The 115343-nt window shown below is 53.1% G+C and carries 125 protein-coding genes and 1 tRNA gene (2 of these 126 only partly in view); 64 read left to right on the top strand and 62 right to left on the bottom strand.

The genetic code is table 11. The features are described from left to right. On the bottom strand, positions 1-1328 hold the 5' portion of the coding sequence (locus QY332_09225) for a choice-of-anchor Q domain-containing protein (protein ID WKZ38111.1). The gene continues 190 nt to the left of window position 1, outside the view; the window shows 1328 of its 1518 coding nt (coding positions 1-1328); it begins with the start codon at positions 1326-1328; its stop codon lies off the left edge, out of view. A gap of 145 nt (positions 1329-1473) precedes the next feature. Between QY332_09225 and trmFO the strand changes: the two genes are divergently transcribed. From trmFO to QY332_09190, 7 genes are all read left to right on the top strand, one after another. Continuing rightward, positions 1474-2820 carry a methylenetetrahydrofolate--tRNA-(uracil(54)-C(5))-methyltransferase (FADH(2)-oxidizing) TrmFO gene (trmFO, locus tag QY332_09220; protein ID WKZ38110.1) on the top strand — a complete coding sequence of 449 codons (1347 nt, stop codon included), beginning with the start codon at positions 1474-1476 and terminating at the stop codon, positions 2818-2820. 111 nt (positions 2821-2931) lie between these two features. Continuing rightward, entirely contained in the window at positions 2932-3825 is an 894-nt protein-coding gene (locus QY332_09215; GenBank protein ID WKZ38109.1) for a M28 family peptidase, read from the top strand. A 72-nt stretch (positions 3826-3897) separates the two neighbouring features. Beyond that, the gene (locus tag QY332_09210) at positions 3898-5184 is read left to right on the top strand and encodes a HAMP domain-containing sensor histidine kinase (GenBank protein WKZ38108.1); all 1287 of its coding nucleotides are present in this window, start codon (positions 3898-3900) and stop codon (positions 5182-5184) included. Next, positions 5144-6520 (top strand): GTPase HflX, encoded by a 1377-nt coding sequence (hflX, locus tag QY332_09205; GenBank protein WKZ38107.1) that lies wholly within the window; start codon positions 5144-5146, stop codon positions 6518-6520. Before QY332_09210 ends, hflX begins: the two co-directional genes overlap by 41 nt. Continuing rightward, positions 6517-6720, top strand: coding sequence for a hypothetical protein (locus QY332_09200; GenBank protein ID WKZ38106.1), 204 nt, complete (start codon positions 6517-6519; stop codon positions 6718-6720). The genes hflX and QY332_09200 overlap by 4 nt, the downstream gene beginning before the upstream one ends. 15 nt (positions 6721-6735) lie before the next feature. Then, complete coding sequence (locus QY332_09195; protein ID WKZ38105.1) at positions 6736-8721, top strand: protein kinase; 1986 nt, start codon at positions 6736-6738, stop codon at positions 8719-8721. A 306-nt stretch (positions 8722-9027) separates the two neighbouring features. Continuing rightward, the gene (locus QY332_09190) at positions 9028-9618 is read left to right on the top strand and encodes an SET domain-containing protein (protein WKZ38104.1); all 591 of its coding nucleotides are present in this window, start codon (positions 9028-9030) and stop codon (positions 9616-9618) included. 60 nt (positions 9619-9678) lie between these two features. Here QY332_09190 and QY332_09185 read toward each other — a convergent pair whose 3' ends face one another. The 6 genes from QY332_09185 to rpmF all read right to left on the bottom strand — a co-directional run bounded on the left by QY332_09185 (position 9679) and on the right by rpmF (position 15996). Continuing rightward, the gene (locus QY332_09185; GenBank protein WKZ38103.1) at positions 9679-10353 is read right to left on the bottom strand and encodes an isoprenylcysteine carboxylmethyltransferase family protein; all 675 of its coding nucleotides are present in this window, start codon (positions 10351-10353) and stop codon (positions 9679-9681) included. Between the two features lie 60 nt (positions 10354-10413). Further along, the gene (gene pckA / locus QY332_09180) at positions 10414-12060 is read right to left on the bottom strand and encodes a phosphoenolpyruvate carboxykinase (ATP) (protein ID WKZ38102.1); all 1647 of its coding nucleotides are present in this window, start codon (positions 12058-12060) and stop codon (positions 10414-10416) included. Between the two features lie 10 nt (positions 12061-12070). Next, complete coding sequence (locus QY332_09175; GenBank protein ID WKZ38101.1) at positions 12071-13288, bottom strand: aminotransferase class I/II-fold pyridoxal phosphate-dependent enzyme; 1218 nt, start codon at positions 13286-13288, stop codon at positions 12071-12073. Positions 13289-13553: 265 nt separating this feature from the next. Next, the gene (locus tag QY332_09170) at positions 13554-14756 is read right to left on the bottom strand and encodes a phospholipase D-like domain-containing protein (protein ID WKZ38100.1); all 1203 of its coding nucleotides are present in this window, start codon (positions 14754-14756) and stop codon (positions 13554-13556) included. A 39-nt stretch (positions 14757-14795) separates the two neighbouring features. After that, positions 14796-15734, bottom strand: coding sequence for an ACP S-malonyltransferase (gene fabD, locus QY332_09165; GenBank protein WKZ38099.1), 939 nt, complete (start codon positions 15732-15734; stop codon positions 14796-14798). 61 nt (positions 15735-15795) lie between these two features. Further along, complete coding sequence (gene rpmF / locus QY332_09160) at positions 15796-15996, bottom strand: 50S ribosomal protein L32 (GenBank protein WKZ38098.1); 201 nt, start codon at positions 15994-15996, stop codon at positions 15796-15798. Positions 15997-16126: 130 nt separating this feature from the next. Here rpmF and QY332_09155 point away from each other — a divergent pair, with 130 nt between their 5' ends. The 8 genes from QY332_09155 (at position 16127) to QY332_09120 (ending at position 23577) form a co-directional block, all read left to right on the top strand. Next, entirely contained in the window at positions 16127-16837 is a 711-nt protein-coding gene (locus QY332_09155; GenBank protein ID WKZ38097.1) for a SpoIIE family protein phosphatase, read from the top strand. Further along, positions 16830-17885, top strand: a complete 1056-nt coding sequence (locus QY332_09150) for an NAD-binding protein (GenBank protein WKZ38096.1) — start codon at positions 16830-16832, stop codon at positions 17883-17885. Before QY332_09155 ends, QY332_09150 begins: the two co-directional genes overlap by 8 nt. Then, complete coding sequence (locus tag QY332_09145) at positions 17872-18240, top strand: hypothetical protein (GenBank protein WKZ38095.1); 369 nt, start codon at positions 17872-17874, stop codon at positions 18238-18240. The genes QY332_09150 and QY332_09145 overlap by 14 nt, the downstream gene beginning before the upstream one ends. A gap of 13 nt (positions 18241-18253) precedes the next feature. Continuing rightward, complete coding sequence (locus QY332_09140) at positions 18254-19735, top strand: M1 family metallopeptidase (protein ID WKZ38094.1); 1482 nt, start codon at positions 18254-18256, stop codon at positions 19733-19735. 74 nt (positions 19736-19809) lie between these two features. Continuing rightward, entirely contained in the window at positions 19810-21168 is a 1359-nt protein-coding gene (secD, locus tag QY332_09135; protein WKZ38093.1) for a protein translocase subunit SecD, read from the top strand. 10 nt (positions 21169-21178) lie between these two features. Then, a complete protein-coding gene (secF, locus tag QY332_09130; GenBank protein ID WKZ38092.1) occupies positions 21179-22093 on the top strand; it encodes a protein translocase subunit SecF in 915 nt (304 codons plus the stop codon). Positions 22094-22154: 61 nt separating this feature from the next. Further along, complete coding sequence (locus QY332_09125) at positions 22155-22979, top strand: endo alpha-1,4 polygalactosaminidase (GenBank protein WKZ38091.1); 825 nt, start codon at positions 22155-22157, stop codon at positions 22977-22979. Then, positions 22972-23577, top strand: coding sequence for a LysE family transporter (locus tag QY332_09120; protein WKZ38090.1), 606 nt, complete (start codon positions 22972-22974; stop codon positions 23575-23577). Before QY332_09125 ends, QY332_09120 begins: the two co-directional genes overlap by 8 nt. Positions 23578-23597: 20 nt before the next feature. Here the strand turns inward: QY332_09120 and QY332_09115 are convergent, their stop codons facing one another. The 6 genes from QY332_09115 to QY332_09090 all read right to left on the bottom strand — a co-directional run bounded on the left by QY332_09115 (position 23598) and on the right by QY332_09090 (position 28464). Next, a complete protein-coding gene (locus QY332_09115) occupies positions 23598-24581 on the bottom strand; it encodes a radical SAM protein (protein WKZ38089.1) in 984 nt (327 codons plus the stop codon). A gap of 43 nt (positions 24582-24624) precedes the next feature. Then, a complete protein-coding gene (locus tag QY332_09110) occupies positions 24625-25026 on the bottom strand; it encodes a NifB/NifX family molybdenum-iron cluster-binding protein (protein WKZ38088.1) in 402 nt (133 codons plus the stop codon). A gap of 170 nt (positions 25027-25196) precedes the next feature. Beyond that, on the bottom strand, positions 25197-26489 hold the full coding sequence (locus QY332_09105; GenBank protein WKZ38087.1) for a DUF4147 domain-containing protein: 1293 nt from the start codon (positions 26487-26489) through the stop codon (positions 25197-25199). Next, the gene (locus QY332_09100; protein ID WKZ38086.1) at positions 26473-27909 is read right to left on the bottom strand and encodes a sensor domain-containing diguanylate cyclase; all 1437 of its coding nucleotides are present in this window, start codon (positions 27907-27909) and stop codon (positions 26473-26475) included. Before QY332_09100 ends, QY332_09105 begins: the two co-directional genes overlap by 17 nt. Before the next feature lie 99 nt (positions 27910-28008). Next, positions 28009-28079, bottom strand: a tRNA-Gln gene (locus tag QY332_09095). A 52-nt stretch (positions 28080-28131) separates the two neighbouring features. Further along, the gene (locus QY332_09090) at positions 28132-28464 is read right to left on the bottom strand and encodes a hypothetical protein (protein ID WKZ38085.1); all 333 of its coding nucleotides are present in this window, start codon (positions 28462-28464) and stop codon (positions 28132-28134) included. Positions 28465-28632: 168 nt separating this feature from the next. On the opposite strand from QY332_09090, the gene QY332_09085 reads away from it, so the two are divergent. From QY332_09085 to QY332_09075, 3 genes are read left to right on the top strand one after another with little or no spacing between them, the layout of a single operon-like run. Further along, positions 28633-30309, top strand: a complete 1677-nt coding sequence (locus QY332_09085) for a glutamine--tRNA ligase/YqeY domain fusion protein (protein WKZ38084.1) — start codon at positions 28633-28635, stop codon at positions 30307-30309. Between the two features lie 17 nt (positions 30310-30326). Further along, positions 30327-30827 (top strand): hypothetical protein, encoded by a 501-nt coding sequence (locus QY332_09080; GenBank protein ID WKZ38083.1) that lies wholly within the window; start codon positions 30327-30329, stop codon positions 30825-30827. A gap of 42 nt (positions 30828-30869) precedes the next feature. Beyond that, positions 30870-31085 carry a hypothetical protein gene (locus QY332_09075; GenBank protein ID WKZ38082.1) on the top strand — a complete coding sequence of 72 codons (216 nt, stop codon included), beginning with the start codon at positions 30870-30872 and terminating at the stop codon, positions 31083-31085. A 38-nt stretch (positions 31086-31123) separates the two neighbouring features. Here the strand turns inward: QY332_09075 and QY332_09070 are convergent, their stop codons facing one another. Then, positions 31124-32815 carry an AarF/UbiB family protein gene (locus QY332_09070; GenBank protein WKZ38081.1) on the bottom strand — a complete coding sequence of 564 codons (1692 nt, stop codon included), beginning with the start codon at positions 32813-32815 and terminating at the stop codon, positions 31124-31126. Between the two features lie 316 nt (positions 32816-33131). Here QY332_09070 and QY332_09065 point away from each other — a divergent pair, with 316 nt between their 5' ends. The 3 genes from QY332_09065 to QY332_09055 are packed head-to-tail and all read left to right on the top strand — an operon-like array spanning position 33132 to position 38213. Continuing rightward, positions 33132-34877: an ABC transporter ATP-binding protein gene (locus tag QY332_09065; protein ID WKZ38080.1), complete on the top strand. Its 1746-nt coding sequence runs from the start codon at positions 33132-33134 to the stop codon at positions 34875-34877. A gap of 48 nt (positions 34878-34925) precedes the next feature. After that, positions 34926-36740 carry an ABC transporter ATP-binding protein gene (locus QY332_09060; GenBank protein ID WKZ38079.1) on the top strand — a complete coding sequence of 605 codons (1815 nt, stop codon included), beginning with the start codon at positions 34926-34928 and terminating at the stop codon, positions 36738-36740. Between the two features lie 48 nt (positions 36741-36788). Beyond that, a complete protein-coding gene (locus tag QY332_09055; GenBank protein ID WKZ38078.1) occupies positions 36789-38213 on the top strand; it encodes an RtcB family protein in 1425 nt (474 codons plus the stop codon). A 43-nt stretch (positions 38214-38256) separates the two neighbouring features. Here QY332_09055 and QY332_09050 read toward each other — a convergent pair whose 3' ends face one another. From QY332_09050 to QY332_09000, 11 genes are all read right to left on the bottom strand, one after another. Continuing rightward, entirely contained in the window at positions 38257-39318 is a 1062-nt protein-coding gene (locus QY332_09050) for a hypothetical protein (GenBank protein ID WKZ38077.1), read from the bottom strand. A 28-nt stretch (positions 39319-39346) separates the two neighbouring features. Continuing rightward, the gene (locus QY332_09045; GenBank protein WKZ38076.1) at positions 39347-40411 is read right to left on the bottom strand and encodes a hypothetical protein; all 1065 of its coding nucleotides are present in this window, start codon (positions 40409-40411) and stop codon (positions 39347-39349) included. A 26-nt stretch (positions 40412-40437) separates the two neighbouring features. Further along, positions 40438-41919: a glutamate--tRNA ligase gene (gene gltX / locus QY332_09040; protein WKZ38075.1), complete on the bottom strand. Its 1482-nt coding sequence runs from the start codon at positions 41917-41919 to the stop codon at positions 40438-40440. A 17-nt stretch (positions 41920-41936) separates the two neighbouring features. Next, a complete protein-coding gene (locus tag QY332_09035; GenBank protein ID WKZ38074.1) occupies positions 41937-43037 on the bottom strand; it encodes an FtsW/RodA/SpoVE family cell cycle protein in 1101 nt (366 codons plus the stop codon). Positions 43038-43104: 67 nt separating this feature from the next. After that, positions 43105-43356 carry a cell division topological specificity factor MinE gene (gene minE, locus QY332_09030; GenBank protein ID WKZ38073.1) on the bottom strand — a complete coding sequence of 84 codons (252 nt, stop codon included), beginning with the start codon at positions 43354-43356 and terminating at the stop codon, positions 43105-43107. Position 43357: 1 nt separating this feature from the next. Further along, on the bottom strand, positions 43358-44155 hold the full coding sequence (gene minD / locus QY332_09025) for a septum site-determining protein MinD (GenBank protein WKZ38072.1): 798 nt from the start codon (positions 44153-44155) through the stop codon (positions 43358-43360). A gap of 19 nt (positions 44156-44174) precedes the next feature. Further along, the gene (gene minC / locus QY332_09020) at positions 44175-44855 is read right to left on the bottom strand and encodes a septum site-determining protein MinC (GenBank protein WKZ38071.1); all 681 of its coding nucleotides are present in this window, start codon (positions 44853-44855) and stop codon (positions 44175-44177) included. Positions 44856-44911: 56 nt separating this feature from the next. Continuing rightward, entirely contained in the window at positions 44912-47107 is a 2196-nt protein-coding gene (locus QY332_09015; protein ID WKZ38070.1) for a penicillin-binding transpeptidase domain-containing protein, read from the bottom strand. After that, positions 47104-47604, bottom strand: a complete 501-nt coding sequence (locus tag QY332_09010; GenBank protein WKZ38069.1) for a hypothetical protein — start codon at positions 47602-47604, stop codon at positions 47104-47106. The genes QY332_09015 and QY332_09010 overlap by 4 nt, the downstream gene beginning before the upstream one ends. Positions 47605-47616: 12 nt before the next feature. Further along, a complete protein-coding gene (gene mreC, locus QY332_09005; protein WKZ38068.1) occupies positions 47617-48453 on the bottom strand; it encodes a rod shape-determining protein MreC in 837 nt (278 codons plus the stop codon). A gap of 39 nt (positions 48454-48492) precedes the next feature. Next, positions 48493-49563: a rod shape-determining protein gene (locus QY332_09000; GenBank protein WKZ38067.1), complete on the bottom strand. Its 1071-nt coding sequence runs from the start codon at positions 49561-49563 to the stop codon at positions 48493-48495. Positions 49564-49703: 140 nt separating this feature from the next. Here QY332_09000 and QY332_08995 point away from each other — a divergent pair, with 140 nt between their 5' ends. The 9 genes from QY332_08995 (at position 49704) to QY332_08955 (ending at position 56264) form a co-directional block, all read left to right on the top strand. Beyond that, the gene (locus tag QY332_08995) at positions 49704-50555 is read left to right on the top strand and encodes a DegV family protein (protein ID WKZ38066.1); all 852 of its coding nucleotides are present in this window, start codon (positions 49704-49706) and stop codon (positions 50553-50555) included. 114 nt (positions 50556-50669) lie between these two features. Then, positions 50670-51344, top strand: a complete 675-nt coding sequence (locus QY332_08990; protein ID WKZ38065.1) for a Crp/Fnr family transcriptional regulator — start codon at positions 50670-50672, stop codon at positions 51342-51344. A gap of 74 nt (positions 51345-51418) precedes the next feature. Next, complete coding sequence (locus tag QY332_08985; GenBank protein WKZ38064.1) at positions 51419-51616, top strand: DUF2892 domain-containing protein; 198 nt, start codon at positions 51419-51421, stop codon at positions 51614-51616. 49 nt (positions 51617-51665) lie between these two features. After that, complete coding sequence (locus tag QY332_08980) at positions 51666-52166, top strand: thioredoxin domain-containing protein (GenBank protein WKZ38063.1); 501 nt, start codon at positions 51666-51668, stop codon at positions 52164-52166. A 70-nt stretch (positions 52167-52236) separates the two neighbouring features. Beyond that, on the top strand, positions 52237-52860 hold the full coding sequence (gene udk / locus QY332_08975) for a uridine kinase (protein ID WKZ38062.1): 624 nt from the start codon (positions 52237-52239) through the stop codon (positions 52858-52860). A 76-nt stretch (positions 52861-52936) separates the two neighbouring features. Then, complete coding sequence (locus QY332_08970) at positions 52937-53380, top strand: peptidylprolyl isomerase (GenBank protein ID WKZ38466.1); 444 nt, start codon at positions 52937-52939, stop codon at positions 53378-53380. 193 nt (positions 53381-53573) lie between these two features. Then, positions 53574-54086, top strand: a complete 513-nt coding sequence (locus QY332_08965) for a VTT domain-containing protein (protein ID WKZ38061.1) — start codon at positions 53574-53576, stop codon at positions 54084-54086. Between the two features lie 77 nt (positions 54087-54163). Beyond that, the gene (locus QY332_08960) at positions 54164-55522 is read left to right on the top strand and encodes a M20/M25/M40 family metallo-hydrolase (protein WKZ38060.1); all 1359 of its coding nucleotides are present in this window, start codon (positions 54164-54166) and stop codon (positions 55520-55522) included. A gap of 100 nt (positions 55523-55622) precedes the next feature. Then, positions 55623-56264: a CBS and ACT domain-containing protein gene (locus QY332_08955; protein ID WKZ38059.1), complete on the top strand. Its 642-nt coding sequence runs from the start codon at positions 55623-55625 to the stop codon at positions 56262-56264. 79 nt (positions 56265-56343) lie between these two features. Here QY332_08955 and QY332_08950 read toward each other — a convergent pair whose 3' ends face one another. Together QY332_08950 and scpB are read right to left on the bottom strand one after the other, a co-directional pair. After that, on the bottom strand, positions 56344-57102 hold the full coding sequence (locus tag QY332_08950) for a pseudouridine synthase (GenBank protein ID WKZ38058.1): 759 nt from the start codon (positions 57100-57102) through the stop codon (positions 56344-56346). Between the two features lie 8 nt (positions 57103-57110). Further along, a complete protein-coding gene (gene scpB, locus QY332_08945; GenBank protein ID WKZ38057.1) occupies positions 57111-57680 on the bottom strand; it encodes an SMC-Scp complex subunit ScpB in 570 nt (189 codons plus the stop codon). 53 nt (positions 57681-57733) lie between these two features. Here scpB and QY332_08940 point away from each other — a divergent pair, with 53 nt between their 5' ends. Genes QY332_08940 through QY332_08880 form a run of 13 tightly spaced genes read left to right on the top strand, consistent with a single transcriptional unit; the run spans position 57734 to position 68150 of the window. Beyond that, positions 57734-58306: a hypothetical protein gene (locus tag QY332_08940; GenBank protein ID WKZ38056.1), complete on the top strand. Its 573-nt coding sequence runs from the start codon at positions 57734-57736 to the stop codon at positions 58304-58306. A gap of 19 nt (positions 58307-58325) precedes the next feature. Beyond that, on the top strand, positions 58326-59912 hold the full coding sequence (locus QY332_08935) for a G5 domain-containing protein (GenBank protein ID WKZ38055.1): 1587 nt from the start codon (positions 58326-58328) through the stop codon (positions 59910-59912). A 19-nt stretch (positions 59913-59931) separates the two neighbouring features. After that, the gene (locus QY332_08930) at positions 59932-60891 is read left to right on the top strand and encodes an SDR family oxidoreductase (protein WKZ38054.1); all 960 of its coding nucleotides are present in this window, start codon (positions 59932-59934) and stop codon (positions 60889-60891) included. Continuing rightward, entirely contained in the window at positions 60888-61349 is a 462-nt protein-coding gene (locus QY332_08925; GenBank protein WKZ38053.1) for a GtrA family protein, read from the top strand. Before QY332_08930 ends, QY332_08925 begins: the two co-directional genes overlap by 4 nt. A 9-nt stretch (positions 61350-61358) precedes the next feature. Further along, entirely contained in the window at positions 61359-61733 is a 375-nt protein-coding gene (locus QY332_08920; protein ID WKZ38052.1) for a hypothetical protein, read from the top strand. Between the two features lies 1 nt (position 61734). Further along, positions 61735-62208, top strand: coding sequence for an acyl-CoA thioesterase (locus QY332_08915; GenBank protein ID WKZ38051.1), 474 nt, complete (start codon positions 61735-61737; stop codon positions 62206-62208). Positions 62209-62229: 21 nt separating this feature from the next. Further along, positions 62230-63783: a hypothetical protein gene (locus QY332_08910; GenBank protein WKZ38050.1), complete on the top strand. Its 1554-nt coding sequence runs from the start codon at positions 62230-62232 to the stop codon at positions 63781-63783. 25 nt (positions 63784-63808) lie between these two features. Beyond that, a complete protein-coding gene (locus QY332_08905; GenBank protein ID WKZ38049.1) occupies positions 63809-64645 on the top strand; it encodes a hypothetical protein in 837 nt (278 codons plus the stop codon). Beyond that, positions 64642-65664 (top strand): peptidoglycan bridge formation glycyltransferase FemA/FemB family protein, encoded by a 1023-nt coding sequence (locus QY332_08900; protein WKZ38048.1) that lies wholly within the window; start codon positions 64642-64644, stop codon positions 65662-65664. The genes QY332_08905 and QY332_08900 overlap by 4 nt, the downstream gene beginning before the upstream one ends. A 4-nt stretch (positions 65665-65668) precedes the next feature. Next, the gene (locus tag QY332_08895) at positions 65669-66268 is read left to right on the top strand and encodes a GNAT family N-acetyltransferase (protein ID WKZ38047.1); all 600 of its coding nucleotides are present in this window, start codon (positions 65669-65671) and stop codon (positions 66266-66268) included. After that, a complete protein-coding gene (locus QY332_08890) occupies positions 66269-67243 on the top strand; it encodes a uroporphyrinogen decarboxylase family protein (GenBank protein ID WKZ38046.1) in 975 nt (324 codons plus the stop codon). Then, the gene (gene rsmD, locus QY332_08885; GenBank protein WKZ38045.1) at positions 67240-67809 is read left to right on the top strand and encodes a 16S rRNA (guanine(966)-N(2))-methyltransferase RsmD; all 570 of its coding nucleotides are present in this window, start codon (positions 67240-67242) and stop codon (positions 67807-67809) included. Before QY332_08890 ends, rsmD begins: the two co-directional genes overlap by 4 nt. Further along, a complete protein-coding gene (locus QY332_08880; protein WKZ38044.1) occupies positions 67806-68150 on the top strand; it encodes a DUF4345 family protein in 345 nt (114 codons plus the stop codon). The genes rsmD and QY332_08880 overlap by 4 nt, the downstream gene beginning before the upstream one ends. 1 nt (position 68151) lies before the next feature. Here the strand turns inward: QY332_08880 and QY332_08875 are convergent, their stop codons facing one another. Further along, on the bottom strand, positions 68152-68394 hold the full coding sequence (locus QY332_08875; protein ID WKZ38043.1) for a hypothetical protein: 243 nt from the start codon (positions 68392-68394) through the stop codon (positions 68152-68154). A gap of 127 nt (positions 68395-68521) precedes the next feature. After that, the gene (locus QY332_08870) at positions 68522-69181 is read right to left on the bottom strand and encodes a peptidylprolyl isomerase (protein WKZ38042.1); all 660 of its coding nucleotides are present in this window, start codon (positions 69179-69181) and stop codon (positions 68522-68524) included. An 80-nt stretch (positions 69182-69261) separates the two neighbouring features. Here QY332_08870 and QY332_08865 point away from each other — a divergent pair, with 80 nt between their 5' ends. The 4 genes from QY332_08865 to QY332_08850 all read left to right on the top strand — a co-directional run bounded on the left by QY332_08865 (position 69262) and on the right by QY332_08850 (position 71892). Then, positions 69262-70095 (top strand): YwiC-like family protein, encoded by an 834-nt coding sequence (locus QY332_08865; protein WKZ38041.1) that lies wholly within the window; start codon positions 69262-69264, stop codon positions 70093-70095. Continuing rightward, a complete protein-coding gene (locus tag QY332_08860) occupies positions 70092-70328 on the top strand; it encodes a DUF2007 domain-containing protein (GenBank protein WKZ38040.1) in 237 nt (78 codons plus the stop codon). The genes QY332_08865 and QY332_08860 overlap by 4 nt, the downstream gene beginning before the upstream one ends. 1 nt (position 70329) lies before the next feature. Beyond that, the gene (locus QY332_08855) at positions 70330-70668 is read left to right on the top strand and encodes a DsrE family protein (protein ID WKZ38039.1); all 339 of its coding nucleotides are present in this window, start codon (positions 70330-70332) and stop codon (positions 70666-70668) included. A 72-nt stretch (positions 70669-70740) separates the two neighbouring features. After that, positions 70741-71892 (top strand): acyl-CoA dehydrogenase family protein, encoded by a 1152-nt coding sequence (locus QY332_08850; GenBank protein WKZ38038.1) that lies wholly within the window; start codon positions 70741-70743, stop codon positions 71890-71892. Between the two features lie 45 nt (positions 71893-71937). Here QY332_08850 and QY332_08845 read toward each other — a convergent pair whose 3' ends face one another. The 11 genes from QY332_08845 to QY332_08795 all read right to left on the bottom strand — a co-directional run bounded on the left by QY332_08845 (position 71938) and on the right by QY332_08795 (position 80741). Beyond that, positions 71938-72489, bottom strand: coding sequence for a class I SAM-dependent methyltransferase (locus QY332_08845; protein ID WKZ38037.1), 552 nt, complete (start codon positions 72487-72489; stop codon positions 71938-71940). 7 nt (positions 72490-72496) lie between these two features. Continuing rightward, the gene (locus QY332_08840) at positions 72497-73111 is read right to left on the bottom strand and encodes a helix-hairpin-helix domain-containing protein (protein WKZ38036.1); all 615 of its coding nucleotides are present in this window, start codon (positions 73109-73111) and stop codon (positions 72497-72499) included. Between the two features lie 10 nt (positions 73112-73121). Then, positions 73122-73562, bottom strand: a complete 441-nt coding sequence (locus QY332_08835) for a GNAT family N-acetyltransferase (protein WKZ38035.1) — start codon at positions 73560-73562, stop codon at positions 73122-73124. 4 nt (positions 73563-73566) lie between these two features. Further along, positions 73567-74181 (bottom strand): CPBP family intramembrane metalloprotease, encoded by a 615-nt coding sequence (locus QY332_08830; protein ID WKZ38034.1) that lies wholly within the window; start codon positions 74179-74181, stop codon positions 73567-73569. Between the two features lie 8 nt (positions 74182-74189). Continuing rightward, entirely contained in the window at positions 74190-75626 is a 1437-nt protein-coding gene (locus QY332_08825; protein WKZ38033.1) for a glycosyltransferase family 39 protein, read from the bottom strand. Between the two features lie 3 nt (positions 75627-75629). Further along, positions 75630-76127 (bottom strand): SET domain-containing protein, encoded by a 498-nt coding sequence (locus QY332_08820; protein WKZ38032.1) that lies wholly within the window; start codon positions 76125-76127, stop codon positions 75630-75632. Further along, complete coding sequence (locus QY332_08815; protein ID WKZ38031.1) at positions 76124-76543, bottom strand: hypothetical protein; 420 nt, start codon at positions 76541-76543, stop codon at positions 76124-76126. The genes QY332_08820 and QY332_08815 overlap by 4 nt, the downstream gene beginning before the upstream one ends. Positions 76544-76677: 134 nt before the next feature. After that, positions 76678-77502, bottom strand: a complete 825-nt coding sequence (locus tag QY332_08810) for an ABC transporter permease (protein WKZ38030.1) — start codon at positions 77500-77502, stop codon at positions 76678-76680. After that, positions 77492-78397 carry an ABC transporter permease gene (locus QY332_08805; GenBank protein ID WKZ38029.1) on the bottom strand — a complete coding sequence of 302 codons (906 nt, stop codon included), beginning with the start codon at positions 78395-78397 and terminating at the stop codon, positions 77492-77494. Before QY332_08805 ends, QY332_08810 begins: the two co-directional genes overlap by 11 nt. 1 nt (position 78398) lies before the next feature. Further along, on the bottom strand, positions 78399-79436 hold the full coding sequence (locus tag QY332_08800; GenBank protein ID WKZ38028.1) for an ABC transporter ATP-binding protein: 1038 nt from the start codon (positions 79434-79436) through the stop codon (positions 78399-78401). A gap of 75 nt (positions 79437-79511) precedes the next feature. Next, entirely contained in the window at positions 79512-80741 is a 1230-nt protein-coding gene (locus tag QY332_08795; protein WKZ38027.1) for an ABC transporter substrate-binding protein, read from the bottom strand. 295 nt (positions 80742-81036) lie between these two features. Here QY332_08795 and QY332_08790 point away from each other — a divergent pair, with 295 nt between their 5' ends. The 13 genes from QY332_08790 (at position 81037) to QY332_08730 (ending at position 95097) form a co-directional block, all read left to right on the top strand. Next, a complete protein-coding gene (locus QY332_08790) occupies positions 81037-82206 on the top strand; it encodes an acyl-CoA dehydrogenase (protein WKZ38026.1) in 1170 nt (389 codons plus the stop codon). Then, positions 82207-84162: a glycosyltransferase family 39 protein gene (locus tag QY332_08785; GenBank protein WKZ38025.1), complete on the top strand. Its 1956-nt coding sequence runs from the start codon at positions 82207-82209 to the stop codon at positions 84160-84162. A gap of 21 nt (positions 84163-84183) precedes the next feature. Beyond that, on the top strand, positions 84184-85215 hold the full coding sequence (locus tag QY332_08780) for a zinc-binding dehydrogenase (GenBank protein WKZ38024.1): 1032 nt from the start codon (positions 84184-84186) through the stop codon (positions 85213-85215). A gap of 37 nt (positions 85216-85252) precedes the next feature. Further along, a complete protein-coding gene (locus tag QY332_08775) occupies positions 85253-87322 on the top strand; it encodes a hypothetical protein (protein WKZ38023.1) in 2070 nt (689 codons plus the stop codon). A 1-nt stretch (position 87323) separates the two neighbouring features. Then, positions 87324-87719, top strand: coding sequence for a hypothetical protein (locus QY332_08770; GenBank protein WKZ38022.1), 396 nt, complete (start codon positions 87324-87326; stop codon positions 87717-87719). After that, the gene (locus QY332_08765; protein WKZ38021.1) at positions 87703-89250 is read left to right on the top strand and encodes an acyl-CoA carboxylase subunit beta; all 1548 of its coding nucleotides are present in this window, start codon (positions 87703-87705) and stop codon (positions 89248-89250) included. The genes QY332_08770 and QY332_08765 overlap by 17 nt, the downstream gene beginning before the upstream one ends. A gap of 18 nt (positions 89251-89268) precedes the next feature. Next, the gene (accC, locus tag QY332_08760) at positions 89269-90777 is read left to right on the top strand and encodes an acetyl-CoA carboxylase biotin carboxylase subunit (GenBank protein WKZ38020.1); all 1509 of its coding nucleotides are present in this window, start codon (positions 89269-89271) and stop codon (positions 90775-90777) included. Between the two features lie 13 nt (positions 90778-90790). Then, a complete protein-coding gene (locus tag QY332_08755) occupies positions 90791-91288 on the top strand; it encodes a biotin/lipoyl-containing protein (protein ID WKZ38019.1) in 498 nt (165 codons plus the stop codon). After that, positions 91285-91902, top strand: a complete 618-nt coding sequence (gene cyaB, locus QY332_08750) for a class IV adenylate cyclase (protein WKZ38018.1) — start codon at positions 91285-91287, stop codon at positions 91900-91902. The genes QY332_08755 and cyaB overlap by 4 nt, the downstream gene beginning before the upstream one ends. 100 nt (positions 91903-92002) lie before the next feature. Beyond that, positions 92003-92983, top strand: coding sequence for an ABC transporter ATP-binding protein (locus QY332_08745; GenBank protein ID WKZ38017.1), 981 nt, complete (start codon positions 92003-92005; stop codon positions 92981-92983). Then, complete coding sequence (locus QY332_08740; GenBank protein ID WKZ38016.1) at positions 92980-93771, top strand: ABC transporter permease; 792 nt, start codon at positions 92980-92982, stop codon at positions 93769-93771. The genes QY332_08745 and QY332_08740 overlap by 4 nt, the downstream gene beginning before the upstream one ends. After that, complete coding sequence (locus tag QY332_08735; protein WKZ38015.1) at positions 93771-94562, top strand: ABC transporter permease; 792 nt, start codon at positions 93771-93773, stop codon at positions 94560-94562. The genes QY332_08740 and QY332_08735 overlap by 1 nt, the downstream gene beginning before the upstream one ends. A gap of 37 nt (positions 94563-94599) precedes the next feature. Continuing rightward, positions 94600-95097: a nitroreductase family deazaflavin-dependent oxidoreductase gene (locus tag QY332_08730; protein WKZ38014.1), complete on the top strand. Its 498-nt coding sequence runs from the start codon at positions 94600-94602 to the stop codon at positions 95095-95097. Here the strand turns inward: QY332_08730 and murI are convergent. The 11 genes from murI to moaC form a co-directional block, all read right to left on the bottom strand. Next, positions 95057-95884, bottom strand: coding sequence for a glutamate racemase (gene murI / locus QY332_08725; GenBank protein ID WKZ38013.1), 828 nt, complete (start codon positions 95882-95884; stop codon positions 95057-95059). The two genes, QY332_08730 and murI, sit on opposite strands and share 41 nt — an antisense overlap. Positions 95885-95899: 15 nt before the next feature. Then, the gene (locus QY332_08720) at positions 95900-96349 is read right to left on the bottom strand and encodes a YiiD C-terminal domain-containing protein (protein ID WKZ38012.1); all 450 of its coding nucleotides are present in this window, start codon (positions 96347-96349) and stop codon (positions 95900-95902) included. A gap of 13 nt (positions 96350-96362) precedes the next feature. Next, positions 96363-97079 (bottom strand): gamma-glutamyl-gamma-aminobutyrate hydrolase family protein, encoded by a 717-nt coding sequence (locus tag QY332_08715; protein WKZ38011.1) that lies wholly within the window; start codon positions 97077-97079, stop codon positions 96363-96365. Between the two features lie 84 nt (positions 97080-97163). After that, positions 97164-97511: a 50S ribosomal protein L19 gene (rplS, locus tag QY332_08710; GenBank protein ID WKZ38010.1), complete on the bottom strand. Its 348-nt coding sequence runs from the start codon at positions 97509-97511 to the stop codon at positions 97164-97166. A gap of 87 nt (positions 97512-97598) precedes the next feature. Beyond that, positions 97599-98828, bottom strand: a complete 1230-nt coding sequence (gene fabF / locus QY332_08705; GenBank protein WKZ38009.1) for a beta-ketoacyl-ACP synthase II — start codon at positions 98826-98828, stop codon at positions 97599-97601. Between the two features lie 118 nt (positions 98829-98946). After that, entirely contained in the window at positions 98947-99477 is a 531-nt protein-coding gene (locus QY332_08700) for a GNAT family N-acetyltransferase (protein WKZ38008.1), read from the bottom strand. After that, the gene (locus tag QY332_08695; protein ID WKZ38007.1) at positions 99474-100049 is read right to left on the bottom strand and encodes a GNAT family protein; all 576 of its coding nucleotides are present in this window, start codon (positions 100047-100049) and stop codon (positions 99474-99476) included. The genes QY332_08700 and QY332_08695 overlap by 4 nt, the downstream gene beginning before the upstream one ends. A 2-nt stretch (positions 100050-100051) precedes the next feature. Continuing rightward, complete coding sequence (locus tag QY332_08690; GenBank protein ID WKZ38006.1) at positions 100052-100519, bottom strand: molybdenum cofactor biosynthesis protein MoaE; 468 nt, start codon at positions 100517-100519, stop codon at positions 100052-100054. Positions 100520-100528: 9 nt separating this feature from the next. Beyond that, a complete protein-coding gene (locus tag QY332_08685) occupies positions 100529-100777 on the bottom strand; it encodes a MoaD/ThiS family protein (protein WKZ38005.1) in 249 nt (82 codons plus the stop codon). Between the two features lie 2 nt (positions 100778-100779). Further along, positions 100780-101145 (bottom strand): cupin domain-containing protein, encoded by a 366-nt coding sequence (locus QY332_08680; protein ID WKZ38004.1) that lies wholly within the window; start codon positions 101143-101145, stop codon positions 100780-100782. Between the two features lie 39 nt (positions 101146-101184). Beyond that, entirely contained in the window at positions 101185-101661 is a 477-nt protein-coding gene (moaC, locus tag QY332_08675; protein WKZ38003.1) for a cyclic pyranopterin monophosphate synthase MoaC, read from the bottom strand. A gap of 111 nt (positions 101662-101772) precedes the next feature. On the opposite strand from moaC, the gene QY332_08670 reads away from it, so the two are divergent. After that, the gene (locus QY332_08670) at positions 101773-102546 is read left to right on the top strand and encodes a segregation/condensation protein A (protein WKZ38002.1); all 774 of its coding nucleotides are present in this window, start codon (positions 101773-101775) and stop codon (positions 102544-102546) included. A gap of 62 nt (positions 102547-102608) precedes the next feature. Here the strand turns inward: QY332_08670 and QY332_08665 are convergent, their stop codons facing one another. Continuing rightward, positions 102609-103892 carry an FAD-dependent oxidoreductase gene (locus QY332_08665; GenBank protein WKZ38001.1) on the bottom strand — a complete coding sequence of 428 codons (1284 nt, stop codon included), beginning with the start codon at positions 103890-103892 and terminating at the stop codon, positions 102609-102611. A 190-nt stretch (positions 103893-104082) separates the two neighbouring features. Further along, positions 104083-104403, bottom strand: coding sequence for a hypothetical protein (locus QY332_08660; GenBank protein WKZ38000.1), 321 nt, complete (start codon positions 104401-104403; stop codon positions 104083-104085). Between the two features lie 12 nt (positions 104404-104415). Between QY332_08660 and pabB the strand changes: the two genes are divergently transcribed. Continuing rightward, positions 104416-106143, top strand: coding sequence for an aminodeoxychorismate synthase component I (gene pabB / locus QY332_08655; protein WKZ37999.1), 1728 nt, complete (start codon positions 104416-104418; stop codon positions 106141-106143). 34 nt (positions 106144-106177) lie between these two features. Here the strand turns inward: pabB and QY332_08650 are convergent, their stop codons facing one another. Both QY332_08650 and QY332_08645 read right to left on the bottom strand, forming a co-directional pair. Next, a complete protein-coding gene (locus tag QY332_08650) occupies positions 106178-107071 on the bottom strand; it encodes a formylglycine-generating enzyme family protein (GenBank protein ID WKZ37998.1) in 894 nt (297 codons plus the stop codon). 2 nt (positions 107072-107073) lie between these two features. Further along, the gene (locus tag QY332_08645) at positions 107074-107541 is read right to left on the bottom strand and encodes a hypothetical protein (GenBank protein ID WKZ37997.1); all 468 of its coding nucleotides are present in this window, start codon (positions 107539-107541) and stop codon (positions 107074-107076) included. Between the two features lie 91 nt (positions 107542-107632). Between QY332_08645 and QY332_08640 the strand changes: the two genes are divergently transcribed. Together QY332_08640 and QY332_08635 are read left to right on the top strand one after the other, a co-directional pair. Beyond that, positions 107633-109678 carry a thioredoxin domain-containing protein gene (locus QY332_08640; GenBank protein ID WKZ37996.1) on the top strand — a complete coding sequence of 682 codons (2046 nt, stop codon included), beginning with the start codon at positions 107633-107635 and terminating at the stop codon, positions 109676-109678. Positions 109679-109690: 12 nt separating this feature from the next. After that, positions 109691-110332, top strand: coding sequence for an MgtC/SapB family protein (locus QY332_08635; GenBank protein WKZ37995.1), 642 nt, complete (start codon positions 109691-109693; stop codon positions 110330-110332). Between the two features lie 49 nt (positions 110333-110381). Here the strand turns inward: QY332_08635 and QY332_08630 are convergent, their stop codons facing one another. The 7 genes from QY332_08630 to QY332_08600 form a co-directional block, all read right to left on the bottom strand. Then, complete coding sequence (locus QY332_08630; protein WKZ37994.1) at positions 110382-110561, bottom strand: twin-arginine translocase TatA/TatE family subunit; 180 nt, start codon at positions 110559-110561, stop codon at positions 110382-110384. A 55-nt stretch (positions 110562-110616) separates the two neighbouring features. Further along, positions 110617-111720 carry a beta-ketoacyl-ACP synthase III gene (locus QY332_08625; protein WKZ37993.1) on the bottom strand — a complete coding sequence of 368 codons (1104 nt, stop codon included), beginning with the start codon at positions 111718-111720 and terminating at the stop codon, positions 110617-110619. A 10-nt stretch (positions 111721-111730) separates the two neighbouring features. Then, positions 111731-112969 (bottom strand): beta-ketoacyl-ACP synthase II, encoded by a 1239-nt coding sequence (fabF, locus tag QY332_08620; GenBank protein ID WKZ37992.1) that lies wholly within the window; start codon positions 112967-112969, stop codon positions 111731-111733. Positions 112970-113081: 112 nt separating this feature from the next. Continuing rightward, positions 113082-114272 carry a DinB family protein gene (locus QY332_08615; GenBank protein ID WKZ37991.1) on the bottom strand — a complete coding sequence of 397 codons (1191 nt, stop codon included), beginning with the start codon at positions 114270-114272 and terminating at the stop codon, positions 113082-113084. Positions 114273-114301: 29 nt separating this feature from the next. Then, entirely contained in the window at positions 114302-114631 is a 330-nt protein-coding gene (locus QY332_08610; protein ID WKZ37990.1) for a hypothetical protein, read from the bottom strand. Between the two features lie 3 nt (positions 114632-114634). After that, complete coding sequence (efp, locus tag QY332_08605; GenBank protein WKZ37989.1) at positions 114635-115192, bottom strand: elongation factor P; 558 nt, start codon at positions 115190-115192, stop codon at positions 114635-114637. A gap of 85 nt (positions 115193-115277) precedes the next feature. Further along, positions 115278-115343: the 3' end of a MogA/MoaB family molybdenum cofactor biosynthesis protein gene (locus QY332_08600; protein ID WKZ37988.1), read on the bottom strand. It continues 429 nt past the right edge of the window; 66 of the gene's 495 nt are visible here — the last part of the coding sequence; its start codon lies beyond the right edge, outside the window; its stop codon occupies positions 115278-115280.

The raw sequence follows: 115343 nt of genomic DNA, 5'->3' as shown, positions 1-115343 counted from the left end.
TTCAACCAGCCAAACCTGGCAGTCGACGGAACGGTGCACACTCCGCTGATGTTGGGTCCGACAACATAAACAAATACCCCATCCGGGCTTTCCCCGACGACAACTGCGCTTTGTCCGGCGGTAAAACTGTCCACATCCGGGTAAAGCGAAGCGCCCGGACCTGACCGGCAAAACAGGTTGATGGCCGCCGTAAAGGTACAAGCCCGCGCTGTCGGAGTCTCCGTGGCTGCGATCAACGGGGCCGAGAGAGCCACGTACTCGAATGCACCAACATCACATTTTGATCCCTGCGGGCGGGTCACGCCGCGCTGGTCAGTGGGCAGGCACAGGCGTACGACCATATCAATGGCGATGCTGCCAGGTCGCAGAGCATGGGTTTTGGTTGCGCCACGGTTATCTGCCAGGGGAGCCAACTGCAGGACATTAATGGAAACAGGTATGCCGCCGCAGGATCCGTCCATGTCAAGGTTGGGATGGGTTGGGTGGACGATATTAGAACACGAGGATGTAAAGATCGAGTTGGAAGTGTACAGATTCCCGACAGAGCAGATTGCGCCGCTGTTATTGAAGGCAATGGTGACGTGGTTAAGCACAAGGGTACCCTCGTTGTCGATGCCGCAAGCGCTGTTCCTGCTGACCGTGCTATTGGTCATCTCGAGATTCCCGCTGTTGTAAATGCCGTCTGCGGGCTGGGGCTGGTCAAAGCCATTGCGGCTGATCGTGCTGTTCACGATGACCGCTGTCCCGTGGTTGTACAGGCCTGCGCCGCCCGGCAGCCCGAAGTAGTCCTGGTTGGAATCGACCGTGACATCCTTGAGTTTCATGCTGCCTGCGTTATAAATCCCCCCGCCCTCCCTCCCAAGGTTCTCCATGAGGATGCTTCTGAAAAGGGACAACCGCCTGCCGTTGTAGATTGCTCCACCCGAATTCGTCGGCACGTCATTGGGAAGCGCCGGGTTTATGGAATGTCCGCCGCGCAGGGTAAGGTTGTTTAGGGTCAGATCCCCCGCCCCGACGGGGGAAACATAGAACAGCCTGAATTTCTCTTGTGCGCCCGAATCGCGCTGGATGGTGGCACCGTTCCCGTTGATGATGATGGGAGATGTGATTGCAGGCAGTCCATTATTACCGCCCGTTGTATTATCCGCTTCATTCAACATGTAGACGCAGCCAGCCGGCAGGTCTATGATATCTGTGGTCAGCGGGGTGGAGTTGGCAGAATTTATCTCATAAATCAGGTAATCCGCTTCACAGGAGGTTGGCGGTGGAAATGTACAGCCGGATAAAATGATGATCCAGATACTTAGTCTAATGATCGGTTTTTGCATGGTAGATATGGGAAGCGGATGCAAGGGATATTCTCAACATCAGTATAGTGAATTGCCTCACAAATTACAAGCACGGCCATGATGTCCAGTGCGAAGTTGAATGGTGGTGCGGGAGGGAGATAGCTAACTGGTACAATACCCTTCGATGAAATCCCTCACTATCATTGGCGGTGGGCTGGCAGGAAGTGAAGCCGCCTGGCAGGCCGCCAAACATGGTCTCCATGTTCGGCTCTACGAAATGCGTCCGTCCCGCCCCACCGGCGCGCATCTTGGCGCGAACCTTGCAGAATTGGTCTGCTCCAACTCCCTCGGCTCCAACCTCCCCGACCGCGCCTCTGGCGTGCTCAAGAATGAGCTGCGCGCCCTCAACTCCATGCTCCTCGAATGTGCCGAGGCGACGGCCCTGCCTGCCGGCGCTGCCCTCGCCGTAGATCGCGAGTCCTTCGCGCGCATGGTCACACAGAAAATCGAAAGCGAACCGAATATCGAAGTCATCCGCGAGGAAGCAAAGGAAATTCCCGATACCCCCGTCATCGTCGCCAGCGGGCCGCTCACCTCTGAGGGCTTTTCCAGGTCAATTGCCTCGCTCAGCGGCGAGGAGCATCTCTTCTTCTTCGACGCCATCGCCCCCATCGTCCGCGCCGAAAGCATCAACATGGAGATCGCCTTCCGCGCCTCGCGCTATGACAAGGGCGAACAGGACGAAGGCGACTACATCAACTGTCCCTTCACCAAAGAGCAGTACTATGACTTCGTCAACGCGCTCAAAGCCGCCGAACGCATCGAACTGCGTTCGTTCGAAGAGGCCATCAAGAGCGGTGTCAAAGCAGGTCAGTTCTTCGAGGGCTGTCTGCCTGTCGAGATCCTCGCCGAACGCGGCGAGGATTCGCTGGCATTTGGACCTATGAGACCTGTCGGACTGAAAGACCCGCGCACCGGCAAACGTCCTTATGCAGTCGTCCAACTCCGCCAGGACAACCTCGCAGCCAGTCTTTACAATCTCGTCGGCTTCCAGACCAATCTCAAATTCCCGGAACAAGGCCGCGTCATGCGCATGATCCCCGGTCTTGAAAGCGCCGAGTTCGAGCGCTATGGGCAGATGCACCGCAACACCTTCATCGCCTCGCCCAAACTCCTGCGCCCCACGCTGCAACATATCACGCGCGACGATCTGTTCTTCGCCGGTCAGATTACCGGCGTGGAAGGCTACATGGGGAACATTGCCACAGGCTTGCTGGCAGGCGTCAATGCCGCGCGGTTGCTCACAGGTCAGCCGCTCCTCGATCTTCCACATGAAACCATGCTCGGAGCGCTCTGTCACTATGTAACCCACGCTGATCTTAAAGATTTCCAGCCCATGAAAGCCAACTTCGGAATTCTCCCCCCGCTTGAACTGGAAAATAAAAAACAAGGCAAACGCGAACGCGGTCAAGCCTACGCGGACCGCGCCGCACAAGCCTTACATTACTACCTAAGCCCGCTGGTTGAGTAGCCATCTCTTTATCATGTAATTGCGAGCGAAGCGAAGCAATCCTCCGACCAATATTGCGAGACTGCTTCGGCAAAAAACAAGAGCGCCTCGCAGCGACATGATCTAAACCCCATGCCCAAACGCACCGCATTTATTTACCTCTCTTTGATCTTCGCTCTTCTAGCTCTGGTGGCAGGCTGGTACATCGCCTCCTTCCTGACTGTTGGAGCTGCTTCACTTTCCTTTGACGGGGCCCGCGCTTATACAGACGTGCAATCGCAAGTCGCTTTCGGACCGCGCACACCCGGGTCGGCTGGACATGCCCAGGTCCGTGAATGGATGCGCATGGAGCTCGAATCCGCCGGCTGGATGGTAAAAGTCCATGAGACAACGAGAATGGGACATCGCATCTACAACGTCATCGCCAAACGTGGGGAAGCCCCGCCAGAGATCATCCTCGGAGCCCACTACGACACTCGTTTCTTCGCCGACCACGACCCCGATATCAAAAAACGCAGTGATCCCGTCCCCGGCGCGAACGACAGCGCCTCCGGCGTCGCAGTCCTGCTCGAACTTGCACGTACCCTGCCGGACGACACTGTCCCTGTCTGGCTGGTCTTCTTCGATGCCGAAGATAATGGACGAATCGAGGGTTGGGACTGGATTCTCGGCTCGCGCGCCTTCGTCGAAGAGAACCCCGTCCGCCCTCACGCGGTCGTCATCGTGGATATGATCGGTGATGCCGACTTGAACATTTATTTCGAAAAGAATTCGGACAAACTCATCCGCGCCGAAATCTGGGGTACCGCCGGGCGCTTGGGATATGGGGAAGTGTTCATTAATGAAGAGAAATATTCCATGCTGGACGACCATACACCCTTCCTTGAAGCTGGCATCCCCAGCGTCCTCATCATCGACTTCGACTACGATTACTGGCACACCACACAGGATACAGTGGACAGGGTATCACCAGAAAGTTTGCGCGCTGTTGGCGATACGCTCTGGCATTGGATTACGGGCCGATAACCATTCTCCGTCCCCGGCCCTCCGCCTCCCCCAAACATGGTCAAAACCACAATCTCGGCGTACACTTAAGGCATGACCTTGCAGGCGTCCCTGAAAAAGATACACGCCCCGTGGGTGGAACACATCTCTCGCGAATTGGCGAGCGGGGAAGGCGTGCGCGCCGGCTTTACGGAACAACTCGAACGATTTTACGAACTGCTCGAGCAGGCCATCATGACCGGCGACACCGCCTGGCTAGACCCCATCCTGTACGATTGGGGACGCGCACCCACCGAAACCAATCTGGACGAAGGCGATTATTATGTCTCCTTTGTCATCAACCGCATGACCGCCCTGACCATTGAGGTGGCACGCGAGAACCTCACCCCAAAAAACGCCCTCGAACTGCTGGCCAGAGTCATTCCAATTCTTACACACAGCCTGAGCGTTGCCGTACGCTACGAAATGGAAACGCGCGTTGCACACATCTCCAGCGAACTCGGCAAAACGCAGAAAAAGCTGCAGGCACTCGACCACAACAAATCCAGCTTCATCTCCGTTGCTGCACACGAATTGAAGACCCCGCTCACTCTCATCGAGGGCTACACGTCCATGATGGTGGACCTCGCCCAGTCGTCGAAACAGCCCCAAATGAATGAGTACCTAGAAGGAGTGAACAACGGGATTCACCGCCTGCGCCATATCATTGACGACATGATCGACGTCTCCCTGATCGACAATCATCTGCTCACGCTTAACATCCAGCCGCTATGGGTCAGTCACATGCTGAACCTGCTTCGCAACGAGTTTGAGAAAACCACCGCGGAACGCCGGCAGACGCTGACCATTAATGATTTTGAAGGCAGTGACTTGATGATCTACGGCGATTCGGAACGCCTGTATCAGGCGCTTCATAACGTCGTTTCAAATTCCATCAAATACACCCCGGATAATGGGACGATCTCTATCAGCGGACGCCTGCTGCCAGGCTTCTTTGAGATCATCATCTCGGATACAGGCATCGGCATTTCGCCCGAGCATCAGGCCACGATCTTTGAGAAGTTCGAGCAACTTGGCAGGGCAGACCTGCATTCCAGCGGCAAGACCAAGTTCAAAGGCGGCGGACCGGGTCTTGGTCTCCCAATTGCACGCGGCATTATCGAAGCGCATGGCGGCACGATATGGGTCGAATCGGACGGCTATGACGAGGAAAAATTGAACGGTTCCACCTTCCATATTTTATTACCTACACGCATGGAGCCAACAGACCCAAGCATGACCAAATTCTTCGGCCCATTTGAACAGCCGCAAGCAGGAACAGAATCGGAAACAGAAACCAGTGGCAAAGAAAATCCCCCAACCAACAACCCCGCCACGTGAGCGCGCTTTCCTTGTCGGCGTTGAAGTTCACGGCATAAAACAACTGCTCTCCCTTGAAGATTCACTAGCGGAACTTGCCCTGCTTGCAGATACCGCAGGCGTGGACGTGGTGGGCGAACTGACCCAACGCATGCAGCGGCCGAATGTGGAAACCTACATCGGTCCCGGCAAAGTGGAGGAATTGAAGGCACTCGCCGAGGAGACTCTCGCCGAAGTGGTCATCTTCGATGATGAACTCTCCCCTCGTCACCTGCGCGAACTGGAAAAAGCCCTCGGCCGGAATATTCGTGTGGTTGACCGTACCGCGCTTATCCTCGATATTTTCGCACAGCACGCCCATACAAAGGAAGGCATGCTGCAGGTGGAACTCGCCCAGTATGAATATAACCTGCCGCGCCTTACCCGCGCATGGACGCACCTTGAGCGGCAGGCGGGCGGCGGCGGCGGACGTGCCGGTTCCACGGGAGGTGTCGGGCTGCGCGGACCCGGTGAAACACAGCTTGAAGTAGATCGCCGCGGAATCCGTACACGCATTGCAACCATCAAGCGTGAGCTCGAAAAAGTGGAGGCACACCGCATGCGATACCGCGCCCAACGCAAGCGCTCGCGGATCCCGATCGTTGCACTGGTGGGCTATACCAACGCCGGCAAATCCACCCTGCTCAACCGCCTCTCCAAAGCGGACGTGTACGTAGCCGACCAATTGTTCGCCACGCTCGACCCCACCACTCGCCGCGTGCAGCTGCCCGGTGATGAACGCGCCCTGTTCACAGACACGGTCGGCTTTATTCAAAAACTCCCCACCTCGCTGGTTGCAGCCTTCCATGCGACACTGGAGGAGATTGCAGAAGCAGACCTGCTCCTGCATGTCGTGGACATATCCCACCTCAATGCGTTGGACCAATTCCAGGCAGTGCAGGAAACGCTGGAGGAAATTGATGCAGATCACATCCCCATGGTCACCGCCTTCAACAAGGCAGACCAATTGAACCGCCCTGAAAACGCTCGGGAGATATTGCAGGATTTTCCCAAAGCCGTTGCCATTTCCGCTCTGACAGGCACGGGCATTCCAGACCTGCTGCATCTGATCCGCGAGGAACTGTTTGAAGCCTATACTCCCATCCATGTGCGCCTGCCGTATAAGCAAGGCGCGCTCATCTCACTCTTTCACGAACTCGGGCAGGTGGAGCGTGTGGAACATGAACGCGGCGGCGTGGTCATGCAGGGACGCATTCCCGGCAGGCTTCTGGCACAATTTTCCCCCTGGCACATGGACGCAAAGCAGATCGAGGAAACTCCTGAAGATATTGAAGAAAGCGACCTGGAGGAAGTATGATCTCAAGACTATTGGATTTCCTGTCCGATTACCTGGCGCGCCGCAAGGGGCTGCTCCCTACCATCGGCCTGGTCCTCATCGTCGTGAACCTCATTGTACAATTCGTCTTTCCTTTCAGCCCGCTTGCCTTCAGCAATATTTTCCTGCACTTTGGGCTGATGATCGCCATTTTTGGTCTGATGCTGGCATGGGCATTGTGACCGCTACAGACAAAAATGTCTTCCTCCATTTCAGGAAAAACTCTTCTAAACCAATACCATGTTGAAGAATTTATCACACTCACGCCGCTTGGCAGGTTGTACCGCGCCATGGATGAACGCAACAACAGGCATCTTGCGCTCACACTGCTCTCAAAAAAGATCTCTGAGAACGCCGAAGCCGTCAGGGAACTCGAAACAAAGTCCACCAGGCTTCAAAATATCCTGAATCCAAACTTAACCAAATACCTGGGGGTATATCAAACACCAACGCTTGCCTTTCTGCTTGAAGAATGGGTGGACGGCCCATCCCTCTGGGATGTGCTTAAAAAAGCCCCCGTCAGCGTGGAGGAGGCTCTTGTCTACGCTAGGGCAATTTGCGGCGCGCTTGAAGCCCTTCACAATCAAAACCATGTGCATCACAACCTTGCACCTGAATGTATCCGCATCAACGAACGCGGCGGGATCCTCGTCGGTGGCATTGCAAACGCACAGCCCGTCGGTGCACAGCCTGCCCGCAAACTCAGCAAATATCCGCCGCTATATACATCCCCGGAACAGATCAAGGATCAGCCCCTCGCTGCGGCTGAAGATATCTACGCCAGCGCTGTCATTCTTTATCAGCTCATCTCGGGGGGTTGGGTCAACGGCAGACATCCGCCCAAAAGCATGGATGCCATTCGCAGAACGCATCTCCATCGAACGCCGCCCGCACCCATCTCCCTTAATAAAAACATCCCCGATCACTTCTCGCGCATGGTCCTTTGGGCGCTTCGCAAAAATCAGGAGGACCGACTTAAGACAACCACTGAATTACTTTCAGCACTTGCGCTTGCGGCGCGCATTTCTGTGGCTGACATTCCGCTTCGTGCCACACTGGAAACTGCGCCCGCCACAGCAGCAATTCTCAGCGAATGGCAATTCCTGCGGCCACCCAAGCCAAACCTCCTCAGCCAGGATGCACCGCCTCTCGAAGACCGGCTTGCGAGTCTTTCCGCACCCAAAAAGAAAAAATCACGCGTGGGAATTATCCCGCCGGCAATCGTAATTCTGCTCATGGGTTTTCTTTCATTATTCTGGTACGTGCGCCCTGCTGAAATTCCACTCGCTGTGCATGAAACAATCACCCCCTTCGCATTGGACCATACTCCGCCATCCACACGCTTCGCGACCCTTCTACCCAAACCCGCAGACCCGCACGGCGGACGCATCGCCTTCACCTGCACGCGCGGGAGCTACAACCAACTGTGCATGGTCAACCGCGATGGAACAGGCCTCATCCAACTGACAGACATGGAAGCCAGCAATTACTACCCCGCCTTCAACCCGGATGGCGGTTCGTTGTTATTTGCATCCAACCGCAACGGCTCGTTTGACCTTTATCTGCTTCTCTTCAGTGAAAAACAGTTATTCCAGGTGACCAAAAACGTGGGGAATGTGGTTTCACCTGATTATTCCCCCGACGGGCGCACTATCGTCTTTGCGAACCGCGCAGGGGATGGTCCCACCTCCATTTGGATGGTGAATGCAGATGGACTCAATCCGCGGCTGGTGTACGCGGGGCCAAATATGATCGTCGCAACGGCATGGTCGCCGGACGGGGAAAAGATCGTCTATGCCATGTCCCTTGGGATACCACAGGAATACGAGATCTTCAGCATGGATGCAAATGGAAGGAACCATCTGCGCATCTCACAGGGATTGCGGGGCATCGGCGGCAGCGTGGACTGGTCTCCCGATGGGAGTCATCTTTTGATCCATGCCGGTCCTTTCGGGAACAAGGATATATTCAGACTCGATGCAGCGTCGGGGAATTTCGTTCAATTGACCAAGGGTGGGAATAATGCCGGCGCTTCCTACTCACCAGACGGCCGCTATATTGTGTTCAATTCCCTCCGCAATGACGATCAGGCCGATCTTTACATCATGCGTGCGGATGGCTCAAACCAGGTGCAACTCACCAACCACCCTGAACCCGACTGGGGCGCACGCTGGGTGGATTAATCCATGGGACAAAATAAAAATTCAATGGTTGGAATCAGCTTCGGGCGGGAATGGATGCGGTTTTCATCCATTGATCAGGTATGCACATATTTTGCAGTCCAGCCGGATGCAAACACCTTTTTATGAATTATGAGGGGCATTCCAATAACAAATCATTATCAAAAATTACATAATTGATACGACTTAAAACCTTTACACGCTGAATATTTAATGTATTATTAAAACACCAATGGCGTTTTTCCCGGCTCGACCACCGGGGAGGGCGCTGTTCATCTTTAATTCATCTAGCGAAAGGAAGTTATATGAATGTCCAAGCAGCCAAGTTCCCATCTGTCTTCTAAGTTGGAAGGCCGCCCGAAAACCACTGGCAGTGGAAACGGCATCTACGCACTGAAACCCATTAAGAAGGGCGAACTCGTAGCCGTTTTCGGGGGCGTCGTCTATGAATGGGACGCCTTTATTCACCTTCCAGACCGTGAGCGCAGTTTGTGCATCCAGGTAGAAGACCGTCATTTCCTGGTGCCGCGCCCCATTGGCGAAGGAGATTATGTCAATCATTCCTGTAATCCGAATGCAGGTCTTTCGGGTCAGATCGGACTCGTTGCCATGCGAGACATCAAAACCGGCGAAGAAGTTTGCTTTGATTATGCCATGAGCGACACCATGCCCTACGATGAATTTGAGTGCGGGTGTGGGCAGCCCATTTGCCGCGGCAGGATCAGCGGCAATGACTGGCAGAAGCCCGAACTTCAAAAGCGCTATGCCGGATTTTTTGCGCCTCATGTCCAGCGCAAGATTGACACTCAACGCGCAGAGAAACGTGCTTTTGCCCGCGCCATGCGTACAACAAAGATGGCGGGTGTTACACCAGCCGTCCCAACACCAGTGTACGAGTAGAAGCAAAGCTAAGACCTCCGAACTCACGTACGGGGGTCTTTTTTATGCGACTATGAATTTTTACCAGACAGAGGGAACCAGTCGATATTTGACCTTCTGTTTGTATTCCCCATAGCCGGGCAGATCTTTTTCCAGCTTCACTTCTTCATCAAGAATGCGCGCGACGATAACAGGAATGATAAACACGGCAGGAATCACGGCCCACCAGGAACCCAGCGCAATTGGCGATGCGATATAAAGGACAATCATGCCAACATACATGGGGTGACGGACAATGCCGTACACATCTGTATCAATCACCTTTTGCCCGCCGACAACTTCGATCACTCGGGAGAGGTAACGATTGACCTGCATGGTGCGCAAAGTGAGTAAATATCCAAGAAAAACAACCGCAGCCGCGCTGATGGAAACTGCCGCGGGCATGTTCGACCAGCCAAACCGAATGTCAAACCCGGGAATTAAGTAGGCAAGAATGAAGACCAGATATGAAGCCTGAATGATGTTCCGCTGCTCCCTGCGCTCTTCGCGCATGCGCATCCTGCGTTCAAGCAGTTCGGGGTCCTTGTTGATCAGATACATCATCACAAACAGCATGGGAATGAATAACACGCCCATGTACATCCACCCCTGCCAGTACTTCCACGTCCCGGCCGGCAGGAAGAAAAACAACATAAATACCAGCACTGCCATCAACAGGCGGTATAGTACGAGCATCAATAACTTTGAGCGAGACATAAGATTCTCCTTTCATAAAACATCGGCTGTCCGGAGGCTTCCAATGTCAATTCGATTCAACTACACCTTTGGTCCTGCTGCATTCACTTCGGGCGGCGTGCCGTCGCTGAACTTGCCAAAATTTTGTACGAAGCGCATGGCAAGGTCTTTATAGCGCCTGTTGTACTCTTTCTTATCACCCCAGGAGGAGGACGGATCCAATACCTCATCAGGCACACCGGGGCACGTCCCCGGGACTTCAAATCCAAAGATGGGATCCTTTTTATATTTCACGTTGGCCAGAATTCCAGTCAATGCCGCGTTGAGCAGGGCACGTGTGTAGCGAATGGGGATCCGTTTCCCCACCCCATACGGTCCGCCCACCCAGCCCGTGTTGACCAGCCAGCAAGTCGCGCCATGTCGGTCGATCTTGTTCTTGAGCAATTCGGCATATCGATACGGATGATGTACCATGAACGGCCCGCCGAAGCAGGCACTAAAGGTGATCTCAGGCTCCTTCCCGAGTCCCACCTCCGTCCCGGCGATCTTGGATGTGTACCCTGAAATGAATTGATACAGCGCCTGATGGGGAGTCAGCCGCGCGATCGGAGGCATCACCCCGCTTGCATCACACGTAAGCAGGATGATGTTCTTTGGGTGTCCGGCCTTTTTCTCTGGGACGGCATTCGCAATGAATTCCAAAGGATAGGATGCGCGGGTATTTTCAGTAAGCGTATCATCATCCAAGTCTATCAGACGTGAAACCGGATCATAGGTGACGTTTTCCAGGATCGTGGCAAAACGTTTGGTCGTCGCGTAAATCTCGGGCTCGGCGGATTCCGAAAGACCGATGACCTTTGCGTAGCATCCGCCTTCAAAGTTGAAAACACCGTTGTCGCTCCAGCCATGTTCATCGTCCCCGATGAGGCGGCGCGTGGGATCCGCCGACAACGTGGTCTTCCCTGTTCCGCTTAATCCGAAGAACAGGGCCACATCGTCCGCATCATCCGGATTCACATTTGCGGAACAGTGCATGGACAGGACGCCTTCAAGCGGCAGCAGGTAGTTCAAAATCGTGAACACCGATTTCTTGATCTCGCCCGCATACGCCGTGTTGCCGATGATGGCAAGCTTCTTCTCAAAGGACAGGCAGATAAAGGTTTCGCTGTTCGTACCGTCCACGGCAGGCGCGCCTTTGAAGGACGGCATGGCAATGATCGTAAACTCCGGCACAAAGCGTTTGTATTCCTCAAGTGACTGCGGCAGGATGAACATGTTACGGACAAAATGACTGTGCCAGGCAAGCTCGGTCACGATGCGCACAGGCAGGCGATAGGCTTCCTCCGCACCCGCGTAGACATCCTGCACAAAGACATCACGCCCCTGCAGGAAACCCAGCACCCGACCATATAATGTCTCAAATTTATCCGCCGCAAACGGACGGTTGTACACACCCCACCAGATATTCCCCTCGGAGTCAGCTTCGCGGACCACAAATTTATCGTTGGCGCTTCGAGCCGTGTGTTTGCCGGTATTTGCAACGAACGGTCCGCCTGAAACCAGCGCCCCCTCATTCCGAAAGACCGCTTCCTCCACCAGGGCCTCGGTTGTCAAATTCCAGTATGCCTGCCGCAGGTTGCCCACACCCTGATTGGAAAGGTTGTACTCCGCCTTGCGGGTCTGGGCGACGGACTCAGCGGGGGATTTAATATTCAGTAAATTATTCATCGTATCTACCCTACATCCAATCTCGGATCATTTTCCTATCGCGGATATAAATTTCGTTGGGCGATGTCGCGTCAAGCGCCCACTTGATGCGGGCCATCCCTTCGGTAAGGTCCTTTACAGAACCCGCAAATGAAATGCGGATGTGGCCCTCCATGCCGAATTCCTTCCCGGGAACGGTCACCACCAATGCCTTCTTCAATAGGAACCTGGACAACTCCACCGAATTGGTGGAAAAGGCGCGCAAATCGGGAAGAGCGTAAAACGTCCCTTTTGGCTCGATCAGCCGCGCACCGTTGAATGTCCGCATTTCCTGCAAAACGATCTCGCAATTATTCTGGATCTGCAGTCGCAGCGCCTCCACTACGGACTGCAACCCATTCAAGGCACCCTCCGCAGCCGCCTGCGCAATGGGCGACACACACGAGGTCGTCTGCGCGAGGACATTTGTCATCACCCTCACCAATTGACGCGGTGCGATCACCCAGCCAATGCGGAAGCCTGTCATTCCATATAACTTCGCCACACCATTGACAACAAGGATATGCGAATCTTCAATCTCTTTTTTCGTAAATGAATAGGCAGGCGGAGCCACATGCCCGTCGAAGGTCAGCTTATGGTAGATATCATCACAGATCATGTAAACGCCCTTGCGTTCGCATAGCTCCACTATCCTTGCAAGTAAATCGGCGGGATAGATTGCTCCCGAGGGGTTGTTCGGGCTGTTGATGATGATCGCTCGCGTGGAGGAGGTCACTGCGCGTTCGATATCTTCAAAGCGCGGGATGAACGTCCCGTCTTCAGGTGTGACAATGACGGGAATCGCCATGCACATTTTTATCATCTCCGGGTATGAAACCCAATACGGTGCGATGACAAGCACTTCATCCTGTGGATTCAAAATGGAATAAAAAATATTGTAGAGCGACTGTTTTGCCCCGTTGGTGATGATCACGTTTTCAGGCGCGACGAGGCGGTCATAGTTCTCCTCCGTATAGCGAATGACCGCCTTTTTCATGGACGGCAAACCGTCCGGCGGGGTGTACTTCACATCCCCACTGGATAGTTTCGCCCCCGAGGAAAGAATCGCGGCAATCGGTGTTTTATTTTTCGGCTCACCGATCCCCAAATTGATGACCGCCTCGCCGCGTTCACGCAACAGACGCGCCTCTTCGTTCAAAGCCAGGGTGGGGGATTCCACGATTTCACTTGCAAGTTTACTTAGTCGCATGGTTCTCCTTGAAATACAGTCTGCTGTTCCACAAGCCCAGGATTCCACCGCATACCCATGGACGACAGACTGCAGTCATGTTAAAACAAAATCTGGTCAGGCAACCACCCCGACCAGATACACCCGCCCAACCGCAAAAAAGGCGGGGCTGACAATTTGATTGCCAGGCAGGACGTTCATGCGGTCATTATACTATACAGCCCAAAACGAGACCGGGAACGAAGATAACCATTTTTACAAATGAATGTAATGCCATAAAAGTGATTCAGGGGCAGGTAAAAACTCCTGCGCCAACATTCTGCGCCCGGCTCCAGATTTTTTCGAACTCCTGCAGATACAACGCGGCGATCCCGGCATTGTCCACAATGAGCACATTCTCTTCGTTCACCTCGTCCGCATTGGCGGAGAAATTCAACGAGCCCGTCACCACAATGCTGTTATCCACAACAATCACCTTATGATGCAGAAAACTCGCATTGCCGTCCTGTCGAACAGGCAGGCCCGCACACCAGAATGTCCGCAATTCTGAATTCGGGCTGTTGCTTCCAAAGGTCTCGAAGACACCCTTCACATCCACGCCTGCATTGGCGCGCTCGATCATCACCTGCGCGAGGGGGAAATCTGTAAAACTAAATGCCAGAAAACGAATGCTTGTGCGGGCATCCTTCACCAGGGCGATCAGGTTGCGCATCACGTTGTCTTCGGGTGAAAACAAAACCTGAACGGGCGTACCGTCAAGGATCGTCCATTGAGTATTTACCATGGACGGTGCGCGCGGGCCGAACTGCCCGCTCCACATCTCCTGAAATTCACGCTCATAAATGGATGCGACCTGCGGTGACCGGATGACAAGTACATTGTTGTTTTGTTTGTATACGCCGTTAACGGTAATGTTCGTGGAACCCGTCCATACGATCTGCTGATCGAATATCCAAAACTTATTGTGCATCAACGCTGAACGCGCATCATCCCTGACCTCGATACCTGCCCCGATCAGCAGGGAGAATTGTCCACGCCCGGGCTGGGTGTCGTAGTTCAAGCCGTTCTTATCGTCCGTCATCCATTTCACCTCCACACCGCGGTTCTTCGCGGCGATCAACGCCTCCGCTACAGGCGTGAGGTTGAATTCGAAGGACGCAATATGGATGCTTGTTTGCGCGTCGTTAATGAATTCGATCAATCTCCCCTGAACCGAATCGACAACAATAGCGGAATCGTTTGTGGTCAATGGGTCGGTAAAATGGACCTCCCACCACGTGTCCACAGGCATGAGGACTGGTGTCTCAATAGCGGTTGTCGGCTCGATAAATGCTGGCGTATCTGTGACAGGGATAATAAACGGCTCAGGCGTGTCTGACGCATAAAAAGGCAATGGAGTGACAGGTACATATACCTGCGGATCATCCAATGGCTCACAGGATGCAAGGAACATGGATAAGAGCAGGAAAAACGCGGGCGTTTTTTTCATTATTTGATATCCCAATGGCCAGCCATTGGATTCAACGAATTATTCCAAAGCCGCAAAATCCTGCGGATTGCCAAGCGGATACACCGTTGCCTCGCCCGTAATGCGTTTGACCAGCCCCCCCAATACCGTACCGGTGCCGGCCTCCACAAAGGCATTGATTCGATTGGATACCATAAACTGTACAGACTCCGTCCAGCGGACGCGGGATTGCATCTGTGCAATGATGTCCACGCGGGCGGAGGCTTCATCTAATGGGGCAGCATGAACATTGCCAATGACCTGTATTTGCAAGGGAAAAAATATAGCGCTGTTGACCACATCCATCCATTCCTCTTGCATGGAATTCATCAACGGTGAATGTGCGGCAATGGAAACCGCCAAAGGCAGGGCGCGTTTTGCGCCTGCGTTTTTTGCCCCCGCCATGGCACGTTCCACGGCGGGTTTTGCGCCGGAGATCACCACCTGCCCGGGGCAATTATCGTTTGCCACCTGCACAAGCTCATCGGGCGTGCTGGCTTCGGCACAAACTCTGTCCAGCGTGGGAATGTCCAAACCGAGGATTGCGGCCATGCCGCCGGGTGATTGTTGACCGGCGCGTTTCATCAATTCGCCGCGCTTGCGAACAAGACGGAGCCCGTCCTCGAAGGAGATTGCCCCAGACGCGGCCAGAGCGGATAATTCGCCAAGGGAATGTCCGGCCAGTAAAGCAGGTTTGAAGTCGGGATGCAGATGCGAAAAAGTCCGAAAGGCCGCGAGCGAATGGACATAGAGTGCGGGCTGGGTGTTGACCGTGTCGTTCACGTCCGTGTCAGGTCCATCCCACATAATTGTGGAGAGGGCAAAGCCAAGGATGGAATCGGCTTCCTCAAAAGTTTGCTTTGCAACAGGATACTGTTCGGCAAGGTCCTTTCCCATACCGACGGTTTGCGAGCCCTGACCGGGAAACACAAATGCTGTGGTGTGTGGATTGATCTTCATGCAGCCTCCGATGTAAGGATTAAAACACAAACGGGTCGTGGTAGTCACGACCCGTTGAGCATTACTCGGCTGATTTCTTTTCTTTTTTGACCTGAATGACTTCTCGGCCCTTGTAGTAGCCGCAATTGGGGCAAACGGTGTGAGGCAGGCGTTTGTTTCCGCAATTGGAGCAGGCCACGGTGTTTACTGCGGTCAGGGCATCCTGTGCACGGCGGCGGTCGCGGCGTCCCTTGGAATGTTTGCGCTTTGGATGTGGGGTCATGGAACTTTCTCCTTTATACATACATCAGACGGGCTTGTTGCGCCCGTCTGGATTGGTTTTTCAATGAAGCCCGTTGATTATATCGGCAGGAGACAGTGACGTCAAGGCAAATTCGATGTAAAATCCAACCATGGAAATCCAGATCGCAGTTGCCAAGATCAATAAATACGCGGTCTCCGAAAGCGGCGACACGCTCGAAGTGGTGGAACGCCCCACAGGCGGTCTCTCTGTCGTGCTGGCGGACGGACAGACCAGCGGACGGGGTGCAAAGGCAATTTCGATGCTGGTGGTGCGGAAGGTCATTGGCTTGATCGCCGAGGGCGTGCGGGACGGGGCGGCGGCGCGCGCCGCGTCCGATGCGCTGTTTGCCGACAAGGCAGGCAAGGTCACCTGCACGCTGAACATTGCTTCGGTGGATCTGCACAGCAGGACCATTGTGCTGACGAGAAACAACCCCGTGCCAATGTTCATCTGCCGCGGCGAGCAAATTGACGCGCACAACGAAGAAAGCGCCTCCTTGGGGACATCCCGCAATGTACGCCCGGTCATTACCGAACTGGGAATTGAACCCGGGCTAACGATTGTCATTTTCAGCGACGGTATCACCCATGCCGGCGAACGGCGCGGCCAGCCGATGAACATCAGCCAGGCGATCCGCTCGGTGCTGGAGGACCAGGACCCGCACCCCCAACAGCTCGCGGATACGCTCCTTGCTCAGGCAGTGCGGCTCGACGATAACCGTCCCGGTGATGACATCAGCGTGCTGGTCATGAAAGTTTCCACCCGCGATGGCAGTGACGATGTCAGGCGCATGAGCGTCAGGCTTCCCATCAATGCGTAGCAGAGCGGCAAAACAGCATTGGAGAAATTTCCAGGCATCCATCCGCGATACCGCCATTCTGTTCCGCGAATTCCGCTCGCCGCTTTTCTGGTTTTCGTTTGCAGTCATCGGCGGTGGACTGCTGTATGACTTCATCGCCAGAATCGTGGACGAACCGATCTACAGTATCGTCGAATCCATCTATATCGTACTGATCGCGGTATTCCTGCAACCACCCACTCGCGAATTCCCGCACCACATCGCACTACAATTATTTCACTTCTCCATGCCCATCGTTGGGCTGGTCGTGCTCGCGCAGGGACTGGCAGATTTCGGCAGCCTGCTCTTCAACCGCCGCGCGCGCAGCAAGGAATGGGAAATGGCAGTCGCATCCACCTTAAGGAAACATGTTGTCCTCGTCGGACTGGGGCATCTCGGCTACCGCGTCGCGCTTAAACTGCATGAACTGGGCGAACAGGTTGCGGTGATCGAAAACAATCCCAAAGCGGATAAAGTGAGCGATGCGCGCAATCTTGGCATCCCCGTCATCAACGATGATGCCACGCGCCAGTCCACGCTAGAAGGCGCAAACATCAAGGACGCGCGCACCATCATCCTCGCCAGCCAGAACGACTCCATGAATTTGCAGATTGCCTTGAAGGCCAGGAGCATGAACCCGAACCTAAAAGTCGTCATCCGCATATTCGATGACGAGTTCGCCCACGCTTTACAGGAACAATTCGGCTTCATTGCACTGAGCGCCACCGAAATGGCGGCTCCCGTCTTCGCCGCCGCCGCGGCAGGCGTGGATGTGACCAATCCGATCTCCATCGAAGGCCAATTGCTCAGCCTCGCGCGCCTGCCCATTTCGAAAGACGCGCCGTTTGCCGGTCAAACGGTCGGCTTTGTGGAAAATCATTATCACATCAACATCGTGCTATTGCGGCGCGGGAACGAATCGCAAATGCCGCCAAGAGATATCAGCCTGCTGCAGGCGGGAGATGTCATCGCCGCCCTCGGGGGACCCGAACAGTTGAACAAAATCCTTCACGACAATGAGCCGCGATGAAGGGAAAGCGCTCATCGGGGTGGTTGGACCCTGCGGGTCGGGGAAATCCACACTGATCGCAGGTCTTGAAAAACACGGCTACCGCTGCCGGCATATCGCCCAGGAACATTCCTACGTCAAACAGATGTGGCAGGTGATCACAAATCCCGATGTCCTCATTTTTCTCGACTGCTCGTTTGATAACTCCACGCTGCGCCGAAAGCTGAACTGGGCCATCGGCGATTATGAAGAACAGCAAAGAAGGCTTTCCCATGCCAGGGCAAACGCAGATCTCATCATTGACACAAACACGCTTGCAGTCGATGAAGTCCTCGCACGGGCATTGGACTATTTACGAAGTGCCGCAAAGCGGTAAAGGGATGGGAATTATGAAAACGTACTTTCAACTCACCCTTATCACACTTCTATTCCTGACCTCCTGCCTGCTCCTGACATCCCAGGCAGAATCCACGCCGGCGCCGCTTCCGTCCGAGGTTCCCCTGGCCTCGTCGGCAGACCGCTCAAAATTCAAAGTTGGACTCGTCCCTGAATATCACCATATTTTGGACGAACTGCCCTACACAAGTTCATATTCCATTCACTTATTAATCGCAGACAACCTGTATGAAATCACCGGCAGCGAAACGGTGGTCTACTTCAACGCCGAAGATGTACCGTTGAATGAAGTGAACTTTCGTTTGTTCCCCAACCTCCTCGGCGGAAAGATGAAAGCGGGGAACCTGTCTGTGGATGGAGAAGGCGTTACAGCGGCATACTCGCTCCATGACAGCCTGATGACCATTCCATTAAAGACCTCACTCCAACCCGGGCAGAGCATCACCCTCCGTATGGATTTTGAGATCAGTATCCCGCAAAGTGTGAGTCTGAATTATGGCGTACAAGCCTATTACGACAATGTCCTGGCACTGGCACATGCCTACCCCATGATCGCCGTCTATGATGACGAAGGCTGGAATGCGGAAATCCCGCCCCAATCTGGCGACGTGACCTACGCAGATATATCGTTTTTCACTGTCACTGTGGATGCGCCGAAGAATCTCGTAGTAGCCGGCACGGGAGTGGAGGTCAGCCGCCAGAATACCGGAAACAGACAAACCGTCCGTTATGAGGCGGGACCGGTGCGGGACTTCTATCTGGCGGCAAGTCCGGATTATCAGGTCTTCGTCAGAGAATCGAACGGCGTCACGATAAGATTTTATACGCGCGGAAATTTACAGGCAGGCGCAGAATTCGCATTAGATGTGGCGGTGCGAGCCGTTGAGATCTTCGAGAAGCGCTATGCACCCTATCCCTACACGGAGCTGGATTTTGTCTCCACGCCCACGCTTGCGCTGGGAATCGAGTATCCCGGGATAATTGCCATGACAGAATCGCTCATGGAGCCCGGGAATGCTTATCTCGAGGCCACCGTCGTACATGAAGTGGCCCACCAATGGTTTTACAACCTGGTCGGCAACGATCAACTGGACGATCCCTGGCTGGATGAGTCGCTTGCCCAATTTGCCACCCTGCAATATTACGTGGACGAGTATGGAGAGGCGGGGAAGGAGGCTTACCTGGAAGATATTGAAGGCCGCTGGGCGTATATTGTAAACGAACGCATTCCCGTGGGCCTGCCGGTGCGCGCCTACTCCTACGCGGAATATAGCGGCATTGTGTACGGCCGCGGCGCCTTGTTCTTCATTGCCCTGCGCGAGGAGATGGGGACCAGGAATTTCGATGACTTTTTAAGGGCCTATGTAAAAAACAACGCCTGGAACATCGGCACAACCGAGGTTTTGAAGGCCGAAGCAGAGGCGCAATGTGCCTGCGACCTGACCGTTTTATTTGATGAATGGGTATACCCATAAATCATTCAATGGGAGTATAATCGCTCCCGCGCCAGCCAGAGGCTGGCATTTTCGTGGATGGAGATATTTAACGCATGATCCGTAACCTGACCAACCGTATTATTCTCATTGTGGTTGTACTGGCTTTCTCGCTATGGGCGGACTTTAATAACGAGATTACCATCGTTAACCCTGTGACCGATGAGCCTCTCTTTACCCGCAACATTGTGCCGCGCCTCGGCCTGGACCTGCAAGGGGGGCTGCAAGTGCTTCTGGAAGCTGACATACCTGAAAATCAGACGCCTACAGCAGAGTCCATGGACATTGCCCGTGACATCGTCCAGCAGCGTACCGATGCGCTTGGCGTGAACGAAAACGTCATCCAGGTTGCCGGTGACCGACGCATTGTAGGCGAGTTTCCCGGGCTGGAAGATACTGAATCCGTGCTGGCAACCATCCAGCAGACGGGCTTGCTGGAATTTGTGGACACGGGTGACTATAGCCCGGAAGAGGGAAGCATTCTCGTCACGGATTACAGTCCCACCGGCGGACCGGTGGAACCTCCCGACAGCGGTGAAATCGTCTATCACACCATTATGACCGGTTCAGACCTTAGCTCTGTTGCCGTCTCGCAGAACGCACTCGGCAGCGGATATGCGATCAACTTTGTGCTAAAATCCGGCGGGTCGAGGGTGTTTGCAGAGCACACTTCCGTAAATGCGGGAAAATTCCTGACCATCCTTTTAGATAAACGGGTGATCTCCTCGCCCATCATTAACGAACCGATCACCGGAGGCGAAGGTTCGATCAGCGGGAATTTCAGCTACGAATCCGCAAACGCCTTTGCCATCCAGCTCCGCTACGGCTCCCTGCCCGTTGCATTGAAAATCGTCGAAACCCGCATCATCGGCCCCACACTCGGTGCAGACTCGCTAAATAAAAGTCTGATAGCGGGTTTGATCGGTATGACCATTGTTGCAATGTTCATGATCGTCTACTACCGCATGCCCGGCATTGTGGCTGTGCTCTCCATTTTGATCTATGCGGCGGTTGTTTTTGCCATATTCAAATGGTTCCACTTCACGCTGACCCTGCCCGGCATCGCCGGATTCATGCTCAGCACCGGCACCGCACTGGATTCAAACATCCTGATCTTTGAGCGCATGAAGGAGGAACTCCGCAACGGGAAGAGCCTGACACTGTCGATGGACCTGGGATGGACACGCGCATGGCCATCCATCCGCGATTCCAACCTTGCAGCGATCCTTACGTCGGCCATCCTGTTCTGGTTCGGCTCTTCGTTCGGCGCGACCATCGTAAAAGGCTTTTCATTGACCCTCGCGCTGGGTGTGATCATTTCGCTTTTTACAGCGATCTACGTCACCCGCACCCTGCTGGCCGTTTTCCTGAAAACCTTCAAGCCGAAAAATTTTGAACGCTGGTTCGGCATTTAAGGATATTGTTATGAACATTCTCGGTAAACGCTATTACTTTTTCGCTCTTTCCCTGCTGCTGATCCTGCCAGGGTTAATCCTGCTTGCAACCACCGGACTTCCGCTGTCCATAGATTTTACCGGTGGAAGCCTGTTCGAAGTCCAGCTTGAAAATGGGAAATCCCTTGATACCGCCGCCATCCACTCCATCTATGAAGACGCCGGCATTGATGATGCGCAGGTCACCACCACGGAAATAGGTTCGCTCATCATTCGCTCCTCCTTCCTGACAAACGAAGTCCGCGACGAAGTTCTGACAGCCATGGAGACAGTTTCGGGGTCCGATATATCTGTCATTCGCTTCGACAGTGTTGGGCCGAGCATCGGCAGGCAGGTCACACAACGTGCCGCAATTGCCATTGCAGTCGCATCCATTCTGGTTGTGTTGTTCATCATCTGGTCCTTCCGCAGGGTGGAAAACGCCTTCCGTTACGGCGTGTGCGCCATCCTGGCAATGATCCATGACATTGCCCTGATTTTCAGCATCACAGGCATTGGTAGTTACTTTTTCGGATGGCAGGTCGACTCGCTCTTCCTGACCGCCCTGCTGACCGTGATCGGCTTTTCCATGCAGGATACCATCGTGGTGTTCGACCGCATCCGCGAAAACTCCAATATCCTGCGCAGATTGGAATACGAGAAACTCGTCAACCACTCCATCGTACAGACGCTGCAACGCTCGATCAACACGCAGTTGATGACCGTGGAATTCCTCCTGCTCGCGCTGGCTTTGTTCGGTGGCGTGACTCTACAGGAATTTGCCATCATCCTGCTCGTCGGCTTGTTGAGCGGAACATACTCCTCCATTTTCGTTGCGGCTCCCATCCTCGTGCTGTGGGAAAAACGCGAATGGCAAACCTGGTTCAGGCGCGGAGCAAACGCCTGATGAATAATAAAAGGACACAGCCGGGCTGTGTCCTTTTATTATTGAACTGTGAGATGCGGTTATGAAAAGGGCTTTGGTTCTATCGATACTTGCGTTCTGCAATGCCTGCATGCGAATCGAGTCCGAGACAATGCCTGGCAACGAGACGGCTGATTCAAATGCCCCCAAAATGGAATTTCGAGGCCCGGAAGTCGGGGACACTTTACACATCCAATACAGCGGCAAAATTGACCTAAGCCTGCCCGTTGAGGTGTACAACCTCGACCTGATTGACACGGATCCTTCGGCCATCCGCCAACTCCATGACCGGGGGATATTCGTAATGTGCTACTTCAGTGCAGGTTCCTTCGAAAAATGGAGGATGGACGCCGCCGAATATCCCCAGGAAATACTTGGCAAGGAACTGGAAGGCTGGCCCGGTGAAAGATGGCTGGACATCCGTCAAACCGAAACCCTCCTGCCCATCATCGAAGCCAGACTGGATACAGCCGTCCAAAAAGGCTGTGACGGCGTTGACCCGGACAACGTGAATGGATACGAAAATGACACGGGGTTTCCACTGGGTTACGAGGATCAAATTACATTCAACACCCTGCTGGCAGAAACCGCGCACGAGCGCGGTTTGTCCATTGGTTTGAAAAACGACCTTGGACAAATCCCTGAACTGCTGCCGCACTTCGATTGGATCATCAACGAGGAATGCTTCTTTTACGATGAGTGCAATGTTTTGTCGTTGTTTATCGAAGCGGGCAAACCTGTTTTTGTCATCGAATACGAACTTGCGCCATCATCATTCTGTCAGCAGGCAATGGAACTGAAGTTTTTTACCGTCCAGAAGAACTGGGAATTAGACTCCTTTCAAGCCCCCTGTCCGCAACATGAGTGAACCACTTTCCATATTCCTGCGCGCTTTCATCATCGGCATTTCCATCGCCGCACCCGTCGGTCCCATTGGCGTGTTGTGCATCCGCCGTACGCTTGCGGATGGAAAACTGGCAGGTTTTCTATCCGGCATGGGCGCGGCAAGCGCGGACATAGTTTATGGCGCCATTGCGGCATTTGGTCTGGCTGCCGGTACCAGCCTGCTTGTGAATAACTTCATCTGGATGCGATTGATCGGCGGTGTTTTCCTTCTTTATCTCGGTCTCAAAACCTTCCGTGAAGAACCGACCGAACATACCGCGCAAACCAAACGGGTGAGCCTGTTGAGCATGTATTTGTCCACTTTTTTCCTGACCATCACCAACCCAATGACCATCCTTGCCTTTGCCGCCATCTTTGCGGGGACGATGCTCGGAGAAAAGATGGGCTCTCCGCTTGTGATCGTCGCCGGGGTGTTTGTTGGCTCCGCAGTCTGGTGGTTGACGCTCAGCCTCGGCGTCGGTACAATGCGCGAACGCCTGACCAAAACGCACATGGTTTGGATCAACCGCATCTCGGGAATTATCATTTTTGTGTTTGGGGTGTTTGCGCTGGCGGGATAATTGGAACCGAGGCATTTCCATTAATGGCGGTCCGGCATCGCCTTTCGGCTTTGGGCGTCATCAGGATAGTATGCTGGTGCGGCACTCCAAAACCGGGTTCCATGACGATCCACGATCTGCACTCTGCCGCTGGCTTCCAATTCCGCCAGGGCATCCCGCAACTGCTCACGTGACCAACGACACAGCGTCCGCTCGAGTTCGTCCTGCCGCATGGGATGACGCGTAATGATACTGATGACGGCTTCGGTCACATTTTCATATCCTGCCAGATCGAAACTTCCCTCTGCTGGATGTACCACCTCAGCCACATTGCCCAGAATGGAAATTGCGCGCATCAATCCTTCCTTGTCCGGCGGCTGGACCCAGGTTTCGGCGGGCGGGCGCGTTGGCAGATTGATATGTACCGCCTCCGGGCGAATTTTTTCCAAAATACCTGCGATCTTTTCAAGCTCATGAGCAGAGTCATTCATTCCAAGCACCAGCATCACTTCCACCCATAATCTTCCCCGGTAAACGGATCGAAATTCGATCAACCCGTTGACAGACCGCTCAAACGTGCAGCCGGGATGCGGGCGATTTAATTTTCGATACGTATCTGCCGTGCCGGCATCCAACGTCGGCAAAACAGCATCTGCGATCAGCAATTCTGTGCGGATTTCCGGACAATACAAAAGAGAGCCGTTCGTTATGACCGCCACGGGCAATTCCGTTATTGCTTTGACGTCATGCAGAAGTCGCCCCATGCTTGAATGCAATAAAGGCTCACCGGAACCAACAAACGTAACCCAATCGATCCTGCCGGGCGCGGTGGAATCCAAGACATCCCTGACTTCGGCAAGGATCTCCTCTGGCGGGAAATAGTCTCTGCGATCGTTGACCAACGGCTTGGTCCGCCCCAATTGACAATAGACACAATTCCAATTACACGTCTTTAGTGGAATCGTATCAATCCCCAATGATTGCCCCAGCCTTCGCGATGGTACCGGACCAAATACGTACTTCACAATCAATCCCCCACTTTATGCCATTGCGACATTCGCTTCTCTGCTAATGAAGTTTTTCAATATGGTCAACGATTTTTCCGCTCGCATAGGACAGGACAGCATCGTCAATATTGACAATATCCGTGATCACCGGGCGGATGTTGCGCGTTTTCATGTTTTCATACGCGCCCATTCCCATCCCGCGGCAAATCACCGCCTCGCAGTCAACAATCGTCTCTGCCATGCGCCCATGACGATGTTTGGCGGCCGGTCCATAGCCGTGAGGTTGCTTTGCATCATTATGATCCTCATGCGCTTCATCATGCAATTGTGCATGTCCAATCTTTCCGCGCAATTCATGATCAATGATTCTGCCATCCTGAACCGTAACCACCGAGTAATGGGTCGCGCGTCCAAAGTGCTGGCTGATGGTTGTTCCATCATCTGTAACTACCGCAATTTTCATCTTTATTGCTCCTTTTCATGACGATTAGCAAAATTCATCAACGGTTTGACCGAAATAATCCATGCAAAAAAACGCTTACGTACACTACTATTTTAGTGCGTTTCTTCACAAAATACAATTGTTCTGTCATTCGTCACCTGAATAGCAGGCTTTTCAACTATGGGTCCCCATTAAAAGGCAAAACACAGGAGCAGGTCATTGACATTTGTCCCGCTTGGGCCGGTCCTGATAAGATCTTCCAGCTTTTCAAAATACGAATGCGCATCATTCCTGGACAGATAATCTGCCGCGTCCAACCCGAGCGCTTCAGCCCTTTGAGCAGTTCCTCCCGTCACCACCGCACCTGCCGCATCGGTGGGACCATCCTCTCCATCGGTCGCAATCGAAATGAGCATGACATCCTGCAAGCCGGCCAATCCATCCACCGCGGATAGTGCAAGTTCCTGATTCCTGCCTCCTTTTCCATCTCCCCGCATAGACACTGTCGTCTCCCCGCCCGCCAGCAGGCAAAAGGGACGTTCCATTTGCCCAAGCTCATCTCTCAGCTGAAATGCAATCTCCTGTCCAACTTTGTGTGCTTCGCCTTGTAATTCCTTATTTATAATTTTTGATTGAATTCCTTCCCTCATTGATTGGCTACACGCAGATTCTAGGGCGGTTACATTGCTGCCAATCACAATATTCTGAATCCCTTGAAATAGCGGATCCCCCGATTTTGCTGTTTCCTGCAGGGCGGGGATGACCGAAACGGGAATATCATCTTGTATTCCATATTTTTCGATGATGGACAGGGCATCCTCACGCGTGGACGGGTCTGGAGCGGTGGGACCAGAGGCAATCGCCTCCAATGAATCACCGACCACGTCCGAAAGGAGCAGGCTGATAATTTGCGCGCCATTGGCATGTTGGACCAGCCCTCCACCTTTCAACACATCAAGATGGCGGCGCAGAGTGTTGGTCTCGTCAATGCGCGCACCGCATGCCAGCAAAATGGAGGTAAGCCTCTGCAAATCAGCCAGCGGGATCAGCGGCGCGGTCATCAACGCCGAGCCGCCGCCGGAGATCAGGCAAACCAGCAGATCATCTTTTTTTAATTGAGTGAGGAACTTGATCGCAGACTCTCCGGCGCGCAGGCTGGAGTCGCCGGGGATGGGATGATTGCCTTCGATAACAGTAACCGGCACAAAGGTCAGGGGGGAAGCGTGCTTTGTGATGACGAGCGAATCCGTCAGAAGAAAATCGTCCGCAAGTGCCTGGGTCATCGCGCAGGCAGCTTTTCCCAATCCTAAGGCAAATATCCTTCGCGCGGAGGGCAGGGATTTTCCCTCCAGATGTTTTTTAACCGCTGCGCCCGGCTCCACCGCATTGAACGCTGAGGCCAGCACGCGCATGATGGAATCACCGTGTGGATGTGTGGAAAATGTCGATGTGGAAAATCGCGCGGCATCAAATTTGCGCATCATCTTTACGACGGCGATGGTGTTCGCTTTTATATCGGTACATGGCGTCATCCGCAAGGCTGATGACCTTTTCAAGGCTGATACCCGGCCGGCTGGTGGCAGCACCACATGCAAGGCTTAATTCAGGTTCGCGATAATATTTGTTATTGAGTTCAACCAGTACGTGTAGATGCTTGATGAATTCAGCCGCATCCCCTTCATCGTCGTCCGGGAGAATGACCGCAAACTCATCCCCTCCAATGCGCGCAACCACCTGCCCGGCATCAAAGGCGGCGTTGAACACTTCGGCAGCGCGGCGGATCAAATTGTCACCCGCCTGATGCCCGTGCAGATCATTTACCTGTTTGAGGTAATTGAGATCAAGAATGATCATGCTGACCGGATCCTTGCGGTCAGCCTCCAGTTTCAAGAGTGTCTCTTCAAAATAGGCCCGGTTGTACAGTCCTGTCAACGCATCATGCGTGCCAAGATAGCGGAGATACTCCTCCGCCTTTTTCCGCGTGGTAATATCCTGAATGGCGACCATCACCCAGCCGAAATCGTGCTCGTGACCAAGCATGACGCGAAAGTCAAGCTGGATGCTGATCGGTTCGCCATTCAGGGAATAATTGATCCCTTCACGCGCATAGGACAGTTTGCCATTCCACAGGTCCGCCAGTTCCTTGGCAAAGTGGTTCCCCATTTCGTCTCGAAAAACCTGGTGCAAATTACCAAAAAGATGTTCCTTGGACGATGCACCAAACAATTCGAGTGTTTTCTGGTTAACATTCAAGACTTGAATTAAACCAGCGCAATGAAGCGCAGCTTCAGGGTGGTCATTCAAATAGGACTCGAAATCAACAATCCCTTGAGCGCGCAATGAGTCAAAATATGCCTTGATGGCACTGTAGTCCTCCTCCCACAGGGATATTGGCGAGGCTTCGAACAGGTTTTGAAAACGCCGCTCGGCTTTTTTACGCGCCGTGATATCCTCCAGCGTAACCAGAACATGCTCCCAGCTATTTTCATATTGCGGGAGAATACGCCAATGCAAAAGGATATCGAGCGCTTCGCCGTCCAACGCATAGTTGACCCCCTCACCCGACCAGCTGACATCCCCCCTCCAGAGTGCGAGCAGTTCCTCCCGAAAGTGATGACGCATCCCAGCACGGAAAACCTGATCGAGGTTTGCAAGCAGGGCGGCTTTCGAATCCGCTTTCAACATGGAGACGGTCTTCTGGTTGACATTCAGTACTTTAATGTTCCCCATACACTCGTCCACAAAGTGTGGATGTTCGTCGAGGTAGGCATCCAGGGATTCGACCCCCCGCCGCCTCAAATCGTCAAACAGGCTTTTGATGGAGCTGAAATCCTGCTCCCATAGTGAAATTGGCGCGTATTCGAACAAGGTATTTAGGTACTCCTCACTGGCAGAATCAAACATGGTTTGTCCTTTAAGCAGTTTGAGGTGGGACAGATGGGTTTGATTATACCCGCCGCACGGTTTGTACGAAGAAAAAACTCCCTCGCAAGAGGGAGTTAGCTGGGGGCAAAGGATTTGAACCTCTACTGGCTGATCCAGAGTCAGCTGTCCTGCCATTAGACGAGCCCCCAATGTTTATTCCAGCGGGCGCTATTTTATCATGGCAGCCCGCCATGGGCAAGTCTATTTTCGTACGGCGCGGCGGGCGCTTTCCTCCAGATCCATAAGGATCAGCGAGGCGTGTTCCACGAACTTCAGGCCGAAGAAATATACCAGCCCGGGTACGATCTGAAGCAGGTAGGGAGAAAAGTAGCCGAGAATATCAAAGATGGACATTCCCTTTTGGTAGAACACGCCAGTGGCAAATTGGATCATGAACTGCAGGAAGGAGTTCAGTGTGGTTAAAAGGTAGACTCCCAGAACGACCCAGGCGAGGATCCCAGCCCAGCGGGCGAACTTAAGCACGGCATCCTTGTCAAAAAATGTAGCGTAGAAATTTCCTTTTTTTTCTTCCATGGTTTACTCCGTTCGAATGTATTATAAAACAGTTTCACTTTGTTATAATGAGCAGTATATTTAAACGACTCCTGCGGCGGGTAAAATGTTCCCGAAACGCTGACCGGTATCCATTAAGAAAGAAGCGGTTTTTCATCCTCAAAAAATCCGATTGAAGGTTGTTCATCCATGAGTCCCGAAGAAGAAATTAAACCAACTGATTTCATCCGCGAAGCCGTTGCGGAAGACTTGAAAAACGGACGTTTCAACTATGTCCGCACACGCCTGCCCCCCGAACCGAATGGGTATTTACACATCGGGCACGTCAAGGCGTTCATGATCGATTATCTCGTTGCGAAGGAAAACAACGGCGAGTTGATCCTGCGCTTCGACGACACCAACCCGACCAAGGAAGAGACCGAGTTCGTGGAAGCCATTATGGACGATGCGCGCTGGCTCGGCATCCAGTGGGTCAAGGTGACATACGCATCCGATTACTTCGATTTGCTGTATGATTGGGCAAAGAAGCTAGTGCTGGATAGAAAAGCGTATGTGGACGATCAGACTCCTGAAGAAGTGAGTGCCAATCGCGGCACGCTGACCGAACCTGGAAAAAATTCCCCTTTCCGCGACCGCAACGCGGAAGAGAACATGGACCTGCTCGAACGCATGAGGAACGGCGAATTCCCCGACGGGTCGCGGGTGCTGCGCGCAAAAATCGACATGGCGCATCCCAACATCAACATGCGCGACCCCGTGATGTACCGTATCATCCATGAGCCACCGCACCACCGCACGAGCAGCAAATGGAAAATCTATCCGCTGTACGACTGGTCGCATGGACAGAACGACTCGATGGAAGGCATCACCCATTCGTTGTGTTCGCTCGAATACGAAAATCATCGTCCGTTATATGAATGGTTTTTGGAACAGCTGGAAGTTTTCAAACCGCGCCAGATCGAGTTCGCGCGCCTGAACATGACCTACACCGTGATGAGCAAGCGCAAGCTCAGGCGCTTGGTCGAGGAGGATCATGTCAACGGCTGGGATGATCCACGCATGCCCACATTGCGCGCAATGCGCCGTCGCGGTTATACGGCAGAAGCCATCCTGGATTTTATCCGCCGAGTGGGCGTTGCGAAGAATTACAGCATCAGCGATGTTTCGCTGCTCGAAGCATGCGTACGCGATGACCTGAACAAGACGGCCCTGCGCCGTATGGCGGTCATCCGCCCGTTGAAAGTGGTGATCGACAACTATCCCGACGATCTTGTCGAAGAGATGGATGCGGTCAACAACCCCGAAGACCCGTCGGCCGGCACGCGCAAAGTCCCGTTCTCGAAGGTCATTTACATCGAGCAGGACGATTTTCGTGAGAACCCGCCGCCGAAGTATTACCGCCTCTTCCCCGGCAATGAAGTCCGCCTGCGCTATGCGTATTTCATCAAATGCACGGATGTGGTCAAGGATAAAAACGGCAACGTCATCGAAGTCCACGCTACATATGACCCGTCCACCAAAGGCGGTGATGCGTCCGATGGACGCAAGGTCAAATCCACGATTCATTGGGTATCTGCGAAACACGCCAAAGAAGTGGAAGTCCGCATGTACGACCGTCTCTTCACGAAGGAAGACCCCGAAGAGGGAGATGAAGGATACCTTGCCTGTTTGAATCCAAACTCCCTGGAGATTCTCAACGGCTACGTGGAACCGCATCTTGCCTCGCCCGAAGTTGGTTCGCGCCTCCAGTTCGAGCGGCTCGGCTACTTCTGTGTGGACAAAGACTCCACACCCGAAAAGCCTGTGTTCAACCTGACGGTCAACTTGAAGGATACCTGGGCAAAATTGGAGAAGAAGACAAAGTAAATCCCTGGAGCAAAAAAATGAGATCATACCCTTTTCGCAACACCACGATCAGCCTTCTGATCGCAACCATCATTGCGGCCTGCGCGCCACAAGCCGCCACCCCACCTGTGGACATTGTCGGTACAAGAGCGGCCGAATTGGCTGTTGTCATGTTGACTCAAACTGCCGGCGCAGTTACGCCAACCCCGCTGCCGCCAACAGCGACAGAAACGCCAAGTTTTACTGAAACTCCCGCCGGCCCCCCCACGGAAAAACCCGTCCCCAAGCCGGCTGCCGTGATCGTGTTTGCAGGCTGCTGGACAGGCCCCGGCGAAAACTATACGTTAATCAGCAATGTTGACCCCGGAACACGGGGAAGACAAAATGTCGTCATCCTTGGTGTTGGAAGCGAACCGGGCTGGATCGTGATCAGGAATCCATATTTCAACAACCCATGCTGGATCAGGGTCGAAAACCTGGAGATAGACCCGATTATGGACATGTCCCAATTTCCGCCGATGACACCCGGGGCGCCGTAAATTCCATTGGTGCTATAATCAGGGAGGAACAAGGAGCGACCCATGAGCGAAGAAAAACGCAAATCCATGCGGGATAAACTTCCGCCCGAAGCGCTGGAACATATGAAGGCTGCAGGGCATGAAATGCGCAAGAGTATGGAGACCATCCTGCCGCCCGGCTTTTTGGAGCACCGCCGCGCTGCGCGCAAGGAAATGCTGCTGGCATTTCGCAGCCTGATCGATGCAGCCATCAAAAAGACGGAAGAAAAATCTTCATAAAAAAGAACCGCGACTTTCAGTTGCCGTTCTTTTTTGTACTACTGAAACGGACGTTTTCCCCGTGCGAGGAACAGAGCGTAAAACAGAGCGATACCCGCCCCTGCAAAAAGGCCCTGGGCCAGCAGGGTATGACCATCATACAAAATCGCGCCTGCGATCAGTAACCCAAGAAACACAATCCCACCCGTCAACCGATTCAAAGACCGCTCCAAATAACTGATCTGAAGATTAACCAGCGGCATTTGCACGCTCAAATCGCCGCGCTCGATGCGCCCAAGCACACGCTCTGTCCTGCCAGGGATGGCGATCAGCGTTTTGAAAAATTCACCCGCCTCATTCAGGAACACATCGAAGGTTGAACCATTTTCACCATCGGTCAACTTCCTAGCATACGGTGCAAGTTGCAACCAAAGATTGAAATCGGAATTCAAGCCCGTACACATGCCTGATAGAATTCCGATGGTCCTGCCAAGCAGTAAAAGGTTTTCAGGCAACTGGAACGGCATGCTCAGCATCAACTCGCGGAACTGCAGCCCGAACTTTACCATCTCGTCATGGCGGATGCTGCGCAGTTGGTTCATGCTCATGCCCCAGAATCGGTCGAACAATTGACCGCTGGCTTCCTCCAACAACTTGATATTCGCACTCGGAAGCAGTACGCCCAGGGTTTGATATGCCCTAATCAGACGCGGCGCATCCTGCAAACCGACCGAGATTACCGCCTCCCGCAACCCCTCCACCAAACGGTCTGGCATACGACCCACCATGCCAAAGTCAATGAATGTCAGGCGGAATTTTGTCGAGCCGTCTTCGTCCTTTTCAGGCAATGGCAGGATAAACAAATTTCCAGGGTGCGGGTCGGCATGGAAGAACCCATCCTCGAAGATCTGCTTTAAATACGTTGCCAGCAAACGATCCGCCACTTTAGCACGGTCAACACCTGCGGCAGTGATCGCTTCATAATCAGTGATCTTGATGGCAGTGACATCCTCCAGCGTGAGCACGCGGCGGGTCGTCCGATTCCACACCACACGCGGGACATGCAGGCCTCCATCGCCCTTGAAATTGGTCGCAAATGTTTCGGCATTCTTCCCCTCTGACAAATAGTCCAGTTCCGCTTGAAGGATCGCCGCGAACTCCTCGACGATCGCAGGCACATCGGCGCGGTCACTCACGGGGTGGTACCGTTTCAACCAGCCGCCCACTACCCGAATCGCGGTCATATCCACATCCACGATCTGCTCGATATTCGGTCGCAGTATCTTGACCACTACATGATCAAAACCCAGGCTCTCCGCCTCGTGTGGGAGCAATCGAGCGCAATGAACCTGCCCTAAAGATGCGGCAGCGACAGGTTCCTTGGCAAAGGCAAGAAAAACATCCTCGACAGCAGAACCAAGGTCGAGTTCGGTTTGGAGGCGGATGGATTCAAAATCCACTGGCGGCACCTCATCCTGTAATCCTGCCAGTTCATCGGTGACCTCGGGCGGAAGCACATCCAGCCGCGCAGAGAGGAACTGCCCGACCTTGATCATCACGCCACCGAGACGGATCGCCAGTCCGCGAAATCGAATTGCAATTTTCCGCAGCCGTTGTGGACGAGTGCCTTTCGCAAGGGTGCCAAGCCCGATGCGCCGTAAAAAAATATCCCAAAAGATGATGCTCGCTGCGACACGCGCAAAGAACAAAACGATACGCCAGTAACGCGCCTGCAAAATTATGGATCGCATGAAGCCTCCGTGCCATTCCATTGTAGCCCCAATATTCCTTATGTCACAATGACGAATTTCCACAAAACCCCATGAACCAATTCGAATGACAAAAATTCCTTGACACTCATCCCACTCTCATGTAAACTCACGCAGGTAACAAAAACGTACAGAAAGGAGCGCGCTTCAAAATGATCTATCGCCCCATCTTGCCCAACCAAAAATTGAACCTTTTTCGAAGTGCGCCTATTAACCGTCTCTAAACGGTTTTATCCTGTGTCTTTCAAAACACGGCGCACCTGCGTCGTGTTTTTTATTGTCAAAACGGAAAACCATTGTGAACCTCTCACTCAAAGCCTACTGGAACCTGCTCGCCGACCACATCCGCCCCCAGCGCGGACGGTTCATGCTGCTCGCCAGCATGCTGTTCGGCAGCATCAGCTTGCGCATCTTCGCCCCGCAGATCATGCGCCGTTTTATTGATTCCGCGCTGGCTGGCGAAGCCCTGCAAACCCTGACATGGACCGCCATCGCCTTTATCAGCGTGGCGTTGATCCAGCAGGGCGTCGCGATCGGCGTCACCTGGCTCGGCGAAAACGTCGCCTGGACAGCCACCAACGACCTGCGCGCCGAACTGGCGGAACGCGCCCTGCACCTCGACATGAAATTCCACAACGACCACGCGCCCGGCGAATTGATCGAACGCATCGACGGCGATGTGACCGAACTGGCGACCTTCTTCTCGCAGTTCGCGTTGAATCTCGTTGCCAATGGACTTTTACTCGTCGGCATTCTGATCGCACTATTCATCGAAGATTGGCGCGCGGGGCTGGCATTCACCGTTTATTCCATTCTCACGGTCGTCATTCTCAGCCGCCTGAGAAATATCGCTATTCCGCACCAGAAAGCACGGCGCGAAGCGGAGGCGCAATACTACGGCTTTATTGAAGAGCAGCTCGCAGGTACCGAAGATATCCGTGCCAGCGGCGCGGTGGATTTTTCCATCCGTGAACTCTTCCGCCACCAAAGTATCATCCTCGGTCACAACCGTCGGGCACACTTCAAACGCTGGATCATCGAGAACTCGATGGGGCTTGCGCTCACCACAGGCACACTGCTCGCCGTCACCAGCGGCTACTGGCTCTTCACTGCAGGCTTGATCACCATCGGCACTGTCTATCTCTTCGTGCATTACCTCAGCCTGCTCGAAGAACCCTTCTGGGCGATGACGCACGAGATCGAAAGTTTTCAGACCATCGGCGCGTGTGTGGAAAGATTGACCGAATTCCGCACACTCGAACCGGAAGACAAGACTGAAACAGGCTTTGAGATCGACTCGCGTCCGCTCGCATTGATGTTCAACGACGTGACGTTTGCGTACAACGGCGGTGAACCCGTCCTCTCCCGCCTCTCTCTGGACCTGAAGGCTGGTTCTGTTCTTGGACTGCTTGGTCGCACCGGAAGCGGAAAGACCACGCTTGGTCGTTTGGTCTTCCGCCTGTATGACGTGAAATCGGGCAGCATCAAGGTCAACAACACAGATTTGCAGGACATACAGCTCGACTCTCTGCGCCGCAATATCGCCATCGTCACACAGGACGTGCAATTATTCCGCGCGTCGATCCGTGACAACCTGGCCTTCTTCGACCGTTCGATCCCCGATGGGAGAATCATCAGCACCCTCGAAGAACTGGAGATGGGCGACTGGTTCCAAAACCTGCCCAAAGGCCTGGATACGGAACTCGAAACGGGATCAAGGTCGTTATCTGCGGGTGAAGCGCAATTGCTCGCCTTTACGCGCGTCTTTTTGCGAAATCCAGGTCTGGTGATTCTCGATGAAGCCTCATCGCGTCTCGATCCCGCCACCGAGCAAAAACTCGAACACGCGATAGACAAGTTATTGAAGGACCGCACTGCCATCATCATCGCCCACCGCCTGCATACCATCCACCGCGCGGACGAAATCATGATCCTGGAAAGAGGCAATGTCATCGAATACGGGAACCGCGGGCAACTTTCTGCAGACCCGAACTCGCGGCTTCACCAACTCCTGCAAACTGGCATGGAAGAAGTATTGGCGTAAACCGCAGGGGCAGAGCGGCGCTCCGCTCCTGCACACACGGAATTTATCATGACCGAAATGACATCCAACCAAAAAGAAATCAACATCCCCTCCCTGCCCGCGTGGAAGGTCATCCGTGAGATGATCCGCTTCCGACCTTGGCTGTGGTTCGTGGATATGATCAGCGTCGCACTCATCCGCTTTGTCTGGCAGATCGCGCCCGCGCTCATCCTCAAAGCCTTTTTTGATATGTTGACCGGCGGCATGCAACTGACCGGCGGCATTTGGGCGGTTATCGCCCTCTTCGTTTCGCTCTGGATCGGACGCGCACTGGCAAGTTATGGATTCTATTACGCCGACGTACCGATCTTCGCAGATATGTCCACACTGTTACGTAGAAATCTATTGCGCCACATCCTGAAACGACCGGGCGCATCACAGCTGCCCGACTCGGCGGGCGAAGCCGTCAGTCGCTTCAAAACGGATGTGAACGAGATTCCGCTTTTCGTCATCCTCGTCAACGACGTTCTGGTCGGGCTTGTTATCATCGCGGTCTCCATCGTGCTGATGACGCGCATCAACCCGTCCGTCACGGTGATGGCGCTCATCCCGCTCGTCATCGTCGGCATCATTGCCAACATCGCAACGGGCCGCATCGAATATTACCGCCGCGCCTCGCGTCAGGCAGGCGGCAAAGTGACGGGCTTCATCGGTGAGTTCTTCGGCGCAGTACAGGCGGTCAAAGTGGCGACGGCGGAGAAAAATGTCATTGGTCACTTCCACAAGATCAACGACGAAAGACGCGTGCTGACAATCCGTGAAAAACTGTTCGATGAAGTACTCGGCTCGCTATACCGCAACACCTCCACGCTTGGTACAGGCGTCATTCTCGTGCTGGTCGGTCAATCCATGCGCACGGGCAATTTCACGCTCGGCGATTTTTCGCTCTTCGTCTATCTGCTGCAAAGTATGGGCGATCTCACCACCTTTGGCGGCATGTTGTGGGCGCGTTACAAACAACTCGATGTCTCCGTCAAACGCATGTACCGCCTGATGGAAAACGCACCGCTGGACGCACTCGTCCAACACAACCCGATTAATTTGACAGGTCCTCTGCCCGACGTGACCTACCCGACGAAAACCGCCTCAGACCGGCTGACCGAACTGGTCGCTGAACGGTTGACCTTTCACTACCCTGATTCGAAAAACGGCATCGAAGACATTTCTCTGAAAGTCAAACGCGGCTCACTGACCGTCATCACAGGTCGCATCGGTTCCGGCAAGACGACGCTGCTCCGCACATTGCTTGGATTGTTGCCAATGGAATCGGGAGAGATACGCTGGAATGGAGGGATTGCCGCCAACCCTGCGGACTTTTTCATCCCGCCGCGCTGCGCCTACACCGCGCAAGTCCCGCGCCTGTTCAGCAACACCCTGCGGAACAACATCCTGCTCGGACTCGACCGCACCGATAAAGACATCTACCGCGCCGCCAAACTCGCCGTCATGGACCGCGACCTCGAACAACTCGATGACGACCTCGAAACGATGGTCGGCGCGCGCGGCGTCAAACTCTCTGGCGGGCAAGCACAGCGCAGCGCCGCGGCGCGCATGTTCATCCGTGAACCCGAACTGCTCGTCTTCGACGACCTCTCCAGCGCGCTGGACGTGGAGACCGAACGTCAACTCTGGGAACGTATCTTTGCCGATGGCAATGAAAAGACCTGTCTGGTCGTCTCCCACCGCCGCCCGCTCTTGAGGCGTGCTGACCACATCATCGTACTTAAGGATGGTAAGGTAGAATCAGAAGGGACGCTGGACAAACTTCTCACAACCAGCCCCGAGATGCGCGAGTTGTGGAAGTTGGAAGAAAACGGACGATAGACGACAGACCGTAGACCATGGTCCATGGTCAATCGTCAGGAGAAAGACATGGACATCCTCACAGGAAAGATCCTGAAACTCAACAACTGGACCGACGGAAAAATCATCGGTCTTGCAAAAGACGCGGGCAACAAACTCATCGAAAGCGGCATGGAGCGCGATGCGGTTCTCGCCAAAGTCGACGCTGTCCGCAAAGACCCTGGCAATTTCCTCGCCGATTCGCTCTTGGCTGATCTAGCCCGCGAGTGCATCCGCATAAGACAAAGGGAGGAAACCGTTCAACAACATGAATTGCGCGACCAGCCGTTGACCTATCCCATCTGGGGCAGGCAGCACATTGACAAAGGCTCGCTCGCCCAGATGGACAACGCCATGCGGCTCCCCGTCAGCGTGGCGGGCGCGTTGATGCCCGATGCCCACGTCGGCTACGGATTGCCCATCGGCGGCGTGCTGGCTACGGACAAGGCCGTCATCCCCTACGCCGTCGGCGTGGACATTGCCTGCCGCATGAGGCTCTCGCTCTATGAAGTCTCGCCAATTTTGCTGGGACAAAAGCCGTCACTCTTCGAGAACACCTTATGGGAACAGACCGCCTTCGGCATCGGCGCACAGTGGAAAGGAAACAAGCGCGCTGAGCATGAAGTGCTGGACGATTCTGCATGGGACGCGACCAGATTATTGAAAAGTCTGCAGGATAACGCCGCGCGTCAACTCGGTACGAGCGGCACGGGAAATCACTTCGTCGAGTGGGGTTCGTTCCGCCTGCATGAGCCGATGTTCGGCCTGAAGCCTGGCGAATATCTCGCCCTGCTTTCGCACAGCGGCTCACGCAGTGTCGGTTTCAAGATCGCGGACCGCTACAGCAAACTCGCCATGGATTTGCATCCCGACCTCGATAAGAGCCTGCGCCATCTCGCATGGTTGTCGCTCGATTCGGAGGAGGGGCTGGAATACTGGCATTCGATGGAACTAGCGGGTCGCTTTGCCTCCGCCAATCATTATATTATCCACAAACGGGTGGCGGCAGCAGTTGGGTTGAAGGAAACCGCCGTGGTCGAGAATCACCACAACTTCGCGTGGCGTGAGAAACTCCCCGATGGGCGCGAAGTCATTGTCCACCGCAAGGGAGCCACACCTGCAGGTGTGGGCGTTCTCGGTGTAATTCCAGGCTCGATGGGGGATGCAGGCTACGTCGTCCGCGGGAGAGGCGTGAGCGAGTCGCTTGAGTCCGCATCCCATGGCGCAGGCAGACAGATGAGTCGCAAAGCTGCGCTGAACTCCATCAGCAAACGCGAGCGGGACGAATATCTGAAAGAACGCGGCGTCACCTTGCTCGGCGGGGGCATTGATGAGTCGCCGCAGGCATATAAGCCAATCGATGAAGTCATCGCCGCGCAAGGCGACCTCGTGGAAATCCTCGGCAAGTTTACCCCGCGTATCGTCCGCATGGCGGATGAGACGGGGAAGTATTAGAAAAGACCCCGAAGGTTTTTGAGGCCTTCAGGGTCTTTTATTTTTACAACCGGATCAAAAAACCACAGAACTCACACTTGACCGTATCCTGCCCGCGCAAAATAACCTGATGAAGATGCCCGCCGCAACTCGGGCACTGACTCGGAGCGGATTTGACCTTCGCCGCCGCCGCCGCATCCACTTCCACCGCGCGGTCGGATTCGAAATCCCTTGCCTTTGCGCGGTTGATCAATCCCTGCCACTCCTCGCACGGCTGCCAGATGTGGAAGTGCGCCACGTTCATTGGCGCGCCTGATGCAAAACTGACCTTGATAAAGTCTTCATTTTTGAGCATTCCCTGTTTGCTGGTCTCCACCGACTTCACTAAGGCAACGGGCGTATCGATCAGTAGCTTTTGCCGTTTTTCCTTTTCGGTGGTGATGAACAACACCTTCTTTGTCGCCACCTCCTCCTTTTGCTCGAAAATGATGCGCTGGTCAGTCAGATACAACACGCCCTGTGGGTCATCTTTTTGCTCTTTCCCATTTTTCACCCAAACCGCCTTGACCGCCATCAGGCCTGCTTCGGTGGCAAGCAATGGAAACGCCGCCTGTGAGAGATTAGTCAGCATGTAGTCAATCCTGCGGATTTCATTACTGAATTTGTTGACCTCGCTCCGGACAGAATCATACATGCCGCTGATCTGCCTGCCGGCGGCATGGACCTGCGCCTCCAATGACTCGACCTGTGGTTTGACCTGCTCCAGCAAACCTTGCGCCTGCGTCTGATTTCCCGAAGCCGCCGCCAGTTGAGTCATGCGCGGCCGCAGGGGCGCTATTGCAGTTTGCAACTGTCCCGCCTGCTCTTCGATCTGTTTGTTGATGTTCGGCGCGAGCGCTTTCCATTTTTCCAGTAGGGTCGCGGCACGGGATTCAAAATTCATCCCAAACACATAACCCCGTGCGCGCAGCCCCGTCACCTTGTCCGCAAATCCCTCGATCGTGGTCTGCGTATCCTCCAGCGAGTCGCGCACGCTCGTCAGGCGGGTACTTTCTTCCAGTGTATTGAACTTCGTTCTCAGCAACTTGATATCGGAAGCAAGTTTTTTAACGGGGTCAGCGGCCATTATTATTTCTCCTGTTCACCTTTTACAATTACAACATTAACTCAAATAGGAAACCCAAGCCGGTCATCACCAAGGGAAATATCGTCGCGGCGAACACGCGATAAATGATCCAATTTTCAAAGGGCCAGATCGGCGCCTTCTCGGTCAATTCAAGTAATGCGCGGAGTGATTTGATTCGTTCCGATGAGAATTCCGCACCAACCCCGCAGGACACATCCGTCATTAATCGGTCATATTCATCCTGGAGCAGATCCGAGATCTGCCGGAGGGCGGTCATTCGCGCCGAACGCATGTTAACATGGGCCTGCCAAAAGGGAAGGAGGAAGGCAAGTGGCATCAGGATCAGGTACAGACCAAGATAAATCGCATCTTCCGGAAAAACAGGCGTCGAATAAAGATGGCGCATGGTAACAAAAAGTCCAAGTATCGCACCAAAGCCTGCAAAAACCATGCCGTAACTTGTAATTGCGTCAAACGCCGTACCGTATTTCGACTGTCCCATCAATACAGGCAGTTTTACATGATGGTAAACGCGATTCAAGTTGAAAGCAACCAGCAAATGACGAACAAAGACAACCACAATCATGTAAAACAAAAGGAAGCGTGAAACCTGCAGGATCGCCGCCATCAACCAATTAATTGAATACCAGCGCGCGCCCATATGCTCCAAAATAAAAATCACACCAAGGTACACAACAATCGCGCCTGATAAGACTCCCAGCACCCACCCGCGGGCTGTTTTATGGGAAATTCGCGCAGCCCGGGAAAGCCCATCAAGCATGGAGGATGGTGCGAGCGGCAATATAAGACTGTATAACCCAGCTATCGAGGCAGGCTGCCATACATAGAAAAACACGACAGCTGGATGAATGACCCAAAACCCAACCTGATTTACCCTGTCAACGATACTGCTCCGCTCCAATCCGTCCCGCGGAAACAGCACATCGAAGCAGGCAGGCAGAACCAGCATGTATACAAGAAAAAAAGAAAAACTCAACAGCGCTGCCTGCCAAGGCTTCAATTTGACCCATGCAAGGAAGCGGCCAAAAGGATCTTTGCCAACAATATCCCGGGCGGTAATTGTTAAATCCATTTCTCCTCCACGCTGCATAAAAACCGTTACAACTTTTTCAAAATTTCAATCGCATCCTTAATTCTTTGCAAACATTTTTCCCTGCCGATGATTTCCATCGACTCGAACAGCGGAGGGCTGACTTTTTGCCCCGTTATGGCTACCCGCAAAATACCAAACACTTGATTGACATTCAATCCACTTTCCTCGACATATGCCCGCAGAGGCGGCTCGCATCGTTCATGGCTGATATCCGGCTGCGCTTCCAGAATCTGATACACCCTGCGGGCAGTATCCGCGGACTGTTTCGCATCCAATCCCTTCGCGATCAAATCTTCAGGATTGAGAGTTATATTATCCTTGAAGAAAAATCCACCAAATGCAATACAATCATCCAATGTGACCAGCCGCTCACGAATGAGCGGGATGATTTTCAACAAAATACCATCGTCCATATTAAGTCCCTCACGGGTGAAATATGGCTTGAGGCGGGCTGCCAGTTCATCGGTCGTGAAAAGACGGATGTGAGTCGCGTTGAAGTGATCCAGTTTTTGGAAGTTGATCGCAGCGGGAGAGGCAGTCAAAGAGTCGACCGTAAAGCGGTCGATCATTTGTTCCACGCTCATCACATCATCTTCGGGGACACCCCACCCCATCAACGCAGACCAGTTCAAAACCCCTTCGGGAGTGAAGCCAAGTTCCTGCATATCCTTGATAAAAATGGAGTAGCCGTCTTTCATTGCAGTGGCAGCTTCGCGTTTGCTCATTTTGCCTTTGCCACTTGGCTTGAGGAAGACGGAGAGATGAATCCAGATCGGCTCCTCCCAGCCAAAGGCGCGGACGATATTGACATGCAAGGGGAATGTGCCCAGCCACTCCGAGCCGCGCATGACATGCGTGATCTGCATATCGTGGTCATCCACAATGGCGGCAAGATGATAGGTCGGCAAGCCGTCGGATTTCAAGAGGACGTAATCGTTGAGTTGTTTGTTTTCGGTGGTGATGTCGCCGCGCAGATGATCGCGTGCGATGGTAATGCCATCCTTTGGCATCTTGAAGCGGATGGTGTATTTCTCACCGCCCGCCATGCGTTTTGCGGCTTGGTCGGGATCAAGGACACGGCAGGTTCCGTCGTAATGTGGGTTTTCCTTGCGTTTCAGCTGCTCCTGTTTGACCTTTTCGAGTTGGTCTGCTGTGCAGAAGCAGGGATAGGCGCTGCCGTTGTCCACGAGGATTTTTGCGTGATGCTGGTAGATCTCGCGGCGTTCGGTCTGGCGGTAGGGACCGAATTTTCCGCCGACATCAGGGCCTTCATCATATTGCAAACCAAGCCAGCGCAAGCCGTCCATGATCTCCTGCTCCGCGCCGGGGACGGTGCGTTTGAGGTCGGTATCTTCAATGCGAAGAACAAACTGTCCGCCAGTCTTCCTTGCGAGCAGATAATCATACAGGGCGACGCGCGCCGTGCCGAGGTGCATGTGCCCGGTTGGGGAGGGGGCGATGCGGGTTCGTGCAGGTTTGATCGGCAAGATAAAGCCTCCTAGAATCAAAATTCCATTTGTTTGTGGCGCATGACGACGGATTCGACCAGCCCGATGCCGAGCATCAACGCAGTCAAACCGCTTCCGCCATAACTGATGAATGGGAGCGGCAGCCCGGAGACAGGCACAACGTTCAAGTTTACGCCAATATTGATCGCACCTTGAAAAAAGATCAAGATCGCCACGCCAAAGGCGATCATCGAGCCCGAGACATCCCGAGCCTTTTGTGCAGCGCGGATACAGCGCCAGACGATGAACGCCAGCGTGAGAATCACGATCACGCCGCCAATCATGCCAAATTCCTCCGAGATGGCGGAGAAGATAAAGTCGGTGTGACGCACCTTGAGAAAACGCAATTGTGTCTGCGTGCCGTGGCCATACCCCTGCCCAAAGAATCCGCCGGATCCAATGGCGATCAAGGCCTGTTGTACATTATACGTCGCTCCGTAGGTTGCATTTGGATCCGGGAAGATGAAGGTCAGCACACGTGCGCGTTGATATTCTTCAAGGAAGGGAAACGCCAGCGCTGCAAGCCCAATTCCGGATAGCCCCAGGGTAATCACCTGCCTGATCTGCAGCCCGTTGATCCACAACATGGACACGAAGACGACCGTCAACACAACCACATTACTTAAATTGGGTTGGAGCAGAATCAACACGATAATGCCAGACGCCCAAAGCAGGCCGCCAAAGGCCCATTTCCAATCGCGAGGCTGATTCTGGGCCGCCTCAAAGTAACGCGCGAGGACGATGATGGCAACGATCTTTGCAAATTCCGTCGGCTGGAGGAACAAAACCCCCACCTGGAACCAGCGCTGGGCGCCAAAAGCGGATTGACCAAAGCCGGTCAATGTCACCAGAAAGATCAAAATCCCAAAATAGATCGGCCGGTAGAGAGCCAGCCAGTACCGGTAATCTATGGATGCGACGATAAAAATAAGGACCACGCCGAGCAAGGCAAAATATATCTGGCGCGTAATCAGCGGCAAAAGCACTTCGTTCCCCGCAACAGCCGAGCGGATCATCACGGTACCAAACGAGGATGCCAGCACGATTGCGCCGAGAAGAAGAAAATCGAAATTACGCCAGGAAAGTCCACGAGTCATAATAAAAAAACACGGATGCAACCCATGATGCCATCAGGTTGATCCGTGCCTCCAGAATATTTAAAGGTCAACCCGCGCGATGGCGTGATACGTTCCGCAGGGGAATATCCGCCACCAGCCGCTGGGAACGGCCGTCGCGTTCCAATCCAATTTGCACAGCCTCCGGGTCAATGTCAATGTACTGCGAAATGGCTTTAAGCAAATCATCCTTTAATGCTTCCAATTGTACGGGGGTCAGGTCGGTGCGGTCATGCACCAGCACCAGCTGAAGGCGTTCCTTTGCGCTTTCAGCACTTTTTTTCCGCGTGAAAAAGTTCATGTCACTTCCTCCCCGCAAAGCGTTGAATGGTTTTCCACAATCCGCTTTGTTGATCGAGGTCCATGAATGGCACGTCGTGTCCCTGCAGGCGTTTGGCAATATTGCGGAAGGCCTGTCCCGCACGGCTTTTTACATCATTTACCACAGGCGCGCCACGGTTCGAGCCAATGATGACCGATTCATCCTCCGGCACGATACCGATCAGTTGAATGCCCAACAGGTCCAGCACATCCTCCGCAGAGAGCATGTCGTTGTTTTTGACCAACACAGAGTTTAACCGGTTTATGACCAGATACGGGCTCCCTTTTTCCTCCGCCTCCAGAATGCCCACCACCCGATCCGCATCCCGCACCGCGCTGATCTCCGGGTTGGTCACCACGATGACTCTGTCTGCTGCTGCAATGGCGTTTCGGAAGCCGCGCTCAATCCCCGCGGGCGAGTCGATGAGGACGAAATCAGCATCAGGCCGGAGGTCATTACAGATGCGTACCATGTCAGATGGAGAGACTGCAGTTTTGTCGCGAGTCTGCGCGGCCGGAATCAGGTACATCTCAGGGTAATGCTTGTCACGGATCATCGCCTGTTTTAATTTACAGCGTCCTTCGATCACATCCACAATATCATATACAATCCGGTTTTCAAGGCCCATCACCACATCCAGGTTGCGCAAGCCGATATCACCATCAACGCAAACGACTTTTTTTCCGTCCACGGCAAGCGCGGTGGCAAGGTTGGCAACGGCGGTGGTCTTGCCCACGCCGCCTTTTCCAGATGTAATCGTAATCACTTGAGCGGTCATATTAAGTCCTAAAAATGAATTAGCCTGCGTTCCACATTTCAGCTTGCAAACGGCCTTCGCTATTAATACTGGCAATCTCAGGCTTGGGGTCTTTTTGAGGTTTGAGCATGGCGGAGACTTCATCCGCAATACGCAGTTGATTGGCAGAAAGATCGAGCGCGCAGATAAACGCAGAACGATCCCCTTTGGAACCGGCGTGGATCATGCCGCGCACCCTTCCCCACACAATCACATTCCCTTCGGCAATGATCTCTGCGCCCGGGTTTATGTCACCAAACACAACAACGTGGCCGGGAAATTCAATGCGCGTTCCAGAGCGAAGTGTCTTGTTGACAAACAGTGCGGTGTCATCGGTGATGGTATCCGCAAACTGTCTTTGTTCCTCGGGTCGCGGTTTCGAGATGCGCGTGGCCAGGCCAAGCAATTGAGCGGTCTGTTCCGTGACCGGCGATTCGCTTACGACTGCCCATAAAACCACATTCCGTTCAGATAAATGGTCACGCAAATCCACGAGATCATTGACCTTTAGGATTTGCGTGCCGACATCCATGGCCAGGCGCGCACCGTGAAAGAAGGATGAACGCTCATCAATTTGAGTGAGCAAAGCTATACGCTGGTCTTCCCATGCAGCATCTGAAAATGTTGCAAGAAGTCCGTCGCGTATTCCTTTGATCTGAACCAGAGAGGTGATTTGTTCCATAGGACAAATTTGGGTAAATTTATTGGATGGAATTATACCTGATGAAAGCGCATCGTCTATTGGCCCGGGGCTGGATTCCCCTGCGCGATGTCAATCGCCTTGATCTCAAAATAGGATTTGATCATGCGCGCAACCATCGGTCCGGCCACGCTCGCACCTTCGCCGCCGTTGTAGGCAAACGCGATCACAATGATCTCCGGGTCTTCATAGGGAGCATAGGCAAGAGTCCATGAGTGCGTGGGCCATGCGCCAAACTGGCAGCGCTGGGCTTCACGCGCAACATCATCGCAATATTCCGCAGTGCCGGTCTTGCCCGCCACCGCGATGGGGAAGTCGCCAAAGAGATCGTTCAAGGTGCCAAACAGATTGGCGGTCACTGCCAGCCGCGTCCCCGCGCGCACCGCTTGAATGGATGAGGGCTGGATGATCTTCAAGTCGTCCTCATCCAAACTACAGTACGCACCGTCACAGGAATACCCCTGAATCATCGGGGTTACGGTAACATCCCATTTCAAGTTGGGGGTAAAAGGTGATATTTGATAACTGCCTGCCGTTTCAAAATTGGTGGCCGTGAAATCATTCGGATTGAACCACATTGGGACAACATTCCCATCGCCGTCGGTCACCTCGTGGACAACGGTTGGCTGCATCAGCCTTCCGTTGTTGGCGATCACCGCACCAGACATGAGTATTTGCAGGGGTGTGGAAAGCACATACCCCTGCCCCACGCTGGCAATATACGTATCGCCCGTGGACCAGTTCTCGCCGGTGTTGATGCGCTTCCACTGCGGGTCGGGGATCAACCCATCCTGCTCGCCCAGCAGCTGGATCCCCGAACGCTCATCAAATCCAAGCGCGCGGGCGTATTGCCGCAGGCGCTCAACACCAAGCCCCTGAACGATCTCATCCTCGTAGCCGCCGCCCAGTTTGTAAAAACAGACGTTACTTGAAAAGGCAATACACTGCAGAAAATTGACAGGGCCAAAACCTTCGGGTCTCTGTTCAAGAATGTGGTCAACAAAGGGGCGCGTATTTCGCTCCGTACAAATATCATTGGGATTAAATTTCTCGCATAACAACAGTTGTCCCGGCGCCTGGATAATGGTGGTCAAATCCACCACGCCTTCGTTGATCGCGCCTGTTGCGGTGGCTAATTTGAACACAGAACCAGGCGGAAACTCCGAAGAGATCGCGTTGTTCAACAGGGGCTTGCGCGGATCCTGACTTAGCTGCTCATAATAATAGGCGGGAATAAAACGCACAAAGCGGTTGTTCTCATAGGTCGGAAACGAGGTCATTGCCAGGATCTCGCCCGTCTTCGGGTTCATAGCAATAATGGCTCCGCTTGAAATGCGCACCGTTCCAAAATATGTATTCCAGAACCTGATCTCTTCCAAAAGAGTGGCTTCAGCGGCGGCCTGCAGGCGGGTATCGATCGTCAAATAGATATTATGTCCCGGCACTGGTGAGATGGGCGGTTCAAGATTGCGAAGTTCCTGCCCGGCCACATCCACCTGCACCACACGCAAACCGTTCCTGCCTGCAAGGATATCCTGCAACGAGGCCTCAACACCGGAATAACCAATCTTGTCACGATTGGGGATAAATCCCTGCGCGCGCAATTCCGCTTCCTGAGATGCCGGAATCGGCCCTAAAAAACCGACCAGATGGGCTGTCAACGACCCTGTTGGATAGTCACGAATCGGCTCCACCTCAACCTTTACGCCGGGCCAATCAACCGATCTCTCTTCCACGATGCGGGCAATTTCCTCCGAAATATTGCACTTTACTTTGACAGGGCTGTACGGCGCCAACGTATCCTGCAAAGCCACCAGCTGGGCAATGCCGGGTCCCTCCACGCACGCCGCAAACAACTTGGCTTCTTCCAAGGATTCTGCTGTCACAGGTCCGCCCACAGGAACTTCAATCAACATTGAGAGCTCACGGTAAATACGTTGAATATCCGAATCGTCGGCGGGCAGGCTCGCCGGCGTAATCACGACATTATAAGAGGCAAGGTTGCGTGCAAGGATGTTTCCGTTGCGGTCATAGATAATACCGCGTGGAGCGGGGATGCTGACTTCAAAGGTGTAATTGTCAATGGCGCGTGCCGTCCAGACTGATCCCTCGACCACCTGCAGGTTGATCAGCCTGAAAAGCAGGGCGATCAACGCCAAAAACACAACGATATAAACCGTGGCAAGCCGCCAGGGCTCAAAACGAACAGGGCGCAATACAGAACCAGAACTCATTCGTGCTCCTCTAGATGGTAAACCCACCGCGCCAGATCACGCATGAAAGCATAGATGGGTATTGAGAATAACATATTGAGCAATAAACTTGGCAGCGTGACTAAGCCCATTACATCGTCAAATAAAAACGGCGTGCCCAATATGCGCAATACAGAAAAGGATAATAAATGAATGAACATCGTGCCTATAAATGTAACACTAAACATTGCAAGCAACGGCGCCTGCCAGACCCGCCGCTGCAAACCCTGGGCAATAAAGACCACACCAAGATAGCCAACAAATAAAACCAGCCAGGGCATGCTGGAGACAAAGGCAAGCATCAGGCAAGCCATGACTGCCCAATGCCAGGCAGATTTGACGCGGTCCTGCAATGCCCAAGCGGCAAGCACGATCAATACAATATCGGCATAACCCGAGAGCAATTTGACCTGACTGACAACGGAGGATTGCAGGATGACCGCAAATCCCAGCAATGGAAACGCGATAAGATTTCGCATGTCTAATGATGATTACGGGGAGGGAACAGGCACAAGTGGAGAGATATCCACCGGGCGAAAGTTGGTGATGACCAGAACGATCTCAAGACGGGAGAAATCCACCGCAAGCTGGACTGTCGCCTGCTGGAACAGTTCAAATTCAAGGGCGCGGATGGTAACAACCTGTCCGATAATAAGGTCCGACGGATACCCGCCGCCCAGCCCCGAGGTCAGAATCAGATCACCTGATTCCACAATGGCGTTCTGCGAGATCATATCCAGATACGTGTCGCCGGTGACGGAACCGAATGCCACAGCATTGGTCTCAGCATTTTGCAGGTACACATTGACGGCGGATGCGGGGTCTGTGATCAACTGAACCCGCGCAGCGTCAGCAATCACCGCATCCACACGCCCAACCAGGCCCTGGTTTGTAACAACCGGCATGCCCCGCCGAATATCATCATTCGATCCGCGATTAATGATGATGTAATGCAAAAACGGGCTGGGATCACGACCGATCACAGCCGCTGCTTTATAGGTGCTTTCGGGGTTTGAACGGGAGAAGTTAACCAGAGCCGCAAGGATCTCGGTCTCATTGACGCGTTGTTGGAGTTCGATGACCTGCGCCTGCAGCTGTGAGACCTGGGACTCCAGTTCCAAATTGCGCGTGCGCAGGGAAACAATATCGCGGGGTGCGGTAATAAAATCCTGAAAACCAAGAAAACGCGACGAGACCCAACTTTGGACTTCGATCAACATACTACTGAACTGTCTTGAAGCGGAGCCAAAGAAACCGCCCAGCGAAAGGGCGAGAATACCCGCCACTACCAAGAAAATAATCGTTGTTTGTAAAGAACGGGAATTCATTGATGTTTCAGTCCCTGAACGAGACTGCCAAAATATTTACTATCCAAGGTGACGCGTGCTGCCGCGCTCCAGACCAACCAAATATCGCCCGAGTAAATCCAGGTCTTCGAACACCATCGCTGCGCCGCGCGCTACACAGGTAAGCGGGTCTTCCGCCACCCAGACGCGTAATTTCAATTCATCAGTCAGGCGTTCCGCGAGACCCTGCAATAACGCACCTCCGCCCGCGAGACAAATGCCTATATCCATCAGGTCGGATACGATTTCAGGCGGGATTTCATCCAACGCGTCCCGCACGGTGTCAATAATGACCTGCACGGAACCCGAGAGCGCCTCGCGAATCTCGACGGAGGAAACTTCAATGGTTTCGGGCAACCCGGTGACAAGATTACGCCCCCTCACTTCCATCGTCTTTTCGGGCTGCAAGGGATAGGCGGAACCGATCTGCCATTTAATCTGCTCGGCAATCCCTTCGCCGATCAACAAGTTGTATTTGTTGCGAAGATACTGCACAACGTCCTGATCCATCTCATCGCCGGCAACACGCAGGGAACGGGATGCAACCACGCCGCTCATGGACATAACCGCAACTTCCGTGGTTCCGCCGCCGATGTCAACCACCATCGAGCCGCGAACCTCCCCAATCGGCAGGCCAGCCCCGAGCGCGGCCGCGATCGGTTCCTCAATCAACAGCGCCTGACGCGCACCGGAGGCCATGACGGCGTCATAGACCGCGCGCTTCTCCACTTCGGTGACGCCTGTCGGCAAACCAATGATCACACGCGGGCGCGGCAGAGGAACCACGCTCTGTTCGTGGACTTTGCCGATGAAATATTCAAGCATGATCTGGGTGACATCAAACTCGGCGATCACACCGTCACGGATGGGGCGCACGACAACTATATTCCCCGGCGTGCGTCCAACCATTTCCTTGGCTTCGAGGCCAATTGCGAGGGGTTGCCGTAATTTCTTGTCAACAGTCACCCAGGATGGCTCATTGATAACAATGCCTTTATTACGAACATGGACAAGGGTGTTCGCAGTGCCAAGGTCAATGGCGATGTCCAGAGAAAAAAGGCCTAGCAGCCAGTTGATAGGGTTGAAGGCCAAAATAGGCTCCTAAGTGGGATTTTACCGAAATATAGTAATTACTTACATATTATACCATGAGGCTTAAAAACAGATTTTGCCACGGCACAATCCCCCAGAGGGGGTAAAATAGCGCCAACCAAACCCCACTGGAGGAAGATATGTCAAAAATTGCCATTGTCACAGACAGCACTTCGTTTTTACCTGAAGCATACGTCAGGAAATACAATATCACAGTTGCGCCGCAGGTTCTCATCTGGGGAGAGGAAACGTTTCGTGACGGGGTGGACATTCAGCCGGCGGAATTCTACACCCGCCTTAAGACGGCAAAAACCATGCCGTCCACTTCCCAGGTTTCACCCGCATCCATGCAGGCGATTTTTAAGCCGCTCGTGGAGCAGGGCTTCGAGGTGCTCGGTCTTTTTGTTTCGTCCAAATTATCGGGGACAATCCCGTCTGCCATGCAGGCCAGGGATGCCATGGAAACAGCAGGATCCAAAGTAACCATCGTGGACAGTCTGGCGACATCCATGGCGCTTTCCTTGATCGTGCTTGCCGCAGCACGTGCCGCTGAGCAGGGAGGGACTCTCAAAGAGTGCCTTGCCGCCGCAGAAAGTACCCGCAGCAACACAGGGCTGTTCTTTGCAGTCGACACCCTTGAGTTCCTGCATCGCGGCGGACGCATCGGAGGCGCCCAGCGCTTCATTGGTTCTGCGTTGAATCTAAAGCCGATTCTTGCCCTCAAAGACGGCCGTGTGGAAGGTGTCGAACGCATCCGTACGAAGTCCAAGGCGCATGACCGCGTGCTTGAACTGGTCGCTGAAAACGTACAGGGCAAATCAAATATCCGTATTGCTGCATTACACGCAAATGCAAGTGAAGATGCAAAAACCCTGCTGGATCGTGCGGCACAGCAAAGCAATCCTGTTGAGACGATTTTCGCAGAAGTGAGTCCCGTGGTCGGTACTCACACTGGACCCGGCACAATCGGCCTGGCATTTACATTTGACTAGGCAGCCATTTCAAATGACAACATATAATGCCCACGGTCACAAATTGCGCTTTCCCGCTTCTAAAAAAGCGCAATTTGTGACCGCGCTGGGTATAACTGACGACTTCAAAGATCCATGATTGACACATCGCAATTCAAGCGCATCGCCCAATCCCTGTCCATTCTCCAACAGGCCGGCGCATCGTTTGCACGCGAATTTCAACAATCGGCTTTTATGGCGAGTATCCCGGCCGGCAGGGATGTATTCCTCGAAGGTGATCGTGTGGAAGCAATCGCCCTGTTGATTTCAGGCGTGGTACGCGTCTACAAGAGCGGCGAGACGGGACGAGAAATCACGCTCTATCGGTTCGGCAGCGGGTCCTCCTGCATCCTGAGCGCAAACGCCATTCTGAGTCAGCGGACATTTCCTGCCATTGCGACGGTGGAGCAGGATGCGGAGGCCGTCATGATCCCCTCCGAAATATTCCGTGAGTGGGTGCAGCGCCACGATCTGTGGCGCGAGTTCGTCTTTGATTTGTTATCGCAGAGGCTCTTGACCGTGATGGCTGTCATTGACGAGGTGGCCTTCCAGCGCATGGACCGTCGGGTGGCATCTCTGTTGCTGGACCAGGGAAAAACACAGAACCCGATGCAAATCACCCATCAAGAGATCGCCGCTGAACTGGGCAGTTCCCGTGAGGTTATCAGTCGATTGCTTGAAGATTTCGTCAGTGATGGGAGCATTCGCTCCGGGCGCGGCGTGATCGAAATCCTGGATTTTGGGTTGCTTGAATCGCGTTCGCTTAAGTGACAATGTCACTGACAGAAACTTGCAAGTCTCCTATACTGGGCGTATCAATTCAACCAACCATAGGAGATTTTCAAATGAAACGTAATATGTCCAATACCGATCGTATCGTCCGTGTCGTGATCGCCGCCTTGTTCGCTTATTTATACTTTAGCGGCACCGTTGTTGGGACACTCGGAATCATACTGGTGGTACTCGGCGCAGTCTTCCTGTTCACATCCGTGGCTGCATTCTGCCCGCTGTATGCGCCTTTCAAGTTCAGCACATACAAGTAGTCGAATATTAATGGAGCGGGCGGAAAATCGTCCGCTCCAACCATTAATCATGAACAAAACAGAATTTCAGAAAAGAATCGAAGAAACAGAAAAACCTGTCATCGTGGATTTTTGGGCGCCATGGTGTGCGCCATGTATGAGGGCAAAACCCGTCCTCGATAAACTCGCAAAGGAATATGGCGATACGGTCGAATTTCTGCCCGTCAACGCGGATGATTCACGCGAAATCCTAGAACAATTCCGTGTGTTTGGAATCCCAACCATCATCACAATTCGCAATGGAGAAGAAGTTGGACGTGTCACCGGCGCGCAAAATGAAACAGGGTATCGCACCATGTTTGAAGCATTGGCCCGGGGGAAGGAGGTCAACGTACCGCTTACCCCGTTTGACCGTATGCTCAGGATGGGCGCAGGCGCATTGTTCATCATGGTCGGCATTTCCACAAGCAACTGGATCGTGACAGGCATTGGCGGCATTCTTGCCTTCATGGGGATTTATGATCGTTGTCCAATCTGGAGCGCGCTCACAGGCATGTTAAAGCGCGGATAAATGTCCTTCGATTGCAAAACGGCTCCAGGTCCGCCCGGAGCCGTTTTGATTCCTCGGCTATAATCGCAACATGAGTCAAAACATCCCCTTGGTCATTGGCATTGCGGGAGGGTCGGGGTCCGGAAAAACAACCGTTGCACAGGAGATTTTAAACAGAGTTGGTACAGACCGAATTGCCTATCTTCAACAGGATTCCTATTACAAAGACCTGACCAGACTGCCCCCCGCGCAGCATGCTGACATCAATTTCGACCATCCTCATTCGCTTGAAATTGAATTGCTGATCCAACACATCGCCTGCTTGCGGGACCTTCAACCTGTCGAGGTCCCGATCTACGATTTCGCCACCGACAGCCGCACCGCAGACACCTTCACCGTCCCACCTCGTAACGTGATTTTAGTGGAGGGTATTTTGATCTTCGTGGATGCCGACTTGCGGAAATTATTCGACGTGAAAATCTTTGTGGACACAGATTCCGACCTGCGCTTCATCCGCCGCCTGCACCGTGACATCACCGAACGCGGCCGCACAACAGAGTCGGTCATCCGGCAATATCTGTCCACCGTGCGCCCCATGCACCTGGAATTCGTGGAACCGTCCAAGCGCTATGCGGATGTGATCATCCCGGAAGGCGGTCACAATAAAGCTGCACTGGATATGGTCGTTGCAAGAATCGAAACCCTGCTCAGATAAGGAGAAACGTATGACAAAACAATGGAGCACCCCACCCGCAATACAGATCGATTCAAAGAAGCAATACAAAGCACACATGGAAACTGATAATGGCACGATGGTCATCGAACTGTTCGCGGACAAAACCCCGATCACTGTGAACAGCTTTGTCTTCCTCGCGCGTGAGGGATTTTATGACGGCGTGATCTTCCACCGTGTGATCGGAAACTTTATGGTGCAGGGCGGTGACCCGACAGGCACAGGCAGGGGCGGACCCGGCTATAAATTTCAGGATGAATTCCATCCCAGCCTGAAGCACGACAAGCGCGGAGTCCTTTCCATGGCAAACGCGGGGCCGGGCACGAACGGTTCGCAGTTCTTCATTACGCACGGACCCACCCCCCATTTGAACGGCAAGCACAGTGTCTTCGGCCAGGTGGTGGAGGGGGAGGATGTGCTGATGTCCATTCCGGAACGCGACCCGGGCAACGTCCATGCACCCGCAGTGAAGATTATCCGTGTCACTATCGAAGAAAGCTAAGTCGCCAAAGGGTTCGCTGGCTGCAGCGGTGAAAGAGTCTGCCCCGAGTTCATCGAAGGGTTCGAGGGTTGTTAAGAGCAAAGGCGTTAAAAGTAAAAAGGAAAAAGAAGGTTCGCCCAAGTCTGAACCACAATCTGAGAACCTTCAACCCTCAAAACCTGCAACTAGCATCACCACGAATATTCTGCGGGTATTGGCAATTCTCGCGGTGTTCGGCGTCACGGTTTACATTTACAGCATCCGTGAGCGCGTGGAAGAGTTTGCCGCGTACGGTTATCCCGGGATATTCCTTGTGGCCTTGATGGCAAATGCGACTGTCTTTTTGCCCGCACCGGGTGTGGCGGTCGTCTTTGCAATGGGAAGCATTTTTAACCCCATCGGCGTGGCACTTGCGGCAGGGACAGGCGGCGCAATCGGCGAACTCTCCGGCTACCTTGCGGGCTTCAGCGGCCAGGCAGTTGTCGAACGGACGGACGTGTATGAAAAAATCCACCCGTGGATCGACAAATATGGAGGTTGGGCAATTCTGGTCCTTTCCGCCATTCCCAATCCATTCTTTGATATTGCAGGCGTGGCGGCGGGCATGGCAAAGATGAAATTTTGGCGCTTCCTGCTCTTCTGCTGGATCGGTCAACTTATAAAAATGGCAATATTCGCCTACGCCGGAGCATATTCGATCGACTGGATCGCAAGTTTCTATAAGTAAGGGTGCCCTTGAGGATTCGCAGAAATACATTGCGCACACCGGGCGGGTCACCCCTACTGCATAAACAAGGAGAAAAAATGAGCAATTACGACAACCTGGATGCATACATTGATAAAAACCTTGATGCAAGCCTCGAAGAACTCAAACGCTATGTCGCCCAGCCCAGCATCAGCGCACAAAATTTTGGATTGAAGGAATGCGCCGCGCTGGTAAAAGAAATGCTGGAGAAACGCGGTTTTACCGCCGAGGTCATGGCAACGGATGGCGCACCGGTCGTCTTTGCAGAGCGGAAAGGCAAAAGCGGCAAGACCCTGCTCATCTACAATCACTATGATGTCCAGCCGCCGGAGCCGTTGGAGTTATGGGAAAGCCCGCCCTTTGAGCCCGAGATCCGCAACGGGAAAATGTACGGCCGCGGTGTGAGCGATGACAAGAGTCACCTCACCTCCCGTTTGCATGCGATTGACGCCATCCTTGCAGAACAGGGTGAATTGCCATGCAATATCAAATTCATCATCGAAGGCGAGGAGGAAACTGCCAGTGTCCATCTGCATGATTTCATCTCGAAGAATCTTGAAAAACTCAAAGCCGATGCCTGCATCTGGGAATTTGGTGCCGTGGATCATCGCGACAAGCCCATGCAATACCTCGGTTTGCGCGGTATATGCTATGTCGAACTGTCGGTCACGGCACTCGGCACGGATGTCCATTCGGGGTTGGGTGGCAGCATCCTGCCCAACGCGGCGTGGAGGCTCACCTGGGCGCTTGCCAGCCTGAAGGGAGTCGATGAGCACATCCGCATCCCCGGCTTTTACGATGATGTGCTTCCTCCATCCGCCCGCGACCGAGAATTGATGGATGCGCTTCCCGATGTGGCGGATGAATATAAAACCCGTTATGGCGCGAAGGAATTCATCAAAGGCCTGACAGGCGGCACCGACCTAAAAATGGAAGAGGTCTTCGTGCCAACCTGCACCATTTGCGGTCTGACCAGCGGGTATCAAGGTCCGGGTTCTAAAACCGTTCAGCCCGCGTTCGCGTCTGCCAAGGTGGATTTCCGCCTCGTACCGAATCAAAAACCCGCAGACATCCTGAAAAAACTTCGCACCCATCTTGATACCGAGGGATTCAGCGATGTTAAGATCGAATTCCTCGGAGGCGAACCCGCCGCACGCACAGACCCTGATGACCCCTTTGTGAAAATCGTGGTGGACACGGCCGAGGATGTGTATGATTCAAAAATGGAGCTTGTGCCAATGATCGGCGGATCGGGACCCAACTACCCGTTCGTGCATGACCTGGGCCTGCCCGTTGTGACGATGGGCCTGGGCTACCCAGACACAAAAGCCCATGCCCCCAACGAAAATATCCGCATTGACCTGTATCTTCAACACGCCAAACACATGGCAAGAGTGATCAGGGAATTTTCAATGTGACCTTGGTCACTCCGAATTCGTGACATACCGATTCTAAATTTTGCGTATAATGTTTTAATAAAGGCTCAAATCAAATTTTATACTATGCTTGGAGGTAAAAATGTTTGTCGGTGAAAGAATGTCGCATCCCGTGATTACCGTCTCGCCCGAAACCCCCGTCCACGACGCACTGGTAATGTTCAAAAAAGAACATATCCGCCGCGCACCAGTTGTCAAGGATGGAAAGATGATCGGCATCGTTTCAGAGGGCGATCTGTTGAACGCGTCCCCGTCCCCGGTCACCAGCCTTAGCGTGTGGGAAATGAACTACCTGATGAGCAAAGTGACCGTGAAACGCGTCATGAGCAAAAAGGTAAGGACCATTGACGTGAACACCCCCATTGAGGAGGCTGCACGCATCATGGCAGATTCAAAGATCGGTGGCATGCCCGTCATGCGCTCCGGCAAGCTCGTGGGCATGATCACGGAAACCGACCTGTTCAAGATCTTCTTTGAGCTGATGGGCGCGCGCACAAAGGCGCTGCGCGTCACTGCGCTGGTGGATGAAAAGCCCGGTCAACTGGCAAAGGTCACCAAAGCCATCGCGGATGCGGGCGGCAACTTCCTCTCCTTCGGCATGTTCGCCGGCCCGGATACCAGCTCGAGAATCATCACCTTCAAGGTGGACGGCCTGAAGAAGGAAGCCGTCACCAAGGCGCTTACCAACGTGGTCAAGAAGTTCTGGGATATTCGACAGAGCTAGTGAGCAAATTTATTGAAACAGCGCGCAGACATGTCCGCGCGCTGTTTTTATTTTGAATATGGTTAAATTAATACAATTATCATCTTACAGGCTTTCTGGATCTTACTCTCTCCGTAATCTTCAGGACTTTTTCACCCTTCAACTCACGAACTTCATCTTCCGTCAAAAACCGCCACTGGCGCGGCTTGAGACTCCCCAGCTTCAATGTCCCAATCCGCAGGCGGATGATCTTTACAACAGGCAAGCTCAGGAGTTTCCCCACCTCACGGATCTGGCGCTTCTTTCCTTCGCCCATCACCACACGAATCCAAGCACCCTTGCCGGAAGTGGACAGGAAATTAACCTCGGCGGGCGCGGTTCTATCACCGTCTGTCAACACCACGCCTCGCCGCCACGCTTCGAGTTGTTTTTCATCGGGGCGGCGCGCCACCAGCACACGATATTCCTTCTCGTGCCCATAACGCGGATGGGTCAATTTGTTGGTCAACTCACCGTCGTTGGTCATCAGGATCAGGCCTTCGGAGTCGAAATCCAGCCGCCCGACGGGATAAAGATGCCCTTCAATGGGAATCAAATCCCGCACGGTCTGGCGGTCATCAAATCCTTCTGCGGCGGAAAGCACGTTGCGCGGCTTGTACAAGGCAATATATGTCAGGGATTCGGGCTTTGCAAGGGGTTTTCCATCCATGGTCACTTTATCGACTGCCGGATCCGCTTTTTGGCCCAGAACAGCGACCTTGCCATTAACATGCACACGCCCTTCGGTGATGAACACCTCGCAGGCGCGGCGGGACCCATATCCCGCTTGAGCAAGTAATTTTTGAAGTCTTTCCTGCATTACAAATACTAGCCCTTCAACAACTCTGTGTGTTCCGTCTCTGCATCCGCCGGCGCGGCGAGCGGAGGCAGTTCCATTATTGAATTCAATCCAAAATGCTGCAAAAACTCAGGTGTGGTGGAGTACAAAATTGGACGCCCCGGACCATCCGTGCGGCCTGATTCCTGGATCAGTCCCTTGCTCAACAAACTTTTCAGCATTGCATCACTGTTCACGCCGCGGATCGAATCCACCTGCGGGCGCGTGACAGGCTGTTGATAGGCGATGATCGCCAGTGTTTCCAGCGCGGCGCGGCTGAGATGGGTAACCGCCTCAAGACCGAGAAATTTCTCCACCAGCGGAGCCAGTTCGGCGGATGTGGTCAATTGCACGCGTCCTGCATTGCGCTGGAGGCGCAAGCCGCGGGGTAGCAGAGAATCTTCAAGTTCCTTCAGTCCGCGTTCGACCACTGAAGGTGCCACATCCAGCGCCTGCGCCAGCTGACCAAGCGGCACCGGCTCCGCAGAGACGAACAGCATCGCCTCGATCTTCGCTGCGAGGGATGCCTCGTTATTTGAAATGGTTTGAGAGTCGCTCATGCTATAATTACTCCGCTTAAAAGTATATTCCCAAAACAAGAAGATTCAAAACCATGAAAACAATAAACGCCAACCTTTGTCTTTTCGTCACATCCCTTGTCCTTGCATCCCTGGCGTGCTCCGTCTTCGTCGGTGGGCCGGAGTACCCCGCGCAGACCATTCCCGTTTCAACCAACGAAGTGCAAAGCATGCGCGACCAGCTCGAACAGGCGTTGCTTGCCGGGGCGGAAACCGGCATCGTTTCCTTGCAGATCACGGAAAGCCAGCTCACATCCTTCATGGCAGACAAAATGACGCAACGGGCCAATCCGCCCTTCACCGACCCGCAGGTACTACTGCGCAATGGTCAAATGCAAATTTACGGCAAGATCACGCGCGGCTGGCTGACTGCAAACATGCTCATCACCATGAACGTCGGCGTGGACGAGGCGACCAATCAACCCAGGATCGAAATTGCATCCGCGGATTTCGGCCCCTTCCCTGCACCAGAAGGCATCAACTCCGCCATGAGCGCAGTCATTGCCGAAGCTTTCACCGGCACCCTCGGTCCCGTTGCAGTTGGGTTTCGTCTGGAATCGATTGCCATAGCAGACGGCATCATGACGTTGACCGGACGAATCAAATAGGAATTGGATTATACCCGACATGCCCCGCCTCGGAATCCGCCTGTACCTGCTCGGCACACTACTCGCATTTGCCTCGCTGATGGTTTCCTGCCGCTCGCCGCAGATCAGAGAGGAGATCATTATCACTGTCACGGCAGACGGGGAAATCCGCGAAGTCGGCGTGACAGCCGGAAGCACGGTCTCACAAGCCCTGCAAGGCGCAGGCATTGTGCCTGGCAGCCTCGACCGCACCGAACCACCGTTTTACACCGTATTGAGTGCAGGCGATAATATTACGCTCACGCGTGTTGCGGAACAATTTGACACCGAGCAGGTCATTGTCCCATTTGCGCGGCAGATCGTCCGCAATGAAACATTGCCCGAAGGCGAGACCAGGCTTGTACAGGCCGGGGTGAATGGACTGGAGGAAGTCACCTATCGAAGGATTCTCGAAGATAATGTTGAGGTCAGCAAATCCGTGGTCAAGACGGTTGTGCTGAGCGAAGCGTTGCCCGAGATCGTCATGGTCGGCGCGCAATCCTCGTACGCACCGTTAAACATCCCCGGCACGCTGGCATACCTCTCTGGCGGCAACGCATGGATCATGGAAGGCTCTACAGCCAACCGCCGCGTCATCGTCAGCAGCGGTGATTTGGATGGGCGCATCTTTACGCTTTCACCGAACGGTGAATATCTGGTCTTCACCCGCAAATCCAACAAACCCGCCGCCGAGGAGATTAATACCCTCTGGGCGGTACGGACGAGGAACCTAGATCCCAAACTGATCTCCTTGCAGGCGAAAAACGTCGTTCATTTTGCGGCGTGGATTCCCGGCACGAACTCGGTGGCATACTCCACCGTTGAGCCGCGCGCCGCCGCGCCCGGCTGGCAGGCCAATAACGATCTATACCGTGTCAGCATTACGGGCGGAAGTCCGCGCAGGCTGTTGAGCGCAAACAGCGGCGGTGTGTATGGCTGGTGGGGCATGTCCTTTGCCTATTCGCCTGAAGGCATACTGGCATATACAAGACCCGACGGAATTGGACTGGTGGACCAGGATGGCGGTTACCTAAAACCGATATTGGATATCACTCCATTCAACACCCACAGCGATTGGGCATGGATTCCCCCAATCGTCTGGGGCGCGGATGGAAACAGCTTATACTTCGTTAGCCATGCGCCGGCGCCGTCACCCATCACCAGCGAGGAGTCGCCTTATTTTGACCTCTCAGCCGTCTCGTTCAGCGGAGAAGCGACAGTCTCCCTCGTCAACTCGACAGGCATGTTCTCGTATCCAGCTGTCTCTTCGATCCGAATCAGTGGCAGGGAAAAATCCTTTCAGGTGGCGTATCTGCAATCCATCTTCATCGAACAAAGCGACACCAGCCGATATCGCCTGATGGTCATGGACCGCGACGGCTCGAACAGCAAGCTGCTTTTTCCGCCCGCGGATGCGAACGGAATAGAACCGCAAGCCCCCGCCTGGGCGCCCGCATTAGTGGAAGGACAAGCGGGGGATTTTATTGCGGTGGTTTATCAAGGTAATCTCTGGCTGGTAGACAGTGGAAGCGGCGATGCGTATCAGGTCAGCGGCGATGGGCTGATCAGTGAAATTGATTGGAAATAAAATCGCGAGAGGAAAAGTAATGAGAATATTGATAACAGGTGCAGCCGGATTTCTTGGTTCCCATCTTTGCGACCATTTGCTTGCAGACGGGCATGAAATCATCGGCATGGATAATTTCATCACAGGCAGCCCGGACAATATCGCGCACCTTGCGGAGAATGAAAAGTTTTCATTTTACAAACGCGACATTTCCAATTATATTTTTGTGCCCGGCAAAGTGGATGCGATCCTGCACTTTGCCTCGCCTGCCAGCCCGAACCCGCAATCGAAATCAGGTTATTTCAACCTTCCCATTCAAACGATGAAGGCCGGCGCGCTTGGGACACACAACTGTCTCGGTATTGCGCGTGTAAACAATGCGAGATTTTTACTGGCATCAACCAGCGAGATCTACGGCGACCCCGAAGTGCATCCCCAGGTTGAAACATATCCCGGCAATGTAGATCCTGTCGGCGAACGGGCAGTATACGATGAGGCCAAACGCTTCGCCGAATCACTGACCATGGCCTATCACCGCTTCCACGGCGTGAACACCAGCATCGTCCGCATCTTCAATACCTACGGTCCACGCATGGACATGGAGGACGGGCGCGCCCTGCCAAACCTGCTCAAGCAAGCCCTGCTGGGTCAACCGCTCACGGTTTATGGTGATGGAAGCCAGACGCGTTCCTTCTGCTATGTGGACGATCTCGTGGACGGCATTATCAAACTGCTTTATTCCAGCGAACATTTGCCCGTAAATATTGGAAATCCGGTGGAAATGACCATCCTTCAATTCGCCGAAGCCATCAATAAAATAACCGGCAACAAGGCGGGCATTGTCTATCAGGCGGACTCACGAAGCGCGCGCGACCCGCAAAGGCGCCAGCCTGACATTACCCGCGCCAACAAGATCCTAAAATGGGAACCAAACGTGGACCTTGAGGAAGGCATCCGGCGTACGATTCCATTCTTTAAACAAAAATTAGGGTTGGAATGATTCTCACGGACACAAAGGAACGCAACCGATTTGTCAAGTTTGCCCTGGTGGGCACCCTTGGCGCATTCATAGATTTCGCTGTGATGAATATTCTTTCGCATTGGGCGGGCATGGCGCTTGTCTTGGCGGGAACAATCTCCTTCATCTGTGCGGTGATCAACAACTTCACCTGGAACCGAATTTGGACGTATCCCGAATCACGTTCGCGTCCGCTTTTTGGGCAGCTGGGCATGTTCTTTGTGGTGAACCTGGCTGGGGTTGCCATCCGCATCCCCACCCTTCATTTCCTGGAGCCTCCCTTGCTGCGTTTTGTGGAGGACGCGTTTCATACCACACACCTCACCGCGGAATTCTACGCAAAGAATCTCACACTCGCGGCGGCAGTCGGGATTGTAATGTTATGGAATTTTTTTGTTAACAGATATTGGACGTATAATGACATTGATAATATTTCATAAGGTGTTTCAATGACAAAAGCAGGATTAATCCCCATTTACACAACAAAAGGCGACGCGGAGGCATTTCTTTCGTACCCATATTTATTCAACCGCAACGGCGAATGGATCGGCTTCGTCACCCAAAAGCGGGAGGTCTATTCCGTACTTGGCGACTTCGTCGGCACATTAACCAATGACCCGCGTATCGTCCGCAAACGGGCGACTTCCACGCTCAAACCGCGCCTCAAACCGCCCGCACAACCCCCCAAAATTTACCCGCCCGCAACAGTGCCTCTCCCGCCCATGATGGCGGACCTCAGCCATTCCGTCATTGACGTTCTATTGGATACTCCGGAACGGCTGCATACGATCGACAGCGGCGAACAAAGGCAGGACCTGGATTAACATGACGGACACCCCATTCAAGAAAACTCCCCGCGCCTCGCGCATCAATATCGCACAATTAATGCAGCCGGAACATGCCAACAACCTCGGCAATGTACACGGCGGCTGGATCATGAAACTCGTGGATGAAGCCGGTGCGCTCGCCTGCATGCGCCACGCCCAAAGACGCGTTGTAACCGTGGCGGTGGATTCGCTCGTCTTCCGCGAACCAATCAAGATTGGCGATCTGGTCATTCTCAACGCGGAAGTGACGTACACAGGCCGCACCTCCATGGAAGCGGAAGTGCAGGTGAATGCAGAAAACCCCATTACCGGCATGCGCACACATACCAATACAGCCTACCTCGTTTACGTTGCGCTGGACGATGAAGGCCGCCCCATTACCGTGCCTGGGCTGATTGCAGAGACCGATGAAGAGAAACGGCGCATGGTACAGGCAAAAGAACGGCAGCAGCACCGCATTAGTCAAAAATAATATAAACGGACTTCCGACTTCGTGGAAACTCCCCTGCAAAAAATCCGACAATCCCCCGTTCTCATCGTACTCACCGTCAACATTTTAATCGGCTTGATGACCTTTCGCAATTACGGCTTATCCTGGGATGAGCCGCTCTTTTACGATTACGCGGATGCACTTCGATATGCCTACACCCCCAGGGAATGGTTCAGCGGCGACTTCGATTTACAGAATGCCTACGGCGCCAGCGGGACAGACCACGCCAACCGCGGACCTGCTTATATATTAATAGCACGTCCTTTTGTTTCACTGATCGAGGCGTTTGGCATGGATAATGCATCCTCCTGGCATCTTATAAACTTCCTGACATTCCAATTAGGCATTTATCTTTTCTATCGCTTCACAGTCAAGTGGATGAATAAACCAGCTGCGCTTGCCGCTTCCTTATTTTTTGCATGGCAGCCGCTTCTTTGGGGACACTCCTTCATCAACCCAAAAGATCCGCCTTTCCTTGTTTTTTTTATCGGGGCAATGTGCTTTGGCTTTGAAATGGTGGATGATGTCGCTGAAAATAAAAAGACTGAATTCACGAAAATCTTTACTGCGGCATTCTTTCTGGGAATTGCGACCTCCATTCGGGTACTCGGCCCCCTCGCGGCTGTGTTGACAGGGCTATATGCGATCAGCCAATTAAATAAAATAAAGCTCAGCGCGTTCTTAAAACACTATGCGGTTTACGCCGTTTTTGCGATTTTGATCACGTTCCTCGCCTGGCCCTACCTGTGGACAAGCCCGCTGCAAAAATTCATCGAAGTATTTGGGTTCATGTCTGATAACCCGACGCAATTAAATGTCCTTTTTTACGGGAGCCAGTATCAGGCGGGCAACCTGCCATTGCGCTACTTCCCTACCCTGCTTGGTTACACGCTTACTGAGCCTGTATGGATATTATTTATTACCGGCCTGATCCTGGGCTTTTGGAGGTCGAATAATAAGCAAAGACTTGCGCACATCCTGATCCTGCTCTGGTTTATCATCCCCTTTGCCTATGCCATGCTCCGCAGACCCGCCATGTATGACGGTTTTCGTCACTTTCTCTTCATCCTGCCGCCCATTTTCATTTTCGCAGGTTTTGCATTTGAAAAGATCGCCGAGCTTGCTAAAGGAAAATGGACAAGCATAACCACGACTGGATTGATCCTGGCATTCGGGATCGTTCCCTCGGTCAACCTGCACCCGTACGAATATGCCTATTACAATTCATTCACAGGCGGCACAGCCGGGGCATTCCGCACGTATGAGACGGAGTACTGGCTTACTTGTTATCGCGAAGCAGTTCTCAGGATCAACGAAGAGGCACCCGCAGGGTCACAGCTCTTCGTCAGGCGCGAGCCATACATTGCGGCATACTATGCCAGTTCAGACATCATCATCCGTGATTTCCGCACGGAACAGAAAGACATGCAGCCCGGTGATTTCTATCTTGCAAACACCCGCTCAAACGAGGACCTGAGATTCCTGCGGGATCAGCCCGCCTTCATCGAAGTTACCAGACAAGGCGCGACCTTCTGTATCATCAAACAAGTCCCCTAACATCCCTGCTATAATCTAACTCGATATGATCCCGTCCCCGCGCTTGTTGTTGACAATTGATTACGAATCCTGGTTCGCTCCCTCCCGCAGATATGATTTTCTTTTCCCCGAAGAACGCCTTGCACTGGACGAAGGCTTTGCCCGCAATGCCATTGACCCCATTCTCGAAATACTGGCGGATACAAAGGTAAGTTTCTACCTGGTCGGTGAATTGGTGGAATGGTACCCCGAACTCCCGCAAAAGATATTTGACGCGGGCCACGAAGTCGGCTTTCACTGCCAGGTACATCGCCCGCTTACCCTTCTCGCCGACATCGAGCACGACCTGCAAACTTCTGCGGGATGGCGAAAAAAATACAACGTACAGGGCTTCCGCGCGCCGATGATAAACACTGTCGAAGGTGTTTATCCCTTATTGGAACAAAACGGGTTTACCTACAGCTCGTCGCTTTACGCACCTACAGGAACGTTTCTCCGCAAGGGAAACATCTGGGAGGTACCGGTCAGCACCTTCCCGCTATTCAAAAAACCATCCTCGTTTATTGCGCCGCGCAGGATGAATCTCCCATTGGTTCTGGGCGGCGAGTTCCCGTATGGCTCAAGCATGATGAGCGGTCTCTTTACCAAAACCGTATATAAGATCATCGAGAAAGAATTAAGGGCGGGCTTAAGTCCAGCGATCTTCCTGCATCCATACGAGATCGTTTCGCCATCACGCTGGCCCCAGCGCTTTGCGCGCGACATGCTCCTCAACCCGCTGCTTTATCCATTTACCCTTAACAAATCATCATTCCTCAAGGACCTCCTGGAATCCTTCCCCATCTCGACCATTCAGCATTTTATAAACGAGAACACCCAATGAACCTGCAACGCGTTGACTCGCTTGATTATCCGCCACTCGAAAATGCACTAAGTTTCACAGGGCTGGATAGCTGGCTGGATTTTTTACATGATATTTATGGCTGCCAAACCCACCGCTTTGCAGTGACCGAGGATGCCCGTCCACTGGGCGCGCTGGCACTCGTTGAGATCAAACATCCCATTTTTGGTCACTATCTTGCCACTGCGCCCTTCGGAAGCTACGGCGGTTTCGCATTTGAAAATGCAACTGCCCGAGATCTATTGCTGGATGAAGTCCGCCGCCTTGCCGAGGATATCAAAGCCGAATACATTTCCATCCGTTTTAATGATGGCGCTTCGCCCTTGCCGGAGAGTTGGTCCCAAAATCCCGCATATTTTACCTACCTGATAGACCTGCCCTCCAACCCGGATGATTTGTTAAAATCATTCTCCCCCGACCACCGCAACCATGTCCGCAAATCCCTCAAAAAGGGGTTTTCGATCCGTTTTGGGCATCTTGAACTTTTGGACGATGCATATGAAGCACTGGCACGCAGCATGCATGAACTTGGCTCCCCCTATCACTCAAAGACCTACCTTCGCAAAATGGCGGAATATCTCGGCGACACCTTGGAATTTTCCGTGCTGTACAACGCACAGGGAAAAATATCCGGCGGCGGTGTGTTCATCCAGCAAGACGAAACTGTGTTCAACCTGCATGCCAATGTATTACGGCATGCGCGTTCATCATATGCTGGGGAATTCCTTTATTGGGCTGTCATCCAGCGCAACATCCAAAAAGGATTAAAAGCCTTCGACCTCGGCCGCAGTCTCGCCGGCTCCGGCAACGAAGTCTTCAAAATGAAATGGTCACCTCGCAAAAAATTACTCGCATATTGGCACTGGCTCGCCCCAGGACACGAACTGCCATCGCTCAACCAAAAGAACCCAAAATTCCAGCTCGCCATTGCCATTTGGAAAGGCCTGCCCGCCTTCATCGTCCGCCCGCTTGGACCGTATCTTATCCGCGGTCTGGCTTAAAAAAATGAACTACACCCTTTACCCTCTGAAAGACAATAACCCCGGTCTGCTGTCGCGGGTTGCCGAAATTCATATGGGAGACGCGGGGTTGCTTTCCAGGCTCGGTTACCCGTTCGTGTTTCGTTATTTCGAGAATGCGATTCAAGATAAGCGTACCTTTGGTTTTTATGCGCAGGATGACAAAACGGGCGAGATCATGGGTTTCAGCCTTGCCTCCCCAGAGCCGTCCGCGCTCACCTCAAAACTCACCAAAGACCGTCCGTGGTTCATTCGGAATATTCTCAAAGTCATCCTCACCCGCCCGCTGGCATTTTTACAAATGCTCATCTCCAGCATCACTATCCGCGGGCAGATGGTTGAACCGAACACCATCGAATGCGTATACTTCACGGTTGAGCCCGGGTTTCGCAGGCGCGGTTTGGGACGCGCCCTGCAAAAAGCGCTCATGAATGAAAGTCGTAAACAGGGGTATAAAAAAATGTATGCCAGCGTTGAAACATGGAATATCGCCAGCCTTAAGGCAACGCAGGCAAATGGTTTTACAATTGTCAAAACATTCCGTGAAGGAATGTATCACAGACACCGTTTGGAAAGCAAACTGTAAATGACCACCCATCGCGAACGTATTCAAGCCTGCCTGAAAGGCGAAGCAACCGACCGCACGCCCATCGCCCTCTGGCGCCACTTCCCCGAAGAGGATCAGAACCCCGAAAACCTCGCCGCTGCCACCCTCAAATTTCAGGAAACCTACGATTTTGACATTGTGAAAGTCACCCCATCCTCCTCCTTTGCTGTAAAAGATTGGGGCGTGGAGGACGAATGGAAACACAACCCTGAAGGCTCGCGGGAATACACGAAACGTGTCATTCATGAGCCGCAGGATTGGGAGACTCTCAAACCGCTTGACCCAACCTCCCCGCATCTCGCCGGACAACTGGCCTGTCTCCGTTTGATCAAGCGGAACCTCAGCCCCCACATACCCATCATCCAGACCATCTTCAATCCTCTTTCGCAGGCGAAGAACCTGGCCGGCAACGACCTGCTGCTGAAGCACATCCGAAATCATCCGCAAGCAGTGATGAAGGGATTGGAAACCATCACAAAAAGTTCGGCCAAATTTGTGGAAGCAGCCTGCGAAACAGGTGTGGACGGGATCTTCTATGCCGTACAGCACGCCCAGGCAAGCCTGCTCGATCTGGATGAATACAAAACCTTTGGCTTACCTTTTGACCAAAAAACGCTCGCACCCGCGGCCGACCTATGGTGTAACATGCTTCACCTGCATGGCAGGGATGTTTATTTTTCGTTACTGCGCTTTATGAATTTTCAAATTGTCAACTGGCATGACCGCGAAACCTACCCATCGCTGGCAGAGGCGAAGAGTCTCTTCAAGGGTGCGGTCTGCGGAGGCTTGAGACAGGATGCCCTCACATTGGAGAATCCAGACCGGGTCAGGGAGGAAGCGAAAGACGCAATTAAGCAAACGCAGGGCGGGCGTTTCATCCTCGGCACAGGCTGCGTGGTTCCCGTCACCGCATCCCACGAAAATTATACGGCTGTGAGAAAGATCATCGAATGACCCTGCGGGTAATTTCAGGAAGCGCAAAGGGGAGAAAATTAAAGTCTGTGCCGGGTGAGACCACCCGTCCCGTAATGGACCGTGTGAAGGAGGCACTCTTCAACATCCTTGCGGGGGATGTGATTGATTCAAAGTGGTGGGATCTGTTCGCAGGCACCGGCGCAATTGGCATCGAAGCCATCAGCCGCGGCGCATCTTTTGTGCGGTTCTCAGACTTGAACCGCGCACCGATTGAAACCATAAAAGACAATGTGGAACACTGCCGGTTTGGCGGACAGGCTGAGATCCGCCGGGGGGATGCGTTCAGCATGTTGAGCTCTCCAGCCGATAAACAATTCGAATATATCTATATTGCGCCGCCGCAGTATAAGAAGATGTGGTCAACCGCCTTGAAGCTGATTGACGATACTATCGGCTGGCTGACGGAGGACGGGACGGTCATCGTGCAGATTGATCCAGCGGAATATGAACTGCTTGAGCTGAAAAATCTCGTCGAAGGCGGGAGCAGAAAATACGGAAGCACGCTGCTTATTTTTTACGACCGCATGGAAAAGGAGAATCAATGAATATTCTTCAAATTTTACAATACAGCGGCTGTATTCTGACTGCGCTGGTGGGTGCGTACGCCATGGTCGCGCCAAAAAACACCGTCGGTTTTACAGGGCTTGCCCCGCAGGGCGGACGCGGCATTACGGAGATCCGCGTGGTGTTTGGGATGTTCTTCATCGTGCTCGGGCTTTTCCCCATCCTCGCCGGCAGTGCGGTTGCCTTTCAGATGCTCGGCTACGCCTATCTCTTCGTGGGCATCGCGCGATCCATCTCCATTTTTGCAGATAAATCAGGCACGCAATCGAACTGGTACAGCGTTATTTTTGAGATCGTGTTCGGCGTTATCCTGATTTTATAAATCAATCATCATCTTCATCCTCCTGGGGGCCATACGCACGCAGGAACGCCGCCTTCACTTCCTCATCGGTGTGTTTGTTACACGCCACCAGTGGCCGGCTTGGATTCGGTACATGTCTGCCGTCCGCACTCATAACCCTGCAATCCACAAATTTTCCCTGCGCGTCGCTGACGACGTACAACTGATACTGCGCCCCGCAGACAATACATCCATGCATTTCACTTTTGGTTTGTTTTTCGTCCATGCTCCTGCCTTCAGTATCCGGTCAACATCGGACATTTTGGATAAAACAGGTGAAGGTCACCTTGAGTGGCTGCACTCGAAGAATCTGGCTGCCAAAGTGACCCCCGCCTTGTTTCAGAAATAAACGGCTATTCTTCCGTGATGGTGATCGTTTTAATCACATCACCAGTGAAATTGGGGTTCAGGTTTGGGTCGCGGCGCGTGATACCGTTGACCACATCCATGCCTTCAATGACCTGGCCAAAGATGGTATAGCCGCCGTTCAATTGCGGCGTTGGACCGAACGTGATAAAAAACTGACTGCCGTTCGTGTCGCGTCCCGCGTTTGCCATGGCAACCACACCGGCCTTGTCAAACGTCAGGTCGCTATCTTCATTCAGAAATTGATAGCCCGGCCCGCCTCCGCCTGTGCCTGTCGGGTCGCCGCCCTGCGCCATGAAACCCTCCAGCACGCGGTGGAAGGTTACACCGTCAAAATATCCATCGCGGGCGAGGAATACAAAACTATTAACCGTAATCGGGGCTTTATCAGGGTACAACTCCACAACGAACACGCCACCCTTTTCCATTTCAATGGTTGCAACATACCTCGTATCCGTGTCAATCGTCATCGGCGGGGCGGAAGCATACTGCCTTGGTGTCACATCGCCTGGCGTGGACGATGCCCGCGGGGCCAGCCTCCCCACAAGTACGGCAACCGCAATCACTGCAACGGCAATCGCGGTGTACTGAATTGTCTTATCAGATTGTCTGGTTTGTGCTTTTTTTGCTCGTTTCTTTGGGGACATGCTGCATCTCTCCTTGGAATAATTTACCATCATTATAACAACCTTGCGCGGAGAATGTTTTTCTTGTATGCTTGCATGGGATGAAAAAATATCTCAAAAACCAGATCGCCCTGCCGCAGGACCACGGTTCATGGGTCTTTATCTTAAGCCCCTTACTGGTGGGCATCTTTGCGGGCAGGGGTTTCACCTACGCCACTCTCCACCTTATCATCGCGGCGATGTCTGCATTTTTGGTCCGCCAGCCGATGACAGTCGTCGTCAAGGCATACTCGGGCCGCCGCCCGAAGGCGGATCTTCCCGCCGCCCATTTCTGGGTGCTCATCTATGGCGGTATCGCCGCCCTGGCATTGCTCGGGCTTATCCTGGAGGGTTTTGGTTATGTCCTTTACCTTGCGGTGCCAGGGATTCCCGTCTTTGCATGGCACTTACGACTTGTAAGCAAACGTGCGGAGAGAAGGCAGGCGGGCGTGGAGGTCATCGCCACAGGGGTGCTGTCACTGGCTGCGCCGGCGGCGTACTGGGTCGGTATCCGCGAATATGACCTGCTTGGCTGGTGGCTGTGGGTGCTGACGTGGTTGCAATCTGCAGCGAGCATTGTGTACGCATACCTGAGGCTGGGTCAACGTGAACTGGAACAGAGTCAGGCATCGGCGAAAAGTCGAAGCGCTTGGTGGCGGATGGGAAACCGCGCTTTCCTGTATACTTCGTTTAACTTGGCCGCATCCAGCGTGTTGGGCCTTTCAAATCTTATCCCGCGTTTTATCTTCATCCCTTTTTTGGTGCAATGGCTGGAAACAATCTGGGGAATTACGAATCCCGCAATTGGCTGGAAACCCACACGGATCGGGATCCGCCAGTTGATGGTCAGCATACTATGGACGATCCTGTTCATCGTGTTTTGGAGGCAGACATGAACGATATGAAGTATGAATTGCTTGTTGAATTGAACAACCGCATGGAAGCGGACTTGCTCAAGAGTTACCTTGAATCGCAGGGTATCGACGTGGAGCTGTTTCAAGAATCCATTGGGCAGAGCGCCTACCCCGTTGGGATCACGGGGCTGGGGAGCGTGCAGGTGTTCGTGCCCAAGGAAAAGATCAAAAAGGCAAGCAAGGCACTGAAACTATTTCTGAATGAGGAAAAATAACATGTTGGATACCGTTGTCGTGATCAGGGAAAATGGGATGGGCCATTCAGAGGAGTCTCTGCAATTAAAATTGATGGGAAAGTACCTTGAACTGCTGGCTCAAAATGACGACCTGCCCGCCGTGTTGTGTTTTTACACCGAGGGCGTGAAACTGGTTTGTGAAGGTTCGCCTGTTCTCGAGCAATTACAGGCGCTGGAGGCAAAAGGGGTTCGTCTCATCCTGTGCTCAACCTGTCTGGATTTTTACAACCTGACCGACAGGGTAAAAATTGGCATCGTTGGCGGGATGCCCGATATTATCGAAGCGCAGATGAAAGCCGCGAAAGTGATCACACTATAATATGCCGTCATTTCAAAGACCGGACAGTATCCACCATGACCGGCACGGCAAAATATTAACCCGGGAGAAAAAATGGATTTCGATCTGAATGACGAGCAAAAGGCATGGAGGAGGATCGTTCATGATTTTGTGGCGAAGGTGGTAAGGCCCAAAGCGCATGAAGTGGACGAGAGGGGGGAATTCAACTGGGATGCAGTCCATCAGGGTGGACCGATCGGTTTGCTCGGCTTGAGCATCCCTGAAGCCTACGGCGGCTCGGACGTGGATGGGGTATCCCTCGTCATCGCCATGGAGGAGCTGGGCTGGGGCTGCGGCTCCACGGCGCTGGCGTTTGCCGCCCACAATGGACTTGGATCCGCCCCGATTGCCCGCTATGGAAGTGAAGAATTGAAAAAAAAGTGGCTTCCCATGGTTGCGGAAGGTAAAAATAAACTTGGCGCGCTGGCGCTCACGGAACCTGGAGCAGGCTCAGACCTTAAAGGCGGCGTAAGCACCAAGGCGGAAAAGGCCGGGAATGAATGGAGTATCAATGGCGCAAAGATGTGGTGCACGAATGCGAGCATTGCGGAATACATTCTTACGCTCGTCCGCACAGACCCAAAGGGCGGCTCGAAGTCATTGAGCATGATCCTCGTCCCAACAAATTCAAAGGGCTTGAGCATTGGACCCGCTGAAAAAAAGATGGGCATGCGCGGCTCCCCCACGCATGCAGTGACCTACGACAACGTGCGTGTACCTTTGGAGAATATGGTCGGTCCAGAGGGACATGGTCTGCAACAGACTTTGTCCACGCTGGATGCGGGACGCATCAGCATTGGTGCGATCTCAGTGGGACTGGCACGCGGGGCTATGGAGGAAGCGGTCAACTATGCACGCGAACGCAAGGCGTTTGGGCAGTCCATTTCAGGGTTTCAGGCAACCCAGTTCAAACTGTCAAACATGGAGATGGAAATTGAACTGGCCCGCACGTATCTATACAAAGCCGCATGGCTTAAAGACCTGGGACGTCCCTACAACAAGGAGGCGGCAATCGCAAAGCTCTATGCGACCGAAATGGCGGAACGGGTCATTTACGATGCCATTCAAATCCATGGCGGGTATGGATACAGCCGCGAATACAATGTGGAAAGAATGTACCGCGATGCGCGTTTGATGACCATCGGCGAGGGGACGAGCGAAATTCAACGAATGGTGATCGCAAGGCACGTGTTGTCGAGCGAGTAAACGGGAAAAATGCTCCGATCCTTAGCCGGGGCCTGCCGGAGCATTTTATTTTTCAATAATTACCCATGCCGTTCCATCTTCCGTCTTAATACGAGATTCCCCCATTCCAAATAATTTTACAATCTCCGCAGGCGCGAGGAAGTGACTCCGCATCCACAACATCTTTTCCGCAATTGCGATCAACTTCACACCAAATGTGCGGATATCGGGTTCTTCGATAACCAGCAGCCCCCCGGGTTTTACCACGCGGAACATCTCACGGGCGGTATCGGCATGGTCCAAAACATGGTGGAGCGCATCCACCATGATAACGCGCTCGAAGGAATTATCAGCGAAGGGCAATGATTCAGACCCTCCGCACACAGATTTGAGCGCAGCCCGAGGCGATTCTTTCAACATCCCGAAGGATACATCAGCAAGGATCACATCATCCACAAGATTACGGATCGCTGAGGCAACCCGTCCTGTACCGCCGCCCACATCCAGCAAAGTCCCGCGCACAGGCAGGGATGCAACCTCGCGCATCACATCCACTTTGGAATATGCGACACGTGCATAGAACGGGGCGATCAGGGCAAAATGGTCAAATGCGGGCATGGGAACATCAATTTACTGTGATCAGGTCTTTTATGTTTTCAAAGGTGGAGAGGCCGATGCCTGATACATCCATGATCTCCTCGATGGTGGAAAAGGCGCCATTTTCATTGCGATGGTCAATAATTCGCTGGGCAAGGGTGGGGCCGATGCCGGGCAGCGAGTCCAATTCCTGCAATGTGGCTGTGTTGATATTAATTAGTTTATTGTCCGAAGGCTCAGATGAAGACAGGTCTTCGGTTGTCGATGAGGATCCGTTCGCTCCCGACGAGCCGGGCAGTTCAAGCAAACCTGTATCATCCGATGGCTCGCTCCCTGATTTATAGGGAATATTCAACTGCTGGCCGTCGGTCAACAGAGCGGCGAGGTTGACTGCATTTACGTTGGCAGTTGCAAGCAGGCCGCCCGCTGCGTCGATCGCGTCCTGAACTCGTGCACCTTCAGAAAATTGATACAGACCCGGGCGCGGCACCGCACCGATCACATGCACGGCTATCGGAGCTTTGGTAGGCGCAGGCTGTAACACGACCGGCTGACCGGCCGGTGCGCGCGAAATGAATACCAACAACCCCGCAAGTGCAAAGCCCGCCATCACTCCAAGCAAAACATACAGCGCACTTCTCATAGCCTGGATTTTACTCCAACTTCATCACAAGCAATTCCTCCTCGCGCCGAATCATGTTCGCAATATCGAAGACCTTTTTGATGCGCTGATAATAGCGCGGCATTTCCTCGTATGCAATGGCTCGAAACCCAAACCGTTCATACATGGGGCCGTTGTGGGACATGCACATCAAATACAGCGGTCTCGGCGTTTTTTCCAGCAACACTTCAATGACCTTCCTCGCAATACCTTTTCCACGCTGCCCGGGCGGAATTGCAATCGAAGCCAGCTCAAGGATGTCTTTCCCGTGAGGCTTGATTTGTCCGCAGCCAATGACTTCGCCTTGTTCATTGACCGCCACGACAAACCGCTTCCAGTCCAGGCCTGTGGGGTTGATCCCAACCAAATGAATCAAGTCCTTGATTTGAGCCGATTCTGATTTTAGCGCAGGGCGAATCTCATACGTGAGCATCCGCTTACACCGTCCCCGCGGCCACAAGAATAATAAACGTGGAAATGAACCAGTGAATCAGAAAAGGCCAGACAAAGGATTTGGTACGCCATGCCACCCAGCCGAAGGCAAATCCGCCAAAGATGGTGGAAAGGGTCTCAATTTCAGGTTTGCCCATATGCGCCAGCGCGAACGGCACAGCCTGCAGCCACATGGCTTCCGGCCCAAATTTGCGGGCATATGCAAACAAAATCCAGCCTCTGAAAATAAATTCCCAGCCGATCAGATCGAGGAAGGTCGTCCATGGGAGACCGGGCAGGAAACGCCCGTAATACATTCTCATGGATTCGTCACCGTTTCCTAGATAATAAATGATCGGAGCCATGAAAAGAATCCCCAGCATGGTAAACACCAAACCAAGTTGCCAATCGCCAAACGATAAGCCGTACTCACGCGGATTCTCCCGAAACAGGACCAATGTGAGCAGGAGCGGAATGACGAGATATAGAATGACACGGTCCCAGTATTTGTACGGGGTCAGTTTATGATAGTGATCCACCATCAGCAATAACGTGCTGACGATCGTCACAGTAACGATCTTCCAGTCAAAATTCAGTTTTTCGCCAAGCAAATATTTCATCTTCTCCCTCAATAAGGAAAGTAGGTCTTGTTGCCGTCAAGCCCAAGCAGGGCGGTAATTTTATCCGCATCACGATGAAGTTCAAATCCCCAATTGAACAGAAGCAGAACCAAAGCAAAAAGGGCAAGGCTCACAGCCAGTTTTCCAGTCCCAGACTCGTGCCAGCGGGCAGACAGTGCCTGCGTGCCGCCTGACCAGCAATGCGCGGCAAGAATCGCAAAAAACGGGATCAACGCAAGGTGAAAACGGTCTTCTGAAAGAATCAAGACATGTGGTAAAACGTAGCAAAACAGCAATAAGATCAACAAAATCGTTTGCGGATTCCGCCTCAAAAAGGAAGATCCAAATACAGCTGAAGTTGAGACCAGCACAAACGGCAGGAGTAAAACTACAGAAATGGTCAGCAAGGCTGGTTTGGGAATGAAGCCAATAAGATTATTGGAATAAAAATACATCAGAACACGTTTTTCCAGTCCAAAGAAAAGCCCAAGCCTGCTCACGGCCAATGGGATAAGCCTTTCGGCCTGGGCTGTTATGAAACCCAAGGCTTTTTGCGTTCCAACCTTATCCCGTTCGGCATCATCCATGATGGTAAGCAGATCCAGCGATGGACCAAAGACGAACGAGCCATTCCCTTCGGGGTGATAGCCAAGGTACAGGTTGTATCCCATGGACGTTTCGATTCCCGTTAATTTATTGTGCAACAGTGAATTGCGGAGAATCCATGGGGCGATCACCAAAACAAAGGCAAATGCGCTCAATAAAGCCCGTCTACGATGGAGGTAATAAAGATAAAGAATGGCCAGGCCTGCAAAAGGAAGAATGACAGATCGAGTAAGTGTGGCCAAGGCAAGAAGGAGGCCGGAAAGCAGAAAGTGGACAGGTGATGGGGATTCAATGGATTTGAGCAGAAAAAGGAAGGAGGCAAGAAACAACACAAAGAATAGATTTTCAGTCCCCAGGCCGAGAGGATAGACGAGAAGCATGGGATAGCAGGCAACGATCCACGCAGAGATTTTCGCCGTTTTCTCAGAGTCAGAGAATAAACGACGGGAAACCAGATAGGTCAACGGGGCAAGCGGCGCGCCGAGAAAAACCGCCTGCGCCAAACGAACCGCAAAGAAACGGGAGACATCCAGCCCGCTGAAAAAATAAACTATTGCTAAAAACGTAGGATATAAAGGCGCACGGAAGGAGGTGTAAAGTCCATATTGCGGGTCATACTCTTTCGCTGTCGAGAGGTCAAAATCCACATACGGCTCGAGCAGCTTCAAGTCTTCTTGTGCATACCAGCGAAAGCCGTTACCGGAAGCCAAACTGCGCGCCAGCATATCATACTGGAACATGTCATCCAGGCCAATTCCCAGTCCGCGGGTAAGCAGGACGGGTATCAAACGCAACACAAGCGCGGCACAATAAATGCGGACCGGGAAGGAATTTTTCATGGACTATCGTAATGACTTGATTCTTCTCGCAAGATATGGCGAATAATATCCGTCGTATCTTTTCCAAAGCTGCGGCAGCTTCCAGTCATTGCCGCTTACCCTGCCGCGGCAGTTCAGTGAACCGCACGTACATTCAAATTCATCATATGGGCCGCCGTCAGACATGGCATAGTCAAAGGTTAACTCTTCGCCGGCTTCAATATCGCACATGGCAACCAGCCCGATCTGCCCGAAGAAACCCAAATTCGGTTCGCAGGAATGATTGAAACAATCATTGGGCTCTTTTTCCTCGGCGGTCAATAAATACAAGTCTTCGTCCAGTTGCAAAACACGCTGAGTGAAGCGCGGCATGGCCGGGTCTAGTTCATCCCTGCGGACTATCTTCCCTCCCCACAAGGAAACCAGTTCATCCTTCAAAACCATTTCGCGCGCAAAAACACCACACCCGCCTTTGACATGGCCGCGTGCTTCACATTTTGAGTTGAGATAGGAAAAGGTCATTGCACCTCGGTTGGCACACGCAACGCGTGAAGTAGATCGAAGAAGAACAAAAACGCACCCTGCACGATTATCCCCCAGCCCGTCCCCTGCCAAAAAGTCGCTGAATATGTCTGGAGGACCCAGAAGCCGCCAAGCATATAGAGGCCATCCAATCCGATATTGATCCATAACACCTTGCGGATGAAAAGCGCCTCTTCCTTCGGGTCAGCTGTGGACTTGCGTCGAGCGGCTTTCCTCGCCCCGACAACGGCGATGACAGCATCCAGAGCACCCCAAGCCACGCACTGAATGCCAAAGCCGCGCCCAAAGTCATTTGTGGCGGACCAGAGATACAGTCCGGCAAGAAGCGAAAAAACACCCCAGGCGAGAAGACGATTGGTCAAGTCCGCTTCAAACTTCCAGATGGGGGAACGCATAAGAGACTATTATACCCAGCGCGGTCACAAATCGCGCATTTACCGAATGGGGAGAGCGCAATTTACGACCGCGGGCATATAAACAAAAAAGAGCGACAAGGGTTAACCCTGCCGCTCCAATCGTCTGCAAAAAGCTATTTCGTTTCGCCTTCCGTGTCCGATGAGCCTGCCGAGATCTTTTGTGCGAGGAAGATCGGTATGAAAGTGATAAGAATGACGATAGTGGCCACGACGTTGGTCACAGGGCGGTCACGCGGACGGGAAAGCTGGCTGAAAATCCAGATCGGTAGCGTGGTCTGCTGACCCGCGGTAAATGTTGTCACAATGACTTCATCGAACGAAAGCGCAAACGCCAGCATGCCGCCAGCAAGGAGTGCGGTTGCAATATTGGGGAGTACAACATGGCGGAAAGTTTGGAAGGAGTTCGCGCCCAAATCCATGGAGGCTTCGATCATGGATGCGCTGGTACGGCGGAATCTGGCCAGCACGTTGTTGTAAACGACCACGACACAGAAGGTGGCGTGGCCAATGACGATTGTCCAAAAAGAAAAAGGGATGCTCAACCCGCCAATGGCAGTCCGCAGGGCAATGCCGGAGACGATGCCGGGCAAAGCGATTGGCAGAACAAGCAGGAAGGAAATCGCCTCACGTCCAAAGAATTTACTGCGATAGACTGCTGCTGCGGCGAGCGTACCCAATATCAATGCGGCGATGGTGGCGACTGTGGCAACTTGAAAGGAAAGAGTCAACGAACGCCACAGGTCTGCGCGCCCCAATGCAACGCCAAACCATTTGGTTGTAAAGCCCGGTAATGGAAATGTATAGGTGGTTTCGTCGGGCGTGAGTGTGTAGAGAAAAATGATCCACATAGGCACATGCAGAAAAAGCAGGGTGCCCAGCGCAGCGAACTTCAAACCCCAGGAGGCTCTGGGGCGGGTGTCGGATGATTTAGAGGGCATCGAACGCTCCAAGTTTACGGGCAATGAGCAGGTAGACGATCATAATGACAACCGGTCCCATCGTCATTGCAGCGGCAAGAGGGATGTTCCCGCCAGTTCCCTGATAGGAAAAGACGGCTTGTCCGATGAAAAATTTTGAATTGCCCAGCGTCAGCGGGACGATGAAGTCGCCCAGTGTCAGTGAAAAAGTGAAAATTGAACCGGCCACAACGCCGGGAAACGCCAATGGCAGGATCACCGTGCGGAAGGTTTGAAGCGGTTTTGCACCCAGGTCGCTGGAGGCTTCCAGCAGGGAGGCGGGCACACGTTCCAGGGCGGTCTGTATGGGAATGATCATGTACGGGAGCCAGATGTACACGAACACAATGAACATCCCGATCGGAGAGAGCGAAAGGGACGACCCCCCGATATTCGGCAAACCCAACAGCCAGTCAAGAGCGCCGCTTAAACCGAATATATTAATGAACCAGGAAAGGATGCCTTCCTTTGCCAGGATCAACTTCCAGGCATAGACACGCACAAGATAACTTGACCAGAGCGGAATTGTCACTGCGATGAGAAGCCAGGTCTTCAGCCTTGGCGAGGCGAATTTTGCGATGTAATATGCCAGCGGAAATGCGACCAGTGCATCCACAATGGTGACGATGGTTGCCATTGTGGCAGTACGCATGAAGATTTCCCGGTTGGCGGGGTTGAATATCTGTACATAGGTCTTAAGCGTAAACTCGCGGATGATGAGGCCGGTGAAATCGTCGATGGCGTAAAAACTATTGATCAACAGGGAGAATAACGAGCCGAGATACACCACCACCATGTAGAGCAATGGCGGAATGAGGAACAGGGCTAAAACCAGTTTTGGACGCCGGTAGAAAAATGTGGAGAGGCGGTTAATCATTTCAGCCTCCCATGCGGCTGATGTGATCCTTGTGCCAGGACAGCCTTACCTTTTGTCCCTTTGCAGAAAGCACATCCATCGAAGTGGTCTTGAGGTTTTGTTCAATAACCACCAAATCCGCTCCGCTTTCGATCTCAACCAGATAGCGGGTGTATAAGCCGAGATACACCACATCGCGGACCACGCCTTCCAGAGAGAGCATATCACCTGCGGGTTTGTCATGGACCGAACCGAGATGGATTTTTTCAGGACGGATGGAAAACGTCTGTTCGGAGCCTGTGGTGCGCCTTGCCACTTCCCCGCTGACAAGGTTCGATGTCCCGACAAAGCCCGCCACAAAAGCAGAGGCGGGTCTCTCATAAATATCAGAGGGTGAACCAACCTGCTCGATCTTGCCCTGATTAAAAACAGCAATGCGGTCACTCATGGTGATCGCCTCTTCCTGGTCGTGCGTGACAAAAATAAAGGTAATGCCAACCCGTTTTTGAATCCCTTTAAGTTCGATTTGCATCTGCTGGCGCAGTTTCAAGTCCAATGCGCCGAGCGGCTCATCGAGCAGGAGAACCTTGGGATGATTGATCAGTGCGCGGGCGAGCGCGACGCGCTGACGCTGTCCGCCGGATAGCTGTGAGGGTTTTCGTCCGGCATAACCGGTCAACTGCACCAGTTCCAGCATCTCTTCCATGCGTTTTAAGCGCTCTTCCCTGGCGACCTTTTTCACCATCAAACCATAGGCAATGTTATCCCCCACGTTCATGTGTGGAAATAATGCATAATCCTGAAATACCGTATTGACATCCCGATCATAAGGCGGCAGGCTGGAAACTTCCTGTCCATATAAATGGATAAATCCGGAAGTGGGCCTGTCAAACCCTGCAATCATGCGCAGGCAGGTGGTTTTCCCCGAGCCTGATGGACCAAGCATGGAAAAAAACTCGCCATCCTTAACCTCCAGGTCCACCTGGTCGACGGCTCTCACCTCCCCAAAATAACGGCTCACTTTATCAAAACGAATGGCGGGCGCGGAGGAATTATTCATGAGATTGGCAGCTCTTCATCAAATAATAGTGTATCAGGCGGGAATTACCCCGCCTGATACAAATGGTTTTTAATACTAACGGCCGCCGATAACGGCTACATAGTTTGTGACCCATTCATGATAGGGAACACATTCCATACGACCATCACCACAATCCGTGGTGGGAGTGCGCCACCACCAGATTTTATCGAAATCTTCGGAGCCGTTGTTCTTACAACCTTCTTCCCCGAGCAGGGGGTTGCCTTCGCAGGCATCCAGGCGGACGGGGACATTCTGGAACCAGGCAGCCAGATCGCCCTGTGCCTTGGGGTTGAGCGACCACTCCATCCATGCATAAGCGCAGTTGGGATGCTCGGAATCCACATGCAGCATGGTCGAGTCAGCCCAGCCCGTTGCACCTTCCACCGGAACAACCTTGTCAATCGGGGCGCCGCCACCCTTCAGCAGGTTCGCCTGGAAGGGCCAGGAACCCGAAGCGGCAACGCCTTCATTCGTGAAGTCGTCCATCTGAATGAACGCATCATGCCAGTAACGGTTGATCAACGTGCGCTGCTGGCGGAGCAGTTCGATCGCAGCATTGAATTGATCGCGGGTCAACTGGTAGGGATTGGCAATACCCAGTTCAGGATTGTTGTACATCAGGTACAGCGCGGCATCCGCGACATAGATGGGCCCGTCATACGCCTGAATGCGGCCCTTGTTGGACTGACCATCAGGCAGGGTCATCTCTTCGAAGACCACATCCCAGCTTGTGGGCGGTTGATCGCCAAACACATCGGTGTTGTACATCAGGACATTTTGCCCGGATGAATACGGCACGCCATAGTGGACGCCGTCCACAGTATGCCAAGGGGCATCCTGCAAACGCGGATCAATTTCGCTGTAGCTCGGGATTCGGGAAATATCAATCGCCTGAACCCTGCCGCCTGAGATTAGGCGGTTGGAGGCATCGCCGGAAGCAGTCACAAGATCAAAACCGCCCTCATTCATCAACGCTACCATTTCATCAGAAGTTGCGGCAGTTTTGACCTTCACCATACAACCGGTCTGGGCCTCGAATTCAGTCACCCAGTCAAAGTCTGGGCTGGTCTCGCCGCGCTCGACATATCCCGCCCAGGCAACAATGGAAACCTCACCTTCGAGTTCCATCGAGGGCGCTTCGGTTGCAGGCGCATCGGACGATGCAGGAGCCTGTGTGGCAGCAGGGGCAGGAGCATCTGTTGCAGGAGCCGCGCCTCCACAAGCCGCAAGCACGAAACTGGCAAATACAAACAGGACCAGCAGTTTAAAAGCAAACTTCTTCATTATTCTCTCTCCTTTTGAATTGTTAAACACGTCCAGACAATAAAATCAAATTTCAGCCCCGTCGCCACCTCCTTTCAGGTATGTATAATACACCTGCGCCACATGTTCGATGCGGCAGATTTAAGTTCATAATTATACGGAATGGGAAACGAAAGTCAATCATTAATTTCCGATTAGGCATCCGCCTCCGCCCGCGCTCAAACCTGCATCACCGAAACAGGCAGAATCCACTCCGACAAAGTCCCAAATCATCCCCACGCGGTATAATCCTAAAAAACAATTTGGAGACCAGCCAATGACAGACCTCCCCATCTTTCCGCTCACGGACGAACACAAAATGCTCCGCGATGCCGCGCGCGATTTTGCGCAAAAAGAAATCGCCCCCATTGCGGGGGAATTTGATGAAAGCGGAGAATTCCCTCATGCCACCATAAAAAAAATGGGTGAAATGGGATTCATGGGGATCGAGGTTCCCGAACAATATGGCGGTGCAGGCATGGACGCCCTCGCCTACGTTCTCGCGCTCGAAGAAATCTGCAAAGCGGATGCTTCGCACGGTGTCATCATGTCCGTCAATAATTCATTATATTGTCACGGCATTTTCAAATTTGGCACGGAGGAACAAAAGAAGAAATTCATCACACCGATCGCCTCTGGCAAGGCAATTGGCGCATATTCCCTCACTGAACCTCAAAGCGGCTCAGACGCAGGGACCATGAAAGGACGCGCCACGCGCGACGGCGACTTCTACGTATTGAATGGCCGCAAATCCTGGGTTACCAGCGGACCTGTTGCAGATTATTTCGTCGTCTTTATGATGACCGATCCGGATAAAAAGCAAAAAGGCGTTTCCGCATTTTTGGTTGAAGGCGGCATGCCCGGCCTCACCCGCGGAAAGAAGGAGCCAAAACTTGGCATCCGTGCCTCCGCAACCAGCGAGCTGATCTTTGAAGATTGTAAAATCCCTGTTGAGAACAGACTCGGCGGGGAAGGCGAAGGCTTTAAAATAGCAATGACCGTTCTTGATGCAGGACGCATCGGCATTGCCACCCAGGCGCTTGGGATTTCGGAAGCAGCCTACGAAGCAGCAAGGCAATATGCGGGTCAGCGAGAAGCGTTCGGTCAACCGATCGGAGCATTCCAGGGAACGGGGTTCAAAATCGCAGATATGAAGACGCGTATCGAGGCATCCCGTTTGTTAATATACAATGCTGCGATTGCAAAAGAAAAATCCAAACAGGGCGGCGGACGCTATTCGCTGGAGGCCTCCATGGCAAAATTATTTGCATCGGAAACCTCAATGTTCGTCACGCACCAGGCTGTTCAAATTCACGGTGGCATGGGCTACAGCAAGGAACTGCCCGTTGAACGCTATTTCCGCGATGCAAAGATTACCGAAATATACGAGGGCACGAGCGAAATTCAAAGGATTGTGATTTCACGTAGCGAGTTGGGGATTAAATAAATGGCATCATCGCAGCGCAATCTGGCGACATGCCTGCTGGCGGGTGGCAGTATGCTGGCAATCCTGGGCCAAATCGTTCAGGCGGCGCTGCCCCTTGGGCAGCGTACAGAATCAATGGTTTTATTGTTCTGCGGCCTGGTTTTCTACCTGCTCGGGATCTTGACAGCCAGGGATGAAAAGATCAGTGCACAAATTGAGCATATGCTAAAAAGACCCGGCATCTGGCTAAACCTTGAACCATGGCAGGTTGTCGCCATCTTTCTATCGATCTTTTATTCGATTCTTGCACATTTTGCGGCGGGCGATGGCGAAAAAATGATCAGCCCAATCGGGACGTGGGCAGCATGGCTGATCAGTATTGGTTTATATATGCTTGGCTGTTGGAAACCAAATGACCTAAACCTGCGGTCGAAATGGAAACCTTTCCTGTTTGCTTTGGGCTTTGCATTCCTGGCCCTGCCGTTCCGTGCCATTGCAACCAATTACATTCCAATCCTTCTGAATGGTGACGAGGCGTCCGCCGGGTTGCACGGCATTCGATTTATAGAGGGAGAATCCAACAATCCTTTTTCAGCCGGCTGGTATTCTTTTCCAGGGCTGTATTTTCTGGTTCCGTCCGCATCAATATCATTGTTTGGAAATACCACAGCCGCATTGCGAATCCCTTCAGCGATCGCCGGCGCATTGACGGTTGGGGGAATCTATCTGACGGGGCATGCAATGTTCGGCAAACGGACAGGGCTCATCGCCGCTCTTGCACTGACGGGTTTTCACTTCCATATGCACTTCAGCCGTATCGGATTAAACAATATCTGGGACGGGCTTTTTTTTGTGATCACTGTCGGCGCGGCATGGTATGCGTGGGAAAGGGAAAGCCGCAATGCCTTCCTGCTGGCCGGGCTTGGGCTTGGGCTGTCGCAATATTTTTACCCGAGCAGTCGCGCGTTGTTGATCGTCGTCTTTGGAGGTCTTATCTCCACCGCGATATTCAATCTTCCAAAATTAAAACGCTCGCTCGCAAATATGATTTTGATGACCCTTGGGATGATTGTCGTTTTCCTTCCCCTCGCATGGTATTACATCATATATCCCGAACAATATCTGGCGCCGCTTTCAAGGGTCAGCATTCTCGGATCCTGGCTGGAGAATGAGGTGGCGATCACGGGATTGCCCGCCTGGCGAATCCTTCTGAAACAGATTGGTCTTGGCGTCCTGGCTTTCACACATCTTCCCCTGCAACACTGGTACCGCCCTGAAACATCCTTTCTTCGACCGTTATACGCGGGGTTCTTCCTGTTGGGATCGGTCCATTTAATGACGCGCCCAAAAGACAGCCGCTCGATCTTCCTGCTCCTTTGGCTGGCGGTGTATGTCCTGCTGGGCGGTTTGAGCGAATCAACCCCGGCAGCGCAAAGATATGTGGCTGCCGCACCTGTCTGTATCCTTATCCTCGCACGTGGGCTGGATAAAATTGGCGATTTGGTCGAACGGCTCTGGCAAAGATCCGCCCGGGTGTTGACCATAGTGTTGATTGGGATCGCAGTTTTTCTGAGTGCGGATGATATAAATTTCTACTTTAACACATACACCCCTAAAACCGTCATTGATTTTGGAGGCGGAGCGAGCGTGATAGCCCAGCACCTGGCAAACGACTTGAAAGACAAGCCGCGAGGCACACAGGCTTTTTTCTTCACCACCGACATCATGGGATATTATTCCATTCCCAGCATTTCCTACCTTGCACCGCAAGTGCAAGGCTTTGATGTTCACCAACCCTGGGGCTCAGCTGAGAACCCGGTCCCTGAATCTGACCATTTGGTGTTTATATTCCTTCCAGAGGTCACGAGCTACCTTCCTGATGTGGAAACCGCATACCCCAATGGTGTTCTTCATGAAAGAAAGGACGTTGACCAGAAAATCCTGTACTGGCTTTACGAATATGAGAATACCCCATAAAATGGCACGTTTCATCTCAAAATGAAGGCAATCCTCTTCCACAAACACGGCGGGCCTGAAGTCCTTGAGTATACCGACTTCCCCACGCCTCAACCCGGGCCCGGCGAAGCGTTGATTCGACTGCATGCGGCTGCGCTCAACCGCATGGATGTAATGGTTCGCAATGGATGGCAGGGATTGAACCTGGAACTCCCCCACATCAACGGCGCAGACGGCGCCGGTGAAATATCCGCACTTGGGGAAGGCGTTAGCGGTCTTCAGGTTGGCGACCCTGTGGTCATCAACGCCAATTTGGGATGCGGCCAATGTGAATTTTGCGTGAACAAGCAGGATAACATGTGTCTCAAATGGCATTTGCTGGGGGAAACAGTCCGCGGCACATATGCTGAGTATGTATGCCTGCCAGTCCGACAGCTGTATAAACTCCCTGTCAATTTCGACGTTCACAAAGCCGCTGCCGCAGCTTTGGTTTATCAGACCACATGGCATTCGATGGTCAAACGCGGGGGAGTTAAAGCGGGGGAAACGGTGGCCATTGTCGGCGCAGGCGGCGGTGTGAATTCTGCCAGCATCCAGATCGCGAAATATCTTGGTGCGCAGGTCATTGTCATCGGATCCAATTCAAAGAAACTTGAGAAAGCCGAAGCGCTCGGCGCGGATATTTTGATTGATCGTTCAAATGAGGAAGACTGGTCGAAGGTAGTTTTTTTTGCGACGGGAAAGCGGGGGGCGGACGTTGTAATCGACAATGTCGGCGCCACCTTTCCCTTAAGTCTGCGCGCGCTTCGCAAAGGCGGACGATTGCTGACAGTTGGCAATAGCGGTGCGCCCCGCTTCGAAATTGACAACCGCTATATCTTCGCGAAACATCTTGCGATCATCGGCTCCACCATGAGCACACTTGCAGAATTTGCCGAGGTGATGGATCTGATCGCGGCGGGCACATTGAGCCCCGTGGTTGACCAGACCTTTCCGCTGCAGGAAGCGGCCGCCGCACAGGAAAGATTATGGCGCGGTGAGAATTTTGGCAAGATTACCCTTGCTATTGCATAGAACGCTTATAATGGGCATCCTTAATACCCATGAAAAAATGAATTTCCTTAAACGCTTCTCCCTCTTTGAAGTCCTGCTGATTATCATCATATTAAGCGTCCACCTTTATGCGGCGCTGGCGGATGCGTACACCTTCCCCAACATATGGTTCAAACGCGATGATGCTTATTATTATTTCAAGGTCGCGCAAAATATTGCCGAGGGGCATGGCAGCACCTTCGACGGCATTAACCCAACCAATGGGTATCATCCCTTGTGGATGGTTATCTGCATTCCGATCTTTGCGCTCGCCCGCTTTGACCTGATCCTGCCCTTGCGGATACTGCTGTTGGCCACCGCCGGCTTTCAGGCGGCAACCGCGGTGCTGATCTACAGGTTGATAAAAAACAACCTTTCCCAGGCGGCTGCAATTCCTGCCGCATGTTTTTGGGCTTTCAATTTTTATATCCATTTGAACGTTTACGAATACGGGTTGGAAACACCATTGGCGGCATTCTCAATTGTATATTTCGTCTATAAACTCTCATGTTTTGAAAATGAATGGCGCACAACAACAGTAAAACCCCGCCAGATTGCCGGGCTCGCGCTCATCGCAGTGATGGTCATGTTCAGCAGGCTGGACCTGGTCTTCCTCGCCGTCATTACAGGGACATGGATCATCTTTCGCGGCAAACCCCTCCGCCACCTGCTCCCGCTGGATATGGTCATCATTTTCGCATCCATGACAGGTTCAGTTGCACTGCGAACTGGCATTACACCCTACAACGATTTCTACGCATCCTCAGCAGTGGAAGCCGCCATTCTGGCAGTGATCGTCAAAACAATTGCGCTCTATTTCCTTGGTGCATATCAACATCCGCGTGCAAACCCGATCTGGAAAACGTTCGGCCAGACTTTTTTCGCAATGACTGCCAGCACGCTTATCGTTGCGATTCTCTATGCACTCCTTATTCAATTTGGATTTGGAAAAAACTTACCCCGCACCGCCCTTGTATTGGATTGGGGCATCAGCCTGTCGCTCCTCTTTGCGCTCAGACTCGCCGCGGCCTGGTTCGGCAAAGCAGGCATGCCATCCTCAGAATTACCCCACAGTGAATTCAAAGCAAATTGGAGGCAGTGGTTCTCCGAAGGCTCCACATACTATGGTATCGTCGGCGGATTCCTAGCGGCATATATGCTCTTCAACAAGGTCCTGTTTGGCACATCCAGCCCAGTCAGCGGGCAGGTGAAACGCTGGTGGGGAAGCATGCCAATCACCCTGTATGAAGGACCTGCCTCCAATTGGTTCTCCTTCCTCGGCATCGGCAGGGATCATTTCAATAGCTGGCAGCCCTTGTCTGAAATTTTTTATTGGGGTTCGGAAACCTTGCGTCCCTTGTATCCTGGCGCAGACAAAGTGGGGGATCGCTACTATATTGCAATGCTCCTGTTTTTTCTGCTGGCAATGCTTGTTTTGTTTATCAACAAACGCCACACTGCATTATCCATTTCAAGGATGGCGCTCCTGCCTCTCGCTGCTGGCTGCGGGATTCACATCCTTTCCTACACAACCACCTCCTACGGCGGTGCAAAGGAATGGTACTGGATAAGCCAGATGGTAATGATTACGCTGGCCGGCGGCCTGCTGACTGATCTGTTACTAAGACTCTTGCTAAAAATAACGTTCGTACATCAAACAGCAGTGATTGCGCTGCTCCTGTTCAGCACATATTCCGCCTACAATTTTAGCAAGGTTATTACTTCCATCATGCAACACAACTACTTCCCTGCAGACCGTCCCTACATGGAGGTACTGGAATATCTCGAAGAGCACACACCACCTGGCAGCGTCATCGGCATGACCGGCGGAGGCAACGTGGGCTACCTGATCCATGACCGCACGATCGTCAACATGGACGGGCTGATCAACAGTTACGAATATTTCCTGGCAGTGCAAAACGGGGAAGCGGCCCCGTATTTACGTGAACGCGGCATGACCATCGTTTTTGCAAACCCGCAACTTCTGCTCATGCCGCCATACCATGGTCAATTTGCGCCCTATCTTGTCCGGTTTGACTCGTACGGCGGGAAGGGATTATTGTATCTGCTTGAAGAACCGAAATATTAGGATGAAACGCACTTTCCCTGTAACCCTTGCGCTATGGCTGGTGTTAATCCTAACAATGTGGAATCTCCTGCGGGCGTGGACGGCGCTTGCCTGGAGCGGGGTACTGACCGAGTTCTCAGCCGGCCTCACACCAGCGCTCGGCGCGGTAATTGGCGGGCTTTGGGTAACCATCGGCATTGTGCTCTGCTGGGGAATGTGGCAGAAAAAGGCATGGTCGGTAAAACTGCTCCTCGGGACTGCAGCAGCTTATACGGTCTGGTATTGGAGCGAGAGGTTTCTTTTCCAATATCCGCGACCAAACTTGGTCTTTGCTGTTATAGTAAATCTGGGGCTGCTGGTCTTAATTTTCTTTGCCGTCAAATCAATGTCGAGAGAGGCGTATGAGCAAACAATCTAAAATCCAAAAACTGAATGACACGAGAATACAATCGCGACTTGGCGGAGGCCAGGCGCGGATTGACGCGCAGCATAAAAAGGGGCGCCTGACCGCGCGCGAACGCCTTGACTTATTGCTGGATAAAGGCTCGTTCCGCGAAGTGGACCCATTTGTAGTTCACCGCACGCATGATTTCGGGTTGAACGAACAAAAATTCATGAGCGACTCCGTCGTGACGGGCTGGGGCACTGTGGAAGGGCGGCTCGTGTATGTGTACTCGCAGGATTTTACCGTTTTTGGGGGGAGTCTTGGCGAAGTTCATGCCGAAAAGATATGCAAGATCATGGACATGGCCATGAAGAACGGTGCGCCGATCATCGGTTTGAACGATTCGGGCGGCGCGCGCATTCAGGAGGGCGTGGTTTCGCTTGCGGGTTATGCAGATATCTTCCTGCGCAACACCATGGCTTCAGGCGTCATTCCACAAATTTCCGCCATCATGGGGCCGTGCGCCGGCGGCGCCGTATACTCCCCTGCATTGACGGATTTTATTTTCATGACGCGCAATACCTCCTACATGTTCGTCACGGGACCGGATGTTGTAAAAACCGTGACTCATGAAGAGGTAACCCAGGAGGAGCTTGGCGGCGCGGGCGTGCATTCCGAAAAATCCGGGGTATGCCACATCGCCGCGGACAGTGAAGCGGATACGCTGTACCTCATCCGCAAACTGCTTGGGTATCTGCCTCAAAACAACATGGAAGACGCGCCATTTGTGCCGAGCGATGACCCCCTGCGCATGGATGAGGGTCTGAACGAGATTGTCCCTGATGATGCGAACAAACCATACGACATCAAGGAAGTCATCCGCATGATCGTGGATAGTGGACAATTCTTCGAGATCCACGAGAACTACGCCCAGAATGTCGTGGTTGGATTTGCACGCCTCGGCGGACACTCCGTCGGTATTGTCGCAAACCAGCCTGCGGTCCTGGCGGGCGTTTTGGATATTGATGCAAGTGAAAAAGCGGCCCGCTTCGTGCGTTTTTGCGATGCCTTCAATTTCCCGATCATCACGTTTGAAGATGTGCCCGGTTTCCTGCCGGGCACCTTCCAGGAACATCACGGCATTATTCGTTCCGGCGCCAAATTGCTTTATGCCTACTGCGAAGCAACGGTGCCGAAATTGACTGTCATCACCCGCAAGGCATACGGCGGTGCGTACTGCGTGATGTCGTCCAAGCACATCCGCGGTGACGTGAACCTTGCCTGGCCCACCGCCGAAATCGCGGTGATGGGACCGGACGGCGCGGTAAACATCATCTTCCGCAAGGAGCTTGATGCCGCAAAGGATCCCGTTAAAAGGAAGGCCGAATTGGTTGCGGAATATAAGGAAAAATTTGCCAATCCGTATGTTGCTGCACAACGGGGATATATTGATGATGTGATCGAGCCGAAGGAAACCCGCCCGCGTTTAATCAACGCGCTGGAAATGTTGAGCAACAAACGCGATGCAAATCCCGCCAAAAAGCACGGGAATATCCCGCTATAAGAGGGACGAGGAGAGCTCATGTTCAAAAAAGTCCTGATTGCAAACCGAGGCGAGATCGCAGTGCGCATCATCCGTGCCTGCCGTGAACTTGGCATTGACACCGTCGCTGTTTTTTCTGAAGCCGACCGCAATGCGCTTCACGTGCGTTATGCGGATGAAGCCTATTTGCTGGGCCCCGCGCCTTCACGGGAATCCTATCTGCGGGCGGATAAAATTCTGGACATTGCCAAACAGTCCGGCACAGATGCCATCCACCCCGGCTATGGGTTTCTGGCGGAACGTGAAGACTTCGCCGCAACCTGCGCAGAGTTGAAAATCAATTTTATCGGTCCAAAGCCATCCTCCATTGCGGCGATGGGCGATAAAGGCAAGGCACGCGCAACGGTGATCAAGGCCGGTGTGCCGGTTGTGCCCGGCACGGAGGCTGTTGGCAACATGACCGATGAAGACCTGCTGAAGACCGCACCAACAATTGGCTTTCCGTTGCTGATCAAAGCCACTGCCGGAGGCGGCGGAAAAGGCATGCGGGAGGTAAAAAGCCTGGAGGAAATGCCGACCCTGCTCCAGTCCGCAAGACGCGAGGCGGAATCCTCCTTCGGCGACGGGAATGTCTATCTGGAAAAACTGGTTGAAGGTGCACGCCATATCGAATTCCAGATCATGGCGGATTCACATGGCAACGTGATCCATCTCGGTGAGCGCGAATGTTCCATCCAGCGCCGCCATCAGAAACTTTTGGAAGAGGCGCCGTCCCCTTTCCTCGATGATGAGCTGCGTGAAAAAATGGGGAGCGTTGCCGTGAAAGCCGCACAGGCCGTGGATTATGTCAATGCCGGCACCATCGAATTTCTTGTGGATAAGGACCGTAATTTTTATTTCCTAGAGATGAATACGCGCCTGCAGGTGGAACATCCCGTGACCGAAATGGTGACCGGTGTGGATATCGTGGCGGAACAAATCCGCGTCGCACGGGGCCGGCAGCTGAGTTATACACAGGAACAGATCCAAACCAATGGGCATGCGATCGAGTGCCGCGTGAACGCCGAAGATCCGTTCAATGGCTTCATGCCGTCCACGGGGCGGATCACGCACAGCCTGCTGCCCACCGGACCCGGTGTACGCGTGGATACGGGCGTTTATCCAGGCTTCGAGATCACACCCTATTACGATCCCATGATCGCGAAATTGATCGTGTGGGGTGAGACACGCGCCCAAGCCATTTTGCGAATGCGCCGCGCGCTGGAGGAATACCGCATCGTCGGCGTACGGACGAACATCCCCTTCCATCAAACCCTGATGGATTCTCACCGCTTCATGGGCGGTCAGTTTGATACCCGTTTTGTGGAAGAACGATTCTCGATGGAGGGCTCTTCCGAAATCAAGAATTCGAGCGCCGAGATTGCCGCCATCCTTGCCACGCTGGTCGCTCACAAACAAACTGAGCGCTCGGCTCAAATCGTCCGCCGCAACGAGCGTGACACAAGCAACTGGAAATGGGTCGGCCGCTGGGAACGAATGCACCGCTAAAGGATGATCTATTATGAAATATGTTACTACCATTGACGACAGGGAATTTGAGATCGAGGTTGTGGATGAACGTCACATCCGCATTGGCGACCGCCTGCTTCAAGTGGACTTTGAATCCGTGAGCGGACAGCCTGTCTTCTCCCTGTTATTGGATGGCAAATCATACGAGTCTTTCGTCTATCAGGGAGATGAAGACTGGCAGGTGCTCTTGCGCGGACGCCAGTATCAGGTCAATGTTGAGGATGAACGGGAAAAGCGTCTTAAAGCAGCGGCAGGCGGAGGGGTCGCAGAGGGAGGTGAATTCCATCTCAAAGCGCCCATGCCCGGGCTTGTGGTAAGCGTCCTTGTGGAGGAAGGTCAGGAGATCCAAAAAGGACAGGTCATGCTGATCCTTGAATCCATGAAGATGCAGAATGAACTCAAAGCCCCGCGTGACGGGACCATGGGGCGCATTCGTGTGAAAGCTGGCGAAAGCGTGGAGCAAAAACAGACCCTGTTGAGTTTGCAATGACTGCCGAAAATGGGCGGGAAACCGAAGTCAAGTTTTATGTGCGGGATCTAAAAAAGATCGAAGTGCGCCTTCTTGAATTGAAGGCGCACTTGATTCAACCGCGCGTACATGAGATAAACCTGCGCTTTGACAATCCCAGCGGTGATCTGCGAAGGCAATTCAAAGTCCTGCGTTTGCGAAAAGATACAGAAGCGAAATTCACATTCAAAGGTCCCAGCGAGCAACGCGCGGACGGCGTGCTCTCCCGCAGGGAAATCGAGTTCATGGTCGGCGATTTCGAGGACGCAAAACAATTTCTCGAAATACTCGGTTTTGTTCCCGTGGTGTTTTATGAAAAATTCCGCGCCACGCACGAGTTGAACGGCGTTCACATCATGCTGGATGAACTACCCTATGGCGAGTTCGTCGAGATTGAAGGGGAGAACGTCAACTCACTACGGGCAGTCGCGCGACTGCTCGGCTTGAATTGGGAGGCAGCCATCCCGATCGGATATCACAGGCTGTTCGAGTCTGTCGCGGGAAAATACAACCTGGACGTATCGCAATTGAGTTTCGAAGCGGTGAAACCTGTCCGCGTCAGTGCGGAGGACCTAAACATCGTGCCTGCGGATTAAAAAAATTATCGTTTCACGCAAGAAATAATCCGATTCTCTTTCCAGAGTGGTATGATTCAAACACGAATTCCTAGATCCTAAATCCGGGAAGGATATAACAGTGCCTGCCATTGCAATCGAAAAACTCGGACGCATTTACACCACCACAACCGGCACCATCCGCCGCACCCGCAAGGATGTGACCGCGCTGGAAAACATAAACCTGGACGTGGAACCTGGCGAGTTATTCGGCTTGCTCGGTCCAAACGGGGCGGGAAAGACCACGCTCACCCGGATTCTTTCAACTGTCTTGCTGCCAACTACAGGGAGCGCACAGGTACTCGGCTTGGACGTGGTTCGCGACACAAAAAAACTACGCCCGCGGATTGGCATGGTCTATGGCGGGGAACGCGGGCTTTACTACAGATTATCCGGATACGACAATATCCGGTATTTTGCCGATCTTTATTTGGTGCCGCCGGAAATCTCACGAAAACGCATTCCGGAATTGCTTGAACTTGTGGGACTAAAAGACCGCGCAGACGAACGCGTGGAGGGGTATTCGCGCGGGATGAAGCAAAGGCTGCATATTGCACGCGGATTAATCAACAATCCCGATGTGCTGTTTTTGGATGAACCAACCATTGGCTTGGACCCAATTGCCGCCCGTGAGTTGAGGAATGTCATTGCAGACCTCCACCGAAATGGCACGACCATTTTCCTCACCTCGCACTATATGTATGAAGTGGATGCCCTTTGTCAGCGGGTTGCCGTTGTAAATAAGGGAAAAATCGTGATGACCGATACCCCCGCTGCGCTCAAGCGGTTGGTGGCAAACCTGGAGGTGGTGGAGATAGAATGCCTTGGAGTTTCCACTGAGGCGTTAAACGCGTTACGGGCACATCCACGAGTCGAAGCGGTCAATGTGAATAATCGTGATCAAGTCCAGGTTTTGCAGATTCAGTCCCCGGACGGCGTGGAATATGTACCGGATTTCCTGCGCATTCTTGATGGTGCGCGGGTGCAAAAAGTGGTCACCCGTCAACCAACGCTTGAGGACGCCTACGTAAAACTTTTGGGAAAGGAGGCGATTAACACATGATTTCCCACCTCTCAGGATTTCTGCGAGTAATAGCCTCCTCTTTTACCATGCAGGCCAAGGAGCGCGCCACCAACCAGTTTTTCATTGGCACATTATTCGTACTCCCGGTCATATTCACCCTTATCTCTGTCGGCACATACATCTATGGGGGCAAGAGCAATTTCGGCCTTTTTGCAGTGATCGGAGCAGGCATGATCGGGATCTGGAACGCAAATTTGTGGACATCCGGACGCATTCTGGAGGGTGAGCGTAGGGGCGGAACCCTGTCCATGTTGATCGCCGCCCCCACACCATTACCCATCATCCTTATCGGAAAAAGCCTGTCGAACGCGGCGGCATCCCTCTTATCAATGGCAGTGACAATGTTGACCGGGCTGGTGGCGTTTCGTCTTGAGTTGGACATCACCCAGCCGGTTGCTTTTCTCATCAGTCTGCTGCTGACACTGTTTGCCATGACATGCTTCGGGCTTGTGCTGGGTTCCTTCTTTGTCCTGACCAGAAACGCCGGGGCTTTTGTTGAAGCCGCAAACTACCCGATTTTCATTCTTTCCGGCTTGATGTTTCCACTTACCATCCTGCCGGCCTGGGTCAAACCACTCTCCGCATCCCTCGCTCCCATGTGGGGAAATATTGCGCTCGGGGCATCCGCCGGGTTAATTGACGGGAATCCGTGGAGCATAAATCTTTACCTCATCGGGCTTTCGCTGGCGTATCTCGTCATTGCCAGGATTTTATTCCGGTTGGTGGAGGAACGAGTTTGCAAAGACGGTTCTTTAGAGGTTTATTAATGAGCCGATTGCTGCAACTTTTTCTAGCTGGAACACGGGCAGGCTGGGCAAACCTATCGGTTGAAATAACGCCAGCCACGATATTCGGGTCCCGCATACCACGTACGATTTTTCAGGCAACCTTTTTTATTCTTGTCGCTTACGCTGCAGGAGGCAGCGAGTTGGCAAAATTCGCATTCATTGGAAATGTGATGCATGCCGCTGTCTTCCCCAGTATCATTTCAATGTCAGTTGTGATCGAATTGGAAAAATGGGTGGGAACTATCCCGTACATGATCGCATCCCCGGCAAAATGGTTTCCAGTGATCCTTGGTCGAAGTGTGGCAGACTATATTGATGGACTGTTACGAATATTGCTTGTATTATTCGTCCTGATGCCCTTTTTTGGGAAGGAGCTGACTGTTGCCGGTTTGCTGCACGCAGCGCCAATAGCAATTATCACAGTGGCTTCGGCCTCCTCGCTTGGCTGGTTGTCTGGAGCCATTATGCTGCCCACACGCTGGGGAATGCTTGTCTGCAATACGGTTGGTTATTTGTTGATGGTCACAGGCGGGGTGAATTTTCCAATCACAGCCCTGCCTCCCGTCGTCCAGGTTTTTGGACGCATGTTGCCGATGACGAACGGTTTGTTGGCAATCCGTGACATCATAGATGGCGCATCTTATACCCAGGTGTCTGGCTTAATATGGCTTGAAGTCATCATCGGGCTGGTCTATGGCGTCGTAGCCTTGAAGCTTTTCGCCCATCGGCTGAACGTTGCCCGTCAGACCGGGCACTTCGAACAGTTCTAACGCGGCTTTGCCCAATCTCCAGCCATGAAAAAATAATATGAACAAACAACGTCCCAATACCCTGCTGAAGGTCTTCTTCAAAATTCCATTGTTCGTTCACAAACTCGGCTTCGGCGGCTGGGAACGGTTGATCGGCGCGCAGTGGATGCTTATCACCACCATCGGCAGGAAGAGCGGCAAGCGCCGCCAGGCAATGGTGGACGTCCTGCTTCACGATGGACAGACCGATACCTACTACGTCCTCTCCGCCTACGGCTCGCACGCAGACTGGGTTCGCAACATCCAAACCAATCCGCGCTTCGAAGCACAGGTCAGGCGGAGAAAATTTACGGCACGCGCAACTACGCTTTCCAGCGAAAACGCGGGGGAGATGCTGGTCCAGTTTTACCGTCTCAAGCCCGCTTACACCCGCGCCGTGATGAACGCGGCGGGCATGAAGTTCAAGGATGAGGACGACCTGCGAACGCTTGGCGGGCGGCTTCTGCTGCTGGCGGTCAATCCGCAAACGGAAGATGCCGATCATCCATCCACGTGACGGCTTCGACTGCGGAGTCAATGCCCAGAAGCGTGGATAAAACCCGCTGGACAGAATCAACTTCCCCCGATGTAATGAAGCGGACATTTCCCTGATCCCCTTTTGGATTCAACATCCCGCCCGCCTCCAACAGACGTTTGGCCTGTTTCGCCACCGCGGGAGCGGGGTCTATCACCCGCACCTTTTCCCCTGCAATCCGCTCGATGAGCGGGATCACAAATGGATAGTGCGTACATCCCAGCACAACGGTATCGATGTTTTTCTCCAGCATCGGGAGCAGGGCATCTTCGAGAATTGCACGTGTTTGCGGGGAATCCAACTCACCGTTTTCAATTTGATCGACCAGCCCCGGACAGGTATTTTGAAACAACTCCACGCCGTTGGCAAAACGTTCCACCACGGAAGCATACAACGCGCCCTGGAACGTCGCGGGCGTTGCCAGCACGCCGACCCTGCCGGTGTGCGTCTTTTCTGCCGCAGGTTTAACGGCAGGCTCCATGCCCACGAATTGTACATCGGGGAAGGTTGCGCGCAGATGCTGCAACGCCGCCGCGGATGCCGTGTTGCAGGCAACTACGATTAATTTTGCATCGTGCTCAAGTAGATAACTGGTGATCCCCTCTGAAAAACTTTGGATCTGCTCCATCGAACGCGGACCATAGGGCACGTGTCCCTGATCGCCGAAGTAGATGACGTGCTCATACGGCATCAGCGCCTGAATCTCTCGCAGGACGGAAAGCCCGCCCACGCCGGAGTCAAATATGCCAATGGGGTGGTTTGCAGACATGGGATTCAAGGACAATTAAGATTTGTCTTTCCTGCGAACGTACAGCATTTTTTCCACACGAGCAATCACCTGTGCATGCTCGTCCAGGACATCCACGGAAAAGGTCGGCTCGATCTTTCCGTTCTGTTCCACATCCAAACGGATTTGTTCAACCCGCTCCGGCGGAACATGGAAACGCGCCTTAACTTTATCACGTCCGGGTTTTTTGAACTGGATGCTGGCGGCCTTGTCCCACACAATATAACCGGGACCGAGCAGGCGCATCAGGATCAACATAAACCACGGATCGCACATCACATACAACGAGCCGCCGAAATGCACACCGACGATGTTGCGATTAAAGACGGTCAGCTTCATTTCAACCTCGATCGTGTGCTCGTCGATGGAGCGGGATCGAATCCCCGCCCCGACAAGCGGCGGATAGAAGTTGATGAATTTTTCAAGCAGGCGTTGACGGAGTTTCATTTGCCAAGATGGGTTATTGATTCGATGCATCCACAAAGGATTTGAAGAGCCGGCGCATGACGGACTGGCCGGTCAGCCATTCGGGATGCCACTGCACACCGACCGCATAGGGATGATCGGGTATTTCGACAATTTCGACAATGCCATCGGGGGCATGTCCTGCAACCTTCAATGGAGGGGCAATATCTTTCAATCCCTGATGATGCAGACTATTGACATGCAGAAGCGTCTCACCGAAGATCTCTGCGGCGCGGGTGAACTCATCCACACTAACAGGGTGCACAATCGCAGTGAACAAGTCGCCGGGATAGTCGTGGTCAAGCGCGCCCTTCACCTGCTCGGCGATGTGCGTGTACAGTGTCCCGCCCAACGCCACATTCAACACCTGCACGCCGCGGCAAATTCCAAGCAGAGGCTTGCCATCCCGAACTGCTTTCCGTAACAGGGAAAATTCGGCGGCGTCGCGGATCTCGTCCACGCCTGAAATCCTCACATGACCGCTACCGTTGAAATACTCCGGTGAAATATCCCCGCCGCCCGTGAACATGATCCCCTGCAATCTCGAGTAAAGATCATGATAATCCTGTTCAGAAAGAATACACGGTATCAATACAGGCAGACCGCCCGCTTCGGTCACTGCCCGAATGTAGGTATGCTGCACCGCAGTAATCGGATTGTTGTTGGGACTTTTTCCATTGTACGTTGTAATGCCGATCAATGGTTTTGCCACCACGACCTCCAAAACAAAAGACCCTAAAGGTCTTGAAGACCTTTAGGGTCTTTCCAGAAACCCTGTTGGTTATACGAAGCGAGCCTAGTCGAATTTTTCTTTAAGACGTGCGCTCTTGCCTGTGCGCTCACGCATGAAGTACAACTGTGCGCGGCGGATCTTGCTGTGGCGTTCAACGACAATCTTATCAATCCGTGGGGAACGAAGAAGAAAAGTTCGCTCCACGCCAATGCCATTGGATGCCATGCGGCGGACGGTTACATTTCCATCGTTCCCGCTCTTCCGCAGACGGATCACAATACCCTTGAACTCCTGAATACGCTCGCGGTCACCTTCCCTGATCTTGACATGCACACTGACGGTATCGCCGGGTCGTAACTGCGGGATATTTTCATTAACTTTTGCCTCAACGGCTTTTACCAAGTCTGCCATTTTCGTTCTTCCTTACTTTTTGATGTAATTTCCAAGATGCGCGACTGCGGATTATAGCACGCAATTTCTCCCTTCACAAGCCTGATTTCAGCTGTATTTCCTGATCGCCAGCACCGCGTTATGCCCGCCAAAGCCGAAGGCATTACTGATGGCAAACGAGACATCCGTCTCGCGCGCCTTGTTCGGAATGTAATCCAGATCACATTCCGGGTCGGGGGTTTCATAATGAATGGTCGGCGGCAGAATCCCCTCACGCACGGCCTGCACGCAGAAGATGGCTTCCAATGCCCCTGTTGCGCCCATCATGTGCCCCGTCATGGATTTTGTGGAGGAAATGGGGAGTTTATACGCCAGATCGCCAAAGGCGGCCTTTATGGCACGTGTCTCGGCTTGGTCGTTTAGCAGGGTTCCGGTGCCATGCGCGTTGATATACCCAACCTCCTCGATATTCGCGTTTGCAGAGGACAAAGCCATCAGCATGGCGGCGGCGCCTCCCGCGCCATGGTCATGCGGCGCTGTAACATGGAAGGCATCTGCCGTGGCGCCGTAGCCCGCCAGCTCAGCGAAAATATTCGCGCGCCGCGCTCTCGCATCCGTTTCCCGCTCGAGAACCAATACAGCCGCGCCTTCCCCCATCACCAGACCATCGCGGTTTTTATCGAACGGCTGAGGCGTTCCATCGTTTTTGCGTGACATCGCACCCACGCGGTCAAATGCCGCCACACCGGTGGACGTGATGGTCGACTCGGATGCACCGGTCAGGGCGGCATCGATCATGCCGGTACGCAACATCATCAACGCCGTGCCAATTCCGTCTGAACCGGATGCGCAGGCGGAAGCCACCGAGAAGCACGGCCCCTTGATCCCAAATTCAATTGCCGCCATACCCGCACCGCCATTTGCCATCAGCATCGGGATTAAGAATGGACTGACACGCTTGGGGCCTTGCGTGTGATTCGTCAATATCGCTTCCTGCAATGAGTGCAGGCCGCCGATGGCGGAGGAAATAATTACGCCGATGCGTCCGGCATTTGAATCAGTGATTTCCAACCCGGATTGCAGCAGCGCCTCCCTTGCCGCTGCAATGGCAAACTGTTCAAAGCGGTCCCGCCTGCGGGCTTCTTTTGCGTCCATAAAGTTTTCCGGCTTGAATCCCTTTGCCTCCGCGGCAATATGAACCTGCAAAGGTGATGAATCGAATAATGTGATGGGCCCCACACCGGAGACGCCGGCAATTAAATTCTTCCAGGTTTCCTTTACAGTCAGACCGAGGGGATTAACCGCCCCCATCCCAGTAATAACGATACGATCCTGCATTTCTCCTCCAGCATATAATGTTATGATAGTGTGCAATATAGAACCCCATAAATTGGAAAGCGTCACGCGGGTTAAATTCCGCCTCCTTCTCCGCTGTGATCTGCCCCCGTCAGGAACATTAACCCCGCTGGAGTATTTTTATATCCTGCCAGCCATAGGCAATCTCAGGCAGTTCCCTTCCACCGATCTCGATCATCTTCTCACGCAGATAGCGGCCGCCAAGCCGCTCATAAAATCCACGCGCGGGGTTTTCACGCAATACCCATACCAGCATGGATGAAACCCCAAGGTCCAGCAGACCCTGCGCAATAGCGCTGACAAGCATTCCACCAACTCCGCGCTTGTGAACAGATTGCAACACGTAAATGGCAAACAACTCACCCTGATGGAGTGGATCCGATTCGCGTACAAATCCATAATTTGCAAACCCAACAATTTGACCGTCCAACTCGGCGACAAAAGCGCGGTGATACTCATCATCGAGATTGGACAATGAGTTCGTCCACTGGGCGGTGCGGCGCTCTAACGAGAGCTCATTCAGGAAATCATCGGGAACAATTCCATAATACGTCTCACGCCACGAAGCAATATGCACAGTTGCCACACCAACCGCATCTTCCAATTTTGCAGTTCGAACGTTGATTATCAACCTGCAATCCTCAATGCGCTCCGGGCGGCAAAACGCGCCTGCCATTCGCGCTCTAACAAACCATAGTGATACTCATCGGTGTAAGCGCCGTTTTCAAGGTAACTTTCAATAAAATGAGCCTCCCTGCGAAAGCCGAGTTTTTCAAGCAGACAACAGGACGCGGTATTCTCCGTATCACAATCCGCAACGACACGGTGCATGTTGAGATCATCGAACAGATATCCCAACCAGCAATGGATCGCTTCGAATGCGTATCCTTTTCTCCAAACCCCTGAATCAAGTCGATACCCGATCATAGCCTGCCTCGCATCCTCCTGTTTGACGAGACAGCCAATATCACCGATCAGCTTGTTGTTTCCCTTTAAGGCGACCGCAATTTGCATCCACTGTCCCTGCTTTGGCGCATGAATATCCCGTACTTCCCGGATGAACGCCTCCCCGCTTTCGCGTGGATATGGAATCGACCAGCCCTGATATTTCGCCACATAGGGGTCGTTGCGGTAGGCAAGAAAAGGCTCAAGGTCGGAATCGTTGAAAAGCCGCAGGATCAAGCGGGGTGTATGCAGCAGCATGATTATTCACCAGGCTTGGGAATGTACTCGCCTTCCACCCATTCCTGGCCATCAGATCCTACTTCCTTCTTCCAGACGGGCACAATTTCCTTGAGGCGGTCAATTCCATAGCGCGCCGCCTCGAATACACCGGTGTCACGATGTGCCGCAGTGCAGGCGATCAGCACCGTCGGCGTTTTGGGATATAACCTGCCAGTGCGCTGGACAATCGCGATCCCCTCGATGACGGGCCACTTTTCGCGAATCTCATCTGCGACCTGCTTCATTTTTGCTTCCGCCATGGGGACATAAGATTCGTATTCGAGATATTCCGTCTCATGGGCATCACCGCGCGAGGTGACGCCGCGCACCATGCCGGTGAAGATCGCCGCCGCACCCGTGCTGGTCAGCGTAATTTTTGCCAGCAGGTCGTTCAAGTCAATTTCGGATTCGGTAATGGAATAAATGGTTGGAAGGCTGGAAGGCTGCATGTTGGAATGTCATCCTCCGGAAACAGGCGGGAACAGCGCGATCTCCGCGTTGAGCGGGACAACGGCTTCGTCAAACGCATACTCGCGGTTGATCGTGATCAACACCGACTTCATGGAATCCTTCAGATTGGGATAATCGTTTGAAAGTTTATCCTTCAAACCCCGGATTGTCATATCCACAGGGATGTCCATCTCAAGGAATTTGGTCCCTGCGCGGTCACGGATGGTTGCAAAAAATAAAAGTTTAATATGGTTCATTTCTATATCCAGACATCCTTTGGGTCTGTCAGGGCGTTTTTCACATCGCCGGTGTTGACCGTGCCGGCGGGTTCGATCAAAAGGATATGGCATTCGTTTTCAGCAACAGGCTTATGCTCCACACCTTTTGGAACGACGAACATCTCACCTTCGTCCAATGAGACCTTACCGTCACGGAAGAGAATATCGAGATGGCCTTTGACGACGATGAAAACTTCATCCGTTTCGGGATGGTCGTGCCAGACAAACTCTCCCTGCACCTTTGCCAGTTTAAGGTGATAGTTGTTCAGTTGGGCGATGATTTTTGGCGACCAATGTTCGGAGAATTTTGAAAGTTTTTCCTGCAAGTTAATTGAGGAGTAATTCATAGGTTTACCATAATGTGTCACAAGCGACACGGGCACAGTTCACTCGTTGACAATATCACCAGATTGTCCACCGTGTTTTTCAACAAGACGGATATTTTGAATCTTCATCGTCTTTTCGGCGGCTTTTGCCATGTCGTAGACGGTAAGCGCGGCAACAGAGACGGCGGTCAACGCTTCCATTTCAACGCCGGTTTTGCCGGTCACGTTGACAGTGGCGGTGATGACAACGCCGGGCAGGGATTCGTCGAGGGCGAGGTCCACGTCAATTTTCGAGATGGGGAGGGGATGACATAACGGGATCAGGTCCGAGGTCCGCTTGGAGGCGCTGATGCCCGCGATCTGCGCCACGGTCAACACATCGCCCTTCTTGATTTGCCCGTCACGGATCAGATCCAGCGTCTCTTTCTTCATGTGGACTTCACCGCGTGCAACGGCCGTGCGCCCGGTATCAGGCTTGTGACCGACGTCCACCATTTTGGCGCGGCCGTTTTCGTCAAGGTGCGAAAGTTTCGACATGGGGAAGATTATAACCGCTCAACCCAGGGATTGCTTCACACGGTGGTTTCGACTACGTGCCTCTCAACCAACAGGGCTCGTAATGACATGAAATGATATAATTCGCCCGCTATGGACGGAATTCTGGGACATCAAATTGGCGGCTACAAAGTGCAGACTGCAGTGTACGAGGGTCCGCTTGATCTTTTGCTGAGCCTGATCGAGCGCGCCGAACTGGATATTACCGCCATTTCGCTCGCAACCGTGACGGATCAATATCTCTCCTATCTGCACGGGCTGGAACAGTTGATGCCTGATGAAATCTCGGCATTCCTTGTCATCGCGGCAAAACTGGTGCAGATCAAATCCGAGGCGCTGTTGCCGCGCCCTCCGGAACGGGAGCCTGGCGAGGAGGATCCTGGCACGGAACTCATTGACCAATTAAAACTGTACAAACGCTACAAGGAAATTGCGGGCTGGATGGTGGAACGTCAGGAGAATAACCTGCGCACCTATCTGCGCATCGCCCCGCCGCCCAAGGTGGAGCCGAAACTTGACCTTTCCAACCTGACCTTGGAGGGTTTGTTCGCCGCGGCCGAATCGGGGTTTGCAAGGGGCAGGGAGAAGGAACCGCTCGGCACAATCATCACCCCGCCGCGCGTGACCATCCGTGAAAAAATTGATTTCATCACCAATACCATGAAACACGTCCAGCGCATGACCTTCAGCGGACTGATCACCGACAAAGCCACCCGCGTGGAGATCGTGGTGACCTTTCTTGCCATGTTGGAGTTGATCAAACGCTATCACATTTCCGCCGTCCAAAATGAGCTGTTCGGAGAAATCGAATTCGTGCGCGCCGACGAGTGGAAGGATGACGCAGAGATCGAGATCGAGTTTGAGTAAGGATGGAAATAGAGTGTTCTGAATAGGGACGGGTGGGACACCCCTGTCCCATCCGGTTTTGTTTATATTTTTCCTGCTGCCGCGATGCCTGACAAATATGCCCCATGCACAGTTCCGGGATATTTCCTCGACGTCGCCTCACCCGCAAAGAACAGGACATTTTCCACGGGGGCAAAGAGCGCATCGTAATCGTCTCCGCTCGCAAAAGGCGGGATGTGCGAATACGCGCCGAAAGCAAACGGGTCCTTGCCCCAGCGCGTCACAAGCATCCTCTCAGGCTCAGGAATATTGTTCCCGAACATCACCCGCAACGTCGCCATCGCCTCTGCACGGATCTCGTCATCGCTCAGGTCTTCGAGCGCAAATCCCTTCTCTCCGCCGTGGAACGCCATCAGCACCGGCGCGCCGGTGAACGGCACAAAACTCATCCAGTCACACCACTCGCCCAGCCGCTCGCCCACATAACTGATCGTCTCCACATCCTCATCCCAAAACACTTCTGGGAATTTCAAATAGACCTTATTGAGGACTCCCATTCCGAGTCGCTCGATCGCATCTTGCTTTGACTCAGGTAGCGGCGGCTCGAACTTAATCGACGCCTGCTTCAACACCCCCAGCGGAAACGTCACCACAGCCTTATCTGCTGCAAAATCCCCCACTGACGTTTCGACCTTCACTCCAGCCTCCCCATATCTGACAGTTTTCACCACCGTCCCCAAGCGGATATCCAACCCGCGCGCGAGTCCGTCTGTGATCTGGTTGTATCCGCCGGGGAGGATGACTTCCTCGCCGCCGAACTCCTCATCCTGATCCCACTCCCAAAGCGACAAGTCTTTTGGGTCCGCGCCATATTCCAACGCCGTGGCAAGATGGGCGTAATAATTCAATCCGCGCAATTCTGCCGTTGAAAGATTACGCTGTGCAACAACGTGATCGAAGGCCTGCTGCAACGACATGTCGTCGTCTGTGTCCTCCTGCATTTCCGCCACTTCTTCATAGGTAGACTCGAACAACGCTTCAATTCTGCTCCATTCCATGTCCGACATTTCACTTCCATCCGCATTGAAAACCGCGCCATTCTCATCGTCCGTCCGCACGGTCTTTGCCCCAAACTGCTTCGCCAGCTCCGTAATGGGATTCCCGTTCACGCCATGGATCCACGACGCACCGAGGTCAAGCGGCAACCCCAGCGAAGAATCCGTCCACATGCGCCCGCCCACCCGATCCCGCGCTTCCAGGATAATGACGCGTAGTCCCTTATCATTTAACGCGCGGGCGGCAGCGAAGCCCGCAATCCCCGCGCCGAGCACCAGCACATCTGCGCTGGTGGAAATTGGAGTTGTCATATGCCCAGTCTCCTCATCTGGTATCATCACTCCGCATGAAAGGGCAAGTGCGGACGCCGTCCCTATGGATGCAACTTTCAGGAAATCCCGTCTATTGAATTTCTTTTTCATGCTTAATTCCCATCCTACTCCGGTGATCCTGATACGGACTTCGCTCTGATCGACCAGCGGGTATGTGTAAACAACGCGATCATAGCACCGAAATTATCAAAAACAAGAACGTCAGAAATGGAAGGGTTCCGCCCGGATACAAAGGACTGATGGAATTCATCCGTTGCGGAATACAAAAGGGCAAGCAGCCAAGCCAGTCTGTACTTCCGGCCTGGAAGTGCGTGGAGATACGAAAGCGCGAGCAGCCCATAGCCGATGGCATGGGCGCTTTTTTTATAAAATAATCCCAGCCTCCAAAGTTTGGAAGCTCGGCGCTGGCGCGTGAGGAAAAGGCGAAAATAACGAGCATCAGCAGAAGGGCGGGGAACCAGCGAGGTACAATTAAAAGGATATTTTTCATTTTGAGGCTGCTTTGATTGAAATCAACGAGGTTTTACTAAAACGAAACAAGGAATGGCTGCACTTTTTCCGTCCACATCAGGTCTTGCGGGCGGAGAGCCTGCGGGAGGTGCGGGATACTTTAAGGGAGGTTGACAACCTTGTCAATACAAACGGCTGGTATGCGGCGGGATTCGTCAGTTACGAAGCCGCGCCTGCATTTGACAATGCCCTGCATGTTCCACAGGGGGATGGTTTTCCATTGCTCTGGTTTGGGTTGTACCCGGAGCCCCTGGCCGTTGAGTTGCCAACCCCAAAGGAAAGCCCGTCCGTATTCAGCTGGAAGGCCAGCATTGATCGCGATGGATATCACACTGCCATCGAAAAAATAAAGGATGCAATCGCATCTGGAAACACATACCAGGTCAATTATACGATGCGCCTGCGAACCGATTTTGATGGGGATGAATGGGGGTTCTTTCTGCGTCTCGCACAAAATCAAAATAAATATGCTTCTTTTGTCAACACGGGCGACCATGTAATCTGCTCGGCCTCCCCCGAGTTGTTTTTTGAACTGGACGGCGAAACCATAACCAGCCGTCCCATGAAAGGAACGGCGAAACGTGGACGAACCACGGAGGAAGACAAAGCGCAAATGGAGTGGCTGCACCACTCAGCCAAAAACCGCGCTGAAAACGTGATGATCGTGGACATGATCCGCAACGACCTTGGGCGCATCGCAACTACCGGCAGCGTGCATGTCCCCGAGTTGTTTGGGATCGAAAAATACCCGACGCTTTTTCAAATGACCTCCACCGTGCAGGCGAAGACGGGGGCATCCATCACTGAAATTTTTTCCGCACTGTTCCCGTGCGCTTCGATCACAGGCGCGCCAAAGGTCAGCACGATGGACATTATTTCAAACTTGGAAACCACTCCGCGGAAAATATATACCGGAAGCATTGGATACATTGCGCCTGGCCGCATGGCGCAATTCAATGTTGCCATCCGCACAGCGTTTATTGACAGAGTAAAAAAAACGGCCGAATACGGTGTTGGTGGCGGTATCGTCTGGGACTCGACCAGCACAGATGAATACAGCGAAGCCCTGCTTAAAGCCCGCGTCTTGACGGAACATGGCCGGGAATTCTCCCTCTTTGAAACCATGTTGTGGACTCCAGACAACGGATACTTTCTGCTGGGAAAGCACATCGAGCGCATGGCGGATTCGGCTAATTATTTTGATTTTCCATTTTCGGAAGAGGAAATGGAAAATTCCCTTAAGCAGCCTGTCCACGGTGCCAATACACCCAGGCGGGTGAAAATATCCCTGGATTGCTATGGGAAATTTTCAGTCGAAGTCCGTGCTGTTCAGCCGGCAACGAAATCTTTTCGGGCCTGTCTGGCGGAAAACCCAGTTAATTCAAATGATCCATTTCTCTTCCACAAAACAACGCACCGCGAGATGTACGACCATGCGCTCGTCCAGGGTTATGATGATGTTTTACTCTTTAATGAAAACGATGAATTGACCGAATTCACCATCGGCAACCTCGTCGTCGAAATGGACGGTGAACTTCTAACGCCGCCCATCTCCTGCGGCTTGCTGGCCGGCACATTCAGATCGCATCTGCTCGGTGCAAACCAGGTCAAGGAACACATTCTCCATGCAGATGAATTGCAGAAATGCACGAAGATATACTTAATCAATTCCGTGCGGAAATGGGTGGGGGTTAATATCAGCAAAGAGCCAACCCTGTAAAGCTAGTCGGTTCTTTGCTGATACAGGCGAAGGTTCAGGGATTTGCGCTCAACGCGCAGCGAAAGCCAATGTCTTCGTACGCATCATCCAGTCCGTACCATAGGCGGTAGGCTCCACGCCCATAGCCGAACAGCATGCTCCACGATCCGCTGCGGACGACGCGGTAATCCGTGAGTTCAGGATCAACTCCCTGCGGATTTTCCCGAGGCGAGATGGCGTAATAATTCTGCACAGTGGTGGTCAGTGGGTCCACTTCTAGAAAGGCATCATGGACCCACTCCCACACGTTACCGCCCATGTCCAGCGCACCATAGGCACTTGCGCCGTCGGGGAAACTGCCGGTCGGCGCAGTGCGAACATATCCATCACAGCCTTCAGGTGTGTTCGGCATGATCGATGCGTCCAATTCGAGTTCGTCGTCGAAGTTGCCCATGCGGCAATCATATTCATTCCCCCACGGATAGACACGCTGTTCATTCATAACAGAATCCCAAATGGCGGCCTTCTCCCATTCGGCCTCGGTTGGCAGACGACGCCGCGCCCAGGTACAGTAATTTTTTGCATCCATCCATGAGACGAAAACCACAGGATGGTCCGCCAGTTCGGGGTGATCGAATTGGATTGTTGAATAAGGCGGTTTGCACCTTCCTTTTTTGACACATCCCCGATACATCGCGTTGGTGACTTCGGTCTGGTCGATCCAGTAGGCATCCAGATATACCTCATGCTGGGGCTGTTCGTCGGTGAGACCTTTTTCACTCCCCATTAGGAAATCCCCTGCCGGGACATAGACCATCATCATCCCGTCTCTCGGCGAGAATGATACGCCCGCCTTCTCCAGCAGGGGCGGAGTAGGCGGCTCAACCGTACAACCGACCAGCGCGACTGCAAATAATCCAAAGGCAAAAATCCCTTTGCCCTTTTTCACTACTATACATCCTCCAGGCGAATGTTCACATTCATGCTTCCATCACCCAGATCAACACCTTGAATGACAATGGCCTGACCGCTCTCATGACCGTCAAACACAAGGTTGAAGACTCCTCCAGTCACTGTGGTCAACAGTTCGCGCTCGGCCAACCCCTGTTTGCGGTAGGCATCACGGTAAAACGCCATCACTTCGTCCAGGCTGAGGGAGGTCTGGTAATTGACGGTGCCAGCCATATTGACAACATTCGCGGCATCCTCAGGCATCGGGAATTCGGCATCGCCGCCAAAGGAAAAATCGAAATCATCCGACGACTCGTCCGGCGGGCTGGTTGAAAAATTGTCTGTATTATCCGCAGGAGACAGATTATCCATTTCCTCAACGCCATTTCCGCCGCCCATGACCGCCTGGCAGGCAAGGGATGCGAAAATCAGCGCCGTGATCGCAAATAAGATATTGAACTTTTTCATTTTCTCTCCTTTTATTGACAATTGTTTTATTGATTATTATACCCACAAGCAGTTAAAAGTTAATCCGCATACAGTATAATTTGCCCACTTTATGAACAAATTATCGTTCTCCACATCCCCCTATCTCCTGCAGCATGCAAAAAACCCCGTAGACTGGCACCCATGGGGTGAAGAAGCGCTGGCAAAAGCCAACGCCGAAGACAAGCCCATTTTTCTCAGTATTGGTTACGCAGCATGTCACTGGTGTCACGTCATGGCGCACGAATCCTTTGAAGATAAAGAAACTGCTGCGCTGATGAACGCACATTTCATCAACATTAAAGTGGACCGCGAGGAACGCCCCGACATTGATGGCATCTACATGCAGGCTGTGGTCGCCATGACAGGCTCCGGTGGCTGGCCCATGTCCGTATTTTTAACGCCCGACCTCAAACCCTTTTACACCGGCACCTACTTCCCGCCAGTGCGCCGCTTTAATATGCCGGCCTTCAAGGATGTCTTGACTGGACTGGCCAACGCCTGGAAAAACGACCGCGCTGAAGTTGAAAAAACGGGGATGCAAGTCAATACCCATTTGCAGACAAAAATAAACCATCAAAACAAGGGTGCCCTCAGCCTCGAACATCTCAACGCAATCGCAAATGCCGTGCGGGACTCCTACGACTGGGGATACGGCGGCTGGGGCGACGCGCCCAAATTCCCGCAGACAATGGCGGTTGAATTTTTGCTCCATCATTCCGTTGCAAATAAAACCGAGGAATATCTAAACCTGATCAACCACTGCCTGCAAGCCATGGCTCGCGGCGGCATGTATGATGTCGTCGGCGGTGGCTTTGCACGCTACAGCACTGACAATCTATGGCGGGTGCCGCATTTTGAAAAAATGCTTTACGATAATGCCCTCCTCGTCCGCACCTATTTACACGCGTGGCAGGTTACTAAAATGCCGGCCTACAAGCGCATTGTGGAAGAAACGCTGGATTTCATCGCCCGCGAAATGACTCACGAAAACGGCGGCTTTTATTCCTCGCTGGACGCTGATTCGGAGGGTGAAGAAGGCAGGTTCTACGTGTGGACCCTTGATGAAATCCGCGAAGTGCTGAAAGATGATTCTGATTTTTTTGAAGTGGCCTACGGAATCATCCCAGATGGAAATTGGGAGGGCAGGACGGTGCTACACCGCCATGTGGATGATGCCTCCCTCGCCGCCCGCTTCAACCTTAACCTGGAGGCTGTTCCCGAAAAACTGGCAGAATCTCATTCCCGCCTTTTATCCGCCCGTGCTTCGCGCATCCGCCCCGCCACGGATGACAAAGTCCTTACCGCCTGGAACGGTCTCATGCTTTCGGCTTTTTCGGAGGCGGCGCGAGTTCTCAATGGCACAAACCCAAAATCCGTCTATTATCTTAACTTGGCTACGCGCAATGCCGAGTTTTTACTCTCGCAACTACGACCCAATGGAAGATTACGCCGCGCCTGGCGAAATGGACAGACCACCAACGAAGTCTTTCTCGAGGACTACGCCGCATTGACCCTGGGTCTGCTCGATTTATATCAAACAGATTTTAACAATAAATGGTTCACGTCTGCCAAGGAATTGGCAGATGAAATGATCGAACGCTTCAGCGACCCCGAAGGTGGCTTTTTCGATACCCCCGAGGATGGCGAGCAACTTCTCATCCGCCCCAAGGATGTACAGGACAATGCCACCCCTTCGGGAAATTCGATGGCGTGTGAAGCTCTGCTAAAACTGGCGGAATTCAGCGGCGAAGGAAACTATCGCGACATTGCAGAAAAATCCCTCACGTTGATCACCAGCCTTGTACTGCGCTATCCGCTTGGCTTTGCAAACTGGCTGTCAGCGGCGCAAAATTCCCTCGGTGGCATGAAACAGGTTGCCCTGTTGGGCGAAGCGCACGATGAAAACTTCCAGCGGATGCTCCACGTCCTCCGCGCAGAGTACAGGCCAAACGTGATAACTGCCGCTTCACCCCATCCAATAAAGGATGCTTCCCCTGCCCTGCTGAATGGCAGGACGATGATAGAAAATAAATGTACCGCTTATGTTTGCGAAGGATTTGTCTGCAACCAACCCACCAGCGAAATCCAGGCTTTGATCGAACAATTAAAATCCTGAAAGGGATAAACCATGGATTCAATTTTCATCGAAAACCTTATCAAGCTCGGCGCCGCCGTCGTGGTTGGCGGCATCGTCGGTGCAGAACGCGAATATCAGGACAAGGCGGCGGGATTCCGCACCATCATTTTGATCACACTGGGTTCAACCCTTTTCACAATCTTTTCCCTGAGCATAGATCCTGGCTTTACCCAAACACGTATTGCCGCAAACATTGTGACCGGCATTGGTTTTCTGGGGGCGGGTGCGATCATCCGTGATGGCGGACGGATTGCCGGGCTGACCACCGCAGCAACCATCTGGCTTTCCGCCGCGTTGGGTATGGGAATTGGCGCCGGAGAGTTATATTTCGTGTTCGCCGCCACGGTGATCACGCTGCTGGTCCTGCTTGTATTCCCGCACATTGAAGCCCGCATCGACAAAATCCGTGAGGCGCGCTCCTACCAAATTGTGTTGGGCGGAGGCGACCACAAGGCAATTGACAAGATCCAGAAAGCAATTGATGAATGCTCCCTGCAAGTATTCGAACATCACCAGACCAAGACCGAAAAGTCAATCATAAGTTCATGGAAGACGATCGGCTCGCCAAAGAGCCACGAGAAATTCGTCCTGATGATGTTGAAGGATAAATCTGTCAAGGGACTGGATTACTGATTCAAACAGAAGGCTCTCCGGTCAGAGAGCCTTCTGTTATGTATGCTGGTTATTTCTCTTCTTCGTTCTCAGTTTCATCAGTTTTCTCCACCTTGTTTCCTAATCCTTCGCGGAAGGACTTGATGCCGCGCCCAAGCTCGCCTGCAATCTTGCCAATCCGACCGGGCCCAAACAAGAGTATGACTATGAGGAGAATGATGATCCATTCCCAACCGCCTAATCGAAACATTTCTAGCTCCTTTTGTAGTATATGATTATCGTACCATCGATCCATAAGAAGGTGGTTAGAGTTCCCTGCGCGAGAGGAGGCCTTCGATAAAGCGGATGGCGCGGCGGACAATCGACCGCAGTCGCGCAAAGATGCGATATTGTTCGGGGTGGACTGTCCTCTTTGTTGGGATGGGACCCGTCCATTCGACGACCATTGCGCCCCACGTAAGTCCTGCGCCAAAGCCGACGAAAACGACCTTGTCACCCGGGGTTAATTGTTTCTTTTCAGCGGCTTCCACGGTTGCAATCGGGATCGAGGCGGTGGATGTATTGCCGTATCGATCCACATTGATGACGAATTTGTCCATCGGCATTTTCAGGTATTTTGCGGCGGTCTCGATAATGCGATAGTTTGCCTGGTGTGGAACGATCCATTGTACATCGGCGGTGGTCATCCCCGCCAGTTCCAATGCTTCCAATGCGGCGCGCCCCATGACACGCGTGGCGAAGCGGAAAACCTCCTTGCCGTCCATCTGTACAAAATGTTTTCCCTCATGAAGGGTCGTCTGTGTGGCCGGGTGGCGCGAGCCGCCGCCCAAAAGGGTCAGCGAATTTGCGCCGGAGCCATTCGAGTGCATGACAGCCGAAAGCACACCACCGGGTCTATCACTTGCCTGCAAAACAAATGCACCTGCCCCATCCCCAAACAGGATGCAGGTATTGCGGTCTTTCCAATTCACAAAGCGGGAGAGGGTTTCCGTACCGATGACCAGCGCGTTCTTGATCGATCCGCTTCGGATGGCTTGCGCCGCCATATTGGTGGCATAGATAAAACCCGAGCAGGCGGCGAGCAGGTCAAAGGCACCAGCCTTCGTGGCACCGATCTGGTCCTGAATAATACAAGCCGTTGCAGGAAAAATGTACTCAGGCGAAGATGTGGAGCAAATGATCAGGTCCAATTCGGTGGGTGCGAGATTTGCTACCCGCAAGGCCTTGATCGAAGCCTCGACTGCAAGGGTGGATGGAAACTCATTTTCCCTGGCGATATGCCGCTCCCGAATCCCGGTTCGATCACGGATCCACTCGTCGTTGGTGTCCACAAGCTTGGCAATGTCGTCGTTCGTAAGAACAGGCTCCGGGACATGCATGCCCCAGCCGGTAATATGCGCAAATGGCATTCTTGCTCCTTTATTTGTAACGGCTCAAGATCAGGGTCGCATTGTGGCCGCCAAATCCAAACGAGTTGGACATGACATGATTTACCACAGCCTCGCGCGGCTGATTTGGGACATAATCCAGGTCACAGACGGGATCAGGGGTCTCGTAATTGATCGTGGCCGGCAGGAAATTATTCAGGATCACCATCGCACTGACAACTGCCTCCAGTGCACCGGAAGCTCCCAGCAGGTGCCCGGTCATTGATTTGGTGGAGGATACAGGCGTTTTGTACGCCTGCCCGCCAAATACTGATTTGATGGCGGCGGTCTCGCTCTTATCATTCAAATACGTGGAGGTGCCATGCGCATTGATATAACCAATATCAGCAGGTTTCAGCCCTGCATTTTCAAGTGCGAGGCTCATAGACATTGCCGCACCCGTTCCGTTTTCGGCAGGTGCTGAAATATGGTGTGCATCATCCGTGGTGCCATACCCTGCAAACTCGCAAAGGATATTCGCGCCGCGTGTCTGGGCATATTCCAACGACTCAAGGATCAAAACAGCCGAGCCCTCCCCCATTAGAAATCCATCACGATCCTTATCAAATGGACGCGAGGCTCTCTGCGGATCATCATTGCGAGTGGACAAAGCAGTCATCACATTCATGCCCGCCATGGACACAGCCGTGATCGCCGCCTCGGATGCTCCAGCAATCATGATGTCCGCCGCGCCGCGCCGGATCATTTCGGCTGCCTCTCCCAGCGCATTGGTGCCGGAAGCGCAGGCTGTTGCAAGCGACATATTCGGTCCGCGTGCGCCAACACGGATGGCAAGATTCCCGGCGGCACTGTCTGCAATCATCATCGGAATGAGAAAAGGACTCACGCGCTCTGGCCCGCGCTCACGCATCACATCATACTGCTCGAGCAGGGTGATGATGCCGCCAATGCCTGTGCCGATCAAAATACCGACACAGTCACGATTCGAATCGTCAATTTTGAAATTTGCGTGTTCCATGGCTTCCAGCGTTGCCGCAGTGGCAAACTGGGCAAAGCGGTCCATCTTGCGTGCGTCACGCGCGCCAAACAAAGCCGCAGGGTCAAATCCCTTAACTTCGGCGGCAAATCTCGTCTTGTGGGCGCTCGCATCAAAAGCAGTGATGGGAGCCGCTCCCGATTTCCCGGCCAGCAGCGCGCTCCAGGTATCCTTTACGCTATTTCCCACAGGGCTGACACAACCCAGACCTGTGATAACGACACGTTTCCTCATTCTGATCTGCTCCTCAAACAATTTGCCTGCGTTTAATAAACAAGGGACAAGTCGGCCTTGTCCCTTGTTTGCAATAATAACACGAATGCATGCTGGAAGACACGCACAATATCTACGTTTTCTTCAGGATGGACCGCGTCTGCTGGATGTGCATGCGGTCGTGATCCGCAATAAAACTGACCACCTCGAGAAACTTTGTCGGGCCAAAAATGGCATGACGGGCTTTGCGTCCCCATCCCTCCACGGGCATATTCTTCAAAAAGATAATTGTTTCGCGCCTTGCATCGTTAAATTCCTTCAATGCCGATGCACCGTCCTCGTGCAAATAATCCCGCTGACTTGCCCACACCCCCGTATCCGGGCGCGGGATAAAAGGTTCATTTTGCTCGATGAAAAGCTTGATCTGCATGTGATGGATCTCGCGTTCCGTGTCGCGCAGGTGGCAGATCAATTCGGTCAATGACCAGTCGTGCGGGGTTGCTTTGCGGGACCAGAGATCCGTATCGAACCCGTGCAACAACCCATTTAGAACCGCGGGGGTTGCCAACAAAATCCCTAAAATAGAGTCGCTTGATTTAAAGGATGGCCACAGGGATTTGAGATCGGTGGACTCAAGCCAGGGACGCAGGTCGGATAACATACCGCGGGATCCCGTATCAGGTCCAAAACTGGAGGCGGGTTCTCCGTTCACGTGATAGGTCGCCAGCCCAAGCTTTCGTGCGGGGAGGATATCGCGTTCCATATCATTCCCCACCATCAGTACCGCACCCTCGGGCCAGCCCATGCGCCCGAGAACCTCGGCATAATAAGCGGGATGGGTTTTCGAAAAATGGAATTCCTCGTATGTGGACACGAGCTCGAATTGTTCGGGCTGAAGCCCCGCCCAGCGCAGGCGGTGATGCGTGGCTTTGCGCGGCAGGAGCGGGTCGGTGGCGATCGCAATACGATAGCCTTGAGAGAGCGCCCACTCGACAAACGGCTTTGCTTCAGGTATCTGCGAGGTTAACCCGCGTAGCGTGGGGAAAATGGTATCGTAAAAATTCTCAATGGCAGTTTCGAGATCACCGCGCTCGATATTCAGTTTTGGGTAGAATTCCACATCAAAGACCTCCCGCAGGGTGCGGGAAAAATCATCGCTTTCATTCATCAGCTGCGTGCCGGAAAGCAAGGCACGGAATATGAGCTCGGGGGCGATCTGCGGCGCAAGCTCGTTGGACAATGCCTGAAAATATGCGGGGAGAAAAGCCTGTGAATTTGTATCGAGAAGTGTGTCGTCAAGATCAAGCAGGAGTGTCAGCGTCATAATGATTGGACTCCCCCCGGAGTCTGGGGTTATTCTTTTACTTCAAATGTGAATGGCAGGGCATGGCATTCTCCGCACCCCACCTGCGGTTCAGGGACGCCCCGTTGTGTTTTATCGCAAAATGCGTCCGCTTGCACACGGCGCTGAAAGATGGCAGTGATCGGACGCGCCACCTCCACCTTCAACTTCATATGCTGACATGAATTGGCGCGCAAAATATCCGGCACAGGACAGGTCTTGCACAAGTCACGTGTCCACTGCTGGTTGTACAGCTTAAGCAGGCTGCATTCCTCCCTGTTTCTGCCGCGATAATAGTCGCCAAAAAAGTGTGGACATTCACGCCCGGCGGGTGTCTTCATAATTTATACGCGGGTAATATAGTCACCCGTGCGCGTATCTACGCGGATGGTATCGCCCACATTGACAAAATTGGGACACTGAACCACAACACCTGTCTCGGTGGTGACTTTCTTGGTGACGCCCGTGGCGGTATCGCCGCGGATCGCCATTTCGGCTTCGACAACCTTGAGGTCAACGGAGGTCGGCAATTCGACGTCAATGGCCTCGCCCTTGTAGAAGGTCAGTTTTACTTCCATGCCTTCACTAAGGTATTGGGCACTTTCACCAAGGGATTCCTTTTTAATGGCGGGTTGTTCAAAGGTCTGGTTGTCCATGAAATAGTACATGTCACCGTCATTATAAAGATACGAAACATTGGCGAAATCAAGGTTGACATCCTGCACGGACAGTCCCGAGTTGAAGGTGCGTTCGATGTTCGCACCGGTCAATAAATTACGGGCTTTCACACGGATGGTGGCGTTGCCGCGTCCCGTTTTATTGTGGCTGTAATCCACTACTTTATAGAGGTTGCCATCCAATTCAAATGTAACACCTTTGCGTAGCTCGTTTACATCTATCATGCTTAAACTTTCCTTGATTATTTGATTTTTTTAGGAGCGGGCGGATTATACCAATGAGTTTGAAGCACTGTCCAGTGAACGGTCATTAATGCGAATCCTCGGAGGCTGGATCGTCATTGAGCAATTGGACGGCGTGAGGCAAAACCGGAAT

The organism is Anaerolineales bacterium, assembly GCA_030583885.1.
GTDB lineage: Bacteria > Chloroflexota > Anaerolineae > Anaerolineales > Villigracilaceae > Villigracilis.
This window is presented reverse-complemented; position numbering and strand designations above follow the sequence as displayed.

What these genes read in the sequence shown, in the direction of transcription:
- QY332_08785 (WKZ38025.1), top strand. Translation starts at nt 82,207, where the DNA reads ATGGCATCATCGCAGCGCAATCTGGCGACATGCCTGCTGGCGGGTGGC.
- trmFO (WKZ38110.1), top strand. Translation starts at nt 1,474, where the DNA reads ATGAAATCCCTCACTATCATTGGCGGTGGGCTGGCAGGAAGTGAAGCC.
- QY332_09090 (WKZ38085.1), bottom strand. Translation starts at nt 28,464, where the DNA reads ATGGAAGAAAAAAAAGGAAATTTCTACGCTACATTTTTTGACAAGGAT.
- QY332_08625 (WKZ37993.1), bottom strand. Translation starts at nt 111,720, where the DNA reads ATGCCATTTGCGCATATTACCGGCTGGGGCATGCATGTCCCGGAGCCT.
- QY332_09120 (WKZ38090.1), top strand. Translation starts at nt 22,972, where the DNA reads ATGAGTGAACCACTTTCCATATTCCTGCGCGCTTTCATCATCGGCATT.
- QY332_08865 (WKZ38041.1), top strand. Translation starts at nt 69,262, where the DNA reads ATGAAAAAATATCTCAAAAACCAGATCGCCCTGCCGCAGGACCACGGT.
- fabF (WKZ38009.1), bottom strand. Translation starts at nt 98,828, where the DNA reads ATGCAGGATCGTATCGTTATTACTGGGATGGGGGCGGTTAATCCCCTC.
- QY332_08810 (WKZ38030.1), bottom strand. Translation starts at nt 77,502, where the DNA reads ATGCCCTCTAAATCATCCGACACCCGCCCCAGAGCCTCCTGGGGTTTG.
- rsmD (WKZ38045.1), top strand. Translation starts at nt 67,240, where the DNA reads ATGACCCTGCGGGTAATTTCAGGAAGCGCAAAGGGGAGAAAATTAAAG.
- QY332_09140 (WKZ38094.1), top strand. Translation starts at nt 18,254, where the DNA reads ATGAAAACGTACTTTCAACTCACCCTTATCACACTTCTATTCCTGACC.
- QY332_08630 (WKZ37994.1), bottom strand. Translation starts at nt 110,561, where the DNA reads ATGTTTCGATTAGGCGGTTGGGAATGGATCATCATTCTCCTCATAGTC.
- fabF (WKZ37992.1), bottom strand. Translation starts at nt 112,969, where the DNA reads ATGAGGAAACGTGTCGTTATCACAGGTCTGGGTTGTGTCAGCCCTGTG.
- QY332_09085 (WKZ38084.1), top strand. Translation starts at nt 28,633, where the DNA reads ATGAGTCCCGAAGAAGAAATTAAACCAACTGATTTCATCCGCGAAGCC.
- QY332_09170 (WKZ38100.1), bottom strand. Translation starts at nt 14,756, where the DNA reads ATGAAAAAAACGCCCGCGTTTTTCCTGCTCTTATCCATGTTCCTTGCA.
- QY332_08815 (WKZ38031.1), bottom strand. Translation starts at nt 76,543, where the DNA reads ATGCGTTCCCCCATCTGGAAGTTTGAAGCGGACTTGACCAATCGTCTT.
- QY332_08960 (WKZ38060.1), top strand. Translation starts at nt 54,164, where the DNA reads ATGAGCAATTACGACAACCTGGATGCATACATTGATAAAAACCTTGAT.
- QY332_09185 (WKZ38103.1), bottom strand. Translation starts at nt 10,353, where the DNA reads ATGTCTCGCTCAAAGTTATTGATGCTCGTACTATACCGCCTGTTGATG.
- QY332_09070 (WKZ38081.1), bottom strand. Translation starts at nt 32,815, where the DNA reads ATGCGATCCATAATTTTGCAGGCGCGTTACTGGCGTATCGTTTTGTTC.
- QY332_08935 (WKZ38055.1), top strand. Translation starts at nt 58,326, where the DNA reads ATGCCCCGCCTCGGAATCCGCCTGTACCTGCTCGGCACACTACTCGCA.
- QY332_09110 (WKZ38088.1), bottom strand. Translation starts at nt 25,026, where the DNA reads ATGAAAATTGCGGTAGTTACAGATGATGGAACAACCATCAGCCAGCAC.
- QY332_08940 (WKZ38056.1), top strand. Translation starts at nt 57,734, where the DNA reads ATGAAAACAATAAACGCCAACCTTTGTCTTTTCGTCACATCCCTTGTC.
- QY332_08735 (WKZ38015.1), top strand. Translation starts at nt 93,771, where the DNA reads ATGAGCCGATTGCTGCAACTTTTTCTAGCTGGAACACGGGCAGGCTGG.
- QY332_09215 (WKZ38109.1), top strand. Translation starts at nt 2,932, where the DNA reads ATGCCCAAACGCACCGCATTTATTTACCTCTCTTTGATCTTCGCTCTT.
- udk (WKZ38062.1), top strand. Translation starts at nt 52,237, where the DNA reads ATGAGTCAAAACATCCCCTTGGTCATTGGCATTGCGGGAGGGTCGGGG.
- QY332_09075 (WKZ38082.1), top strand. Translation starts at nt 30,870, where the DNA reads ATGAGCGAAGAAAAACGCAAATCCATGCGGGATAAACTTCCGCCCGAA.
- QY332_09190 (WKZ38104.1), top strand. Translation starts at nt 9,028, where the DNA reads ATGTCCAAGCAGCCAAGTTCCCATCTGTCTTCTAAGTTGGAAGGCCGC.
- QY332_08610 (WKZ37990.1), bottom strand. Translation starts at nt 114,631, where the DNA reads ATGAAGACACCCGCCGGGCGTGAATGTCCACACTTTTTTGGCGACTAT.
- QY332_09010 (WKZ38069.1), bottom strand. Translation starts at nt 47,604, where the DNA reads ATGCGAAATCTTATCGCGTTTCCATTGCTGGGATTTGCGGTCATCCTG.
- QY332_08970 (WKZ38466.1), top strand. Translation starts at nt 52,937, where the DNA reads ATGGAAACTGATAATGGCACGATGGTCATCGAACTGTTCGCGGACAAA.
- QY332_08755 (WKZ38019.1), top strand. Translation starts at nt 90,791, where the DNA reads ATGAAATATGTTACTACCATTGACGACAGGGAATTTGAGATCGAGGTT.
- QY332_08955 (WKZ38059.1), top strand. Translation starts at nt 55,623, where the DNA reads ATGTTTGTCGGTGAAAGAATGTCGCATCCCGTGATTACCGTCTCGCCC.
- QY332_08730 (WKZ38014.1), top strand. Translation starts at nt 94,600, where the DNA reads ATGAACAAACAACGTCCCAATACCCTGCTGAAGGTCTTCTTCAAAATT.
- QY332_08645 (WKZ37997.1), bottom strand. Translation starts at nt 107,541, where the DNA reads ATGAAAAAGTTCAATATCTTATTTGCGATCACGGCGCTGATTTTCGCA.
- QY332_08920 (WKZ38052.1), top strand. Translation starts at nt 61,359, where the DNA reads ATGACAAAAGCAGGATTAATCCCCATTTACACAACAAAAGGCGACGCG.
- QY332_09060 (WKZ38079.1), top strand. Translation starts at nt 34,926, where the DNA reads ATGACCGAAATGACATCCAACCAAAAAGAAATCAACATCCCCTCCCTG.
- QY332_09210 (WKZ38108.1), top strand. Translation starts at nt 3,898, where the DNA reads ATGACCTTGCAGGCGTCCCTGAAAAAGATACACGCCCCGTGGGTGGAA.
- QY332_09055 (WKZ38078.1), top strand. Translation starts at nt 36,789, where the DNA reads ATGGACATCCTCACAGGAAAGATCCTGAAACTCAACAACTGGACCGAC.
- QY332_08665 (WKZ38001.1), bottom strand. Translation starts at nt 103,892, where the DNA reads ATGACAACTCCAATTTCCACCAGCGCAGATGTGCTGGTGCTCGGCGCG.
- QY332_09195 (WKZ38105.1), top strand. Translation starts at nt 6,736, where the DNA reads ATGTCTTCCTCCATTTCAGGAAAAACTCTTCTAAACCAATACCATGTT.
- QY332_09050 (WKZ38077.1), bottom strand. Translation starts at nt 39,318, where the DNA reads ATGGCCGCTGACCCCGTTAAAAAACTTGCTTCCGATATCAAGTTGCTG.
- QY332_08860 (WKZ38040.1), top strand. Translation starts at nt 70,092, where the DNA reads ATGAACGATATGAAGTATGAATTGCTTGTTGAATTGAACAACCGCATG.
- QY332_08980 (WKZ38063.1), top strand. Translation starts at nt 51,666, where the DNA reads ATGAACAAAACAGAATTTCAGAAAAGAATCGAAGAAACAGAAAAACCT.
- QY332_08915 (WKZ38051.1), top strand. Translation starts at nt 61,735, where the DNA reads ATGACGGACACCCCATTCAAGAAAACTCCCCGCGCCTCGCGCATCAAT.
- cyaB (WKZ38018.1), top strand. Translation starts at nt 91,285, where the DNA reads ATGACTGCCGAAAATGGGCGGGAAACCGAAGTCAAGTTTTATGTGCGG.
- QY332_09145 (WKZ38095.1), top strand. Translation starts at nt 17,872, where the DNA reads ATGAGCCGCGATGAAGGGAAAGCGCTCATCGGGGTGGTTGGACCCTGC.
- QY332_08720 (WKZ38012.1), bottom strand. Translation starts at nt 96,349, where the DNA reads ATGAAACTCCGTCAACGCCTGCTTGAAAAATTCATCAACTTCTATCCG.
- QY332_08845 (WKZ38037.1), bottom strand. Translation starts at nt 72,489, where the DNA reads ATGCCCGCATTTGACCATTTTGCCCTGATCGCCCCGTTCTATGCACGT.
- QY332_08740 (WKZ38016.1), top strand. Translation starts at nt 92,980, where the DNA reads ATGATTTCCCACCTCTCAGGATTTCTGCGAGTAATAGCCTCCTCTTTT.
- rplS (WKZ38010.1), bottom strand. Translation starts at nt 97,511, where the DNA reads ATGGCAGACTTGGTAAAAGCCGTTGAGGCAAAAGTTAATGAAAATATC.
- secF (WKZ38092.1), top strand. Translation starts at nt 21,179, where the DNA reads ATGAACATTCTCGGTAAACGCTATTACTTTTTCGCTCTTTCCCTGCTG.
- QY332_08775 (WKZ38023.1), top strand. Translation starts at nt 85,253, where the DNA reads ATGAATTTCCTTAAACGCTTCTCCCTCTTTGAAGTCCTGCTGATTATC.
- QY332_09125 (WKZ38091.1), top strand. Translation starts at nt 22,155, where the DNA reads ATGAAAAGGGCTTTGGTTCTATCGATACTTGCGTTCTGCAATGCCTGC.
- QY332_08680 (WKZ38004.1), bottom strand. Translation starts at nt 101,145, where the DNA reads ATGAATTACTCCTCAATTAACTTGCAGGAAAAACTTTCAAAATTCTCC.
- QY332_08990 (WKZ38065.1), top strand. Translation starts at nt 50,670, where the DNA reads ATGATTGACACATCGCAATTCAAGCGCATCGCCCAATCCCTGTCCATT.
- fabD (WKZ38099.1), bottom strand. Translation starts at nt 15,734, where the DNA reads ATGAAGATCAATCCACACACCACAGCATTTGTGTTTCCCGGTCAGGGC.
- QY332_08850 (WKZ38038.1), top strand. Translation starts at nt 70,741, where the DNA reads ATGGATTTCGATCTGAATGACGAGCAAAAGGCATGGAGGAGGATCGTT.
- QY332_09015 (WKZ38070.1), bottom strand. Translation starts at nt 47,107, where the DNA reads ATGAGTTCTGGTTCTGTATTGCGCCCTGTTCGTTTTGAGCCCTGGCGG.
- rpmF (WKZ38098.1), bottom strand. Translation starts at nt 15,996, where the DNA reads ATGACCCCACATCCAAAGCGCAAACATTCCAAGGGACGCCGCGACCGC.
- QY332_08685 (WKZ38005.1), bottom strand. Translation starts at nt 100,777, where the DNA reads ATGAACCATATTAAACTTTTATTTTTTGCAACCATCCGTGACCGCGCA.
- QY332_08770 (WKZ38022.1), top strand. Translation starts at nt 87,324, where the DNA reads ATGAAACGCACTTTCCCTGTAACCCTTGCGCTATGGCTGGTGTTAATC.
- QY332_08930 (WKZ38054.1), top strand. Translation starts at nt 59,932, where the DNA reads ATGAGAATATTGATAACAGGTGCAGCCGGATTTCTTGGTTCCCATCTT.
- QY332_09035 (WKZ38074.1), bottom strand. Translation starts at nt 43,037, where the DNA reads ATGACTCGTGGACTTTCCTGGCGTAATTTCGATTTTCTTCTTCTCGGC.
- QY332_08820 (WKZ38032.1), bottom strand. Translation starts at nt 76,127, where the DNA reads ATGACCTTTTCCTATCTCAACTCAAAATGTGAAGCACGCGGCCATGTC.
- QY332_08895 (WKZ38047.1), top strand. Translation starts at nt 65,669, where the DNA reads ATGAACTACACCCTTTACCCTCTGAAAGACAATAACCCCGGTCTGCTG.
- scpB (WKZ38057.1), bottom strand. Translation starts at nt 57,680, where the DNA reads ATGAGCGACTCTCAAACCATTTCAAATAACGAGGCATCCCTCGCAGCG.
- accC (WKZ38020.1), top strand. Translation starts at nt 89,269, where the DNA reads ATGTTCAAAAAAGTCCTGATTGCAAACCGAGGCGAGATCGCAGTGCGC.
- QY332_08840 (WKZ38036.1), bottom strand. Translation starts at nt 73,111, where the DNA reads ATGAGAAGTGCGCTGTATGTTTTGCTTGGAGTGATGGCGGGCTTTGCA.
- QY332_08870 (WKZ38042.1), bottom strand. Translation starts at nt 69,181, where the DNA reads ATGTCCCCAAAGAAACGAGCAAAAAAAGCACAAACCAGACAATCTGAT.
- QY332_08660 (WKZ38000.1), bottom strand. Translation starts at nt 104,403, where the DNA reads ATGAAAAATATCCTTTTAATTGTACCTCGCTGGTTCCCCGCCCTTCTG.
- QY332_08825 (WKZ38033.1), bottom strand. Translation starts at nt 75,626, where the DNA reads ATGAAAAATTCCTTCCCGGTCCGCATTTATTGTGCCGCGCTTGTGTTG.
- QY332_08635 (WKZ37995.1), top strand. Translation starts at nt 109,691, where the DNA reads ATGGATTCAATTTTCATCGAAAACCTTATCAAGCTCGGCGCCGCCGTC.
- QY332_08995 (WKZ38066.1), top strand. Translation starts at nt 49,704, where the DNA reads ATGTCAAAAATTGCCATTGTCACAGACAGCACTTCGTTTTTACCTGAA.
- QY332_08835 (WKZ38035.1), bottom strand. Translation starts at nt 73,562, where the DNA reads ATGCTCACGTATGAGATTCGCCCTGCGCTAAAATCAGAATCGGCTCAA.
- QY332_08880 (WKZ38044.1), top strand. Translation starts at nt 67,806, where the DNA reads ATGAATATTCTTCAAATTTTACAATACAGCGGCTGTATTCTGACTGCG.
- moaC (WKZ38003.1), bottom strand. Translation starts at nt 101,661, where the DNA reads ATGTCGAAACTTTCGCACCTTGACGAAAACGGCCGCGCCAAAATGGTG.
- pckA (WKZ38102.1), bottom strand. Translation starts at nt 12,060, where the DNA reads ATGAATAATTTACTGAATATTAAATCCCCCGCTGAGTCCGTCGCCCAG.
- QY332_09105 (WKZ38087.1), bottom strand. Translation starts at nt 26,489, where the DNA reads ATGATGCGCAAATTTGATGCCGCGCGATTTTCCACATCGACATTTTCC.
- QY332_08905 (WKZ38049.1), top strand. Translation starts at nt 63,809, where the DNA reads ATGATCCCGTCCCCGCGCTTGTTGTTGACAATTGATTACGAATCCTGG.
- QY332_09175 (WKZ38101.1), bottom strand. Translation starts at nt 13,288, where the DNA reads ATGCGACTAAGTAAACTTGCAAGTGAAATCGTGGAATCCCCCACCCTG.
- QY332_08925 (WKZ38053.1), top strand. Translation starts at nt 60,888, where the DNA reads ATGATTCTCACGGACACAAAGGAACGCAACCGATTTGTCAAGTTTGCC.
- minE (WKZ38073.1), bottom strand. Translation starts at nt 43,356, where the DNA reads ATGAACTTTTTCACGCGGAAAAAAAGTGCTGAAAGCGCAAAGGAACGC.
- minD (WKZ38072.1), bottom strand. Translation starts at nt 44,155, where the DNA reads ATGACCGCTCAAGTGATTACGATTACATCTGGAAAAGGCGGCGTGGGC.
- secD (WKZ38093.1), top strand. Translation starts at nt 19,810, where the DNA reads ATGATCCGTAACCTGACCAACCGTATTATTCTCATTGTGGTTGTACTG.
- efp (WKZ37989.1), bottom strand. Translation starts at nt 115,192, where the DNA reads ATGATAGATGTAAACGAGCTACGCAAAGGTGTTACATTTGAATTGGAT.
- QY332_09155 (WKZ38097.1), top strand. Translation starts at nt 16,127, where the DNA reads ATGGAAATCCAGATCGCAGTTGCCAAGATCAATAAATACGCGGTCTCC.
- QY332_08800 (WKZ38028.1), bottom strand. Translation starts at nt 79,436, where the DNA reads ATGAATAATTCCTCCGCGCCCGCCATTCGTTTTGATAAAGTGAGCCGT.
- QY332_08695 (WKZ38007.1), bottom strand. Translation starts at nt 100,049, where the DNA reads ATGCTGCTGCATACACCCCGCTTGATCCTGCGGCTTTTCAACGATTCC.
- QY332_08780 (WKZ38024.1), top strand. Translation starts at nt 84,184, where the DNA reads ATGAAGGCAATCCTCTTCCACAAACACGGCGGGCCTGAAGTCCTTGAG.
- QY332_09150 (WKZ38096.1), top strand. Translation starts at nt 16,830, where the DNA reads ATGCGTAGCAGAGCGGCAAAACAGCATTGGAGAAATTTCCAGGCATCC.
- QY332_08690 (WKZ38006.1), bottom strand. Translation starts at nt 100,519, where the DNA reads ATGCAGCCTTCCAGCCTTCCAACCATTTATTCCATTACCGAATCCGAA.
- QY332_08615 (WKZ37991.1), bottom strand. Translation starts at nt 114,272, where the DNA reads ATGACGCTGACACTCCTGCTTGATCTTGACGACACACTTCTCGATACA.
- QY332_08985 (WKZ38064.1), top strand. Translation starts at nt 51,419, where the DNA reads ATGAAACGTAATATGTCCAATACCGATCGTATCGTCCGTGTCGTGATC.
- QY332_08950 (WKZ38058.1), bottom strand. Translation starts at nt 57,102, where the DNA reads ATGCAGGAAAGACTTCAAAAATTACTTGCTCAAGCGGGATATGGGTCC.
- QY332_09045 (WKZ38076.1), bottom strand. Translation starts at nt 40,411, where the DNA reads ATGGATTTAACAATTACCGCCCGGGATATTGTTGGCAAAGATCCTTTT.
- murI (WKZ38013.1), bottom strand. Translation starts at nt 95,884, where the DNA reads ATGTCTGCAAACCACCCCATTGGCATATTTGACTCCGGCGTGGGCGGG.
- mreC (WKZ38068.1), bottom strand. Translation starts at nt 48,453, where the DNA reads ATGAATTCCCGTTCTTTACAAACAACGATTATTTTCTTGGTAGTGGCG.
- QY332_08795 (WKZ38027.1), bottom strand. Translation starts at nt 80,741, where the DNA reads ATGAAGAAGTTTGCTTTTAAACTGCTGGTCCTGTTTGTATTTGCCAGT.
- QY332_08790 (WKZ38026.1), top strand. Translation starts at nt 81,037, where the DNA reads ATGACAGACCTCCCCATCTTTCCGCTCACGGACGAACACAAAATGCTC.
- QY332_08900 (WKZ38048.1), top strand. Translation starts at nt 64,642, where the DNA reads ATGAACCTGCAACGCGTTGACTCGCTTGATTATCCGCCACTCGAAAAT.
- QY332_08830 (WKZ38034.1), bottom strand. Translation starts at nt 74,181, where the DNA reads ATGAAATATTTGCTTGGCGAAAAACTGAATTTTGACTGGAAGATCGTT.
- QY332_08670 (WKZ38002.1), top strand. Translation starts at nt 101,773, where the DNA reads ATGGACGGAATTCTGGGACATCAAATTGGCGGCTACAAAGTGCAGACT.
- QY332_08640 (WKZ37996.1), top strand. Translation starts at nt 107,633, where the DNA reads ATGAACAAATTATCGTTCTCCACATCCCCCTATCTCCTGCAGCATGCA.
- QY332_08875 (WKZ38043.1), bottom strand. Translation starts at nt 68,394, where the DNA reads ATGGACGAAAAACAAACCAAAAGTGAAATGCATGGATGTATTGTCTGC.
- QY332_09200 (WKZ38106.1), top strand. Translation starts at nt 6,517, where the DNA reads ATGATCTCAAGACTATTGGATTTCCTGTCCGATTACCTGGCGCGCCGC.
- QY332_09100 (WKZ38086.1), bottom strand. Translation starts at nt 27,909, where the DNA reads ATGTTTGATTCTGCCAGTGAGGAGTACCTAAATACCTTGTTCGAATAC.
- minC (WKZ38071.1), bottom strand. Translation starts at nt 44,855, where the DNA reads ATGGAACAAATCACCTCTCTGGTTCAGATCAAAGGAATACGCGACGGA.
- QY332_08855 (WKZ38039.1), top strand. Translation starts at nt 70,330, where the DNA reads ATGTTGGATACCGTTGTCGTGATCAGGGAAAATGGGATGGGCCATTCA.
- QY332_08765 (WKZ38021.1), top strand. Translation starts at nt 87,703, where the DNA reads ATGAGCAAACAATCTAAAATCCAAAAACTGAATGACACGAGAATACAA.
- QY332_08805 (WKZ38029.1), bottom strand. Translation starts at nt 78,397, where the DNA reads ATGATTAACCGCCTCTCCACATTTTTCTACCGGCGTCCAAAACTGGTT.
- QY332_08890 (WKZ38046.1), top strand. Translation starts at nt 66,269, where the DNA reads ATGACCACCCATCGCGAACGTATTCAAGCCTGCCTGAAAGGCGAAGCA.
- QY332_09080 (WKZ38083.1), top strand. Translation starts at nt 30,327, where the DNA reads ATGAGATCATACCCTTTTCGCAACACCACGATCAGCCTTCTGATCGCA.